Raw genomic sequence first — 88,273 nt, forward strand, 5'->3', positions numbered from 1 at the left:
GAGATCATGTCTTAAAATATGAGACTTGTTGCGATTAGCAAAAAGTCTCATATCTCATATCTCATATCTGACATTAAACTGCTTCTGCTAATAGTTTTTTACCTTTTTCGATAGCGTCATCAATAGAACCTACTAAGTTGAAAGATGCTTCTGGGTATTCATCAACTTCACCATCGATGATCATGTTGAATCCTTTGATAGTGTCTTTGATGTCTACTAAACAACCTTTCAAACCTGTAAATTGCTCCGCTACGTGGAAAGGTTGTGATAAGAAACGTTGTACACGACGTGCGCGGTGTACTGTCAATTTATCTTCTTCAGATAACTCGTCCATACCTAAGATGGCGATAATATCTTGAAGTTCTTTATAACGTTGAAGAATCTCTTTTACGCGTTGTGCTGTATTGTAGTGCTCATCACCTAAAACTGCAGGAGAAAGGATACGTGAAGTTGAATCCAATGGATCCACCGCAGGATAAATACCTAACTCTGAAATCTTACGTGACAATACTGTAGTTGCATCTAAGTGGGCGAAAGTTGTTGCCGGAGCAGGGTCAGTCAAGTCATCCGCAGGTACGTATACCGCTTGTACTGAAGTGATTGAACCATTCTTAGTTGAAGTAATACGCTCTTGCATCAAACCCATCTCTGTTGCTAATGTAGGTTGGTAACCTACCGCTGATGGCATACGTCCTAATAACGCGGAAACCTCAGAACCCGCTTGGGTAAAACGGAAGATGTTATCAATGAAGAATAAGATATCACGTCCTTGGCCTTCACCATCTCCATCACGGAAGTATTCCGCAATAGTTAATCCTGATAAAGCAACACGAGCACGTGCACCTGGAGGCTCATTCATCTGACCGAAAACAAATGTACATTTAGACTCTTTCATCAACTCTAAATCTACAGTTTCCAAAGGCCACTCGCCTTTTTCCATGCCTTCCATGAATGCATCACCATATTTAATAATGCCTGATTCCAACATCTCACGAAGTAAGTCGTTTCCTTCACGAGTACGCTCGCCAACACCTGCAAATACCGATAAACCACCGTGACCTTTTGCAATGTTGTTGATCAACTCCTGAATTAATACCGTCTTACCAACACCAGCACCACCAAATAATCCAATCTTTCCACCTTTTGCATAAGGCTCTAATAAATCGATTACTTTGATACCTGTGAATAATACCTCTGTCTCTGTTGATAAATCTTCAAACTTTGGAGGTACGTTGTGAATAGGACGACCATTATCTTTCTCCAAAGATTGAATACCGTCAATTGGATCTCCAACAACGTTGAATACACGACCTTTGATTCCTTCACCAATAGGCATCTTGATAGGAGCACCAGTGTCAACTACCTTCATGCCACGAATCAAACCTTCGGTAGCATCCATTGCAATTGTACGAACTCGTTCCTCACCTAAGTGTTGTTGAACCTCTAATATAATGCGTTGACCATTGTCTTTCTCAATGTACAAAGCATCATAAATCTTAGGAAGATTTTCATTGTCGGCAAAGTTGACGTCAACTACTGGGCCGATAATCTGCGCTATTTTACCAATATTGGGCATATTATAGGGACTAAAATTTATTAATCAATTTAAATACAGAACTTTTACATCCTCTATTTCGGAATGCAAAAATAAGTTTTATCTTATTAAAACCAAAAGGGATATCAATATTTAATTTCAATTTTTTTATTTAATGTTTCAGCATGCCTCTTTTGTTACTATTTTATGCCAAAATTTATCCTTTTTTAGTACAATAATAACTCATTGTCACTTTTTGTTATCTTTAGGGAAGTCCACTAACTCAAGCACTTCTTTGAAGAATTCATTATGTCGAAAACAACCCATCAAGTCAAAGTCAAGATCCTAAATAATTCCGAAAGCTTTATCGGAGATTCATTATATCTATCTGGAACTTTCAATAATTGGGAGGAACAGGTATATGTTGGAAAAATCCCTGAAAAAGGAGAACATATTGTATTCGATCTTGGAGAGATAAAGTCTGGAGACCTGGAGCTTAAACTGAGCAGAGGGGATTGGAATACCCTGTCATCCACAAAAGATGGCAAATTAGAACCAGCCTTTGTGGAAAAAATCCAAAAAGACACTGAAATTGATCTTACAATTGAAGCCTGGCGTGACCAATTCCCAAAATCAACAGCTTCAAAACAGGTCAATATATTAGACGATCATTTCTTCTTCCCTGAATTGAATGTATACAGAAAAGTAATGATTTATCTCCCAAAAGGATATTCATCAACTGACGATAAATTTCCTGTAATCTACATGCATGATGGACAGCATTTATTCGATGAGGCAATCTCCATCGATAAATCAGGTCCCGTAGAATGGATGGTGGATGAAACACTCGATGAAGCAGACAAACCATCAATTGTTATTGCTATTGACCACGCCAAAACTTATGAACTTCGTCAACAGGAATATTTGGTCACAGCAGGACATGGTTCTGAAAAAGCGCTAGGCTGGGCATATTTGGAAGATATCGTAAAAACATTAAAACCATTTGTAGACAAAAACTACCGGACATTGTCTGATCCTGCAAATACTGCCATGGTAGGTAGTTCTATTGGCGGTTTATTAACCCTATATGCCGGATTAAAATATCCATCCGTTTTTGGAACATTAGCATCATTCTCACCATCCATATGGATGGATGAAGAAAATCTGTATGAATACGCAACTAAGAAATTGAAGGAAAAAACCGAAGAACGTAGAAAACAAGATTTCTATTTCTATATAGGCGACAAGGAACGAAGATTCAGAATGATGGATTCAAGTAATAATATGAAACTTGATCTAGAAAAATACTTTGCCTGGATGGAGGAACATTTTGACGGAAAATTACAGTTAGTGATTGAAAATGAAGGAAAACACGGTGCCATATATTGGCAGGAGGCATTCAGAAAATTCTACGATTATTGGCAAAATAGAAAATAACAAATTTATTACCTGCTTAATACCTTTTTATTTTTCAGCTAATTAGTTAGTTTAGTGCCGAACTAACACCTAATTGTATGAAATATTGGATTATTGCGCTGCTCTGCTGCGGTATGCCGTTTTTTGTAAATGCTCAATGGAACTACCCCAATTATGAAGCATTGAAGAAACAAATTCAAGAGGTAGCTGCTAATAAACTCGTTGAAAAAACTACCGTCGGTAAAAGCTATGCTGCTGAAGATATTCCGCTTCTGAAAATCCAAAACGATAAAACTGCGAAACCAACTTTGTTGATCGTAGCAGGAATTGATGGGAAACACCCGGCTGGAGTTATTAACTCCTTGAATGTTGCAAAACATATCCTTGCATTACCTGCAGATCAATTAAACCAGATCCTAGCAAATAAATCAATCTGGATTATACCTGTTTTAAATGTAGATGCCTATAAAAGAAATTCTACTGCAGCCTCATTGACCTCTGGAAACGCCAGAACAATCGACAATGACCGCGATGGAAGAATCGATGAAGATCCTGAAGCCGACTTAAATAAGGATGGTGTGATCTCTCAAATGAGAATAAAATCTCCAGCAGGTCCTTATAAAGAACATGCAAGTAATCCAGATTACTTGATGTTGGCGGAAAGAAATAAAGGCGAATCTGGTTCTTTTGAACTTTATAGTGAAGGTCGTGACTTGGATCAAGACGGTAAATTCTCAGAAGATGACAAGTCCGGAGTTAATATTGATAAAAACTTTACTTTCGATTACCCATTCTTTGAACCCGAAACAGGTGACTATGCAGCATCTGAACCGGAAACTCGTGCAATCATTGATCTGATTTTCGATAACCCACAAATTGCCGCTGTCCTGCATTTTGGTCTCCAAAACAACCTGTCTGTGCCTGAACAATTTGATCAAAGGAAAGCCTCCGAAAGAATTGTGAAATCGTGGACCAACAATGACGCGCAAGTATCCGCATTTGTAAGTAAAATCTATAATGATGCTGTGAAACCTCTTGGCGAAGCTCCTAAGATGCAGCAAGGAAAAGGAAATTTCTCCCCAACAGTTTATTATCATACCGGAAAATTCAGCTTCGTGACTCCATCATGGTGGATCCCAACAACATCTGACTCCAGTAAAAACCCGATAAATAAAGATACGGCCCCTAAAAATCCTGGAAACAAGAACTCTGATAGATTTGTAAATTGGGTGAAAAATCAAGGCGTTCAAGGCGCAATCCTGTCTTGGACAAAAGTAAATCATCCCGATTTCCCCAATCAAGAAGTCGAAGTTGGTGGATTGGTCGAAAGATTTGAAAACAACCCTCCAATTGCCATGCTAGAAAATGCTGGTAAAATGCATGCCGATTTTGTAGTCGAATTGACCCGCTCGCTGGCATCCTTGGAATTCTCAGCACCTAAAGTAACTAACCTTGGCGATGATATCTATAGAATCGAAGTGAAAGTCTTCAATACCGGAGCGATGCCTGTATATCCAGAAATTGCAGATAAAATAAAGCATGTCTCCAAAATGAAGTCTATAATGGAATTGCAGAAAAATCAATCCTTCCTGAGTGGCAAGAGGTTGCAACTATACCCAACACTACAGGCCGGTGCATCAACCACGTTCTCTTGGTTAGTCAAAGGTAAAGGCAAAATAAAACTCATCGTAGGATGCCCAACAGCCGGAGAGAAAACATTAGATATTAACCTATAAAATTTGCTAAGAAATGAGATTATCCTATAAAATATTATCCCTTGCCTTAGCACTTAGTGTTTCGGCAGTTTTTGCTCAAAAGAAAAACGAGGATGCAGGCAAAGAAATTTCAGGACTGAGAGCCATTGGTTCGCCCTCAAATCCTAAAGTCCCAATGAATTGGAGCCGCTATCATGACCTCAAACAAATGGAACAGTTCTACAAAGACCTGCAAAAAGCTTATCCAGATCTTGTCAAATATGAATCTATCGGCAAAAGTTATGAAGGACGGGATATATTCGTGTTGACAGTTACTGATTTCCGTGAAGGAAAAGCGGACCGAAAACCAGCCATGTGGATCGATGGTAATATACATGCCAATGAGCTGCAAGGTTCTGAAATATCCATGTATACCGCTTGGTGCTTGGTCGAAAATTTCAATAATGTTCCTTTTATCAAGGAATTGCTGAAAGACAAAGTATTCTATATTGCCCCAACTATTAACCCTGATTCTCGAGAATACTTTATTTACAACCCCAATACGATGCATTCCTCAAGAACAGGTCGAAGACCATTTGACAATGATGGTGATGGGTTGGTAGCGGAGGACTTATACGATGATTTGGATGGTGACGGCGAAATTGTCATGATGCGACGCAAGTCTAAAACAGGAAGATTCAAAATCGATCCCGATAATCCCAATCGTATGATCATGGCCAAACCCGGAGAAGTAGGCGAATATGAAATGTTGGGATTCGAAGGAATTGACAACGATGGCGACGGACTCGTAAATGAAGACATCACGGGAACTTATGACCCTAACCGCGATTGGGGATGGAATTGGCAACCAAATTATGTACAGGGCGGAGCATTATATTATCCTGGAACTTTGCCTGAAACTCAAGCAGTCAAGAATTTTATCTACTCCCATCCCAACATAGCAGGTGCTCAATCTTATCACAATTATGGTGGTATGATCTTGCGCGGACCAGGTGCGGCTGACGATGAGAAATTCTATTCTAGAAAAGATGTACAAGTATATGATGCCCTCGGCAAAACCGGTGAGAAAATGCTGCCAGGCTATGATTATATCGTGATACACAAAGATCTCTATACTGTATTTGGTGGAGAAATCGACTTCCTGGCACTTACACGTGGGATCTTCACTTTCTCGAATGAGTTGATGACAACCTACAAACTTTTTAATGAAAAAAGCGAAGGAGGTCTAAGACAGAGCGATGAATACTATGAATTTGATAGATTGCTGATGTTTGGCGATGCTTATGTGCCTTGGAAAGAATACGATCATCCGCAATATGGAAAAATTGAAATCGGAGGAGCCAAGAAAAATTATACGAGAAATCACCCCGGCTTCTTATTGATGGAAGAAGCGCATAGAAATGCTGCTTTTACCATTTATCATGCCTATCACATGCCTAAACTTGAAGTCCTTGAGTCAAACATCAAATCCTTGGGTGGTAACCTATATGAAGTGAATGCAACGGTATGGAACAGTAGGATAGTCCCTACGCATTCTGACCATGATGTGAATTTCAAGATTGAAAGACCAAATCATATCCGTTTGGAAGGTGCACAAGTAGTAACAGGAATGCAAGTCTTGAACAGTGACTTCAATGAAACCAAAGAACAGAAGTTCAAACCTCAGCAAATCGAAATTCCAACCATCGACGGAATGAGCGCTGTAAAAGTTAGATGGATCGTAAAAGGCAATCCAAATTCAGCAAAAGTCATTATCGACAGCCCTAAAGGTGGGTACCTCGAATATCCGCTTAAAGACTCAGAAAACAAATCCTAAACATAGCAACAATTTAAAAATCGATTAATAACCAAAGCAGTAATCTCAGGATTGCTGCTTTTTTTGTTCCAGTGATTTATTACCCTCATAAATAAAAACACCAATTCCCTAATAAAACCTGTCTTTTCCTCAACCAGCCTCCCAAGATCAAAATTCTCACATCTCAAATCATACATCTCATATCTCACATCTCACATCTCATTCTCCTTCTACTCTCGTTCGTCTCTTGTTCGGACTTCGTTCGGACCTTGTTCGGAGCTTCTTCGGAAAACACCCGAACAAGGTCCGAACGAGGTCCGAACGAAAGAGGACGGAGAGTGGAACAAGGTACGACTGAGATAGGAAGGAGAGTCTAAAAATCTTATAGAATCTTCCCGATATCTTTCATCAAGATTTTCTGCCTCATTTCATCTTCCAACTCATCAAAAGATTCCTTGGCAAAAGGGGATGAAAGCGTACCCTCTTCGATTTTGTAGATATAATCGCAAGAGTCTTTAAGCGTAGAAAAGATATGCGAAGAGATGATTACGGTCTTCCCAAGGTCTTTTAACTTTTTAAGTATAGCGCTGAAGATGATAGAACTTTCTAGATCAATCCCATTGAAGGGTTCGTCAAAAATGAAGTATTCATTCTTTTGAAGAAGAACAGCAGTAATTGCTAATTTCTTTTTCATACCTGTTGTATAGTTGGAGACATATTCTTTTAGGGGAAGTTGAAAGATATTTCGTTCGGTTAAGTTGTCCACTTTTACTTTTCGGGCATCTGTCAACAGATAGATATGTTCTTCTCCAGTTATTTTTGGGAGGTAATATGGTTCAGAGGTCAGAAAACCCAGCTTACCTTTCAGGTTTTGTTCATCTGACTGAATACGGCCTTCATAATCTTCAAGTTCAGCTAGGCAACGGAAAAGTGTGGTTTTCCCAGCGCCATTATCACCCACGATTCCATAAATCTTCCCTGAATCAAATCGAATATTGATATTGCTCAAAACCTGTTTAGAACCATAGGATTTTGATAGATTAATGATTTCAATCATGATATTTTCTTAAGGTTTGCAATGGCTTTAAAATAATAATAGGGTATAATTGCTAAGATTAAGGGGTAGAAAGCTAAACATAAAGCTAATATAATGCCTTCTGAAATCCCAACTTTTTCGGGATATGCAGCATACTTTAAACTGATGGTAAAAGGAATCAACAAAATGCCTAATCCCCATACAAGGATTGGCTTGTATAATTCTGAAGGAAAGAAAAGTATTTGGAGGAGTAACAATGGAATCAACAAAATGCTTAATTGGATAATTCCTCGTTTAATTTTATACCATATAAATTCTACGGGTTTCCGGTTCTGGTTCCAAAAAAACATATATGGTTCAGGTTCCTGATAATAAAATGCACTGCATAGACAGAGGACAAACATACTAACCAACGCGAGGTTCTGATTGTTGTAGATCAATCCGATAAGCGCAATACTATACAATAAAACAATTAAAAGCCAAGTGCTTCGAAAGCCAATTATAAATTCAAATGGTTTTCTGGTAAATGGAGTTGGAATTCTATTGGACCAAATGCTGTTTGTGGAAATAAAAACAAATAATACGCAAAGTGCCAAAAGTATTCCCACCAAAAGGTAATTACCTGAGATGGTTAGGACAATTATGGTCCCAAGGCTGACAGAAAAATTTTCCAATAACCGAATGAAATGAAAGTCTTTTGTTTCGAATGTATTTCTTAAAAACTCATTTCTATTAAATTCCGAAAGAGCAAACAACCATTGAAAGTTCAATAAACTAACTAAATAAACTCCCCAGCTTGGAGATAAGGAAATAAAATAGAAGAGGGAGATATAAAACGCTAAAATAACAGGTGCCAGAAGATATTTGTTGAAGCCAAATTCTTCGAAACTTCTAGAGATTATCCGATATTGAAGTTTAAAATAATTATTTAGCATAATAAATGGTCCAAATTATCAATCAATTAGTACCTATTATACATTTATTGTTACAACTCCGCAAAAAAAATAGGTTCGTCACCGAACCTACTTCTATATCATTCCTTTTATTAAAGCTTTAGCCATACCAAAGTAGCCCTTTCTAAGCACTATGCCATGTCTTATGTCTTATGTCTAACGTCTAATGTCTAATGTCTAAAGACTTATGTCTAACCTCTCTCTCACGTTTTCTATCTCACATCCCACATCCCACATCTCATATCTCCTTTACGAATTCCTTTTCAACTGTTCATCCAATAATTGGCGTTTCAATTGTTGTTCTCTTTCCATAGATTTCTTTCTTAAAGATTGAAGTTCTTCTTGAAGTTCATCTACAGTATGTTTACTTTCATCGGTATCCACTTTAGCTTTTCTAAATGCTGCTAATATTGCGAATAAGGCTATTGCAAGGACCACAATGATGATCCAAACCATCATATGGTAAGAACTCTTAGAGAACTGAATTCCTAAAAAGGAGATGCTATCTGTTTTTTGTTGTTCTTGTTCAAGTGCTGCACTCAAGTTTTTTACAGAATCTTGAAGTCCAGTAATACTACCGGCGCTTGATGAAGCATCGCCCTTCAATTCTGAAATTTGCTTTTTGTAAGTGCTTAATGAATCCTTAACATTCTGGCGGATAATGTCGAGGTTTGTTTTTCGAATAATCTTAAAATCCTTGTCTTGATTACGTGATTGTAAGTTTAAGTACACAAACTGGCTGTCAAGAGGCGATGTTTTAAGTTTTTGTTGTAAGGTCTGAGCGGATAAAGAAGGGCTCAGAACCCAAAATAGTAGAATAAAAGATAATAATCTCATAGTAATAAGGTGTATTTCTTGCTTTACATGTCAAGTTTAGCAATTTAATTAGAATTACAAAAGAAATATTGGAAATTGATGCCAGATTACCAATTTGCACTTAAGGGTTTAACCAAAGGTTAATAATTATTTATTATTATGCTTATACAACCTTCCATTTTATAATATCTAATTCATCTCTAAATCCTTTTAAGCATTTTTAATTATGCTGACCATTTTCTATGAACTATTGAAAAATTCATCAATGTTGTTTCTAGAATAGTAAAAGTTGCTAATTCATAGAGGATTAAGATAATTTCGTTATTTTTATCATGATTATAAACTTTAGGCCATTCATAAAATATTCACCGACGAATATTTTATCAAATCATTGATTTATAAATGATTATTTGGTTTCTATAAGATCTTTAAAATTTATTTATTCCCATTAGGGAGCTAACGCAAGAATAAGATATGATTGATAAAACAGTATCTAATGCGCAAGAAGCTATTGAAGGTGTTCAAGATGGGATGACCATTTCCTTGGGTGGTTTTGGCTTGTGCGGGATTCCTGAAAACCTAATTTCTGCACTGTTGGATAAAGGCGTCAAAGACCTTACCTGTATCAGCAACAATGCTGGGGTCGATGATTTTGGACTTGGACTGCTATTGCAGAAAAAACAAGTAAAAAAAATGATCGCTTCTTACGTAGGTGAAAATGCCGAGTTTGAAAGACAGATGTTAAGTGGAGAACTCGAAGTAGAGCTGGTTCCTCAGGGTACATTAGCCACACGCTTGATGGCCGGAGGGTATGGATTACCGGTGATATATACCCCCGCAGGAGTAGGGACAGAAGTCGCAGAAGGTAAAGAAGTAAGAAAATTCACCTTCCATGGTGTTGAAAAAGATTATCTGATGGAATATGCATTTGAGCCCGATTTTGCATTTGTGAAAGCTTGGAAAGGTGATAAAGCAGGGAATCTTGTCTATCGAGGTACTGCACAAAACTTTAACCATGCCGTTGCAATGTGTGGCAAGATCACCATTGCCGAGGTGGAAGAATTGGTTGAACCAGGTGAACTGGACCCTAATTATATACATACACCGGGCATCTTCGTCAATAAGATCTTCCAAGGGGAGAAATATGAAAAAAGAATTGAACAAAGGACAGTAAGAAATAAAGATAATAATGAGTAAAAAAGTATATATCGTTGCAGCTAAGCGTACACCAATGGGAAGTTTTGGTTCTTCCTTAGCCTCAGTTTCTGCAACAGAATTGGGTGCCAAAGCAATTAAAGCAGTATTGGAAGAAGTGAAATTAGAACTTCACCAAGTGGATGAGGTTTATATGGGCTCTGTATTACAGGCAAATTTAGGGCAAGCACCTGCAAGGCAAGCATCAAAATATGCAGGACTTCCTGACAGCGTACCTGCAACAACCATAAACAAGGTATGCGCTAGTGGAATGAAAGCCATATCCATCGGGGTACAACAGATATTACTGGGAGATGCAGAAGTCGTAGTCGCTGGAGGGATGGAAAGTATGAGCAATGTGCCTTTCTACGATGCTGCGGTAAGGTGGGGAGCAAAGTATGGCGACCAGAAACTATTTGATGGTATTCAGAAAGATGGACTGACAGACGTTTATTCTGATCAAGCCATGGGAAATTGCGGTGAATTATGTGCCGAAAAATATAATATCAGCAGAGCTGATCAAGATGAATATGCTATCCAATCTTACACGAGAAGTAAAATAGCTTGGGAAAGTGGAAAATTTAAGAATGAAGTGGTTCCTGTAGAGGTGAAATCTCGCAAAGGTTCTGTAATGGTGGATGAGGATGAAGAGTTTAAGAATATCAACTTTGAAAAAGTGAGTCAATTGCGTCCCGCATTTAAAGCTGATGGTACCATTACGGCTGCAAATGCTTCAACACTGAGTGATGGCGCTGCAGCAGTCATATTAATGAGCGAAGAAAAAGTCAATGAATTGGGGTTGAAACCTTTGGCACAGGTTGTCGGCTATGCTGATGCAGAACAATCGCCTGAATGGTTTACCACAACACCAGCCGCAGCAACTGAAAAATTATTGCAGAAGGTAGGAATTACAATTGACGATATTGATTACTTCGAATTTAATGAAGCATTCTCGTTAGTAGCTTTGGCAAATGCTAAATTATTGGATATTTCGGAAGATCAAATCAACGTCTATGGTGGTGCAGTAGCATTGGGCCACCCGCTAGGTTGTTCGGGTGCCCGGATAATTGTGACTTTAATCAATGTTTTACATCAAGAAGGAGGCGAATTAGGCTTAGCAGCAATCTGTAATGGAGGCGGTGGAGCAAGCGCTATGCTTCTAAAGAAATGTTAACCTATGTTGGATAAATACGGAATAGCAAAAAGGATTGCTAAGGAAATAAAGGACGGTTATTACGTGAACTTAGGAATTGGTATTCCAACCCTAGTAGCAAATTACATCCCTGAGAATATCAATGTTGTTTTGCAAAGTGAAAACGGCTTATTGGGCATGGGACCATTTCCTTTTGAAGGTGAAGAAGATGCTGATTATATCAACGCCGGAAAACAGACCATCACGACCTTGCCAGGTTCAGCTTTCTTTGATTCGGCAATGAGCTTTGGAATGATCAGGTCTCGAAAAATTGACTTGACCATTTTGGGAGCAATGGAAGTTTCTGAAAATGGCGATATCGCCAACTGGAAAATTCCAGGAAAAATGGTTAAAGGAATGGGTGGAGCAATGGACCTCGTAGCCAGTGCCGAAAATATTATCGTCGCCATGCAACATGTAAACAAAGCCGGTGAATCCAAACTGTTACCTAATTGTACACTACCCCTGACAGGTGTTAAATGTGTCAAAAAAATAGTAACAGAACTCGGGGTTTTTGAAATTATGCCGGAAGGCGGGTTCAAAGTCCTCGAACTGCATGATGACGTATCTCTGGATATGGTGAAACAGAGTACAGCAGGAAAGTTGTTTTATTAAGGCCCTGGTTGGTGTCCCCACCAACCAGCAAGATAAATGCATGATAATTCCCTAAAAATAGTTTCCCGAGCTAAAGCTCGGGAATGACACACATGCCCGGAGCATGAGGGCGAATTTTGGAGGAAAATTTCTGCGGCGAGCCGCAGAAATTTTCCTCCAAAATTCGCCCATTATTCTATAAGAGAGCCGTGTCATTCTCCCGCTTTAGTGGGAGAAACTATTTATTCCCCTGATATCAAATATTAGTAACACGTCCTAGTTGGAGGCTCAACTTCGCCCAAGTTGGTGTCCCCACTTCGCCGTGGCAGGTGTCCCCACCTGCCACTAAAATAAACAGCTGGTTGGTGGAGACACCAACCAGGGCGGGGTAGGGGCCCCCGACCACGGCTACTTACCCTACCACGGCTACTTACCCTGCTACCGCGACTTACCCTACCACGGCTACTTACCCTACCACGGCTACTTACCCTGCCAAGTCAACTAAGCCCATCAGAATGATTTTATCTAGCCATGACAGTCCATAACAGTTATGCGAAAGATTTAAAATATCTTCGAAATAACTTATAAACCTAAATCAATTTTTAAGATCAAGTATGAATGCACTAGCAGGAGTAATATTTCATTTTATTGGAGGATTTGCATCGGGGAGTTTCTATGTCCCCTATAAAAAAGTGAAAGGCTGGTCATGGGAATCCATGTGGATTTTGGGAGGATTATTTTCTTGGATAATAGTACCTCCGATTGCAGCATGGCTTACCATTCCCAACTTTGCAGATATCATCAGCAATACGGACTCCAGCATATTGGGTTATACCTTTTTATTCGGAATACTCTGGGGGATCGGAGGATTGACCTATGGTCTGGGGGTACGATATTTGGGTGTTTCTTTAGGAAGCAGTGTGATTTTGGGATTGAGTATGGTCTTCGGATCCCTGATGCCTGCAGTTTATTATTTTTTCAATAAAGCCGAAGGAAAGCACGGAATAGATTACTTCTTTACAGATAAGGCGGGCATTTGCGTGATGATTGGACTGTTGGTCTGCGTGATAGGGATCTATTTATGTGGAAAGGCCGGTGTGCTGAAAGAGAAGAGCTTGGGTACCTTATCCAGCGAGGCAAAATCAGACTATAACTTTGGATTGGGGATTGTGGTAGCCATAGTTTCAGGCGTACTGAGTGCTTGTTTCAATTTTGGAATAGAATCGGGAAAACCAATGGCCGATGTGGCAAACAACCTTTGGAAAGCCGCTAATCCAAACCAAGGTGAATTCTTGTACCAAAACAATGTAACCTACATTGTCATACTATGGGGAGGATTTACAACGAACTTTTTATGGTGCTTATACCTTCTTATAAAGAATCATTCATTCTCTGATTATACAAAATCCAGTGCGCCACTAGCTAAGAACTTCTTGTTATGCGCTATAGCGGGCACAACATGGTATTTGCAGTTCTTCTTTTATGGAATGGGTGAAAGTAGGTTGGGTAATGGCGCCAGCTCATGGATATTGCATATGGCATTTATAATCTTGATTTCCAATGCTTGGGGAATTGCCCTGAAGGAATGGAAGGGAGTTAGCAAGCCTACATACACAGCTATTATTGCAGGAATTGCTACAATCATTATTTCGATATGCATTGTGGGATTTGCAAAAACATTAGAATAGATAATAGAATAGTAAACTAAAAAATATATAACAGTGAGAACATACAAACACGTTAATTATTTATGGGACGATGAGTACGCTCAACAGCTTGCGGGTGACGAAGTGGCTCTGTTATTATACCGTTCCAACATTTTGGGGTCTGATCTAAGGATTACCAATTATGGTGGTGGAAATACTTCTTGTAAGGTTATGGACAAAGATCCATTGACTGGTGAAGAGGTGGAGGTCATGTGGATTAAAGGTTCTGGAGGTGACATTGGCACGCTGAAGAAATCTGGACTTGCCGCACTATATGTGGATCGGTTGCGAGATTTGGAAAAAGTGTACCGCGGAATCGAACATGAAGATGAAATGGTTGAACTGTTCAATCACTGTATCTTTGACCTTGCTTCTAAAGCACCTTCAATCGACACGCCTTTGCATGGTTTTCTACCATTTAAGCATATAGACCATCTACATCCAGATGCAGCAATCGCCATTGCTGCAGCAAAAGATGGAAAGAAGATAACACAAGAATTATTCAATGGTAGTATCGGCTGGGTAGAGTGGCAAAAGCCAGGATTTGATCTGGGATTACAATTAAGGGAGTGCCTAGAACAAAACCCTGGAATCCGTGGGATAATGTTGGGATCACATGGATTATTTACCTGGGGCGATACTGCCAAAGAATGCTACATCAATTCACTCGACGTGATTGAAACTTGTGCAAACTACCTTGAAGAAAATTATGGCAAAAACAGAGCTATTTTTGGTGGACAGAAAATCGAAAGCCTCGATCCTAAAGAAAGACAAGTTCAAGCAGCTAAAATAGCGCCAGTCCTTAGAGGATTTTGTTCTAGCGAACGCCATATGGTCGGCCATTTTACCGATGACCATCGTGTATTGGAATACATCAATTCCAATGACCTTGAGAAATTGGCACCGCTCGGAACAAGTTGCCCTGACCATTTCTTGAGAACAAAAATCCAACCTTTAATCTTGAACTTGGATAAAAATGATGACTTAAGTGATGTAACAGCACTTAAAGAAAAACTAGCACCTTTGTTTGAAGACTATAGAGCAATGTATACAGAATATTATGAAAACTGTAAACATCCGAATAGTCCGGCCATTCGTGATAGAAATCCAGTTATCATCATCTATCCTGGAGTAGGGATGTTCGCTTTTGCGAAAGACAAACAAACAGCGAGGGTAGCCGCGGAGTTCTACACCAATGCCATCAATGTAATGAAAGGCTCAGAGGCGGTAAGTGAATATACTTCATTGCCAAGACAAGAAGCTTTCAATATTGAGTATTGGTTATTGGAGGAGGCGAAATTACAGCGTATGCCAAAACCGAAGTCATTATCAGGAAGAATTGCATTGGTGACAGGGAGTGCTGGAGGAATAGGAAAAGCAATTGCCAAAAAATTTGCTGAAGAAGGTGCAGTCATTGTATTGAATGATTTGAATGCAGAACGTTTGGCAGGTACGAAAAAAGAATTTGAGGAGGCTTTTGGAAATGATAATGTAGTATCAGTACCTTTAGATGTAACCAACGAAGAACAAATCAGGGTAGCATTTGAAAAAGCATGCTTAAACTATGCAGGTGTTGATATCGTCGTGAATAATGCGGGATTATCGATTTCAAAAAGTATAGAAGATCATACTGAGAAAGATTTAAATCTATTGTACGATGTTTTGGTGAAAGGACAATTTTATGTCACGCAACAGGCTGTACGTGTTATGAAATCCCAAGGAATTGGAGGCGACATCGTGAATATCGTTAGCAAGAATGGATTGGTTAGTGGTCCAAACAATGCGGGGTACGGAAGTGCTAAAGCTGCTCAATTACACTTGAGTAGACTGAATGCTGCTGAATTGGGAGTTGATAAAATCCGAGTGAACGTGGTAAATCCTGATGCGGTGATATCCGACAGTAATATCTGGGCCGGAGGATGGGCTGAAGGCCGTGCAAAAGCTTATGGCGTTTCGGTTGAAGAGCTACCTGCTTTTTACGCAAAACGTACTTTGCTCAATGAGGTAATCCTACCTGAAGATATTGCAAATGCTTGTTTTGCTTTTGTTGGTGGATTGTTGAAAAAATCTACAGGTAATGTTCTGAATGTGGATGGCGGAGTTGCCATGTCATTTGTCAGATAATTATAACTAGAATAAGCCTAAAGCAGAAACGATGAGAATTGAGAGAGAACAAATTAAACAACATAATCAAGGATTGGAAGCCAAGCATCAGCGGGCTTTCCAATTCTTAAAAGAAGATATTGCAGGAATTGAAGAGGTTGTTTCAAAATTGGAGCAATTTCAGATTGCTATTCCAAGCTGGGCATTGGGAACTGGTGGTACGCGATTCGGCAGATTCAGTGGTCGAGGAGAACCGGGTACCTTGGAGGAAAAGATTGAGGACGTTGGTCTGTTGCATGCTTTGAATAGATCGAGTGGTGCCATATCATTACATATTCCTTGGGATATCCCTAAGGATGCTGACAAAATCAAAGATTTGGCAGCATCCCTTGACCTTAAATTTGATGCCGTAAATTCCAATACATTTCAAGACCAAAAGGATCAAGAATTAAGCTATAAACATGGTTCTTTGCACCATGTAGATCCCAAGGTAAGGAAACAAGCAGTTGACCATAACAAAGAAGTTATTGACCACGGTATTGCATTGGGTTCTAAAGCTTTGACAGTCTGGTTAGCAGATGGTTCTTCCTTTCCAGGGCAGCTGAATTTCCGTGAAGCATTCCAAAATACATTGGAAAGTTTAAAGGAAATCTATGCACATCTTCCAGAAGATTGGAAATTATTTGTCGAATACAAAGCATTTGAGCCCTTTTTCTATTCCATGACCATTGGTGATTGGGGACAATCTTTATTATTGGCGAGTAAATTAGGACCAAAAGCTTATACCTTAGTGGATTTAGGTCACCACCTTCCGAATGCAAATATTGAACAGATAGTTTCTTTATTATTAATGGAAGGAAAACTTGGTGGATTCCACTTCAACGATAGTAAATATGCGGATGATGATTTGACAGCAGGGTCAATCAAACCTTATCAGTTGTTTTTGATTTTCAATGAATTGGTTGAGGGAATGGATAATCGAGGCATGGACCATGTGACCGATTTAGGTTGGATGATAGATGCTTCCCATAACTTAAAAGATCCTTTGGTGGACTTATTGCAATCTGTTGAAGCGATCATGATTGCTTATGCACAGGCATTATTGGTGGACCGAAAAGCTCTTAAAGAAGCACAAAAAAACAATGATATCGTAAAAGCTCAGAATATTTTGCAGAATGCATTCCGCACAGATGTTAGACCTATTGTTGCTGAGGCGAGATTACGTGCAGGAGCAGCTTTGGATCCTTTGCAGTTATTCGATGAATTAGCTGTGAGAAAACAATTGGTAAAGGAAAGAGGTGAAAACTCAGTGGCAACTGGCTTATAGAAGGTGAGCATGGGACAAAAAGAACGTATACCTGTTGTTGCAATTTTTGATGTGGGCAAGACAAACAAAAAGTTGTTCTTGTTTGACGAACACTATAAAATTGTATTTGAAAAATCCGCTAGATTTTTAGAAACAGTGGATGAAGATGGTGATCCATGCGAAAACTTGGAAAGTTTAAGATTGTCAGTATTCGACTCTTTACATGAAATTTTCCGAAAGACTGAATACGATGTAAAGGCTATCAATTTCACTTCCTATGGCGCAAGTTTCGTACTGATCCGGGAAGATGGTCAGCCTTTGACTCCACTATACAATTACCTAAAAGAATATCCAAAAGATTTAAAGGACGAACTTCATAATCGATATGCCGGTCTTGAACAATTCAGTTTGGATACCGCATCGCCTGATTTAGGAAGTTTAAATTCAGGCTTACAATTATACAGAATAAAACATCAAAAGCCAGAAATTTTTGCTGAGACCAAATCTGCCCTACATTTACCACAATATCTCAGCTTTTTACTTTCTGGGAAAATGTATTCTGATAAAACAAGTATAGGTTGTCATACAGCCTTATGGGATTATCATACACAAGATTATCACCAATGGGTAAAGGATAACGGAATTGAGGAAAAGCTAGCACCAATCGTTCAGGCGGATGAAGTTTTTGCAGCTAATTTCCCTGGGAGTACATTCAAGATTGGTTGCGGTTTGCATGATTCGTCTTCAGCATTAATCCCTTATCTTTTGAATTTTCATGAACCCTTTGTTTTGATCTCTACAGGCACATGGTGCATTTCTTTAAATCCGTTTAATTATAGGCCATTGACCAAAGACGAACTCGAACAAGATTGTCTTTTTTATCTATCCTATAAAGGAGATCCGGTCAAAGCATCTCGGTTATTTGCAGGTCATGAACATGATGTGCAAACAAAAAGAATTGCAGACCATTTCGGCATTACAACAGCCAAATTTCGGAATATGGAAATCGATTGGAAATTAGTAGATGAACTGAACAATAAATCGATTTCAAATGATTTGGATGCCTTTGCAAATATAGATCTTAATGAGTTTGCTAATTATACAGAAGCTTATCATTCTTTGATGCTACATTTGGTTAAAGCACAAGTGAAATCGACCAACTTGATCATGAATGAAGGAAAAATTACTCGAGTTTTTGTAGATGGAGGATTCAGTAAAAATTCAATCTACATGAACCTGTTGGCAAAGGAATATCCAGAAGTTGAAGTATATGCTGCATCCATGGCGCAAGCAACAGCAGTTGGTGCTGCATTGGTCATCCATGAGCATTGGAATTCCTTACCTATCCCTAATGATTTGATAGAATTGAGGTTCTTTAGAACCTAATTGATAAAATTTTCATTTTCAATTTTTCATTTTATAGTTTAATAATTAATGAAAAACGATCAGCATGGCATGTTGGTCGTTTTTTTCGTTACACGAATTCGTTAAAGATTTTATTTAAGTTAATTGTTTTAGCTAGCGTTTTTTGTTGAATATTTACGGGTTTCTTATAATTAATTGGAAATCAGGATGGCACAGGATGCGGAATTGTGCATGTATCGGTACTTTTATCTCAGAAAAACAAATTATAAACCGACCCAAATTAAAACCAAGGTCAAAATCATATTACTAATAAATTTCTTATTGATATTAACATCTCTTTAGTCGAGAAATATTAGCCTTCATTTCTGTTTAAGGAAAATTGATATCAAGTGATGAATATTAAATATTACCTATAAACTAAACCTAAGACTATGAAAGGAACATTATTTTGGAAAAGTATTTTGTTCAAGTCGTTATCCATTCTTCTGATTTTATTTATTTCAGTTCATGTTTTATGGGCCCAATCAGGGTTTAAAATTGAAGGGACGATTCGTGATGCAGAAACCAAGGAAGTCTTGCCGGGAGTTACCATTCGTTTTGTAAACAGCAATATCGCTACTTCCAGTGATGATCAAGGCCGTTTCGAACTCGACCTGCCCAATAGCGGAAAATTAAATTTCAGCTTAATTGGATACCAACAGCAAGAAACGGAAGTGAATGCGGCTAGAAATCTAACCATTGATTTGTTGAAACAAGGTGAAGATATTGATGAAGTTGTTGTGGTAGCATATGGTCAACAAAAGAAATTATCAGTTACGGGAGCTGTATCTTCAGTTAGCAGCGAAGATCTGAAGAAAACGCCTTCAGCAAGTTTGGCTGTCGCTCTTGCAGGTAAACTTCCTGGTCTATCTTCTGTGCAACGTGGTGGTGGACAACCTGGGCGTGATGATGCAACCATGTTTCTTCGTGGGGCTGCAACAACAAATGGACAAGCGCCACTCATCTTAATCGATGGGGTGCCTAGGGATAATATCCGAACGCTAGATGCCAATGAGGTAGAAACAGTGACGGTTTTGAAAGATGCTTCTGCAACCGCCGTTTTTGGAGTAAGAGGTGCCAATGGGGTAATCTTAATTACAACCAAAAGAGGTAAAGTAGGTAAGATAGAATTGAATGCCAGCCTTGATCAAAGTTGGACATCTTTTACAAGAGAACCTGAACGATTAACATCCTTAGAATATTTGAACCTGAGAAATCAGGCATCCCTAAATGATGGTTTGGAAGCACCATTTTCAGCTGATATCATCGGTAAATATGAAAATCCATTGGCGGGTCTCGATCGCAATGATCCAGATTACAATACTAAAGCAATGGTCTTAAATTATATGTACCCTGACCATGATTATTACCGTGAATTTATAGCTAAAAATACACCTCAGACTCGAGTAAATATCAACGGTAGCGGGGGTACAGACAAATTGAGCTATTTCGTTAATGGCGCATTTCTCAGACAGGGAGGTAATTTGATAACTGAGCCTAAAGAGCAGTTAGGATATGACCCTTCCTCTTGGATGCGGAGATATAACTTTAGATCTAACCTGGATTATAAAATAAGCGAATATGTAAATTCTTTCTTAAATATCGGGACGTATATTGAGCAAGTAAATATGCCTTCAGCAGGTTTGTATGGAGGAGATACCAATTGGATGATGCGTGATTTATTGTATCAGGCTCAATCAATTTTACCTATTACCCCTGGACCAGTGACTATTGGTGGATTTGGTATTGAGCCTGGCCAGATCGTTGATCCGGGATATATGGATAGATCAGCCTTTGAAATCATCAATCGAATGGGATATAGGAATGAAATCAGGTCCAATTTAAATGCTTCCTTAGGTATTGATGTCTATTTAGGAAAGTATGTTCCAGGATTAAGTGTGAAAGGTATGGTTTCATACGATACCAGAGCAACCACCGCTGCCCAAGGGTATAAAAGGGAAAGACTTTACCTGGCTGAAATAGTGCCCGCATCAAATACATTGAATTATGCCGTGAAACGTTCCGAAGAGGAACTTTTAAGTCTTGTTAAAGGTGCTGATTCCAGGTATAATATCAATTTACAAGGTTCCATTAATTATGTAAAAACATTCGCTGAGAAACACAACATCACCGGAATGATCCTCGCGCAGCGGGATAACTGGGAAACTACAGCCGGTGAAATTCCTTTTAATGTCATCGGTGTTGCAGGAAGGTTTACCTATGGATATGATGACCGCTATTTGGCAGAGATCAATATGGGGTATAATGGTTCTGAACAATTTGCTCCCAGTAAAAGATTTGGTTTCTTTCCAGCATTTTCTGTTGGATGGATTCTGAGCAATGAACCCTATATGCCAAAATACGAATGGCTTGATAATTTAAAATTCAGAGCATCCTATGGTAAAGTTGGTAATGACCAAATGGGGGGAGTTAGGTTCTTATATCAAACCAAGAATACCTTAGGAGGAGGTCCTTTGGGTAGTTTAGCCACTATACCAGGTTCGAATTCGAGTTTAGGTCAAGGAATCAATCAAGGCTTGATCGGCAATCCAAATGTTACTTGGGAGTTGGCCGAAAAGCAAAACTATGGTGTGGATTTGGGGCTGTTTAAGGAATTGACAGCTGCATTTGATTATTATATTGAAGACAGGAGCCAGATTCTTATTCAAAGACAATCTGTTCCTTCCTTTCAAGGTGTACCGCTAGGAAATATCCCTAGAGTTAATATGGGAATCGTGAACAATAAGGGATTCGAAGTAGAGTTGACTTATAGAAAAACCATTACAGACAAGTTGCACCTGAGCTTCAACGGTAATTATGGTGAAAACAGAAATGTAGTTAAGTTCATTGATGAACCTATTCGCGATGAGTCTTATGTACATCGATATCGTGGAACCGGTTATGCCATGGGACAAAATTTCGGTTATAAAATAGATTATAGCAATGGCACTGGAATGTTCAATAGCCAAGAAGAACTTGATAGTTATTTAGCAACCACGAGTTATGGGTTTGGAGTTCCCAGAGTTGGTTATTTCAAATATGAAGATTTAAATAAAGATGGTGTGGTGGATGATAAGGATCAAGTGCCGATTGGGGCTTCTACTATTCCTGGTATTACCTATGGTTTTGGAATGACCGTTTCGTTTGCAGGATTTGATGCTACGGTGTTTTTTCAAGGAGTAGGTCGCTATTCAGGAGTGTGGGGCGGTACACAGGGTGTATATGAAAACACTTACCGAGGAACCTATTTTGGATATCACAAAACTGCTTGGACTGCTGAACGATTTGCCAATGGGGAGGAAATTACCTATCCAGCGCTGAGTACTCAAAGCAACAGTAACCATGTAAACAATGACTTCTTTATCATGAATCGATCTTACATACGATTGAGGAATCTGGAATTGGCATATACGCTGCCTGCAAAATTATTGCAGCCTATTGGTGTAAATGCATTCAGAGTCTATGTAAGTGGACATAATTTATTCTTATGGGACAATCTCCCGATGAAGCATCTTGATCCAGAAAACATGGATCCAATTGGATATCCGGTGACCAAGATGGTAAATATGGGAGTTAATGTAACTTTTTAAATTTTAGAAATCATGAATTTAAGATTAAGAAAAAATATATACACGATTATATTAGCTGGTTTCCTAACAGTTGGATTGAATTCTTGTAATAAAGAACTAGATATGGCACCCGATGGTTATTTTTCCATTGATGATGTCTTTAAGGATAATATCAAGGTAGCAGCTTTCTTGAACAGCTGTTATAATCAAATTCCGGCAAAGGGTACACGTTATTTTTTCTGGATGCGTGGGCCCGTTGTTTGGAGCGATGAAGCTTGGGACACAGATGCAGAATCTGAACCGACCTTGATGTCTGGAAGAGTGTACAATGGTGATGCTTCAGCTGCCTTTCATCCAATGACCAACATTAGCGCTGATGCAGGAAACGGAGACTATTGGAACCGCTATTGGGCAGGAATTAGAAATTGTTCCGTATTTATCAAGAATATCGACGCGGCAACTGTTAATAGTGAAACAGACCGTAAAAGATGGAAAGCTGAAGCCCATTTGTTAAGAGCATACTATTATCACGAATTATTGAAATGGTTTGGTTCTGCGTTACCTATCATGAGGGAGCCAATGGAATTTGATGCTGACTTTTCAGGAGTTGAAAAACCAACTTACTATGATTTGGTCAAATTTATCATGGAAGATTGTGATGTCGCATTGGCAACCTCCGAGTTGCCATGGACCATTACCGACCAAGGTGAGCAACATCGAATTACCAAGTCTGTGGCAGAAGCCATAAAATCCAAAGTGATCTTATATGCAGCAAGCCCTCAGAATAATGCTGGACAAAATTATTGGGAACAAGCATATACTGTTAATAAGCAATCATTAGCAAACCTGCGAGCAAATGGATATGAGCTTTATAATAAAGTTAACTATCCTCAGACCTATCTTTCTGCAACAGCATTTATAGGTCCAACGGTGAATGAGAAAGCATCATTATACAATGAATATTTTACTCAGGGAATGCAATTTTCAGGTACTCGAATCGATAAGGAAACAATTTGGCAAAGTAGAGACGGACAGGGCAATATTTGGAATATTGATGGAATAGGGGCGCAAGATGGTTATAAAACAGGTACCTGTCCGAGTCAAGAAATTGTTGATGCTTTTGAAACCATTGATGGTGAACCAATTTTGGATTTAGCCAATCCATATCTTGATGAAAAGCATCTTCAACCGAATTATAACAAAAATAACAAAACCTACAATCCCAATGACCCCTATGCAAATAGAGATCCTAGGTTTTATGCCAACATCTATTATAATGGATCGAAGCGTTATGCCTTTTGGAATTTCGCGGAAGTAGCGGAATCGCCTGAGAATTTCCCGGCAGGTATGGGAAACCGCACCAGGATTATCGCAACCTACCAAGGAGAACCACAGACTGGTATTGACAGAACGGTTCGAAAAGCTACAAGGACAGGTTATTTTCAACGTAAATTCTTGCATCCTAATTCAAGTACCAATAACCCTATCGGAGGTGCTAACGCAAAATTGTTCAGACTGGGAGAAGTGATTCTAAACTTTGCGGAGGCGGCAGCAGAGGCCGGTCATCTGGAAGAAGCTAGAACTGCCGTTAATGAAATCCGTGCAAGGGTAGGGATGCCAGAAATACCAGCAGGACTGAGCAAAGAAAATCTAATATTAAGAGTAAGACATGAACGAAGAGTGGAATTGGCATTTGAGGAACAGCGGTTTTTTGATGTCAGAAGATGGACAAAACCTGGGGAAAATCTTGCTAAAACCGATAAATGGATTACTGCAATGAACATAACAAGAAATGCAGATGGAACTTATGCCTATGCTAGAAGAGTGGTAAGAGACGTGGAAAGAAGAAACTATGCAAGCAAGTTTATTTGGTTGCCAATTCCTTTAGAAGAGGCAAATAGGTTGAATTCAATAACTGGGGTAAATTGGCAAAATCCAGGATGGTAAAATTATTTAATAAGATACGATGAAAAATTTTCGAACATATTTTAAGTTGAGCCTCCTTGTGTTTTTATGTAACATCTTACAGCTACAGGTTCTTGCACAAGAATCTACTGTAATGTTGTCGGGGAAAGTTCTTGATGAACAACAAAACCCGATCAAGGATGTTATCATTTCAAGTCAAAACAATAAAATAGGAACTTCCACAAACTGGGAAGGAACATTTGATCTTGAAATTCCGTTAAGTATTGAGGAATTAAAATTTGAAAGAATAGGCTATTCAACACAAATAGTAAATATCCAAGGAGGAGATAGCACCTTGATTGTGGTGTTAAAAACCGATAATCATCAATTGGATAAAATTATTGATCTAGGGTATAGTAACACGACCTTTGGAGACTTAACTGGGGCAGTTTCTATTGTGCAAGGTGATGTACTAGAAAGACATCCAGTTGCTAATCTGAGTCAAACATTTGCTGGACGTCTTGCTGGATTAACAACACAAGAAACGTTTTCTGAATTGTCAAGAGCGAATACCGACCTATTTGTCCGTGGAATATCCGCAGCAAGAAGTGGTGACCCTTTGGTCATGATTGATGGAATTCCTACTTCTTATAATAGTAATCAATCCTTGGAATATATCTCTCCAAATGAAATTGAATCCATTACCATACTGAAAGATGCTTCTACGCAAGCTATATATGGTATTCAGGGTGCAAATGGAGTGATAGTTGTGAAAACAAAAAGAGGGAAAAAAGGTCCTGTGGAAATTAAAGCTAGATTAGATCAATCTTTTCAACAAGTCACTACCAAACCATTAATGTACAATGCCCTCCAATATGCTGAGTTCAGCAATCAAGCCGGGGTAAATGATGGATTAGGTCCTTTCAGTCAATTTTCTGAAGATATCGTTTCACATTATCGTACAGGTGATTCTCCGGAATTATATCCTAGCAATAATTGGTATGACAAATATTTCAAAGATTTTGCTTCCATGCAAAGATTAGGTGTGAATATCACAGGCGGAAATGATAAAGTAACCTATTTTTCAAATTTGAACTTTATGCATCAAGGTGGCTATTTTAATACCGAATCTAAAGACTATGATGCTAATCCAAAAAACATTTGGGTAAATTATCGTTCCAATGTAGATATTCAATTCAATAATTATTTGAGTGGTTTTTTAAGATTAAGTGGGAATGTCAAGAGAGAACATGTGCCTGGCGGAGCATCCAATGATGCAACTTATGCAAGTATGTTTCTCATGCCTCCAACTACCTATGGACCATTGACACCAGTTATAAAAGATGAAAATGGTGTAGAGCTACCAGGTAGCGGACAAGTAATTGTCACAGATCGCGTTGATCAATCAACTTATGGAATACTTAATAGAACTGGATATTACAATCATACTGTAACCAACATCAGTTCACAATTTGGTTTGAACTTGGATATGAGTTTCTTGACTCAAGGGCTTAACCTTTCAGGTGTATTTGCCTATCAAACCAATTCTGTTGGAAGTTTAGCCACCACTCAGAATTATGAAAGATATATCCGTTCTGATAATTGGGATGAATTGGAATTTTCAAAAAAAGGAGAACAAAACAATACACCGTTAGCCTATGGTAAATCACATTCTTATTATTATCATTTAACCTATAAGGGACAGCTTGATTATTCTAGGGTTTTTGGTGATCATTCAATAAATGCTATGGCTTATGGATTGTTTCAAGACCTGACCAAAGCCAATACAAATGCCCCTGAACTGTTGCCATACAAACGTCTTAGTACTGGTGCGCAATTGGTTTACAATTACGATGACCGTTATGTCTTAAAAGGAGTGTTTGGCTATTCAGGTTCTGAACAATATGCTCGTTCACATCGGTATTTGTTTACTCCTGCGGTAGCAGCCAGCTGGATCGCGAGCAATGAATCCTTTATGGAATCAACTTCCGAGTGGTTGAGCCTTTTGAAATTTAGGGGATCTTGGGGAAAAACTGCGAATGATCAGAGTGATTTACAAAGATACGCCTACTTGGATCAGATCACGCAACAATCAGGTGGACCAATAGGTTATTTGCAATATTTAATCACCGAAAGACAAACTGGTAACCCAAATATACAAGCTGAAGTCTCTACAAAAGCAAATTTTGGTCTCGACCTCGGACTTTTTAATTCAATTACATTCTCTGCTGATATTTTCAAAGAGAAGATGGAAAATATGGTTGTAGGAGCGGTTTCTACCATTCCTTCCTATCAAGGGATTCCTCTTTCAAATTATCCAAGATTAAATCAGGGGATTTTCGAAAACAAAGGTTATGAATTGACCCTTCGATACGACAAAAGATTAAATGATAAGCTCTCATTTTATGTTGAAGGGATGTTCTCAAAAAACCATAATACAATTATTAGTTGGAACGAGGCGCAGCGTACGGAAGATTTTCAATACCGTCTCAGAGAAGAAGGATATTCATATGGTCAACAGTTTGGATACTTAGTTGACTATAGCCAAGGAAATGGATTTTTCAATTCTCAAGCTGAAATTGATGCTGCAGGTTTGGATTATGGATTTGGTGCAGTTCGGGTTGGTGACTTAAGGTATCAGGATTTGAATGCCGATGGGATCATTGATGAGAGAGACCAAGGTCCTGTTGGTGACGGTATGGTGCCAAGAATAACTTATGCATTTTCAGGAGGATTGAAATATAGTGCTTTTGACATGAACTTTATTTTCCAAGGAATCGGGGATTATTCAAGAATCATGATGGGTCCAGGGATTTGGGAAACTACGAATGGAGGCATGTATACAGCATTACATCAAAACGCTTGGACTGCTGAGCGCTATGCTAATGGAGAAACAATAACATGGCCAGCATTGTCTACAGAAAAATCAGTTAACCATGAAGCTAGCGATTTTGTCAATTTCAATAAGTCATACCTCAGATTGAGAAATCTGGAGTTGGGCTATACCTTGCAAAGAGAGTCTACCAAGAAAATAGGATTTGATCAAATCCGGATTGTACTGTCTGGACAAAACTTATTTACTTGGGATAAGATGAAAACCAAAGATTTTGGCCCTGAAGGGAGTGGATATATTACTTTCCCGGTATATAGAGTATATAGTTTTGGGGTAAATCTCATGTTGTAGAAATATAAAATAGATTATTGATTTAAGAGAACAAAAATTATGAAACTACATAAAAATATCTTTTACTCATTGCTTCTGATATGTTTTTCAACATCATGTAATAAGCAATTGGATTTACCAAGTGATGGTAGAATCAGTATGGATCAGGTATTCAGTGATTACAATAGAACGAGAGGGTATCTGAATTCTTGCTATGGACATGCCCCAGCTCCAAATATTATAAGATCATCATATAGTGATGAAGCTCAGGATGCTGATGATGTAATTGATGGTTCACAATACATCATGTGGTATGGTGGGAATATTACAACTTCTACTTTCCCCATGTATTCTCCTGACGGAGCTCCTTGGACAGGTTTGTATGAAGGAATAAGAAAGTGCAATGTCTTTTTGGAAAACATAAAGACAGCAACCGTATATGTTGGGGATGAGGAAAAGGCAGGTTGGATTGCTCAAGCTCATACTTTAAGGGCATTGTATTATTTACAGTTAATAAAACGATACGGTTCTGGACCTTTGTTTGATGCTCCATTGCCTTTGGATCATGACTTCTCTCAGGATAAAAAATCATCTTTTTCGGAGATCGTAACTTTTATTCTGAAAGATTGTGATGAGGCCTTAAAAGTTCCTGATACCAGAGATGGTTTTTCATGGGCTATCTATGATAATCAATTTGGCAAAATGTCTAGGGCAATAGCTTATGCAATCAAATCTCAAGCAGTTACTTATGCAGCTAGCCCATTATGGTCTGATGGAACCTATACATGGGAGGATGCTAAAAAAATCACGGCAGAAGCCTTAGCACAATGTCTTGCCAATGATTATGAATTGTTTGCAAATAAGCCTGAGGCAGGCATAGCCCAGAATCCCTATGCCTTATATTTTATTACTTCCTCAAATGACCAACGTGCTGTTGATAAAGAAACAATTTATCAATTGGGTGGTCAATTGCAAGTTTGGAAAAATGCTGGCTTGCCTACAAATCCGGGAATGGAACGAGCAGGGCCAAATCCTACTCAAGAATTAGTGGACAGCTATGAAATGGCAAATGGGGAACTCCCAATTTTGGGTTATGCTGATGCAAATCATCTACATCCCATTATAAATCCAGCATCTGGTTATGATCCAATGAAACCTTATGAAGGTCGAGATCCACGTTTCTATGCTTCGATTTATTATAATGGCGCTGATAGAAACCTTGCCGGCAGCTTGATTCAAACCTATGTTGGAGGAGCGGAAGGTATTTCTACCACAGATAGAAGATATACTAGAACAGGATATTATTTAAGGAAATTCAACAATCATCGTTCTGGAGCAAGTAATAATTCTGATGGCGCAGTACGATTATTCCGTCTTGCTGAGTTGTACCTGAATTTTGCTGAGGCAGCTTATCAATCTGTTGGTGCTGATGTAAAAGTGAATGATTCAAATCTAGGATTAAGTGCAAGAGAGGCTCTGAATGCTATTAGAAAAAGAGCGGGCATGCCGGATCTAAAAACCGGGATGACAAAGGAGGATTTTGAAAAAAGATATCGGAATGAACGACGTATCGAATTGGCATTTGAGGAGCATCGTTATTTTGATGTCCGCAGATGGAAAATTCTTAGTACTACCGACAAATTCGTAACGGGGATGCGGATTCAGAAAAACGGTGAATCAGAAACGTTTACCAGATTTAAACTGAGAGATCGAGGTAGTGCAGCTGACAAGTTTTTATTATATCCTATTGATCAAATAGAAGTGAACAAAATTTTCCAGTTAACTGGAGAAAATTGGCAGAACCCGGGATGGCTTGATTAGCCATCCCAAAAACCTAAACCTAATGAATAAATTTTCTTTAACAACCATCTTCCTGATTTTATTGGGAATGGGCACCTCATTTTCACAGCATGTACCTTTTGTAAGCAGCAATGACTGGGCATTTACGGATGCATTGGGCAGGAAAGTAATAAGCTCTGAAAAGGGTGCTCCAAAACGGGATAAAACCGTAGCCATGTTTTATTGGACATGGCACCAAGGAAACGACGACACTAGTTATCAAGTTAAGAATATAACCAATATCGTCCGAGAACATCCTGAAGCTATGAAGGATTATGACCATCCGGCATGGGGAACAAAAAAACCTGGTTTCTTTTTTTGGGAGGAACCTTTATTCGGATACTATAAAACAACAGACCCTTGGGTTTTGAGAAAGCATGCTGAGATGTTGGCAGACGCAGGGGTGGATGTGGTATTTTTTGACTGTACCAACGGAAGTTTGACTTGGCAAGAATCTTACGAAGCATTGTTTAAAACCTGGGATCAAGCACAAAAAGATGGGGTCAATGTACCTAAAATAGCTTTTCTGTTGCCATTCGGACCTGTACCTCATTCGGCAGTATCATTGAGACAATTGTATAAGGATGTCTATCAGCCGGGCAGATATAAAAATCTTTGGTTTATATGGAAAGGGAAGCCTGGCATTATGGCTTATCCAGATAATTTAGAAAAGAATGGAACCGACCTTGAAATTGCAAACTTCTTTACTTTCAGGCCTGGACAGCCAGATTACGTAGATGGCCCTACAAGGAAAGACCAATGGGCATGGCTTGAGAATTACCCTCAACACGGATATGCACCATTAGGCAATGGGAAATTTGAACAGGTTGCGGTAGGTGTTGCTCAAAACGCAGGACCTTCAACCAATGGGCATTGCTCAGCATTCAACCTTCCGGGAACTTATGGGAGAAGTTTTAGTATGAGAAATGGTTTTGACCCTAGAGTGGATGGTTACCTATATGGCTGGAATTTTCAGGAACAATGGGATCGAGCCTTTGAATTGGACCCAGAACTCGTATTTGTGACTGGTTGGAATGAATATATAGCTGGACAATGGTTACCAAAAGATAATTGGACAGGAGATCCTTTTTCCTTCGTTGATCAATTTGATTGGACTCACAGCCGCGATATAGAACCTAATAAGGGTTGGGGTGACAAAGGTGATGTATATTACCAACAATTGATCGACAACGTGAGGAAATTTAAAGGATTGGACCCTCCAACCAAAGTTTCTGAAGCAAAGACCATTAAAATTGGAAAAGCAAATGAATGGGATAATGTACTCCCACAGTATAAGCATTATGCAGGTAATACCATGCACAGGGACCACCGTGGAAGATACAGTGAATATTACACCAATAATACGGGTAGAAATGATATTATAGATGCTCGTGTTGCTAGAGATAAAGACAATGTCTTCTTTTATGTCGAAACAGCGGGAAAATTGAGCCCGTCCACTGATCGAAATTGGATGATGTTGTTTATTGATGTAGATAGAGATAAAAGCTCGGGTTGGAATGGTTATGATTATGTGATTAACAGAATAAATCCCAAGAATAATAAAGCTGTTATAGAGAAAAATATAGCTGGTCGATGGGAGTGGGAATCCGTTGGATCAGCTCCAATATCCATACAGAATAACCGACTTGAGATAGCTGTTTCCAGATCGCTGTTAAAATTAAAAGGCCAACCTGTAAATTTTGAATTTAAATGGAATGATAATATGCAAGAGAACGGAAATATCATGGACTTCTATGTTAATGGTGATACAGCACCTGGGGGTCGATTTAATTTTGTTTATAAAGCAGATTAGAGTTGAAGTACAAACCTAATTTTTTAACAATAAAACTTATTATGAAAAAGTCAATATTGAGTTTTTCTCTAATTTTTTCATTTACTTTTTTCTCTACTATCAGTTACGCCCAAGTCTTTACCGGAGTAGATGATTTAGGCAGAGTATTGCCTCAGCAAAATGAAGTTGGAGAAAAAAAAGCAGGAAAGCAGGTTGGAATCTTTTATTTTTTGTGGCAAGGGGATAAGGGGTCCCCAACATCTGAAAGAAATTGGGATCTGACCAAACTTTATCAGTATCACCCTGAGGTCTTCCAAGACTTTCATCATCCAAACTGGGGTGGAGGTTCTGCAGGCCCTGGAAAATATTATTTTTGGGGAGAGCCTATTTATGGGTATTATAAAGGCGACGACTATTGGGTACATCTGAAGAATATACAATTGCTGACGGATGCTCAAGTAGACTTTCTAATATTGGATGCTACCAATAGATTGACCTATGCCCCACAAGTCAGAGCCTTGCTTGCTGCATTAAAAACAGTGCGAGAACAAGGTAAAAAAGCACCTAAGCTGGTATTCTATACCAATACAGCCTCAGCTGATGCTATGCAAGAGATCTACGATACTTTTTATGCGAATACTGCCAAAGACAAAGATGAGGAAAGTTGGTTTATCTTGGATGGAAAACCGTTGATAATTGGACTAGGGAAAGATGCGAAAGGGAGAAACTATGAAGGATTTTTCACTATCCGTGAATCTCAATGGCCCAATGAACCTGAAAAAGTAGATGGATGGCCATGGATAGAGTTTCAACGGCCACAGAAAGTTTATAAAAACCATCGTGGTGAACGCGAGATTATCAATGTCTCTGCTTCGCAGCATCCCAATTTGGATGCTTCAATGGGCGGTTCTGCTTTTTATGGTGCTGCAGGAAATTGGGGACGGAGCTATAGAAAAGGACATCCCGGAAATCCTGAAAAAGATATCTTCTTTGGATATAATATCCAAGAACAGTGGGATTACGCGCTATCACAAGATGTTCCTTTTGTATTTATAACGGGATGGAATGAATGGATTGCCGGTAAATGGAGCAGATCAGATGAGAAGAAAAACCAAGCTCATTTTGTTGATCAAGCAAATGCAGAATATAGTAGGGATATTGAGCCGACATGGACCGGTGGATTGAAGGACAATTACTATATGCAAATGATCAGTAATATTTTGAGGTATAAAGGCATGGATGCCTCGAAAAAAATCAAAAACATGGATAAATTGCCGGAATTGAAAGGGTGGAGTAATATGGAAGATATCTATGTTGACTATATCGGGGATATATTGAAAAGAGACCATCCAGGAGCTCAAAGCGAGCCCACAGTTCAATATAAAAATGAATCTGGTAGAAATGATTTGAAAACCTTAAAATTTGCATCTTCACCCAAAGAAATGGGGTTTTATGTACAAACTAATAATAAGTTATCAGAAAGAAACTCCAACAATTGGATGGTATTATGGTTGAATACAGATGCAAATTACAATTCAGGTTGGTTCGGCTATGACTATCGTGTGGTTAATGGAAATCGTCTGCAGCAATTTAGCAATGGTTTCTGGAAAGAATTTGGAACCGTTGATTTTGTAACTTCTGATAATGAATTACTTATAAAAATCCCTAACTCAACCATTGGGCTGCCAGCTAAAGGCTTTAACATTGAATTCAAATGGTCTGATAATATGATGAAGGATGATCCTTTGGATTGGTATATCAATGGAGATACTGCCCCTGGTGGACGATTGAATTTAACAATTGGAGTAGAATAATTAAAAAGGCGGGTAAACCAATTGGTTACCCGCCTCCTTTTATAATAGATGTTTGGTTTCTTAACGTAAATCCACTACTTCAAACCCAGGATATTTTGCTTTGTTAAACTGAAATGCAGTATTAGCAATAGGACTATTTACATATAATGTGTTGATGGTATAGGTGTATTTTGCACCTGATTTATCAAATATAGTCACATCATGGATATGTGTGTTTTTGTTTACACGAACTTGAATTTTTGAGTAGTTACTCTTCGTATCTTCTGGAGTTAAATCAATAGCGGTTAATTTACCCGCTGAACCAGCTGATTCACTCTTAGCAGATCCAATTTTATATCCATTTTTGTAAAAAGTGAATATGTTATTAGGACCAATTGCTTGGCTGCTATTGTCAGCATCTGAGACCTGTACTTCCTTATCTTGTTTCAGTACGGACCACGTGGATTTTCCATCAGAAATTAAATCCTGAGATGGTAAAGTAATCTTATACTGATTTGCAGTTTTATTTAAAAACAATTGTCCTTTGTCAGTATAGTTTTCACCATTGCTTTGTGCTGCTTTGAATGTAAAGTCTGATTGAATGGTGCTATACCCATCATATTTTTTGGACACCTGATCCAAAATTGTTTTGGCATTTTGCCCGAATGCAAATGTTGCACTGAATAAGGCAACCAATAAATACATAAATTTCATCATCATTAATCTTTTCTTAATGTTTCCAAATACTGTTCCAATGAATACTCATCAGGATAGAGCACTTCGCGTGCCTTACTGCCTTCAAAAGGACCTACAATACCTGCAGCTTCCAATTGATCGATGATTCTTCCAGCGCGGTTATAACCTAATTTTAATTTGCGCTGAATTAATGATGTTGAGCCTTGTTGATGCATAACGATTAACCTTGCAGCTTCTTCAAACAACTGATCTCTATCGGCAAGATCGAAATCCGCTAGTCCTGAACCTTCACCATTTTCATCCACATATTCTGGCAATAGGTGGGCTGAAGGATATCCTCGCTGCGAACCGATGAAGTCAGAAATCTCATCCACTTCTGGTGTGTCTACAAAAGCACATTGGATACGGGTCAGGTCGCTACCTGTTGAAAGCAACATGTCACCTCGACCAATCAATTGATCGGCACCACCGCTGTCCAAAATTGTTCTGGAGTCAGTTTTCGAAAGAACCCTAAAGGCAAGTCGTGCAGGGAAGTTAGCTTTAATCGAACCAGTGATTACATTCACAGATGGTCTTTGGGTTGCAATGACCAAGTGAATACCAATGGCACGGGCTAATTGTGCAAGACGAGCAATCGGAGTTTCAATCTCCTTACCTGCTGTCATGATCAAATCGGCAAACTCATCAATTATAAGAACTATAAATGGTAAGAATCGATGACCCTCCTCAGGGTTTAATCTGCGATTGATAAATTTTGCATTATATTCTTTTAAATTCCTTACTTGAGCATTTTTTAATAGATCATATCGTTGATCCATCTCAATACAAAGGGAATTTAAGGTATTTACTACTTTCTTTGTATCCGTAATAATTGGTTCATCTTCATTCGGTAGTTTCGCCAAGAAATGTCTTTCAATCTTCTTAAATAAAGATAATTCTACTTTCTTAGGGTCAACCAAGACAAACTTTAATTCTGCCGGGTGTTTTTTGTAAAGTAATGAGGTAAGAATAGCATTAATACCTACTGACTTACCTTGACCGGTAGCACCAGCAACTAGTAAGTGAGGCATTTTTGCCAAATCGGCAATGAAGACTTCATTCGAAATGGTCTTTCCTAATGCAATAGGCAAATCCATATCCGATTTTTGATATTTCTCAGTCGCTAAAATGGACTTCATCGAAACCATTTCAGGACTTGAGTTTGGAACTTCAATACCGATAGTCCCCTTTCCAGGCATAGGAGCAATAATACGGATTCCTAAGGCTGCTAAGCTTAAGGCAATATCATCTTCCAAATTCTTGATCTTTGAAATACGAACCCCTGGTTTTGGGATAATCTCATATAACGTCACAGTCGGACCTATGGTCGCCTTGATATGTTCGATTTCAATACTATAGTTTCTAAGGGTCTCAACAATTTTGTTCTTGTTGGCCTCCAATTCTTGTTGATTGATCGTGATTTTGCCAGTTCCATAGTCTTTCAATAAATCCAATCCTGGATATTGATAACCTGATAGATCAAGCTTAGGATCGTATTCTCCAAATTTTTCCACCAAATCATTTGCAGAAATTGGTTTTTCTTCAATGACTTTCTCTACCGTTAATGCCGGCTCTGGCGCTACTTCTGTGCGTTTTTCAGGAACAGGAGGAGGATCGATACTCAATTCGATTTCCTTCTCTTGATTCTCAATGAAATTTGTGTTTGGCTTAATAGTATTAACATTTAAAGGAAGTGAAACCGTATTGTCCTCTTCTTCCTCTTCAGCTTTTAATTCCATTGTGCCCACTTCATCTTCCTCATCTTCAGGAATAGAGTAGGTATCTGAATCAACAGTTTGTTGGTGGTTTTGCCTTATTTTGTTGTTTACAGTCGTATAATTGGTTTCATCCTCTTCATATTCCTCATCCTCATCATCTACTTTTTTAGATTGGAACGAGAATTTAAGGTCGTAATTGTAAAGCAACACCAATGCCGTTAAAAATACGAAAACCAATAAACCGCCGGTACCAACAGTTCCGATTTGATTCTTAAGAATTTGATTGGTCCAAAATCCAAATTTCCCTTCAAGGATATGAGGTGTATTAGAAATAAAATCTTGAGCAAATCCTAAAGTTACCGATAGGATAATGATGGATATTAATGAATATAAGACCGTTTTCCAGACAGGCAGGAGAGATCTTTTATAAAGGAATTTATAGCCAATAACAAATAGGATCAGAATAAATAGAAAGGACGCTACCCCGAACCACTCATAAATAAATTGATTAGCTAATAAAGCACCAAATTTTCCCAATTTATTTTGAACAATGGGGGTGTCGATAGTTTCATCATTTATTTCTGAGGAAGTTTGCAATAAAGTGCTCCAACCACCATTACTTTGGGCAATATAACTTTGATCTGTCTGCCACGTGAATAAATAGGAAACAAATGCAACTGTAAATAATCCAGAAAGTAATAAAAGAAATAAACCTAATATTTTCAAAGCCTTTCTTTGACCTTCAGAAAAATTGAACTGGTCAAAGGACTTGGTTTTAACCCTTTTTTGATATGAAATGGTAGTGTTTTTCGCCTTCTTAGTCCCAGTCGTGCTGCTACCGTTTTTAAATGTATTTAATTTAGCCATTAATATGACGTGATTTTCGTTACTACAAACTTAAAAAAAAATGAGAGAATGTTAGTCTTCCTTGATTTGAATTCTCTTTTACTGTAGCAATAAGCTTTCCAATTTCGTTGTATCTTTGAATATAAAGAATATAATACAAGAATGAATCGATTAAATAAAAATTTGCTTGCCTCTGTATTTCTTTTCATGACAATCCTTTTTGTTGGCTGCTCAAAAGACGAGTTAAATGGTTCATCTGAAGAACTTAACCATCAAGATTTTGCAGGAATTTCCGCATTTAATGCGATCGAAGGAACTGAAAACTTACAGTTATTGGTAGATGATAAAGTCATTAACAGAACAGATGAGAATTTTCAAACTGGAGGTTATTTAAATCCTAGAACAATTTTTCCAGGAGATAGAAAATTAAGTCTTATTAGTCCGAAAGGCCATATTTATTACAAAGGGGAAATAAAAACGGTTGCATCTAAATTTTATAGCATCTTCTTTTATGGTCAGGTAAATGCTACTATAATGATTGCAGAGGATGAATTTATAAAACCTGCAAATGGAAAGCAGAAAGTGAGAGTAGTTAATTTAGTTTCGGAAGGAAATCTTAGATTAAGTTATAACTATTTGAACTCACAAGAATCCTATGATTTTAAGGAAAGAGTATTAGCTTATAAAGAATATGCATCCAATGAAAAAATAACCTTTAATTTATCTTCAACAGATGGTAAATATGAAGCTGTAAAGTTTGAGTTTGATGGTGATGACCAATCGATTAATACTATTGTATTCTATACAGATATCAATAAAGAAACCTCAAAACGAGAAATAAAATATAAAATCATAGAAAATAAATAACTTGGAAAGACATAAAAAAAGCCTGTAACATTTTTTGCTACAGGCTTTTTTTATGTTTTGAATATTGTTATTCAACAGTAATAAGATAGTAATTCTTTTTACCGCGCTGAGCAATCAAATATTTACCATTAATAAGTTGATCGGTATTAACCACCAACTCAATGTCATTTAATTTTTCACGGTTCAAAGATACACCACCACCTTGCAACATTTTCCTTGCTTCTCCTTTTGAAGAGAAAACTTGGGTTTCTACCGCTAGTAGATCCAAAATGTTGATTCCTGCGTTCAATTTTTCTTTTTCAAGTTGAAATTGAGGAACACCATCAAAAACTTCCAATACAGCTTCGTGATCAAGATTAGCTAAGAAACTTAAATCTCCATTTCCAAATAGGAATTCAGAGGTTTTAACTGCAGTCTCATAGTCTAGCTCAGAGTGTGTACGGATTGTGATATCTTGTGCTAAAGCTTTTTGGACAATTCTCAAATGTGGAGCCGCATCATGTTCAGCGATCAATGCATCAATTTCTTCTTTTGGTTTTAATGTAAAGATCTTGATCCAATTTTTTGCATCATCGTCAGTTGCATTCAACCAGAATTGATAATATTTATAAGGAGAAGTTTTCTTGGCATCTAACCATACTGCTCCTGATTCTGTTTTTCCAAATTTCTGCCCGTCTGATTTCTTGATCAACTGTGTTGTTAATCCAAAGACATTTCCTTGCTCTAAACGACGAACAATCTCACTTCCTGTTACAATGTTTCCCCATTGGTCAGAACCGCCCATCTGTACTTTACAGTTGTGGTTTTTCCAAAGATAATAGAAATCATAACCTTGAATTAATTGATAGGAGAACTCAGTGAAGGAAAGACCATTTTCGCCTTCCAAACGTTTCTTTACAGAATCTTTGGCCATCATATAATTCACGGTAATCAGCTTACCAACATCACGGATAAAATCCAAGAAACTGAATTCCTTGAACCAATCGAAGTTGTTCACCATCTTGGCATCTGTTTCACCTTCACCGAATGTTAAGAATTTGGTGAGTTGATTTTTCAACGCTGCCACATTGTGATTTAACGTAGCTTCATCAAGAAGGTTACGTTCTGCTGATTTGAATGAAGGGTCTCCAATCATCCCTGTAGCACCACCAACCAAGGCAATAGGCTTATGACCTGCGTGTTGGAAATGAATAAGAGTCATGATTTGAGTTAAATGACCAACATGTAGAGAATCGCCCGTTGGGTCGAAACCGATATAACCCGCTACTTGTTCTTTGTTTAACAATTCTTCTGTTCCTGGCATGATGTCTTGAAGCATGCCTCTCCAGCGTAGTTCTTCTACAAAGTTCATAATATACCCTTAAGATTTTTATTTAAGTTGCAAAGATACGAGATTAAACTGTATCTTTCAGATATTAATGATTAGTAATTGCGGATGAATTTTCTTTCTCATTTTTATTTTGAAAGGTTTGCTACTGTACCCGAAAGAGTATTGGGTTCGTTGCTGCCAGACTTATTGAAAAATGTAGATAAATCCTATGTCTTCCATCCCCAAAGATTCGAAGAACAACTCTTTGCTCATCCCTTGAGCATGGAAATTTCCGAAGGATGGTACCGACATGTCGAAGTAGATAAACTCTTCCATAGCAGTGAGTTTTTTATCTCACATTGCCACCATCTAAAGAGAAAATTAGACCCAGTTTTGGAAGGTACGCCTATTCGTGGAACTTTCATGGCACATATAGCCGTGGAACTTATGCTTGACCATTTGCTGATAAAACATCAGTTGGTCAATGTAGCTCGTCTCTATGAACATCTGGAAAACATTAACCGACCAATACTGAAGGGCTACCTCAAAACTATTGGTGTTGAAGACATCGATGGATTCATGGCCTTTTACGATAAGTTCTTGGAATGGCGCTATATTGCGAATTATAAAGATCTGAATGAAATATCAAAACCACTTATAAACATTTCGAAAAGAGTATGGACTTTCGATACACCCGAAGGAATTCATGAAAAATTAACCGATGTGTTGGTATCTTATTGTGATGTAGAGATGCGGGATTTTAAAGATATCTACACATATATTCATGATAACTTAATGTATTTGTCATAATTTTTTTCACTTTTGTTACTTGTCCAATAAATTAACTAAATATGGCTAATAGACTTTTCCGAAAGAAAAGCGTAGATCAGATTCTTTCAGACGCTGAACATGGCGGTTCTGGATTAGCAAAAATTTTAGGAGTACGGGATTTAGTGTCCCTTGGTATAGCTGCCATCGTGGGCGCTGGAATTTTCAGCACCATAGGTCTTGCAAGTTATAACGGCGGCCCGGCAGTGTCTCTACTCTTTGTTTTTGTTGCTTTTGCTTGTGTGTTTACAGCACTTTCATATGCGCAATTCGCCAGTACAGTACCTGTATCTGGAAGTGCTTATACCTATGCATATGTAGCATTCGGCGAATTGTTCGCATGGATCATAGGATGGGCTCTCGTCCTCGAATACGCAGTTTCCAATATGGTAGTTGCAATTTCATGGTCACAATATTTTGTTTCCATGCTCGAAGGATTTGGGATACATCTGCCCAAATGGATGACAATGGCGCCAGGATATGCCCTAGATGCGCAACAAAAATTCCTAGAAGTAGGAATAGAAAACATGGAAAAAATTGATAAAGTTGCATTAGAAGCTTATCAATCTGCTCCTAGAATTCTGGATATTCCAATTATCCTCGATATCCCTGCTGGATTGATAACATTCTTTGTTACCTGGTTGGTTTATATAGGGATCAAGGAATCTAGACGTGCCAGCAATATCATGGTATTGATCAAAATAGGGATTATTTTGGCCGTGATTATAGGCGGTATATTCTTTGTCAAGCCTGAAAACTGGGTACCTTTTGCACCGAATGGGATCGGAGGTGTGATGAGTGGGGTAGCCGCGGTATTCTTTGCATTTATTGGCTTTGACTCCATATCTACAACGGCTGAAGAATGTAAAAATCCACAACGTGATTTGCCAAAAGCAATGATTTATTGTTTGTTGATTTGTGCTGTATTGTATGTGGCCATTACATTGGTTTTAACCGGTATGGTAAATTATAAAGAACTGAATGTAAAGGATCCTTTGGCTTATGTTTTCGAGTATGTAGGGTTTGATCATATGGCCGGAATTATTTCTGTAACTTCCGTGATAGCAATTACGAGTGCATTGTTAGTCTTCCAATTGGCACAACCAAGGATTTGGATGACCATGAGTAGGGACGGACTGCTTTGGAAAAAGTTTGCAACTATCCATCCAAAATATAAAACTCCATCATTTGCAACTATAGTTACCGGTATTGTTGTCGCTATTCCAGCATTGTTTTTTAAAATGGATTTCTTTGTCGATTTAACTTCCGTAGGTACATTCTTTGCATTTATTTTAGTGTGCTGCGGAGTGCTGTATATGGATTATTCTGGTATATCAAAGAAGTCTAAATTCAAAGTTCCTTACATCAACGGTAAATATATTGTAGGCATTAGTTTGATTATAGGATTGGTTCTGGCTATTCGATTCAGTGGAGAATCTATTTCTGATTGGATGAGCATGGGATCATCGGCTATATTGCTGCATAAATCGTTGGTTATAGTGTTTTGGTTAGCTTGGTTGGTTCTGAGTGTGATGAGCTTTAAATACAATTTCTCCTTGCTGCCGGTTATGGGAATTTTGATCAACTTATATCTGATGTCAGAATTGGGAGCCAGCAACTGGATTATCTTTATCCTGTGGCTGATCGCCGGACTTGTGATCTATTTTGGTTATGGATACAAACATTCGAAGCTGAGAACAAGAGAAGATTAGTAAATTAGACATTAGAGGATAGACATTAGACATACACTAAAGGCTAGGGGCAATGTCATTAAGTTAAGGCAATTTAACAAACATGCCACACCTACGGCGTTGCTGTTTGAGGCGATTTTCATTTCTATAGATATTTCATGCCGATGGCATTTAAGAGATATTTCATGCCTCCGGCATTTTACCCCGATGGGTTTTTTGGGGTGCATGGCCTTATTTTTTTTCTTAACTTAATGACATTGGGCTAGGGGCTATAGTAAAGGAACTATAAACAATAGATTAGGGGCTAAAGAATAGCGACTATAGATTATAGCCAAGACAGAAAGGTCTTATGTCTTATGTCTAATGTCTAATGTCTATAAACATAACAGGCTCGGATTTTCCGAGCCTGTTATGTTTATTATAATCTAGTCAGTTTGACTTCTTCCGTATTCGGTATGGTTAATGGTACTCTTTCCAAAGTCACAAAACTACTGTCGAGCCCAAATCCCTTTTCCTCGGAAAGACTGAATTTCTTCAATATCTTATAGATTTCAAGGATTATCTTTTCATTCCATTTCAAGAAATGAGTTTTCGAGAATACCTTTTCAAGAACTACAAAGTTAAAGTCTCCAGGGATATTGTGTTTTTTCAGGGTTTCGTAATTGCTCGTAATATCAATTTCACCTTTTTTAACCATATCTTCTACCACCTTACGGAAAAGAAGACTGATCTTTTGTTCTTCGCGAAATCCTAAGTGAAAATCAATACGTATTAACTTTCCTGGAATCAACTGAGTTACTTTATATTCTCTTGTGTGCGGGTTGTCCATGACATCAACGTGCACCAACCAATAGACATCTGCTCTTTTTGGTTTTTTATTGATGATGGAATAGGTGATTTTCGCTTCCACCTCATTGATGTTATTGGCACTCGTTAAATAAACGAGATGTGATGAAAATAACGGTACGGTTTTATCCTCACTTAATTCAGAAAGAATAGGGAAGTAATCTCGGATATTAATGAATTTAACGAAGCTGTTTTTGATTTTTCTTGCTCCATACCAGCTGTACATCACAACAAATAGAGTCAATGCCAATAGTAAGGTTAACCAACCACCATGAGCAATTTTACTGATGTTACCCACTAAGAAAGCTAATTCGATTATAGTGTAGACAGTAGCAAAAAGTCCTATCAAGAATGGATTGATTCTCTTTCTGATCATAAACACGGTCATCAGTATCGTGGTCATGATAAAAGTTAAGTTTATGGCAAGACCGTATGCAGCTTCCATGTTGCTAGATTCCCTAAAGATTAAAATAATCAACATACAGCCCAGATATAAAATTAAGTTCACAGAAGGAACGTAAATCTGGCCTTTATGGTCACTAGGATATCTAATGGCAACTTTCGGCCAAATATTTAAACGTACTGCCTCCGCAATAAGGGTAAATGAACCTGAAATCATGGCCTGACTGGCAATAATTGCAGCTATAGTAGCAATGGTTACCCCCCAGATAATAAACCAATCTGGCATAATGGCGTAGAATGGATTGATTTCACCCATCTGTGTGCCTACATGTTCTAATAGCCATGCCCCTTGACCAAAATAGTTGAAAATCAACATCAGTTTAACAAAGATCCAACTGATTCTGATGTTTGCCTTTCCACAATGCCCCATATCTGAGTACAATGCTTCAGCACCTGTGGTACACAGAAAAATGGCACCGATAATGAACCAAGCGTTTGGATAGTTTGCCAATAGCTCATAAGCATAATACGGATTCAGTGCTTTCCAGATTTCTGGTGAATGGTGAAGATAAGAGAATCCTAAAATCCCTATCGTTGAGAACCAGATAAACATCAAGGGCCCAAATACACGCCCAACGATATTGGTCCCAAATCGTTGAATGACAAAAAGCAATGAGATGATCAGAACAACTACCGGAATAGTTGGAAAACCTGGATTCTTAATGGCTATACCTTCCACTGCTGAAGAAATGGTAATGGCAGGAGTGATCATACCATCTGCCAACAAGGTACTTCCACCGATAATAGCGGGGATGATTAGCCACTTTGCTTTTTTACGGACCAAGGAATAAAGAGAGAGGATACCACCTTCGCCCTTATTATCCGCATTAAGCGTAATAATAACGTACTTAATGGTGGTTTGAAGAGTCAGGGTCCAAAAAATACAAGATAGACCTCCATAGATCATGATTTCCTGTATTTCACCTTTGTTAAAAATTGCTTTGAAAACGTAGAGGGGAGAGGTTCCGATATCTCCGAAAATGATACCTAAACTGATTAATAAACCTGACCAGCTAAGGCGCTGAAGGTTCTGCTTATGGTCTCCTGACATATTAATTTAATGTTAGTATTCTATTATGAATTTGGGACGAAATTACAACTTTTAATGCGACAACGTATTTTCCTGTTAAAAATTGTTAAAGCATTTAAAAATCCCGCAAAAAATTTTTAAAAATAGTTACTTTTGTGATAGGATTTATGGAATTAATGTTTACATTTGATTAAACCATTACCTATTTCAAACAATCCATATAGAAACATGAAATTAGAATTAAGGAAAATATCAAAACTTGCTCTCTGCACACTATGCCTTTCTGTAGGTATGGGAAGCTTTGTGCAAGCCTCTAATTCTTCTGTTTCTTCTGAATCAACGGTAATTTCTAGTTCTGACTTTTCAGCTTTCGATAAGCTTGGTCCTAAAAAGGATGAAGACAATGATAAGCTGATCAATAATGTTAAGGTTTTTTACAACCCTATCTCTGAACAGATTTCCGTAACATTCAAGCTCGCAAAGGTAAACAATATTTCTATCAAAGTAATGGATGCTTTGGGAAATGAAGTTTTAGGTCTTCACAATGGCAGCTTAGACGCCGGAATGCAAAGCTTAAGCTTCGATACCCAAAATAAACTTGCAGATGGTTTCTATTTCGTAAGAGTATCCGGAGGATCAGAAACAATCGTTAAGAGAATTTCAATCAAGAACTAATTTTAAAAATCATAAAAATATTTAAGGCTCCATCTCGGAGCCTTTTTTTATGTTTAATTTCCACAGAACAACTTCAACATCCTCATACCACCCATTTTTCACCCTCATCTAGTCCAAGGTCTGCTGTTTATTCTTTTTACCCTTAGCATTAATTTTCATCATTTTCTTTCCCCATTTTCACCCTTAGTCTAAAGTCTTCTGTTTATCCTTTTGACATCAGTAAATTCTTATCCTATTAATCCACCTTTTTCCCTCCACATCAAGTCTAAAGTTTTCTGTTTATCCTTTTCACTCTTACCATTCAATTTTCACCCTTCTTTCCCCATTTTCACCCACATTTAGTCTTAAGTTTGCTTTTGATCCTTTTGACCCTTATCATTCAATTTTCATCCTTTTCTTTCCCCCCCCAGTCAATTCTAATGTCTTATGTCTAATGTCTTATGTCTAATCATTTGATCCCACGTTTTCTATCTCACATCTCACATCTCACATCCCATATCAGTTATAAAAAAGAAAAGCCCCGAACTCAGTCGGGGCTTTTCTTTTTTATAACTTCTTTATTTCCTATCTGAAATCTCCACGTAAGGGCGTAGAGTTTCGCCGATATAAACTTGTCTTGGACGACCGATAGGTTCTTTGTTGTCACGCATCTCTTTCCATTGAGCGATCCATCCTGGTAGACGACCTAAAGCGAACAATACAGTGAACATATCTGAGTTGAATCCTAATGCACGGTAAATAATACCTGAGTAGAAGTCAACGTTTGGATATAATTTACGGTCAATAAAGTATTGATCATTCAACGCTGCTTCTTCAAGGCGTTTAGCGATATCCAATACTGGATCTTGAACACCTAATTTTTCCAATACATCATCACATGCTTTTTTGATGATTTTAGCACGTGGGTCGAAATTCTTGTAAACACGGTGACCGAATCCCATTAAACGGAAAGGGTCATTTTTATCTTTAGCTTTCGCTAAATATTTATCAGCATCACCACCATCTTCTTTGATTGCCTCAAGCATTTCAATTACTGCTTGGTTAGCACCTCCGTGCAATGGACCCCAAAGAGCATTGATACCAGCAGAAATAGATGCATACATGTTAGCATTTGATGAACCTACCATGCGTACTGTTGATGTTGAACAGTTTTGTTCGTGGTCAGCATGTAAGATCAATAGCTTGTGCATTGCATCGATTACCAATGGATCAAATGTTTTGTCTTGATTAACTTCTCCAAAAATCATGTTCAAGAAGTTCTCAATATAACCGAAGTTGTTTTTAGGATAAACAACAGGATGACCTAAAGATTTCTTTTGGATCCATGAAACGATTGTAGGCATCTTAGCCAATAAATTGATGATCGTTTTGTTTTCCTCTTCTTCAGTTTGATTAGGATTTAAGGACTCCGGATAGAATGAAGACAATGCGCCAACTAAGCATGATAATTGACCCATTGGGTGAGACTTAGATGGAAAGCCTGCGAAGAAATTCTTCATGTCTTCGTGGATCATCATCTGAGCTCTAATATCTGAACGGAATTTTTCTAAAATTTCTTTCGTAGGAAGTTCTCCATAAATCAATAAATAGGCTACTTCTAAAAAGGTTGATTTCTCAGCTAAATCTTCAATAGCATATCCTCTATAATGAAGGATACCTTTTTCACCATCTAAAAAGGTGATGGCACTCTTGGTAGAACCAGTGTTTTTGAATCCTGGATCTAAAGTAATGTATCCAGTTGAATCTCTTAATTTTGAAATATCTAGGGCTTTTTCATCTTCCGTTCCTGTGATTACAGGCATTTCATATGTAGACCCATTTAAGTTAATAGATGCAGTTTCCGACATAATCAAATTTCTTGTATTATTTGTGTTTTATACTTTTATCGTATTCTTACAAATGTATAAAATTGATTTCTATTTTCAGAGGCGTAATATGAATAATTATGACACAAAACAGTCATTTTAAGACACATTTTGTACATTATTTATCAAACTTGTTCATTCAGGTCAAATCTTTAACCAATAGCCCTAGAATATCGAAATTTTTAAGATTTCCAATACTATTCCTCTAATTACCAGTTCCTAATCCTCCTAAAAAATGTTAAAATATTTTGAAGTCTACGAAATATTCGTAATTTAGTGATAAATACGTAGACCAATGGAAAAATTAACAATACAAGAAGAGGAAGCGATGTTGTCAATCTGGCAATTGAACGGTGGTTTTATCAGACAAATACTAGATAATTTAAAAGATAAAGAAACACCATATACAACATTGGCTTCAACTATAAGAAACCTTGAAAAGAAGGGCTATGTTAAGGCAGTGAAATATGCCAACGCAAAAAGATATGAGCCTATTGTCGTGGCCGAAGAATATAAAGCAAAATTCATGAATTCTTTCGTTGGAGACTATTTCAAAAACTCCTATAAAGAAATGGTTTCATTCTTCGTCAAAGAAGAGAAGTTAAGCCAAAAAGAACTTGAAGAAATCATGGAAATGATCAAAAACAATAAATCCTAATACAATGGAATCTCTACTAACCTATATTATCCAAGTAAACCTCTTGTTGGGGCTATTATTTTTAGGTTACCATTACCTGTTAAAGAATCTGACATTTTACAGGTTGAATAGGATATACTTTTTAGTTGGATCTTTATATGCTTTTGTATATCCATTTTTAAATTTCAAAGATTGGTTTTCAGAAAAAGTGAGCATACCTCAAGGTCTTGTCTTAGAATACATTCCTTTTGTGATTGAGTCTGATGAAAGCAAGTTTAGTATAAATGACCTTGTGGTTTACATAGCATCCTTAGGTGCGCTGTATTTCCTTTTTAAGCTGATTATTCAACTCTTTAGTCTTGCACGGATCCATTGGTATTCCAAACCGTCACAATGGCGTGAGTTTCTGTTTAGGAATGTTATCTTCCCAATAACTCCATTTTCTTTTTTCAATAAAGTCTATATACATAAAGAACAGCACCAGGAGCTGGAGCTGAATGATATTTTCAAGCATGAATATGTACACGTGAGAGGCCATCACAGTATCGATGTTCTATGGTTTGAAATAGTATTGTTAATCTGTTGGTATAATCCCTTCGTATGGCTAATGCGCAAATCCGTACGTCAAAATCTAGAATTCTTGACTGATCAACAAGTGCTGGATAAGGGTGTAGACCGGCAGGCCTATCAATACTCGTTGCTGAATGTAACCAAGCAGGGTGCTCAGGTTGGCATCAGCAATCAGTTTAACTTTAAAACCTTAAAAAAGCGCATTATGATGATGAACAAGAAAAGGTCATCCAAGTTGGAACTCAGTAAATACGTTTTCCTACTTCCAATCCTGATCATTACCGGAATCACATTCACAGTAAATCAAGCTGAGGCCAAGATTGAAACCGTAGTGATCAATATGGAAAACACCGACCTTAAACAACAAATCAAAGAGGTGTTTGTGCAGAAGCAAGTTGATTCGACAAAACCTCAACAAAAGAAAGATGAGATTATTAAAGTCAAAATCCAAAATGTAAAAGCAGATTCATCGGTTCTGGATTCTATAAGAACAATTAATATCAAAGAATATGCAGATCATGTAGGAACAGGTGTTAAATCAGAAAATGGACAAAGAGCCTCCAAATCTGTAAATATGGTTAGGTTGAGTTCAATTGACAATTTAAATCAGCCTCTGATAATTCTTGACGGAGAAAGAATGCCCGAAAAATTCAGACTTGATGCTCTGAAACCTGAACTTATCGAGAGCTTTAGTGTATTGAATGGAAAAGATGCAGAAAAGTACGGTAAGGGATCTGAAAATGGAGTACTGGTTATTGATTTGAAGAAGGAATCGATGGATAGTAAATTAAAGAATTTATCAGAAGTAGGTGAGGTTGTAGTTACAGGTCGTAAAATAGAGGATAAAACTAGGGGAAAGGTTGTAGGAATTACCTTTAAAAAAGATTCTTTGAAAGAAAAATCAAGATTAAATCCTGTTGTTGATATTAAAGCGATTCCTGAAAATGCGGAGTACTATATTGATGATCAAAAGGTTTCAGCAAACGATTTTAAAAAAGTGAATCCCAATAAAATCGAATCTGTTGTGGTTAGAAAAGATAATGAAACTCCATTAGTCAAAATCAATACAATTAAATTTGTTGAAGAAAATAAAACAACAGACCCACAGGTCTTTATTCCTCAAAAAAATGAATTAATTGTGATTGATGGGAAACCTTCAACATTTAAGGAGTTTAAAAAACTTAAGAAGGAAGAAATTGAAAGCATGTCCAAAATTGATAACGAGGGTTCAAGAGCCATTTATGGCCCAAAAGCTAAAAATGGTGTGGTTTTAATTACAACCAAAAAGAAATAAAAATTTTTAAAAATAAATATTTAATTAAATCAAAATTAGGCTAGAAAGGCAACCGCAGGGTTGCCTTTATTTTTTATTTGGTATTAAGATTAGTCATAGTGAGCTCAATCCCGATATTGATAAAGCTATTGACCATTTTCACCGCATGTTCTATTAATGCTGGCAATTCTCTTTGTTCCTCTTTATCGAATGGCCCTAAAACATAATCAACTTGTCTTCCTTTAGGATAGTTGTCACCAATGCCAAATCTTAACCTGGCATAATGCTGACCTCCAACAGAACCTTCAATAGACCTTAAACCATTATGACCTGCAGCTGATCCTTTCGGTTTTACACGCAATGACCCAAAAGGAATAGCAAGGTCATCTACAATAACTAAAACATTCTGAATGGGAACTTTCAACTCTTGCATCCAATAGTTTACAGCCTTGCCACTTAGGTTCATAAAAGTCGTCGGCTTAATCACAAATATATTGTGACCGCGTTGCTTGTATTCTGTATAATAAGCGTGTTTTAAGGTAGACCAAGTCGTCCCTGCTTGATTAGCCAACTCATCGGCAACCATAAAACCAATGTTATGCCTCGTATCGGCATATTCCTTACCAATGTTACCAAGACCTACGATTAGATAATTCATGCTTGCAAAAGTAAGATTTAAACCCCTTTTATAGAAATATTATATCTATCACGGAAAAATGTGACCAAAGGAATTTTTTAACAAGTACAAAAAAGACAAATTTGTCTTAAATAAAAATCACTATCATGAAAAAATTATTCAACATCGGATCTTTAGCATTATTAACAAGTTTATTTATGGCTTCTTGTGGAAACTCTGAACAAAGTAACTCCAGTCAAGTAGACCATAGCGCTCATACTACTGAAACTCCAGCAGAAGCTCCTGCAACAACTTCAGCGCCTTCAGAGACAACATCTACAACTTCAAATACCATTACGGTAGAAAGTAATGACCAAATGCAGTTTAATGTGAATGAATTACATGTAAAAGCAGGTGAACCAATTAGTTTGACACTGAAACATGTTGGCAAAATGGGAAAAGAGGTGATGGGCCATAACCTAATTGTATTAAAGGCAGGTGCTGACGTAGCTAAATTCTCTGAAGCAGCTCTACAAGCACAGGAAACAGAATATATCCCTCAATCGAGTGATATAGTGGCTCACACAGATTTAATTGGTGGAGGAGAAGAAAGTAAAATCGAATTTACTTTGGATAAACCTGGTACATATGATTTTATCTGCTCTTTCCCTGGGCATGCTTCACTTATGAAAGGAAAAATAATAGCCGAATAGTTGAAATAAGTTAAGCTAGTGCAGCTTTAGAGTTGCACTAGTTTTTTCAAAAGATAAAATCCTCAGCAAAAATGACAAGAGAGAAAAAATTATGGTGGTCCTTTATATTGGTAGTTATCATATCCTTCGGTGTATTATTATACTATGGATATGAGATTTATCAAGTAGCTCCGCCCATTCCAGAAAAAGTCGTAGATGAAAATGGAAATCAAATATTCAGTGGTGAGGATATTAAGGACGGACAGAATGTTTGGCAAAGCATAGGTGGCCAAGAAGTGGGCTCGATTTGGGGGCATGGTGCGTATGTCGCTCCTGACTGGACTGCCGATTATCTGCACCGTGAAGCACTCTATATTTTAGATATCTATTCAAATAATCAATATTCTAAACCTTATGATGATTTAGAAGAAGAACAACAAGCTCTTCTTTCAACTCGTCTAAAAAATAAAATCAGAAAAAACACATTTGATCCAGCTACTAACACGATCACTATTGATGCTGAACGGTTAGCTGCTTACAAAGAATTATCTAATTACTATAAAGGGTTATTTACTGATGACCCTAAGTTTGATCAACTGAGGAAAGATTATGCCATTCCAGTAAACTCCATACAGGATGAAGAAAGAATGCAGAAAATGAATGCTTTCTTCTTTTGGGCAACTTGGGCAACAGTTACCAATAGACCAGATTCAGATGTCTCTTACACCCATAATTGGCCAAATGAAAAATTAGTGGGCAACGAAATGACCATGGATTTGCTCGCTTGGTCTGGAGTCAGTATTATTTTGCTGATTTTCTGTGTAGGGGCATTAGTTCTTTATCAAGTTAAATCAGGTGAAGACGATGAATTGTTATATCCAGCTGAAGACCCTTTGTTAAGGCAAGGTGTAACACCTTCGATGCGTTTGGTGAAGAAATATTTCTGGGTAGTAAGCCTTCTAATGTTGGTTCAGGTAGGATTGGGGATAGTAACAGCGCATTATGGAGTTGAAGGAGATGGACTTTATGGAATCCCGATTGATAAATTCTTGCCTTATGCTGTCACCAGAACTTGGCATACCCAGTTAGCAATTTTTTGGATTGCGACAGCTTGGTTGGCAACTGGGTTATATATAGCACCAGCGGTATCTGGTAAGGATCCAAAATTTCAAGTCTTTGGTGTTAACTTCCTTTTCATAGCCTTATTGATTATCGTTGCTGGCTCAATGATTGGCCAATGGTTCGGAGTGATGCAAAAACTGGATATGGTAGACAACTTCTGGTTTGGCCATCAAGGTTACGAGTATGTCGATCTAGGCAGATTTTGGCAGCTGTTTTTGTTTGTTGGTCTTTTTGTATGGTTAGCATTAATGATCAGACCGCTATTGCCGGTTTTGAAAAAAGGAGGTGAGGAAAAGAACCTTATCATTATGTTTTTGATCTCCTGTTCTGCCATCGCCCTATTTTATGGTGCTGGATTAATGTGGGGAAGACAAACAAATTTGGCAATCGCTGAATACTGGAGATGGTGGGTGGTTCATTTGTGGGTAGAAGGATTCTTCGAAGTATTTGCAACTGTAGTAATGGCATTCTTATTCGTAAGGCTAGGGCTGTTAAAACCAAAAAGTGCAACTTCCAGCGTTCTGTTTTCAACGATAATTTTCTTGTCAGGAGGAATTCTTGGAACTTTCCACCACTTATATTTCTCAGGAACACCAACAGCTGTAATGGCATTGGGAGCAACTTTCAGTGCATTGGAGGTTGTGCCTTTAACCATTATTGGATTCGAAGCATATCATAACTATAAAATTTCCAAAGCAACAAAATGGTTGGAAGATTATAAATGGCCGATTTACTTCTTGATTTCCGTGGCATTCTGGAATTTCTTGGGAGCTGGTGTATTTGGATTCATCATCAATCCTCCAATTGCACTGTATTATGTGCAAGGCTTGAACACAACACCTTTGCATGGTCACACTGCTTTGTTTGGAGTTTATGGAATGTTGGGAATAGGATTGATGCTGTTTGTGCTCAGAAGCTTATACCGAGATGTCAAGTGGAATGACAAACTGATCAAAGTTGGATTCTGGGGCTTAAATATCGGTCTTTTGGGAATGGCATTGTTGAGCTTACTTCCTGTTGGGATTTGGCAAGCAATCGAAAGTATCGGCAAAGGAATGTGGTACGCAAGATCTGCTGAATTGATGCAGCAGCCAGGAATGGTGTTCTTAAAATGGATGCGTACTGCTGGAGATGTCGTATTCGCAATCGGTGTATTCGCAATAGCTTGGTTTGTATTTGATTTAACGCTAAAAAATAAAAAACAATAATATCATGGAAAACTTAATAAATGAAAAAATCGGAAATATTGTAGCTCAGAATTTTAAAACCGCTGCAGTATTCACAAAATATGGATTAGATTTCTGTTGCGGTGGACAAGTGTCTATCGAAAAAGCAGCCGAGAAAAAAGGGATTGACAAAAATGCTTTATTGACAGAAGTACAGGCTGTTTTGAATGAAGGTGCTAGTGAACAAATTGATTTTAATTCATGGCCATCGGATTTATTGGCTTCCTATATTGTGAAGACCCATCACAGATACGTAAGGGAAAAAACGCCTATCCTATTGACCTACTTAAATAAAATCTGCAAAGTTCATGGCGAAAGACATCCTGAGCTTTTTGAAATCAATAAATTGTTTGAAGAGTGCGCGCTGGAACTCGGACATCACTTGGAAAAAGAAGAAAAAGTATTATTTCCATTTATTGAAAAAATGGAAGAATCAAAAAGTGGGAATGGACAATATATGCAGCCAAGATTTGGGTCTGTTCAAAACCCAATCAGTATGATGATCCATGAGCATGAAGCAGAGGGAAACCGTTTTGAAAAAATCGCAGAATTAACAAATAACTATACTGCACCCGAAGATTCTTGCAGCACCTATAGAGTAGCATTCGATATGCTCAAAGAATTTGAACAAGATCTTCATAAACATATACATTTAGAGAACAATATTTTATTTCCAAAATCAATAAAATTAGAAGAGACCCTTATTTAAAATCTCCATATTTTGACTCAATTATTTTGCGCCAGCAAAAACCGTTAAACAACGAATGAAAATTAATTTAAGTAAGAAGAAGAGGATGTTGATTTCATCCTCTTCTTTTTTTTGAAAAAGTGGATTTTCAGTTAAAATAACAAAGATTTTATTGTCACAAAAATGTAATGAAGACCACTTTTTTCAATGGGTAATCTCATATTTTATGAACGTTTTTAGAGGTATTTTTAAATAAGGAAAAAAAGGTAAAACGAGTACATATTAACAAAACAATATGAAAGGAAACATCAAAATTTTGAGCATGCTATTGGGGGTTACATTGGCATTCTCAAGCTGTAATAATTCAACAGAAAGCAAGGCGACTGATACCAGTAAAATTCCTGTAAAAGGGGAGTCCGTTGCTGAATTGACATCACCACCACATGTTCCGAAACCCGTAGGAAAAAGGGAGGCTACCAAGTTGAAAGTGAGCTTGGAAATACTTGAACTTGAAGGAGAAATGGTTGATGGGGTTAAATATACCTATTGGACCTTCGGAGGATCCGTGCCGGGTCAGTTTATTAGAACGAGAGTAGGGGATGAAGTGGAATTTCTACTAAAGAACCACCCAGACAATAAATTGCCGCATAATATTGACTTGCATGCCGTAACTGGTCCTGGTGGAGGTGCTGAATCGTCCTTGGTAGCTCCAGGACATGAGGTTTCGTTTTCATTCAAATGTCTAAACCCTGGACTCTATGTTTACCATTGTGCAACTGCTCCAGTAGGTATGCACGTAGCGAATGGTATGTACGGATTGATTCTGGTAGAACCTGAAGGAGGATTACCTCCAGTTGACAGAGAATACTATGTTATGCAAGGTGATTTCTATACCGAAGGAGGATATGGAGAGCAAGGTCTTCAAGCATTTGATATGAACAAAGCCATCAAAGAAGAAGCGGACTATGTAGTTTTCAATGGTAATGTTAATGCATTGGTTAATGAAAACGCTCTTCAGGCTAAAGTTGGAGAAACGATACGCTTGTTCGTTGGAAACGGTGGCCCAAACTTAGTGTCATCATTCCATGTAATCGGTGAAATTTTTGACAAAGTTCATGTCGAAGGTGGAGATCTCATCAATAAAAATATACAGACAACATTAATTCCTGCTGGTGGATCTGCTATCGTGGAATTCAAAGTTGATGTACCAGGAACTTTGGTTCTTGTCGACCACTCCATTTTTAGGGCATTTAATAAAGGTGCATTGGGTATGATGAAAGTAGAAGGTGAAGAAAATCACCAAATCTATTCAGGAAAAATCATGGAAGGAATCTATTTGCCTGAGGGTGGTACTATTCAACAAATGCCGAAAAAGAAAAAAGAAGAAGTGGTGGTCAACAAAACGCCTGAACAGTCTATCAATGATGGTAAGGCGATATTTGCCAGAACATGTTTAGCATGTCACCAAAGTGAAGGTCAAGGGATAAAAGCTGTATTCCCTCCATTGGCAAAATCTGATTATCTGAACAACAATAAAGATAAATCTATTGATGCTGTCTTGTTTGGATTAAAAGGTGAGATCACCGTAAATGGAGAAAAATACAACTCTGTGATGCCTAGTCAAACATTAAGTGACCAAGAAGTAGCGGACGTTCTAAATTATGTTTACAATAACTGGGGCAATAACAAAACTGTCCTTACTCCTGCGGATATCAAAAAACGCCGCGCTAAATAACAAGAATTTTGGAAGCACGTATTCTCGTGCTTCCAATCAATTAATTGATCAAATATGTTGAAGGCATTGACATATATTTTAATACCATTGGCGTCGTTGCTATTTATACCAATAGCTATAAGTCAGGAAATGGTTCTGGTAAAAAAGGGAAGTTATGTTCCATTGTATGGTACCGCTGATAAAAAGCCGGTGGAAGTACAATCATTTTATCTGGATGTCTTTCCTGTTACCAATCAGAATTATCTGGAATTCCTCAAACAGAATAATGCATTTTCGAAATCCCAGGTAAAAAGGATTTTCGCGGACAAAAGTTATTTGAATTATTGGAAGTCCGACTTTGATTACGGTGATGCCAAGCCGAATTCGCCCGTAACCAATGTCTCTTGGTATGCAGCAAAGAAATATTGTGAAAGCAAAGGAAAGAGGTTGGCAACAATGGATGAATGGGAATACGCAGCCATGTCTGATGCAAAGACTTTTGATGCCAGAACAAAGAAATCATATAATCAGTACATCTTAAACTGGTATGAAACACCTAGAACTTACAATAATGAAGTCGGGAGTACTTTTAAAAATTTCTGGGGAGTCTATGATATGCATGGTTTAGTTTGGGAATGGACCTCCGATTTCAACAGCATATTCTTGTCTGGAGAATCAAGGAAAGATAAAGGTGATGATGGAAACCTGTTTTGTGGAGGAGCTTCCGTAAATGCCAGTGATTTGATGAATTATGCTGCATTTATGAGGTATGCCTTCCGTGGAAGCATGAAAGCAGCATATACAGGAAGAAATTTAGGCTTTCGATGTGCCAGAAACATTAAATAAAACAACATGAAAATAATAAAATACATAGGTCTTTTTATGGTTGCCGGAGGATTGTTCTTCAGCTGCCAAAATACAAAAAGTGAACCTGAAAACAATCTGAAACAACCAACAGTGACAGAAGACTTATCTGACCTTTCAGTGTATAATCTGCCCGCAAATTGGACCAACCAAAATGGGCAACAGATGGAGTTGAAAGATTTAAAAGGAAATGTTGTCGTAGTGGCTATGATCTATACTTCCTGTCAAGCAGCATGTCCTAGATTGGTGGCAGATATGAGACATATAGAAAAGACCATAAAAACTAAAAACAAAGATAAGGTCAAGTTTTTATTGGTAAGTATCGATCCTGAAACGGACACACCCGAGAAATTAAAGCAATTTTCTATCGATAATGAGATGGATGGTGATCAGTGGTTATTCCTGAGGTCTGATAATGAAGCAACTAGAGAATTTGCCGCAACGCTGGCAGTGAACTATAAAAAGATTTCTCCAATTGATTTTTCACATTCAAATATTATAAGTTTATTCAATGAGGAAGGTGAATTGGTTTATCAGCAAGAAGGTTTGGGAGTAGATTATACACCTACGATTAAAGCTATTGAGGTGGAAGCAAACAAGATTTAAGAACACATTAAACCTTATATATTTAGTTGAACAAAAGAAGGCATCGATTATTCGATGCCTTCAATGTTTTTATACTAGATGTTAGTATTACTTATTTTTTACCACCTTTAGCAGCTTTAGCAGCTTCTTGCTCAGCTTGACGAAGAGCACGTGACATAGTAACTGAAACGATTGTATCGTCTGAGTTATTCAATACTTTAGCATCTTTTAATTCTACTTGGCCAACACGGTAAGATTTACCTACTTCTAAGCCTTCCATAGGAACCTCGATATCTTGAGGTAAGTTGTTAGGAAGTGCTTTAACGCGAAGGTTACGTAATTTTTGAACTAATTTACCCCCCATTTTAACACCTGGAGAAGTACCTACTAATTTGATTGGAATGTTTACAGAAACTTCCTTGTCATCAAATAATTGTAAGAAGTCTACGTGAGTAACCTCGTCAGTTAATGGATGGAATTGAGCTTCTTGAACGATAGCTTTAGATTTTTTGCCATCGATATCCAATTCTACGAAGATTACTTCTGGAGTGTAAAGAACTGGTTTCAAATCAGCTGCGGATACAGAGAAATGTGTTTGTTCTTTACCACCGTAAAGAACTGCTGGTACTTTAGCTTCGTAACGCAATTCCTTTGCATCTCTTTTCCCTACGTTCTCTCTTGGAGAACCGCTAATAGCAATTGATTTCATATTAATGTTATTAAATTTGAGGTGCAAAGATAATCAATTACTTGAATTGTTAAAAGGAAATTTTACCGTTAACGGAAAATAAATGCTTCATAGTCAGTTGAAATAATAAAAAGCATAAAAAAAGGATACCCTTATAAGGTATCCTCTTGTATTTTGATGGTTCTTCGATTTATTTAACGTCGAATAAATCAGAAATTGAACCGTGTTCATTAACATTCTTAATGGCGTTTGCAAATAAACTCGCAGTAGAAAGAACCTTGATCTTAGTGCACTGTGCAGCTTTCTCAGGGTTCAATTGAATCGTGTCAGTAACAATCATTTCACTTAACACTGAGTTTTCGATAGTTTCGTATGCCTTCCCTGATAATACAGCGTGAGTACAAACGGCACGTACCGATTTTGCACCATTTTCCATGATCAATGCGGCAGCTTTAGAAAGTGTACCTGCAGTATCACAGATGTCATCGATCAATACAACATCCTGACCTGTTACATCACCAATAATAGACATAGATTCAATCTCATTCGCACGTTTTCTGCGTTTATCACAAATAACAACCTCAGCATTGAAGAATTTTGCAAATGTACGAGCGCGGTAAGAACCACCCATATCAGGAGATGCAATCATTAAGTTCTCTAGATTCAATGATTTGATGTAAGGAACGAAAATGATAGCGCCGTCCAAATGGTCAACAGGGATGTCAAAGAAACCTTGGATCTGTGCAGCGTGTAAGTCCATTGTCATAATGCGGTGTGCTCCGGCAGCCATGATCAAATTAGCAATCATTTTTGCGCCGATCGCAACACGTGGTTTGTCCTTACGGTCTTGACGGGCATACCCAAAATAGGGAACAACAACAGTAATGTAGTGAGCTGAAGCACGCTTAGCAGCATCTATCATTAATAACAATTCCAAAAGATTGTCGGTCGGTTGATTGGTAGATTGGATAAGGAAAACATCACTACCACGTACTGATTCGTTGTAGAATGGTTGAATTTCGCCGTCCGAAAACTTCGACAAAGTCATGTCTCCTAGGGGTTTTCCGTATGATTTTGAAATCTTGTCTGCTAATTCTAAGGTTCCTGAACCAGCAAATAATTTTACGGTATTAAATTGCAAAGGCATGGTGAAATGATTTATTGGGGTTTTTTATATTGAATTTTCGTTTTCTGCACCAATGTTATTCTACTTAAAAGCTTGTTAACTTTATGTAGCCGCAAAGTTAGATAAATGTTTTAGAATATAAAATTAGATTAAAAGACCCTCAGGTATATTGTTCCAGAAATAGGTAGAATCATACTTTTTGGGACTATATAATTTTAATTTATTGTCGAAGGTTCAAATCATTTTATTCTCAATGAGTAATACCAATAGCTCATTGCTGTTTTTGACCTTGAATTTCTGTAACAAATTCTTGCGGTAAGTGTCAACTGTGAATTTGCTGAGGAATAATTCTTCAGCAATAGTTGTTGTAGTTTTTCCTTGGGCCATGAGTTGGATAAGCTGGCTCTCACGCTTTGTCAAGGAAGGTAGCTTTGACGCTATTTCAGTTTTCTCAGCTAATATCTTTTGTATGCCTTCATTCAATGCTATGCCGCCCTTCAGAACCAATTCAATGCTCTTCAAAATCTCACAGGAAGGGATTTCCTTTAATAGAAAACCAGAAGCACCATTATCCATCATGTCAGAAATAATACTCATTTCTGCACGATTGCTCAATCCTATAACCTTTATCTTTGGGTTCTCAGATTTGATGATCTTACATACGTCCAAACCGTTGATGTCAGGAAGAGAGATGTCCAACAGCACGATATCCACATAATTCTCCTTTATAAAAGACAGTACCGAATTGCCGTCTGCAAAACAAGTCAGGTCATATTGGTTGTTCCAAGCCGTAATAATTGATTTTAATCCTTCAATAACGATAGGATGGTCATCTACTAAAGCCAGTTTTTTCTTGTGATCAGACATATATTACGATTTATACAACCTATGACTTATGTTTTTAAGAATCTATTTTCACCATGATCCTAGACAAAGCACAATCAGAATTCTATTGTAAGTGAATTTTTAATTTTCTCCATTAAGTCAAATCTTTTGCCAATTTCCATCCAGTATAGAATATGACAGTCACTTAGGTAGATTGTATTTTCATGTTAATAGTTATAGACCAAATATGCTGATTTAACAATCCAAAAAAAATACCTATTTATAGGAGGGTTCGGTAATTTGAAGAGCATAAATGAAAAAAGGCTTGAAACATTGTTTCAAGCCTTTTTGATGTTGCCCAACCTGGATTCGAACCAAGACAAACGGCACCAAAAACCGTCGTACTACCATTATACTATTGGGCAATCCTTTTTGGTTTTGTCATCAGGTTATCCCCTTTTGACGATGCAAATATACGTCGACTTTTCTAATCTGCAAATAAAAAATTGCGTTAATTATTAAATATACTGATTTTCAGAGCAATATTTTTTTAGGTATTATCGATCTAGGGGGCCATATGAAGAGATTCAAAGTTTTTATGGCTAATAAATAGAAACTATTTGTCTAATTATAATTTGGAATCCTTATTTTCGAAGCATAATTTTTTAGAAAAACCTTCTATATTTTAGTATGAACTATAAAAAAATCAATAATCTGTTAGGTTGGGCAGTGGGAATTATAGCCACCTTGACCTATATATTGACGCTTGAAAAAACAACGAGTTGGTGGGATACAGGTGAATTTATTGCCTCAGCATATAAGTTACAGATTGTACACCAGCCTGGTGCTCCTTTGTTTTTGATGATTCAAAATCTGTTTTCAAACCTCGCAATGGGAGACAATACCCGTATTGCATATTGGATGAACGTAGGATCAGCAGTATGTAGCGGACTAACCATCAATTTCTTGTTCTGGACCATTACAGCCCTTGCGAAAAAAGCATATGTAAGCTTCTCAAAAACTGAAGCTATTTCAGAAGGTAATCTAATCAAGATTATGGGAGCAGGAGTAGTAGGCGCATTGGCTTACACATTCTCTGATACATTTTGGTTCTCAGCAGTAGAATCTGAGGTATATGCCATGTCTTCCCTGTGTACTGCCGTCGTATTCTGGGCTATTCTTAAATGGGAAGAGCATGCGGATGAGCCAGGAAGCGATAGATGGTTGATTTTGATCGCTTATGTCATGGGACTTTCCATCGGAGTTCACTTGCTGAATTTATTGGTGATTCCTGCAATTGCTTTAGTTGTATATTTCAGAAGGTCTTCTAAAATCACTGGAGCAGGGATAGCAAAAACATTAGGGATTGGAATCCTGGTTCTTGCAATCGTACTTTGGGGGGTAATTCAGTACTTGATTAAGTTTGCAGCATTCACTGACCTATTCTTTGTGAATTCATTGGGATTGGGATTTGGAACAGGTGCAACATTCTTCGCCTTATTGGTAGCCGGACTGCTTGTTTTTGGAATCTGGTACTCATGGAAAAATGTGAAACCTATCCTAAACATAGCTTTGTTAAGTTTAGCATTTGTAATCTTTGGATATAGTTCATTCACTATGATTTTAGTGCGTGCTAAAGCAAACCCTACCTTAAACAACTCCGACCCAGATAACGTATTTACATTCTTAAGTTACTTAAACCGTGAACAATATGGTGATGAGCCATTGTTGAAAGGAAGATACTTTGATGCCAAACCAACAGATGTCTTTGAAACAGGAAATATCTATCGTAAAGATGGTAATAAATATGTTGTAGCTAAGAAAAAATTCGATTATACCTGGAGTCGTAGTACCTTATTTCCGCGTATATATTCCGATAAACATGAATCATATTATAGGGAATTTTTAAATCTCGGTCCGCAGGAACAACCGACCATGGCTGATAACCTGAAATTCTTCTTCGGATATCAAATAGGGCAGATGTACAGCCGATATTTTATGTGGAATTTCGTAGGTCGACAAAATGACCAACAAGGACAGGGTTCATTCACTGAAGGAAACTGGATTTCGGGAATTAAACCAATCGATAATATCCGATTAGGAGGCCAATATGCTTTGCCAACCTCAGAGAAAGAAAACGCTGGAAGAAATACCTATTTCTTCTTGCCATTAATCTTGGGGATTTTGGGAGCTCTTTGGCAGTTTAAAAATCAACAGCGAGACGCCTCAGTGGTTGCCCTTCTGTTTTTCTTTACAGGTCTTGCTATTGTATTATATCTAAATCAAACTCCATTACAACCGCGTGAGCGAGATTATGCCTATGCCGGATCTTTCTATGCTTTCTGTATTTGGGTTGGTATGGGTGTGATTTGGATTGCTGATCTATTAAGTAAAAAGGTAAATGCTAAAAACGCTGCGATCGGCGCTACAGCTGTGTCTATGTTGTGTGTACCGGTATTATTGGCAAGCCAGAACTGGGATGACCACGATCGTTCCGAAAAATTCCTGGCACGTGATATGGCTAAAAATTATCTGGAATCATGTGCTCCTAATGCAATCCTATTTAGCTATGGTGATAATGATACTTATCCATTGTGGTACGTTCAAGAAGTTGAAGGTTTTAGAACAGACGTGCGTGTAGTCAACCTTAGTTTATTGAGTGCAGATTGGTATATGAAGCAGATGATGCACAAGGTTAATGACGCTGATGCATTACCATTAAATATTGACCCTGAAAAAATCAAAGATGGAGTTCGTGATGTTATATATTTCAGTGATATGAATATCCCGGGATATGTAGATGTGGAAGACCTATTGCAGATTATGTTGTCTGATGATCAACAGTACAAAGTGCAATTGCAAAGCGGTGATTGGGCAAACATTCTGCCTACCAAGAATATGCAGTTAAAAGTTGATAAACAAGCTGTCGTTGCAAATAAAGTTGTGCCTAAAGAATGGGAAGACGCAATCGTCGATACAATGCAATGGAACTATAGCAGTGGCATTGTAAGTAGAGCTGATCTATCAATACTGGCGATATTGGCGAATAATAATTGGAAACGCCCAGTTTATTTTACTACAACAACACCTGAAGAAAACTTTATTGGATTGGATAAATACTTAGTATCTGAAGGTTTTGCAATGCGTTTGATGCCAGTTGCTATAGCATCTGAAGGAGATGTTTCAGGACCAATTTCTGATGTTGAAGGAACCTATAATAATATTATCAATAAATTCACTTGGGGTAATATCGCTAATTCTAAATATTTAGATCCTGATTCATACCGTTATATCAGTATGTATGCTGGAACTATCTTCGGTGAAACAGCTCAGAACTTATTGGCAATGGGTAAGAACAACGAAGCGAAAAAGCTAGTTGTAAATGCTTATGAAAATATGCCTAAACGTCCTTACTTGATGTCTGAAGTGTTCTCGTACAGTAGTTTGGTAGACGCCATGTACAAAACTGGAGAAGCAGAAAAGGCGAATGAAATCGTAAAGAGAAATCTTAAGTTCTTACGTGAGAATATGGCTTACTATATGAATATTGCTGAAACAAAACCAAACTTGGAATTCAGAAATATGCGTTTCGGATTGGCAGCAATCCAAAACTATCAAAGAGTTTTGACGGATGCTAAACAACAAGACCTGTTGAAAGAAGTCAATCAAATCTTTGAAACATATAGACCTTTATTCGAAGCAGCGAATAATTAGAAATAGAAAATAATATGGAAAGCCCATGCAGATTATGCATGGGCTTTTTTTTATTTATTCGCTTCCTTATAAATTAATAATTTATTGAATTACGGTAAACCGTAGGGATGTGATATTCTTCTTGGATAGCTTTGCGCAAAATCAAACTTATTATAATTAAAATGAAGAAAATTTTCAATGCACTAGTTTTATCAGGACTTTTATTCCTAAACTCTTGTGAAAAAGAAGGGGCACAAGGACCACAAGGAATTCAAGGAGAGCAAGGTCAACAAGGTGCTCAAGGTCAACAGGGAATAAAAGGAGAAAATGGAAATACAATTTTGAATGGAACTACAGATCCGTCAAATTCTTTAGGAAAAGATGGGGATTTTTACATAAACATCAATACTAAAATACTATTTGGGCCCAAAAAAGCGGGAAACTGGGGAGCAGGAATAGAATTAAACGGTAAAGATGGTGTAAATGGAACTAATGGTTTAAATGGCATTAATGGCACAAATGGAACTAATGGAGCAAATGGAATAAATGGTAACACCATTTTAAGCGGATATACTGTTCCTAGTTCTAATCTTGGAAGAATAGGAGACTTCTATATTGACCTTTTAAAAATGGATTTTTATGGTCCAAAATCTAGTTCTGGATGGGGCACTCCAATTTCACTGAAAGGACAATCTTCACTACAAAAAAGAATACTAATTAAAGAGAATTTTGATTATTCCAGATATTGTGATGCATGTACTTCATACTCGACAACCTGGCGTCAAGGATATTCAAATTTTTCTGCTACATCTGCTGATGTGTTTATTAATGTTGGTGATATAAAGGAATATTATAACAATGGTATTGTGACATATGAAGCACGTATTAACAAGGGAGAATGGTTCGTGTTAGATCCTTCTTATAAAAAAGAAATTGTTAAGCAGTTTCAAGTAAGCGATCGAGAATATATGATGATGTTTACTCCATCAATGATTACGTATTATCAGAATTCTGGTAAGCTATTTATTGGTTCTGTAAGGGATATTTCGATCCCAGGAGTGTACTCAAAAAGTCATCTAATGTCTATACTTGATTCCGAATTAAAAGTTGATATTAGAATAACCTTACTCCCAAGAGAATCAGTTGAATATTTATCAAGGAACTATCCAAACCAAAAAGTCGATAATTTCTTTGTATCAAAATATTTAAAAATAAACAATTAATAACCTTTTGAAAAAAAGCAGCTTACTATAAAGCTGCTTTTTTTATTTTCCGATCCTATTTGGCTTAGATTACGATTTTTGGAAAAAATGCCTTATTTTTGCCTAAATAAATCCATAGATGAAACAATCGATATTATTAGATGGACCGAAGTTTCAGATTACGCTCAAGCGATTGTCTCAACAATTAATTGAAAATCACGGAGATTTCTCCAACGCTGTAATCATTGGAATTCAACCCCGAGGAACCTATTTAGCAAAAAGATTAGTACAGGAAATCAAAGAAATGACAGGTGTTGAAGTGCCTTTGGGTATTTTGGACATCACTTTTTATAGAGATGATTTCAGAATGAAGGGAGCAAGTCCTCTTGCTGCCAATAGTACGGTCATAGATTTTATTATAGAAGGTAAGGACGTTATCCTCGTGGATGATGTACTGTGGACTGGAAGAACAATTCGTTCGGCAATGGATGCCATCCAAGCTTTCGGACGTGCCAACAGAATAGAATTGATGATATTGGTAGATCGCCGCTTTTCAAGACAGATCCCAATACAACCTGACTATATTGGAATCCAAGTAGATTCAATAGATTCCCAAAAAGTAATCGTGAGCTGGAAAGAAGTCGATGATAACGATAGTATTGTGTTGATCACCGAGAAGAAATAGAAAAGATTTTATTGTTTACAAATGTCAAACTCTGAACAACTTAGTACACGCCATTTATTAGGTATCAAAGATCTAAATAGCAATGATATCCAATTGATCCTGGACACCGCACAAAACTTCAAAGAAGTGCTGAACCGTCCTATCAAGAAGGTGCCTTCATTGAGAGATATTACCATTGCCAACGTTTTCTTTGAAAATTCAACCCGAACTCGACTTTCTTTTGAACTGGCTGAAAAGAGATTGTCAGCAGATATCGTGAATTTCGCTGCATCATCATCTTCTGTGAGCAAGGGTGAAACCCTAATAGACACAGTAAACAACATCTTGGCGATGAAAGTCGACATGATCGTGATGAGACATCCTTATGCTGGTGCAGGCGTATTCTTGAGCAAACATGTGAATGCGCAAATTGTAAATGCTGGAGACGGTGCTCATGAACATCCTACTCAAGCACTATTGGATTCATTTTCAATACGCGAAAGACTTGGTGAAGTAGCCGGTAAAAAAATTGCAATCATAGGAGATATTCTACATTCTAGAGTAGCTCTGTCAAATATTCTTTGTCTACAAAAACAAGGTGCCGAAGTTATGGTCTGCGGACCAACAACCCTTATTCCTAAATACATCACTTCTTTAGGGGTAAAAGTCGAACATGACCTAATGAAAGCTTTGAACTGGTGTGATGTCGCAAACATGCTGAGAATACAATTAGAACGTCAGGATATTGCATACTTCCCTTCATTGAGAGAATATTCAATGCTTTACGGGCTAAACAAACAAATATTGGATTCACTAGATAAAGAAATCGTTATCATGCATCCAGGACCTATCAACAGAGGCGTCGAAATAACATCAGACGTTGCTGATAGTAGCCATTCAATTATCCTTGACCAGGTTGAAAACGGAGTAGCCGTTCGTATGGCTGTTCTATATCTATTGGCAGGAAAGAGAGGATAATTAGACAATCGAAATAAGACAATAGAGAGCTGTCGATCTTAACAGAGAGATAACGTCTTAATATTTTTACAAAAGCGTAAGATTGCTGTAGTCAGTATTCTTACGCTTTTTTTATCCTTTATTTTAATTGTCAAATATTAGGTTTTTGGAGCTATAATCCCATCCAAAAACTTTTCGCTCGTCCTCGAAATATCCTTGAGTTTCTACCGACTAAAATTAACCTCAACCTTGCTAATGTTAAATATCGTTAAAACCCCTAGGTTATCCACAGTTGTTAACAACTTTTGAGGAAAACATACAAGTTATACATTAATTTCGTAGGTTGAAGGAGTTGTATCATGTTATCACATTAATACAACAAAATCGATAAACAAAATGCATTCATTTTAAGGAGTATTCAATCATATGTATAAAAAAATTTACCAGTTAGGTGTGGCGATGAGCTTATTGAGTACACCAGTATTGGCGCAACATTCTGCTTGGCAAGAGGTAAATAAAGCCTATAAGGATGGTCTAGAGCTGTATGAAAGAGGGAAGTTCAGTTCGGCGGCAAAACAGTTCGATAAATTTGAAGAAATCAGAACTAAATCTTCTCTCCAATTAGATGAAACCAAGGAACTAAGTTTATTAAAAGAAAATGTAAGATACTACCAAGCAGTGTGCGCACTTGAACTGGGTGAAACAGATGCTGAAAATCGTTTCTTAAAATATATTAAAGACTACCCGGCAAGTGCTAACTCAAAAGCCGCTTATTTTCAAATCGGTAAGTCTTATTATGCTCAAAAAGATTATCCAAAAGCAATTGAGTGGTTTGAAAAAATTGATAGCAAGAATTTGGCAGGTGCAGAGAATACAGAATATCGTTTCAAACTTGCTTATTCAAAATTCATGACTGGTGATTATGAAGCTGCAAGACCTGTATTCAATGAATTGAAAGACCAAAGCGGCCAATATCAGGAAGCATCAATCTATTATTCAGCATACCTAAGCTATTTAAATCAAGAATATAAAACTGCTTTAAATGAATTTGAACGTCTTGAAGGTTCAAAAACTTATGAAAACAGTTATCCATATTATATCACAGCTTTATACTTCTTAGATAAGCGTTATGATGAAGTATTGGCTTACGCTCTCCCTAAGTTAGAAACAACTAAACAGGAAAGCGAAACTGAAATGTTGCGCATAGTAGCTGCAACTTATTTCATTAAGGGAGATTTAGAAAAATCAAAAGAATTCTACGATAGGTTCCAAGCTCAGGATCAAGGCAAAACTCAGAACAACCAAGATAGCTACCAAATTGGTTATATCAATTACAAATTAGGTGAGTACGAAAAAGCGATTTCTGAATTAGAAAAATTAGAAGAACCTGATGCTTATTTCCAAAGTGCCATGATTACTTTAGGAGATGCATTTTTAAAGACTGGCAATAAACAAAGCGCTAGAAATGCTTTCTTCAGAGCATCGAAATTGGATTTTGATCCGCAATTAAAAGAAGAAGGTTTATTCAATTATGCGAAATTGTCGTATGACTTAGAATTCCACCAAGTAGCTTTGGATGCTGTAAACGAGTATATGCAGACTTATCCAAGGTCAAAGCGCCAGGAAGAAGCTAAGACATTATTGGCAGAAGTTTTATTGAGTACCAAAAATTACCGTGCTGCGGTGGATGTATTGGAAGACTTGCCAACTAGAGGCAGGGACGCTAATGCAGCATACCAAAAAGTAACTTATTATCGTGGTCTTGAATACTACAATGAACGTGCATTTGAAAATGCTATTTCCATGTTTATGCGTTCTGAAGCAAACCGTTACGATGAGGAAATATTTGCTTTAGCAACCTATTGGAAAGCTGAAGCAATGTACGAAGTTCGCAAATACAAAGAAGCAGTTGCTGCATTCAACAAATTCTTGCAATTACCAGCAGCAAGAAAAACTGATGTTTATAACTATGCTAACTATGCTTTGGCATATGCAGCATTCAGAGCAGACAACTACAGTACTGCGGCTAATTACTTTGAACGTTTCTTAGCTGGTGGTGGTAAAGACGGTATTGACCTGAATACTAGAAATGATGCCATGGCCCGTGCCGCTGACTCGTATCTAGCAATCAAGAACTATAGCAAAGCAGCTAACTACTACGATAGATTGATCTCTTCTGGTGCACAAAGTCAAGATTATGCTTTGTTCCAAAAAGGTATTTTATTAGGATTACAAGGTGATAATAATGGAAAGATTTCGACATTGAATTCAGTGATGTCGAAATATCCGAAATCAAACTATGCAGATGATGTTGCGTTTGAAGTTCCATACACTTATTTCTTAATGGGTGATCACGACCGTGCTATTGATGGCCTGCAAAAAATGGTTGAACAATACCCTAGAAGTTCATATGTACCTAGAGCTCTTACCACAATTGGTTTAGTACAATATAACAAAGATGATAACGATGCTGCATTGGCAACATTCCAAAGAGTAGTTAACCAATATCCTACTACAGATGAAGCTAAACAAGCATTGGCATCTATTGAGAACATCTATTTAGATAAAGGTGATGCTTCGGGATATATCCGCTATGCTACAAGTACGAACATCGGTGACTTAAGTACAGCTGAACAGGATGCTCATACGTTCTCAATCGCACGTACATTATTTGACCGCGGAAACTGGCAGGCATCCATTGAAGCTGTCAATGCATACTTTGATAAATTCCCTAAACCAATTCAAGAGAAACATGCTCGTTTTATCCGTGCTGAAAGTAATGCGAATTTAGGCAATGATACAGAAGCAATGCATGATTTCAATATCATTATGAATGATTGGACATCTGCATATACAGAGCGTACATTGATTTCTGTATCTAAATTACATATCAGAAATAAAGCATATAATGAGGCAGTTCAGGTATTGAAGAAGTTAGAGTTAACTTCTGAATACAAAGAGAATTATGGTTGGGCAGTAAATAACCTATTGATTAGTTACTTCAATATGGGTGATTACGCTGAGACATTGAACTATGCTAATATTATCAAGAAGTATGAAAAGTCTTCGGAAGAAGAAATTGCTAGAGCACACCTATATGCTGCGAAAGCTTACTTGTCAACTTCTAAAGGTGGTGAAGGTATGAAAGAATTAAACTTAGCTGCATTGAAGTCTAAAACTGAGACAGGAGCAGAAGCAAGATTCTTGGTAGCGGAACAACAATTGAAAAATAAAAATTACGATGGTGCAATCAAATCTGCACTTGACATATCTGATTCCTTCTCTTCATACGATTATTGGGTAGCAAAAGGGTTTATCATAATGGCTCAAGCATACGACGCTAAAGGTGATAAATTCCAAGCAAAATCAACATTAGAAAGTGTCATCGACAATTATGAAAATACTGAAGATGGTATTTTGGATGAAGCGAAAAAATTATTGGAAAATATTAAATAAGAATAGGAAAAGATGAAGTTGAACACTGTTTTTAAACAATCTGCAATATTAACCTTGTTGTTGGGGATGGGGATAGGAGCACAAGCTCAAAGAAGAGACACTACCGACCGCCCTGTAACTTTGGATTCATTTGATATCGTTCGTGATTATAGACCTATTCTTGCTGACGCAGTAAAAATCCGTCGTAGTCCTGATATGACTAACAAAAGAGAATACATGCCTAAGCTGAGCTATGGTAGTGTTCCTGATAAAAAATTAGATATCAATACAGGTCTGAGTGAATTGAGAATTATGGAAACACCATTCTCAAAAATATTGGACCATAAAAGTAACTATTTCAAATTTGGAGCTGGTAACTTCAACACAATCTTAGGCGAAGCTTATTTTGCTGTCGAAGATTATGAAGATATCAGATTCGGAGGATTCGCAAAACATTTAAGTCAAAAAGGTAATTTAGAAGATCAAAAATTCTCAAAACAAGAAGTCGGAGTTTTTGGACGCCGTATTTTCCCTTTATTTACACTAGATGGAGTGATTGGATATAATGGGTTTGGAACACGTTTTTATGGTATTCCTGAAAATATTGATGGAAATAGCATTAATCCTACTCGCGAAGCACAACGATTCAATGATATTTATTTCACAGGTGAGTTGACTAGCAACTATGACCCTGAAAACGAAGATGCATTGAGCTACTCTGTAAAAGCAGATGCTTACGCATACAGCGATAAATTTAGTGCTAAGGAAAACTCAATCGCCCTATCAGGATATTTAAATAAAAGATACCGTGCATTCAATGCTGGGGCAAATCTTGCATTGGATTACAATGGTATTACCGGTGTAAATAATACCGATAATGGTAAATTGAACAACTCAATTGCAAGTATTAATCCTTATATCCGTTTCAAAGGGGATAACTATAATATCACTTTAGGTGCAAACATCGTTTCAGAATTTGGAGACAACTCTAGATTTAATGTATTCCCTGAAGCAGAAATCGATTTCGCCTTGGCTCCTGAGTATTTTTACATCTTTGGTGGTGTGACCGGAGGAGTTGAAAAAGGATCATTCCGTGATTTTACTAGACTGAATCCTTACCTAGGTCCAAACTTTAATATCCAAAACACAATCGACCGTATGAATATCTATGGTGGTATTAAAGGAAATGCAGGTGCAACATTCGGTTACAAGGTGAAAGGTTTCTACAGAAAAGTTGAAAACATGGCAATGTTTGTAAACAATATGGAAACACCTTTCAGATTTGATTTAGTATATGATGGTAACGGAGATGAAGCCGTAAAACATGTCGGTATCGAAGGTGAAATTAATGTAAGATTATCACAATTGGTGAATCTTGGAGGTCGCTTAAACATCGATCAGTATACCATGGTGAACCAAGAAGAGGCTTGGCACCTTCCAAAAATGCGCTTAGCAGCGAATGCTAGATTCAATATTTCTGAGAAATTGTTTATTGATGCTGAAGCATTGTTCCATGGAAATGCATTTGCACCTCAATATAGCTATGATTCAAATGGAGTATTGATTGCAGATGCATTCAATAAAGAAACTATTGCATCGTTCTTTGATTTAAGCGCGGGTGCTGAGTATAAAGCAACAAAATATTTAGGTGTTTTTGTGAAAGCAAATAACATGCTGAACACAGAATACCAACGTTATTTATACTATCCTAAATTAGGTTTTAATATTTTAGGTGGTTTAAATTTTTCGTTTTAATCTAACAAACTTTAAATTTGCATCAGCAAACAAATAAATGGATTTAGGAAGATACATTCATCAGGTATTAAAGCATAGAAACGAAGTGTATGTGAAGGGTTTGGGAGTTTTCAAACGCATTCATACACCTTCGGTATATGATGACCGCAGAGGAGTGTATTTACCTCCTGTAAAATATCTGGAATTTGATAGCAAGTCTACTGATGGCGTTGATTTTATTGACTTTATTCAGCAGTCAACTCAATCATCTAGACAAGCCGCTGAGGCGGAAGTTCAGGAAGCAGTTTTTAATCTTCTGGAAACTATCAAGGAAAATGGTTCAGTTACCTTGAACCATGTCGGACAGCTAATCAAGCACGGTTCTTCTTTAGTATTTAAAGCAGAAGACTTAAGCGGTTTTCAGCTTCAACCTATTGAAGGTACAGCTCTGCCAGTGGTGGAAGGTCCACCTATCGAAGAGATTGTGCCGGTTGTGGAAACACCAGTAGAAGAAACAGTGCCTGTGGATGTTACCACAGAGAATTTAGAGCAAGAGACAGAAGCTGTAGCTACTGAAGAGTATTATGAAGAACCTCAAGCTCCAAATAAATCAAAATGGTATATCTGGGCGGCAGTCCTCGCAATTTTGATTATAGCTGGATTGCTCTATGTGAATCATACAAATTCAGTCAAAGAAGCAGCCTTAAGATCTGATAGCCTATTGAATGCAGGTATTGAAGAACCTGCTACAGATTCTACAGCCAATATCGGAACGCCACAGGATTCTACATTATCTACGAATCCAAATGCTCCTGATAGTGCTGCTACAGTTGCAGGCAAGAAGGTCTATAATCCTTTAATACCAGAAAATCATACCTATCAGATAGTGATAGGTACACATAACACTTTGGCACAAGCGTACGAACAAGCAGAGTCTTTCAATAAAGCAGGTGTCGAATCTGTAAGAGTGATTCCAAGTAATTTGGCGCATAACAAAAAGAAGGTGATTTGGGATTCCTATGAAACAAAAGAACAAGCAGATTCAGCATTGAGAATTGTAAGAAAACAATATGTCGCAGATGCATGGAGTCAAAAAATTAAATAAGTAAATCAATCAAACAGCAAAAAATACGTTATTAAACTATGTCGTTAGTACAAAACCCTGGAATCGTTGATACATTGAATCAAGCGGTACAACAACCAGTAGCATTAGCTACTCCTACAGATGATCTTAATCTTTTAGAACTCCTAATGAAGGGTGGATGGATTATGATTCCGATCCTATTATTATTCTTCCTAGGATTGGTTATCTTTTTCGAACGTTATATTACTATTCGTAAGGCAAGTAGATCCGAAGGTGGATTATTGGCACAGGTGAAAAGTAACGTTTTGTCTGGAAAAATTGATGCAGCAATGGCTGCATGTCGTTCCAACAATTCAGCATTGTCAAGAATGTTACAAAAAGGGTTGACACGTGTTGGTCGCCCAATTAAAGATATTGAAGGTGCTATTGAAAATCAAGGTAAACTAGAGGTTTCTAGACTTGAGAAAAACATCAATATCTTAGGTATTATCGCAGGTATTGCTCCAATGCTTGGTTTCGTTGGTACAATCTTCGGGGTAATCCAGATTTTCCGTGATGTAGAGATGGCTGGCGGTATCGATATCGGTTCCGTATCTGGTGGTCTTTACGTTAAGATGATTGCTTCTGCATCTGGTCTTACAATTGGTATCTTAGCATATATTGGATACCATATTTTGAACATGATGGTTGAGCGCTTGATTTTGCGCATCGAAACAGACGCAATCGAATTTATCGATTTATTGGATGAGCCTAGCATGTAAGCTAAGCATCCTAATCTTTAAAATAACTTAACATGAATTTACGTAATAGAAGAAATAAACCCGCTGCAGAAGTACATACAGCTGCCTTGAATGATATCATGTTTTTCTTGATGTTGTTCTTCCTGTTGGCTTCCGCAGTATCAAATCCACAAGTGGTAAAATTACTTTTACCTAAATCAAGTGCTGGAGAACAGTCAGTGGCTAAAAAGACAATGACAATCTCTATTAATAGCGATTTAGTATATCATGTGGATAAACAAGCAATGCCACTAGAAAACCTGGAATCTTATATTCAATCGAATATGGCGACTGGGGAAGAACTAACGGTTATGCTTTATGCTGACAGTACTGTGCCTATCCAAAATGTGATTTCCGTTATGGACATCGCAAACAAATTGAAGGTGAAAATGGTGTTGGCAACAGAACCTAAAAAGGATTAATAAATTAATATTAAACGTTTTAGGCTTTCGTAGGTCGAAATAGAAGAGATAAGGAAAAATGTACTACAATCAATTTCAAGAAGAAAATAATTTACCTAAGGCATTAGGGATTTCAACATTGGTAATGGCTGCGTTAGGAGTCATTGGCTTCTTTATTGTATTTGGTCAAAATCTTCCAGAATATGGTATGGGTGGTATCATCGTGAATTACGGTACATCACCTGAAGGTATGGGCGAAGATTACATGAGTGTGGATGAACCGTCCATGGACGAAAATGCCAACAATGTAAGACCCGATAAAATTGATCCGAATTCTACACCTATTCCTACACCTTCACAGCAAGTTGCTGATAAAGCTGTAGCTACCCAAGATGTGGAAGAAGCTCCTGTTGTTGCAAAAACTGAAAAACCTGTTAAAGCAAATGCTGAACAGTCTACAGCAGAGAAAAAAGATGCAACCCCAGCAGTGAACCCAAATGCTTTGTATAAAGGCAAAAAGAATAATGCACAAGGAACTGGTGATGGTACAGGATCAACTCCTGGAAATCAAGGTTCTAAGTTAGGGGATCCGTTGGCAAGTAACTATGGTGATGGTGGATCTGGTTTCGGGAACGCTATGTTGTCCCTGGAAAACAGAAGATTCACAGTGCCCCCTAAAATCGATGATAACGGACAACAAACCGGTATCGTGAAGATCGAGTTTACAGTGGATAAAAGTGGTAATATTACTAGAGCAAGACAAGCAAAAGGAACCACAATTGCTGACTACAGATTGATCGAAAAATGTATCCGCGCTGTACAACAAGCTCGTTTGAACGAATTGCCAAATGCCCCTCAGACCCAAACCGGTCTTATTACTTTCAGATTTAGAGTAAGATAATTCTAATTATATGAAAACATTTACAGAGGTAATCGAGTATTTATTTGCTCGATTACCTATGTTTACGCGTGATGGTGCCTCTGCAATCAATCCCGATGTAGATAAAACTCTTCTATTATGCCAAGCTCTTGGCAACCCTCAAGATAAATTCAAATCAATCCATATTGCCGGAACCAATGGCAAAGGATCAACTTCACATATGCTAGCCTCTGTCCTGGCTAAAGCTGGATACAAAACAGGTCTATACACATCACCGCATCTCGTAGATTTTAGAGAAAGAATTCGTGTAGACGGTGAAATGATTGAACAACAAACCGTAGTTGATTTCGTCAATAATCATAGGAAATTAATTGAAGAAATTCAGCCTTCCTTCTTCGAGGTAACCGTGGCTATGGCCTTTGATTACTTTGCGAAAGTAAACGTTGATATAGCTGTTATTGAAGTTGGATTGGGTGGAAGATTAGACAGCACAAATATTATTTCCCCTGAATTATGCGTCATTACAAATATTGGAATGGACCATATGAATATATTGGGAGATACCCTTGAACAAATTGCAGGAGAGAAGGCCGGGATTATAAAACCCAATACTCCAGTTGTAATTTCAGAACGACAAAATGAAATTCAACAGGTCTTTATCAAAAAAGCTAAAGAAGGAAATAGCCCATTGTTTTTTGCCGACGATTATTACGAAGTTAAGCAGGCCGAGAAAAAACAACAAGGGATAGAAATAACAGTTGAATCAAAAAAATTAAACCAAAATCAAACCTGGCATCTAGACCTAAATGGATCCTATCAGAAGAAGAACATTTTGGGTGTATTAACAGCAATCGATCAATTGAGAGATTTAGGATTTAACATTGCAAATGAATCTGTAAAATCTGGCTTAGCTGACGTCCAAGAATCAACTGGACTTAGAGGAAGATGGCAAACATTATCAACCGATCCATGGATTATCTGCGATACAGGTCATAATGAAGATGGAATAAAGGCCGTCATTCAAAACTTGACTACTTTGAATTTTAATAGTCTGCATTTTATTATTGGAGCAATGAAAGATAAAGACTTGAGTCATATCTTGCCATTATTGCCAAAACAAGCAACCTATTATTTCTCGGCACCCGCAATGCCTCGTGCTATGAAAGCTGAAGAATTAGCTGACATGGCCCATTCTTTTGAATTGAAGGGCAATGCTTACCCAACTATCGAAGAAGCTTTTAAAGCAGCTAATAAAGCTTATAAAGAAAATGATCTGATATTTATTGGAGGCAGTACCTTTGTGGTAGCTGAAATATTAACTAATCATTTTTAGTTAGCTCTCCTCTTAAACTCTGCTGTACCCAATGCGCAACATCTTCTTGGCTTTCTAATTCGCCTTGAAGGTACATAAGCTTGGTTACAGCGGTTTCGAATGTCATGTCATAGCCATTCAGCACTCCGATAGATTTAAGCCCCTGTGAGGTCTCATAACGACCCAATTCTACAGAGCCCACCTTACATTGAGAAATATCAAGGATATTCTTGCCAGATTTAATCGCATTCTCCAATAATTCTAAAAACCAAGAGTCAGTCATTGTATTACCACTTCCGAAAGTTTCCATAACAATACTTCTAACGTTTGAATTGAGAACGGCTTCAATGGTATCCTTGCTTATACCCGGGAAGAGTTTTAACACACCTACTCGGTTATCAATATGATAATGACATATAAATTCTTGACCAGCATTATTTACCAATACCTCATCATTGTATCGGATATGAATTCCAGCCTCCGCCAATACAGGGAAGTTTGGAGAACGGAATGCCTCAAATTTGTCTGAGTTATATTTAAAAGATCTGTTACCGCGAAATAACTTATTGTCAAACAAGATACAAACCTCCTGTATGATAGAGATTCCATCTCTTTTGGCAGAAGCAATCTCAAGTGCAGTCATCAGGTTCTCTCTAGCATCTGTTCTAATTTCTCCTATTGGTAATTGCGATCCAGAGAAGATTATCGGTTTTTGCAATCCCTCTAACAAGAAACTCAACATAGAAGCAGAAAAAGCCATGGTGTCTGACCCATGAAGAATTACAAAACCATCATATAATTCGTAGTTGTCTCTAATTATTTTAGCCATTTCCAACCAAATGCTGGGACGCATATTAGATGAATCAATAATGGGGTCAAATGAATGTACAGTAAGTTTATAGTTTAAACGACTTAAATCAGGTAGGTTCTTTTCAATCAATTCGAAATCAAAAGGAATAAAGGTTCCGGTTTCTGAATCTTGAACCATACCAATGGTACCGCCAGTATAAATAATAAAAATATTGTGCATCTATTAGATTTTAAATACGTTTTTAGAATTATTAGTTGTTATTTCTGCTACTTTATCTATTCCTGTTTCATGGATATCGGCAAGTTTTTGCGCAATATGAATGAGGTAGCTGCTTTCATTTTCTTTTCCTCTGAATGGAACGGGAGCCAAGTAGGGGGCATCCGTTTCAAGAACAATATGTTCAAGGTCGATTTCTTTTACAACAGCATCAAGGCCAGACTTTTTATACGTCAATACACCCCCAATGCCTAATTTAAATCCCAGTTTAATAGCTCTCTGGGCTTGTTCCAACGTACCCGTGAAACAGTGGAAGATACCAAATAGGCGCTCATCAGCATGGGCATCCAACACCTCAAAAACCTCATCAAAAGCTTCTCTACAATGAATGGAAATCGGTAACCCTAGATCCTTTGCCCAGTTGATCTGTTGTGCAAAAGCATCCTGCTGAATAGCTAATGTGCTTTTGTCCCAGTAAAGGTCAATTCCAATTTCTCCAATAGCGTAGATTGTGGATTGTTGAATCTTGCTATAGATTTGATCCAATTGATCCTGATAATTTTCTTTGACATCGCAAGGATGAAGTCCTAACATCGGGAAACAATGATTAGGATAGGATTGGACAGTTTCAAAAACCTTCTCAATAGAGTCTACATCTACATTTGGCAAGAATAATCGTGTAATTCCATTTTGGAAACAACGCTCCATCTGTTCCTTCAGAACAGGGGTGCCCGCTTGGTAGTATATATGCGTATGAGTGTCGGTTAAAGTCTGATTTTTTAAATCAATTTGCTCTGTCATGGAGCCAAAGTTAACATATTGTCAGATAATATGTTTCTATGGAATGAAAAAACGCAGTTCTCATAATGAAAACTGCGTTTTTTTATAAATTTTGTAATATAAATCCTGATTAGTTAGCAGGAGGAGTTACTGGAGTTCCTGTTGGAGCTACTACCTGTGGTGTATCACCTTTAGGACCAGCGATAATATCCAATACTTCAACGTCAAAAACCAACGGAGCATATGGAGGAATTTCATTACTTTGCTGACGTTCACCATAACCTAATGATGAAGGAATAATCAAAGTAGCTTTTCCACCTTTTTTCAATAATTGAAGTCCTTCAGTCCATCCTGGAATTACTGGAGTGTGACCAATACGAACACGCAATGGCTCATAAGGTCTCATAGGATTGAATTTGCCTTCTTTCTTAGCTAATTCCGGATCGTTCGTGTCAAATAACTTTTCGTTTGTTAATTTACCAGTATAGTTCAATACTACTGTATCTCCAACAACTGGATTAGCACCTGAACCTTCTTCTTTGATTACGTATTGTAATCCAGTAGCAGTTTTCTTAGGTTGTAGTTTGTTTGACTCCACAAATTTAGCAATCTTACCTTCTTCAGCTTTTTTCAAACCTTCCATTTGAGCTAGGTAATATTGATTAACTTGTTCAAACAATGCTGAATCTGTTAAGCTACCTTTTTTGAAAAGTTTCTTAACCTTAATAGTAAACTGAATGTATTTATCAGCAAAATCTGGCTTAGGTTGACCAGTTCTAGCTGCCATAGTATCCAAATTCAATTTGAAAGTTGCGCTATCTCCTTCACCTAACATTTTCAAGATGGTGTTGTTGTCACCTGGGTAACCACCTTGAACCAATGAATCTGGAATCACAGGAGCAATTTGAGGTAATCCAAGGTCATATGTACTTGCTAATAAAGAGTCGCGGTCTGTTTTAACAACAATATCCATAGCTAGAACATCTCCTCCAACAGCTTTTTCGCCGCCTTTATCTTCGAAGAATTTATATTCTAGGCCACCTTCACCTTTTTTGAAACTTTGGCATGATGCAAGCATAAGGCCCGCTAATGCTGTTAATACTAAAATTGATTTTTTCATTTTTTTATTTATAACGCTTATTATATTCTATGTTAAATAATTCTTGTACTCAGGAAGAATAGATTTAAACCTCGAAACTACGGTGTCTAAATCCTCAGTGGAATTACCACCAGCAGCATTTAAATGCCCTCCTCCATTGAAATATTTCCTGCAGATCTCGTTGCAAGGAATTTCTCCAATCGACCGCAAAGATAATTTAATTAATTCAGTTCTATCAACAAATAGTCCCGCTAGTCGGATACCTTTTATGGATAGTGCATAATTTACTAATCCTTCGGTATCTCCAGTTGTAACATTGAACTTTGCCAAGTCTTCCTTTGTCAAGGAAAATAAAGCAGTATTGTATTCCGGAATAACCTCTAAACAATTTAATAAACAATAGCCTAAGAACTTTAAACGGTTTTCTGTAGCACTATTGTATATATTTTCGTGGATTTCCCAATTACGGGCTCCAGCATCAATCAGGTTTGCGATGATGTGGTGAACGGCAGAAGTAGTCGAACGAAATCTAAATGATCCTGTATCAGTCATGATCCCGGCATATAAACAGGAAGCAATTTCTGGAGTTATCGAATCTTTATCTTGATAAACATCGGCTATAAAGGTATAAACCAATTGTGCTGTTGCAGCAGCACTAGAATCCCAATATTCAACCGCAGCAAAATCCTCAGGATCCAAATGATGATCTATCATCCATTTTTGTGCTTTTGCCTCACGAATGACGGGTTCTAGTATATTGGTTCGTGAAAGAGCACTGTAATCCAAACAAAAGATAATGTCTGCCTCTGCAAATAAATTATTTGATAATTCTGTCTGAGTAGGATAGTATATTAAGTCATCAAATCCCGGCATCCAATCTAAAAAGGTAGGAAAATCAGAAGATAATACCACATGAACATCATGACCCTTACCTTTTAGCCAATGGTAAAGTCCTAATGATGAACCTAATGCATCGCCATCAGGTTTATGATGAGTAGTGATGATAATCTTTTTAGGTCTGGAAAGTGCTTCTAAATATTCTTCTCCTTGTAACATACTTATTTTGTGAATGCAAACCTAATGAAAAAAAGTCTGCAAATAAAAAAATTTAAGTCTTTAAGTAAATCTTTTATAAATTTTTTTAATGTGTGAATCGATTGAATATTAAACTGTTAATGAGGAAAAGCATAGATTTTGAAATCTCTTTTTGTTGTCAACAAATAATTCCCTGAGTTATAGTTGATTTTGCCATAATAAAACAATGGTAAACCCTCCACAGGAAATCCATCCGCTAAGCTACCATTCTCTGCAAATAGATAAACAAGGTTCTCCTCATCAGCAATACCTAATTGGAACATGCTGCTGGAAATAGGGAAGAATAAAGGCTCTGCATCTATTTCTTTGGTGAAAGTATAATCAAATATCTGCCTAGGACTATCTCCTAATTCGAAAACTTGAAGGTAAGAGCCGTCAATGATTATCATTTCAGGAGAAGTAGTGCCATTTATGTTTTTGAAATAAACAGAATAACCTTTTTTCCATTGATTTTCCATAACAACCTTATTGGAACCATCAGATTTTATCTGATGTACTTTACCATCACTATCTGTGCAATAAAAAATGTATTCATTGTCTTTACTAGTAACAGCTAATGGACTAACAAAACTTACATCTCCTTCAATGTCTATTTCTTTAGTCTTGTTCCCTTGTTGGTCAAAGAAATAAACCCTTCCATAACTCGTAGCGACTACAGCTTGATGGTCAACAAACACGATGTTACCTAAAATATCCCCTTCTACTGTTGAATTATCCCAACCACTCATAGGTCCACCTTCCATATCATAAGCCATAATACGGTTCTTGGAAGGAATCAATATCACCTGTTGACCATTCCAGTCTACAACTTCAGGATTTGATGTAGGTTCTGCTGAAACACTGGTCGAAAATCCTTGCAATGTTTTGCCACTGCTGTCAAAACGATAAAGCCTGCGGCGGTCCGTTACCAGTAATAGACTACGATCCGGCAATTGCTTTACATCACCAACTATTCGCCCTGCAAACAAGGTAGACCACAACTTAGTTCCTGAAGGATGGATGGCATGCACAGTATGATCTTGTTCCTGAACAAGAATAAACTGAGAAGTGTCAGATTGTTCAAATACATAAGGACCTTTGATCAGTCGACTTCCCATACTATAGGTCCATGAAGGGGTAACCCCAAGTCTGTTCTTGCTTTTGTAAATACCATAGAACCTACTCAAAAAGTTTCCAGCATTGCCTGAAAGCTGTAAAGACCACGAATAAAAATCCTGATATCCATATTCCTCATCTTCTCTGAACTTCTTACGATAATCAGAATTTAATGTATTGTTTATAAAATTGTTTGCATTCTTAGTGTTGATAAAGAAAGTGACATTAGCCTCATTGCCTTGGATTTGCTCATAGTTTTTAAAACCTAAGCTTGCTATCAAGAAATCTTTGTTCCTCCATTTTCTCTTGTATTCTTGAATGGTTGACAATTGATTAGCCATGACTAACATATCATTGATTTTAACAAAATATGGCCTTGAAAAAGCTTTTAAGCCTTCGCCAAAGAATCGATATGGAATATTAGCGTATCGGAAACGATAAGTACTGTCACTTAAGTTTTCGGCAATATCATCAATAATTGAGTCAAGCCTACTGCTGTCCTGTATGGTAATAAAACCTATATAATCGGAGTTGCTTTGTTCTGCAACCGCGAAATCTCCAGCTAGAACGGATTGGAAGTCACTTAATAAACCTTCCTTGCTTTTGTTGATTTCTTGAGACTGTCCTTGTAGCTGTTTATAATTATCTTGTTTAGATTGCCATAATGTTAAATCCTCGAACCATGATTTAGAATCACTAAAGGAATATTCCACATACATCATGGTCGTTGAAGGAAAGTAATTGTATAGCTTTTGTGTGGTTTTGCTCTGATTGGCAAATAGTGCTATATATTCCTTGTCTTTACCTTCCGCTAAATGGCTTTCCCCAGTTAACATCAATGCATCTTGTTTAAAATTGATGTTCCAAACTGTCTCTCCCTTTAAGTTTACAAATTGTCGTAAAAAATCTCCAGGTTTATTCTGTTTAAATACTGAAATAAATGCAGGGATATTCTGTTGAGGGATATATACGGTGAAAGGAGCATTTCTGTTGTTATGTTCGTTAAAGAAAGTAACCTGATTTTCTTTTAACTTTTCAATCTTTTTATCAGTAACCTTTACCAATAACCCTTTGTTTAAACTAGAAAAGAAAATATTGTCCTGATAGGTGACATAAAACAAGGAGTCCAATGGTTTGTCATCTTTAAAAGTAGTATCCCTTTCAAGATTCGCAAATTGATAAATTCTAATTCCTGCAGTATCCTGCGTACTGACTTTATACTTCTTACTCAAGGTCAGGAAGGTTTGATCTAAAACCGCTTGATCTACCTTTTCTGAACTATGGATACTGAATAATGTACTTATCCCATCTTTTTCAGGATGAAATGACATCAATATTTCTGCACCACCAACCAAAGGGGATAATGCTTTGTTACGAAGTAAGTTTTGTTTGAGTTGCTTTAATTGATGCATAGCATGTTTGCCAAGCATCGCTTCAAAAATTTCAAAATCTTTAAAGATATTGTCGGTCGTTGCGTCATTCAAAAACGATGCAACTAAATAGGTATCCTCAGGTAAATGCTGTACTGGACCTACATATTCCTTTTGTTCCTTGTTTAAATCCCCAAAGTAAAGCACCGACGCTACAACCACCGCAATAAATAGAAGGACTGAAACAATTATTGTATTTCTCATGAACGAAAAGTATTCCTTTTGTTTGTTTTAATGTTGAATATAGACAAATTTGCAAAAATAGGAGTGCTTTTTAAGAAGTTATTTTATACATTTATAAACGAAATTTCATAAGCGATTATTTTAGCTTTTTTTTATGAACAAACAAATTATCCTAACTGCTTCTTTTTTTGGCCTGTTAGCTGTAATACTTGGTGCATTTGGTGCTCATGGTTTAGAAGGAAAAATTTCCGACAAACAATTGGAAACATGGGGAACCGCAAATCAATATCATTTTTATCACACACTTGCTCTTTTATTCCTTTCAACATTTTCAAGAGCAAAAAGTCAATCCATTAAAGTTTCCTATATCATGTTCACGATAGGGATTATTCTTTTCTCAGGATCTTTATACCTATTAAGTACCCGTAACCTCTTAGGAATCGAAAATATTTCAATCATCGGCCCAGTAACACCACTCGGTGGTGTATGTTTTATGGTAGGCTGGATCGCGTTGTTTATCGCTGCAATGAAGAATAGAGCGTAAAGGGATATGGGATTTGAGATATGAGTATTGTGATATTAAATCTCGTAATTAAGATTAAGACAGATTTTTATAAATAAAACTGGTAAAAGATTCCATCGATTATTCGATGGAATCTTTTTATTAGCGCATGATATCTCACATCTCATATCTCATATCTCACTTCCCAAATCTAAACCTTATCTTTGCCCTATGTCTCAACTGGATTTAACTGCTCCAAATCGCACTACTTATTTTGTAGAGGTCATCTTGCCTTTGGCGATTGCTAAATCTTATACATATAGAGTTCCATTTGACCTGAGTGACAAGATAGCGGTAGGTTGTAGGGTAATCGTTCAGTTTGGTAAGAACAAAATATATTCTGCTATCGTAAAGAACATTACGACCGAAGCTCCCTTACAATACGAAGCTAAATACATATTGGATGTAGTCGATAATGAACCCATTGTAAACGATATTCAATTACAGATGTGGGATTGGATAGCTGAATACTATATGTGTTACGTTGGAGATGTCATGCAAGCAGCCTTGCCTGCAGCATTAAAGATGGCTTCTGAAACCAAAATTATGGCATCGGATGACCCAAATCTTGACCGATCCATAGTATCCGACAAAGGATACATGATTTTAGAAGCATTAGACCTCGCCGGTGAATTGACCGTTAACGATGTTATCAAAATATTAGGGCAAAAAACAGTATTCCCATTATTAAGAAGTCTATTTGAACACGGTTTTATTTTAATATCTGAAGAAATAAAACAAAAATATAAACCTAAGACTAAATCTTTTCTGCGATTGGCCTCTGAATTTAACGATCCTGATGGTAGAAGAGAATTGTTGGACAGCCTCAATCGAGCACCAAAGCAACAAGATGCAGTGATAGCATTCCTACAACTGTTGAAATCGAAGAATGATATCAGCAGACAGGAGGTTATGGAAGCATCAGGAAGTGGGGCAGGGGCAATTACGGGTTTGATCGAAAAAGGTGTATTTACCGTTGAAGAGAAAGTAGTCAGTAGGTTCGAAGGGACTGATGTGTTGTTATCTCCTGATTTCAATTTCAGCCAAGCACAGCAAAATGCCTTTCAACAGATCGAAGAGTCCTTTCAAGAAAAAGATGTTGTCCTCTTACACGGAGTTACTGCTTCCGGAAAAACTCAAATTTATATCCGCCTAATTGAAGAGGTATTGAGAAAGGGCAAGAATGCCCTCTACCTCTTGCCAGAAATTGCTTTGACCGCGCAGATTACCGAGCGACTTAAACTCCATTTTGGTGATGAGTTAGGTGTATATCACTCAAAATTCAATGATAATGAACGTGCCGAAGTATGGCATAAAGTAAACAAAGGTGAATTTAAGGTGGTTATAGGAGCCAGGTCTTCCGTATTCCTACCTTTTAATGATCTTGGTCTTATCATAGTAGATGAGGAGCATGAAAATTCTTATAAACAGTATGATCCTGCTCCAAGATATCATGCACGGGATACAGCGATTTACCTTGCGCAGCAGCATCAAGCCAAAGTTTTGTTAGGTTCCGCCACACCTTCTGTTGAAAGTTATTACAATGCAAAAGCTAGGAAATACGGCCTAATTGAATTGACGGAAAGATTTGGTGAAGCTAAATTGCCAGCAATTGAAATCGTAGATATTACTGAAGCATCCAGAAAGGAAGAAATGTTCTCCTACTTCAGCGCAAAATTGCTGCAAGCCATCGACGAAACCGTTAAAAGGAAAGAACAGGTAATATTGTTTCAGAACCGTCGTGGCCATACACCATTCCTTCAATGTGGAACATGCGGGTATGTCGCAAAATGTATTAACTGCGACGTCAGCTTGACTTATCACAAATCCAGTAATTTAATGCATTGTCACTATTGCGGATTTTCAGAAGAATTGGTGCAGACCTGTCCCGCTTGTGGATTGCCAAATATGCAGAGCAAGGGTTTTGGTACTGAAAGGGTAGAAGAGGAGTTAGAAATTCAATTGCCTGAACTAAGGATCGGAAGGCTAGACTTAGATTCTACTAAAGGAAAATATGGTTTCGACAGAGTGATTTCTGCATTCGACAACCAAGAGTTTGATGTGCTAATCGGTACCCAAATGATTACAAAAGGTCTTGATTTCGGGAACGTGACGTTAATAGGAATTATCAATGCCGATGGCATGATCAATTTTCCTGATTTCAGAGCCTACGAAAGAGCATTTTCATTGTTCTCACAAGTATCAGGTAGAGCAGGACGCAGACAGAATGAAGGAAAAGTTATCATACAAACAAATACCCCAAATCATAGAATTCTCGAACAAGTAACAAATCATGATTATCAGGAGATGTTTATGTCCGAAATTACGGAAAGAAAGAACTATTTATACCCCCCTTTTTATCGCTTAATAAAGCTAGATGTCAAGCATAGTAACCAGGATTTGGTCCATGATGCTGCCAAAAGACTTGCGTCCCTTTTAAAACAGCAATTAGCCGAGAGGGTATTAGGCCCTGAACCTCCATTGGTATCAAGAGTGAGAAATAATTTCATCCAAACGATTACTTTGAAAATCGAAAGAAAGAATATCTCCATCGTAAAGGTTAAGGAATTAATCAAACAAGCATTACTACATTTTGAACTTGACAAAAAGAATAAAGGAGTACGAGTTCAGATTGATGTAGACCCGTATTAATTCTAACTAAACCTTGCCCAAATAAATGCTATTAGTGCTTTTGGAACTCCCATCGTTCGATAAAAAAGCAATATAGACATGATAGACAGCAGTTTCTGTTGGTTTAATAAAATGGATACTATGTTTGAGCTCATCGAGTAGACTCCCATTGACAACCCCAAAAACTTGATTTTCTGGATTCTCAGGATAAGCTAAAATCATGCACCTATATTTCCATAAATTTTGTTTTTCAACATGATCAATATTTAGTTGCCAATCGATGATCATCTTACCTTTACTAACGATCAAGGTATATCCAATGATGGGATTTTCAATTCCTCTGCTTATAGAAAAACCTGACCAGTCGATTTCGAAATTACTGTCTTTTTCAACAATGGCGTGCTTGAGATTATAAGACATAGCAGAATTATGACTGGTCCATTCCTTGTTAAAGTTTTTGAATCCTTGTCTGATATAGGGAAGAATCTGTGATAGCATCAATTGAAGTTTCTTGAATTTTGAATTGGCTTTTACCTGCAGCCGGGACCTTTTCAGATTTCTGACATCAGGGCGAGAACGTACATACGGAATACCTTTCCAATTACAATAAACTAAATTTCCAACCATACCTGTAAATGATTGTTCCTTTCCATTTTTTGCTGTAGCCATAAATTAAAATGCTGTTTTGATAAATATAATAAATGACTGAATCTAAAACAATTAATATTTAAATTAATTTCTTTTAAGGAAAAACATTCTATAGTTTTGTTTTAATTTATTATTAATCAATAAAAAGGGCTTTAATATTAACCCGTCCACCTAGCCCAAGCCATCAATTACCTGGAAATTTATAACCTTGAGGTCGGTATGCTCATAAACTTTGGCGCCAAAAGCTTACAATATAGACGGCTTATTAATAGGAATATAACCCATGATAGACTATGATTAGCGTACTTTCGACACCTTGTACGGTTTTCTAACAGCTTTCTTTGCTGCTTCTTTCACAATTTTCGCTTGTTTCTCGGTCACTTTATCAGGTCTATAGTCCGTTTTTGTTGGATCAAGGTCAAACAATTTCGCGTACCAAGTCAGTGCAGCAGCAAAACGGCCATAGTCAAGGTTCAAGTGGTAGCCGTCCCTAGTAAAAGTATCTCCTAACGAACTAGTTCTTGCATTTTGGATAGTGGTACCGTCAGGCACAATAAAAGCATAGTCACCAGTTTTTTCCAATCTAGAGGTCACGCTCATGATGCTATCGTACATGTTTTTCTGGCTATTGTCATAGTTTGTAAAGCCTTCGTGTTTTGAGTCTTGCTGGTATGCCCAAGTTTGATGGTACACCAATCTGGTATCAGGGTGAACATGAGCAAATACATAAGTCCACAGGTCTCCCAGTGATTGCATGATAACATTATATTTCCCTGAAAGAGGGCTAGCTTGCTGTAAGCTTACATAATCCCAGTTATCATCCGCTAATGCATCTTCGATACTAACTTGCTCGGTTGTTTTTTTGACGCCATCAAGGTTAATTTTCCTATAGCTGTATGCTTTTAAGTTGTTATGCGCATTTTTCAGGTGCAGTTCTAATGGTGCTCCACCAATGTATAGATTGCCGATAACAATTTTTTTGCCTGCTGCGGTAGAAAGTTCATATAAGTAGTTCTCCAGAGCATCTTCGGAAAAGCTATTGCCAATGGCCAATACTTTTATGATGTCGTCATCCTTGGGCGAAGTTTCCTGCGCAAGGACAAACTGAAATGGCAATAGTAAGAATAACAGGTAAATAGATAATTTCTTCATTTTATCATTCATTTTGGGTTATTGTGGAAATAGATTTTCCATCAATTCTTATACCTATAAATGTACAAAAAATAAAGGATAGGGATAATTTCTTTCTGAAAAATCAGAACCATTCTGACCTTGAATGTTTTGCATTTAAACCATAAAAATATCGTAAAATAAGGCTAATTTTGAAGAATATGGCTTATAAGTTTATTGACAATTATCGGGAGCAAGGCGCAAGGAAGCAATTAGTGAAGCACTTGGAGAAACGTGGGATCGAGGACAAGAATGTGCTGAGAGCAATTGCCAAGGTGCCACGCCATTATTTCTTCGATGAGACTTTCTGGAATCAAGCTTACCGAGATATAGCATTCCCAATCGGGGATGGTCAAACTATTTCCCAGCCATATACAGTTGCTTACCAAAGTCAATTACTGCATATCAAGAAAGGGGATAAGGTCCTCGAAATTGGTACAGGATCAGGATACCAAACCTGCATCCTCATGGAACTTGGTGCAGACGTTTACACTATAGAAAGACAAGAAAACCTCTACCATAGAACAATCCAAGTATTGCCCTATATGGGGTATAAGCCCAATTTCTTCCTAGGAGACGGTTCCAAAGGTATTCCCGAAAAAGCACCTTACGATAAAATTATCGTTACTGCAGGTGCGCCATTCGTACCAGAGAAAATGCTCAAGCAACTTCGACTAGGTGGTCTGATGGTCATCCCGGTCGGTGATGAGAAATTCCAAAAAATGGTAACCCTATTACGCGTCGGAGAAAATGACTTCGAAAGAATCGAACTCGATACCTTCAGATTTGTACCTCTAGTGGGTGATCAGGCTTGGTAGGTTTAGAGATATTAGACAATAGACATTAGACAATAGACATTAGACAATAGTGTCTTGTCCTGACATAGGTTGACATATTAATCAACTAAAAAACATGAAAGACAAGACAAATTCAAGACACGTTTCAATTCGGTACAGTTTTGGTTTTAAACAGAAGGTGGTTCGGGAGATTGAAGAAGAGGGTTTGAGCCTTTCCCAGGCTCGAAGGCGATATGGGATAAAGGGAAGCCAGACGATTCAGGCATGGCTTGAGAAATTCGGGAAGAATCATTTGTTAAACAAAACCGTACGTATTGAGATGAAAGAGGAAAAGGACAGGATAAAGGAGTTAGAGGCCGAGGTAAAGCGTATTACAAAGGTGCCGCCGTGCGGGTGTCCAGGGACCGTTTTCATAAGGAGGTGATCGCCAAAGTAATGGCGTTCAGGCAGGAACAACCCTTTATCGGCAGTAAAAAATTGTATTATCTGCTCAATGACCACCTTCGGACTTCGGGCTTCAAGCTGGGCAGGGATGGGTTCCACCGGTTACTGCGCGATCATGGTCTGTTGATCAAGCGGAAACGGAAATACGTCAGTACCACCAACAGCTACCATCGGTTCCATACCTATGGCAACTTGCTGAGAGAGCGCCCCATCTATAGGCCGGAGCAGGCGTACGTATCGGACATTACATACCTGCGGACCCGGCAGGGGTTCGTTTATCTGTTCCTGATCACGGATGCCTGTTCCAGGAAAATAGTGGGATGGGACCTGTCCAGTAGCCTTGGGATCGAAGGAGGGATAAAAGCGCTCAAAATGGCCTTGAGGAACACCAAGGATACCAAGGGGCTCATTCATCACTCGGACAGGGGGATACAGTACTGTAGCAAGGAATATACGAGACTGCTGAAGCAAAAGAAGGTTTCCATAAGCATGACAGAGGAAAACCACTGCTATGAGAACTCTTTGGCGGAACGAGTGAACGGGATCCTCAAGCAAGAGTTTATGCTGGACAGCGAATGGCCAGATGAATTGTCCGTCCGAAGATCTGTGGAACAGTGCATTAGAATATACAACACAAAGCGACCACATTGGTCACTGAAACTCAAGACACCTGAGCAGGTCCATGGAGCAGCTTAAAACGGACTAACATTGAGGTGTGGAAAGTAAAAGAAAAAAGAAGCAAAAAAGAAAAAAAGCTGTTCAAATGTGGAAAACTCCTACGGAGTTTACACACATTTGAACAGCCCAATAATAACAAAAAAGTGTCTACTTTTTTTAGGACATGACAT

64 protein-coding genes, 1 tRNA gene and 1 pseudogene are annotated in these 88,273 nt (G+C 37.6%); 45 read left to right on the forward strand and 21 right to left on the reverse strand.

Annotation, left to right across the window (positions count from 1 at the left end; genetic code table 11):
• Nucleotides 1-73: 73 nt before the first annotated feature.
• On the reverse strand, nucleotides 74-1,576 hold the full coding sequence (gene atpD, locus CRT24_RS04270) for a F0F1 ATP synthase subunit beta (RefSeq protein ID WP_099370010.1): 1,503 nt from the start codon (nucleotides 1,574-1,576) through the stop codon (nucleotides 74-76).
• A 267-nt stretch (nucleotides 1,577-1,843) separates the two neighbouring features.
• On the opposite strand from atpD, the gene CRT24_RS04275 reads away from it, so the two are divergent.
• The 3 genes from CRT24_RS04275 to CRT24_RS04285 all read left to right on the forward strand — a co-directional run bounded on the left by CRT24_RS04275 (nucleotide 1,844) and on the right by CRT24_RS04285 (nucleotide 6,481).
• Complete coding sequence (locus CRT24_RS04275) at nucleotides 1,844-2,971, forward strand: alpha/beta hydrolase (protein WP_099370011.1); 1,128 nt, start codon at nucleotides 1,844-1,846, stop codon at nucleotides 2,969-2,971.
• A 77-nt stretch (nucleotides 2,972-3,048) separates the two neighbouring features.
• Nucleotides 3,049-4,686, forward strand: coding sequence for a M14 family zinc carboxypeptidase (locus CRT24_RS04280; protein ID WP_099370012.1), 1,638 nt, complete (start codon nucleotides 3,049-3,051; stop codon nucleotides 4,684-4,686).
• 13 nt (nucleotides 4,687-4,699) lie between these two features.
• Nucleotides 4,700-6,481, forward strand: a complete 1,782-nt coding sequence (locus CRT24_RS04285) for a M14 family metallopeptidase (RefSeq protein ID WP_099370013.1) — start codon at nucleotides 4,700-4,702, stop codon at nucleotides 6,479-6,481.
• 361 nt (nucleotides 6,482-6,842) lie between these two features.
• On the opposite strand, the gene CRT24_RS04290 is transcribed toward CRT24_RS04285, so the two are convergent.
• The 3 genes from CRT24_RS04290 to CRT24_RS04300 all read right to left on the reverse strand — a co-directional run bounded on the left by CRT24_RS04290 (nucleotide 6,843) and on the right by CRT24_RS04300 (nucleotide 9,286).
• Complete coding sequence (locus CRT24_RS04290; protein ID WP_099370014.1) at nucleotides 6,843-7,517, reverse strand: ATP-binding cassette domain-containing protein; 675 nt, start codon at nucleotides 7,515-7,517, stop codon at nucleotides 6,843-6,845.
• Nucleotides 7,514-8,431, reverse strand: coding sequence for a hypothetical protein (locus CRT24_RS04295; protein ID WP_099370015.1), 918 nt, complete (start codon nucleotides 8,429-8,431; stop codon nucleotides 7,514-7,516). The genes CRT24_RS04290 and CRT24_RS04295 overlap by 4 nt, the downstream gene beginning before the upstream one ends.
• A gap of 267 nt (nucleotides 8,432-8,698) precedes the next feature.
• Nucleotides 8,699-9,286, reverse strand: coding sequence for a hypothetical protein (locus tag CRT24_RS04300; RefSeq protein ID WP_099370016.1), 588 nt, complete (start codon nucleotides 9,284-9,286; stop codon nucleotides 8,699-8,701).
• A gap of 453 nt (nucleotides 9,287-9,739) precedes the next feature.
• Between CRT24_RS04300 and CRT24_RS04305 the strand changes: the two genes are divergently transcribed.
• The 13 genes from CRT24_RS04305 (at nucleotide 9,740) to CRT24_RS04365 (ending at nucleotide 32,846) form a co-directional block, all read left to right on the forward strand.
• Nucleotides 9,740-10,462 (forward strand): CoA transferase subunit A, encoded by a 723-nt coding sequence (locus CRT24_RS04305; RefSeq protein ID WP_099370017.1) that lies wholly within the window; start codon nucleotides 9,740-9,742, stop codon nucleotides 10,460-10,462.
• Nucleotides 10,455-11,633 (forward strand): thiolase family protein, encoded by a 1,179-nt coding sequence (locus CRT24_RS04310; protein WP_099370018.1) that lies wholly within the window; start codon nucleotides 10,455-10,457, stop codon nucleotides 11,631-11,633. The genes CRT24_RS04305 and CRT24_RS04310 overlap by 8 nt, the downstream gene beginning before the upstream one ends.
• 3 nt (nucleotides 11,634-11,636) lie before the next feature.
• Nucleotides 11,637-12,266: a 3-oxoacid CoA-transferase subunit B gene (locus CRT24_RS04315; protein ID WP_099370019.1), complete on the forward strand. Its 630-nt coding sequence runs from the start codon at nucleotides 11,637-11,639 to the stop codon at nucleotides 12,264-12,266.
• 593 nt (nucleotides 12,267-12,859) lie between these two features.
• Nucleotides 12,860-13,933 carry an L-rhamnose/proton symporter RhaT gene (gene rhaT / locus CRT24_RS04320; protein WP_099370020.1) on the forward strand — a complete coding sequence of 358 codons (1,074 nt, stop codon included), beginning with the start codon at nucleotides 12,860-12,862 and terminating at the stop codon, nucleotides 13,931-13,933.
• A gap of 33 nt (nucleotides 13,934-13,966) precedes the next feature.
• Nucleotides 13,967-16,075 carry a bifunctional aldolase/short-chain dehydrogenase gene (locus CRT24_RS04325; RefSeq protein WP_099370021.1) on the forward strand — a complete coding sequence of 703 codons (2,109 nt, stop codon included), beginning with the start codon at nucleotides 13,967-13,969 and terminating at the stop codon, nucleotides 16,073-16,075.
• 31 nt (nucleotides 16,076-16,106) lie between these two features.
• Nucleotides 16,107-17,381 carry a TIM barrel protein gene (locus tag CRT24_RS04330; RefSeq protein WP_099370022.1) on the forward strand — a complete coding sequence of 425 codons (1,275 nt, stop codon included), beginning with the start codon at nucleotides 16,107-16,109 and terminating at the stop codon, nucleotides 17,379-17,381.
• Nucleotides 17,382-17,390: 9 nt separating this feature from the next.
• Nucleotides 17,391-18,746: an FGGY-family carbohydrate kinase gene (locus CRT24_RS04335; protein WP_099370023.1), complete on the forward strand. Its 1,356-nt coding sequence runs from the start codon at nucleotides 17,391-17,393 to the stop codon at nucleotides 18,744-18,746.
• A gap of 410 nt (nucleotides 18,747-19,156) precedes the next feature.
• Nucleotides 19,157-22,354, forward strand: coding sequence for a TonB-dependent receptor (locus tag CRT24_RS04340; protein WP_099370024.1), 3,198 nt, complete (start codon nucleotides 19,157-19,159; stop codon nucleotides 22,352-22,354).
• A gap of 12 nt (nucleotides 22,355-22,366) precedes the next feature.
• Nucleotides 22,367-24,280 (forward strand): RagB/SusD family nutrient uptake outer membrane protein, encoded by a 1,914-nt coding sequence (locus CRT24_RS04345; RefSeq protein ID WP_099370025.1) that lies wholly within the window; start codon nucleotides 22,367-22,369, stop codon nucleotides 24,278-24,280.
• A 19-nt stretch (nucleotides 24,281-24,299) separates the two neighbouring features.
• Nucleotides 24,300-27,422 (forward strand): SusC/RagA family TonB-linked outer membrane protein, encoded by a 3,123-nt coding sequence (locus CRT24_RS04350; RefSeq protein ID WP_099370026.1) that lies wholly within the window; start codon nucleotides 24,300-24,302, stop codon nucleotides 27,420-27,422.
• Nucleotides 27,423-27,461: 39 nt separating this feature from the next.
• Nucleotides 27,462-29,222 carry a RagB/SusD family nutrient uptake outer membrane protein gene (locus CRT24_RS04355; RefSeq protein ID WP_099370027.1) on the forward strand — a complete coding sequence of 587 codons (1,761 nt, stop codon included), beginning with the start codon at nucleotides 27,462-27,464 and terminating at the stop codon, nucleotides 29,220-29,222.
• Nucleotides 29,223-29,244: 22 nt separating this feature from the next.
• Entirely contained in the window at nucleotides 29,245-31,053 is a 1,809-nt protein-coding gene (locus tag CRT24_RS04360) for a hypothetical protein (protein WP_099370028.1), read from the forward strand.
• Nucleotides 31,054-31,094: 41 nt separating this feature from the next.
• The gene (locus tag CRT24_RS04365; protein ID WP_099370029.1) at nucleotides 31,095-32,846 is read left to right on the forward strand and encodes a hypothetical protein; all 1,752 of its coding nucleotides are present in this window, start codon (nucleotides 31,095-31,097) and stop codon (nucleotides 32,844-32,846) included.
• 60 nt (nucleotides 32,847-32,906) lie between these two features.
• Here CRT24_RS04365 and CRT24_RS04370 read toward each other — a convergent pair whose 3' ends face one another.
• Nucleotides 32,907-33,545, reverse strand: a complete 639-nt coding sequence (locus CRT24_RS04370; RefSeq protein WP_099370030.1) for an outer membrane lipoprotein carrier protein LolA — start codon at nucleotides 33,543-33,545, stop codon at nucleotides 32,907-32,909.
• Nucleotides 33,545-36,145 carry a DNA translocase FtsK gene (locus CRT24_RS04375; RefSeq protein WP_099370031.1) on the reverse strand — a complete coding sequence of 867 codons (2,601 nt, stop codon included), beginning with the start codon at nucleotides 36,143-36,145 and terminating at the stop codon, nucleotides 33,545-33,547. Before CRT24_RS04375 ends, CRT24_RS04370 begins: the two co-directional genes overlap by 1 nt.
• Nucleotides 36,146-36,286: 141 nt before the next feature.
• On the opposite strand from CRT24_RS04375, the gene CRT24_RS04380 reads away from it, so the two are divergent.
• Nucleotides 36,287-36,991: a DUF4397 domain-containing protein gene (locus CRT24_RS04380; RefSeq protein ID WP_099370032.1), complete on the forward strand. Its 705-nt coding sequence runs from the start codon at nucleotides 36,287-36,289 to the stop codon at nucleotides 36,989-36,991.
• Nucleotides 36,992-37,058: 67 nt separating this feature from the next.
• Here the strand turns inward: CRT24_RS04380 and tyrS are convergent, their stop codons facing one another.
• Nucleotides 37,059-38,342, reverse strand: a complete 1,284-nt coding sequence (tyrS, locus tag CRT24_RS04385) for a tyrosine--tRNA ligase (RefSeq protein WP_099370033.1) — start codon at nucleotides 38,340-38,342, stop codon at nucleotides 37,059-37,061.
• 84 nt (nucleotides 38,343-38,426) lie between these two features.
• On the opposite strand from tyrS, the gene CRT24_RS04390 reads away from it, so the two are divergent.
• Together CRT24_RS04390 and CRT24_RS04395 are read left to right on the forward strand one after the other, a co-directional pair.
• On the forward strand, nucleotides 38,427-39,110 hold the full coding sequence (locus CRT24_RS04390; RefSeq protein ID WP_099370034.1) for a hypothetical protein: 684 nt from the start codon (nucleotides 38,427-38,429) through the stop codon (nucleotides 39,108-39,110).
• Nucleotides 39,111-39,151: 41 nt separating this feature from the next.
• Nucleotides 39,152-40,840, forward strand: a complete 1,689-nt coding sequence (locus tag CRT24_RS04395) for an amino acid permease (RefSeq protein ID WP_099370035.1) — start codon at nucleotides 39,152-39,154, stop codon at nucleotides 40,838-40,840.
• Between the two features lie 397 nt (nucleotides 40,841-41,237).
• Here CRT24_RS04395 and CRT24_RS04400 read toward each other — a convergent pair whose 3' ends face one another.
• Nucleotides 41,238-43,178: a KUP/HAK/KT family potassium transporter gene (locus CRT24_RS04400; protein ID WP_099370036.1), complete on the reverse strand. Its 1,941-nt coding sequence runs from the start codon at nucleotides 43,176-43,178 to the stop codon at nucleotides 41,238-41,240.
• Between the two features lie 207 nt (nucleotides 43,179-43,385).
• Here CRT24_RS04400 and CRT24_RS04405 point away from each other — a divergent pair, with 207 nt between their 5' ends.
• Nucleotides 43,386-43,832, forward strand: a complete 447-nt coding sequence (locus tag CRT24_RS04405; RefSeq protein WP_144034505.1) for a T9SS type A sorting domain-containing protein — start codon at nucleotides 43,386-43,388, stop codon at nucleotides 43,830-43,832.
• 557 nt (nucleotides 43,833-44,389) lie between these two features.
• Here CRT24_RS04405 and CRT24_RS04410 read toward each other — a convergent pair.
• Nucleotides 44,390-45,679, reverse strand: coding sequence for a citrate synthase (locus CRT24_RS04410; protein ID WP_099370038.1), 1,290 nt, complete (start codon nucleotides 45,677-45,679; stop codon nucleotides 44,390-44,392).
• 313 nt (nucleotides 45,680-45,992) lie between these two features.
• Between CRT24_RS04410 and CRT24_RS04415 the strand changes: the two genes are divergently transcribed.
• Both CRT24_RS04415 and CRT24_RS04420 read left to right on the forward strand, forming a co-directional pair.
• Nucleotides 45,993-46,355, forward strand: a complete 363-nt coding sequence (locus CRT24_RS04415) for a BlaI/MecI/CopY family transcriptional regulator (protein WP_099370039.1) — start codon at nucleotides 45,993-45,995, stop codon at nucleotides 46,353-46,355.
• Nucleotides 46,356-46,359: 4 nt separating this feature from the next.
• Complete coding sequence (locus tag CRT24_RS04420; protein WP_099370040.1) at nucleotides 46,360-48,198, forward strand: M56 family metallopeptidase; 1,839 nt, start codon at nucleotides 46,360-46,362, stop codon at nucleotides 48,196-48,198.
• A gap of 73 nt (nucleotides 48,199-48,271) precedes the next feature.
• On the opposite strand, the gene pth is transcribed toward CRT24_RS04420, so the two are convergent.
• Nucleotides 48,272-48,835, reverse strand: coding sequence for an aminoacyl-tRNA hydrolase (gene pth / locus CRT24_RS04425; protein ID WP_099370041.1), 564 nt, complete (start codon nucleotides 48,833-48,835; stop codon nucleotides 48,272-48,274).
• Nucleotides 48,836-48,960: 125 nt separating this feature from the next.
• Here pth and azu point away from each other — a divergent pair, with 125 nt between their 5' ends.
• The 6 genes from azu (at nucleotide 48,961) to CRT24_RS04455 (ending at nucleotide 55,705) form a co-directional block, all read left to right on the forward strand.
• Nucleotides 48,961-49,506 carry an azurin gene (gene azu / locus CRT24_RS04430; protein ID WP_099370042.1) on the forward strand — a complete coding sequence of 182 codons (546 nt, stop codon included), beginning with the start codon at nucleotides 48,961-48,963 and terminating at the stop codon, nucleotides 49,504-49,506.
• Between the two features lie 71 nt (nucleotides 49,507-49,577).
• Nucleotides 49,578-51,815, forward strand: a complete 2,238-nt coding sequence (locus CRT24_RS04435; protein ID WP_099370043.1) for a nitric-oxide reductase large subunit — start codon at nucleotides 49,578-49,580, stop codon at nucleotides 51,813-51,815.
• A gap of 4 nt (nucleotides 51,816-51,819) precedes the next feature.
• Nucleotides 51,820-52,542, forward strand: coding sequence for an iron-sulfur cluster repair di-iron protein (gene ric, locus CRT24_RS04440; RefSeq protein WP_099370044.1), 723 nt, complete (start codon nucleotides 51,820-51,822; stop codon nucleotides 52,540-52,542).
• A 274-nt stretch (nucleotides 52,543-52,816) separates the two neighbouring features.
• Nucleotides 52,817-54,256, forward strand: a complete 1,440-nt coding sequence (gene nirK, locus CRT24_RS04445) for a copper-containing nitrite reductase (protein WP_099370045.1) — start codon at nucleotides 52,817-52,819, stop codon at nucleotides 54,254-54,256.
• Between the two features lie 54 nt (nucleotides 54,257-54,310).
• Nucleotides 54,311-55,081, forward strand: coding sequence for a formylglycine-generating enzyme family protein (locus CRT24_RS04450; protein WP_218962573.1), 771 nt, complete (start codon nucleotides 54,311-54,313; stop codon nucleotides 55,079-55,081).
• A 6-nt stretch (nucleotides 55,082-55,087) separates the two neighbouring features.
• Nucleotides 55,088-55,705 (forward strand): SCO family protein, encoded by a 618-nt coding sequence (locus tag CRT24_RS04455; protein ID WP_099370047.1) that lies wholly within the window; start codon nucleotides 55,088-55,090, stop codon nucleotides 55,703-55,705.
• Nucleotides 55,706-55,796: 91 nt separating this feature from the next.
• Here CRT24_RS04455 and CRT24_RS04460 read toward each other — a convergent pair whose 3' ends face one another.
• From CRT24_RS04460 to CRT24_RS04475, 4 genes are all read right to left on the reverse strand, one after another.
• A complete protein-coding gene (locus tag CRT24_RS04460; protein WP_099370048.1) occupies nucleotides 55,797-56,393 on the reverse strand; it encodes a 50S ribosomal protein L25/general stress protein Ctc in 597 nt (198 codons plus the stop codon).
• A 169-nt stretch (nucleotides 56,394-56,562) separates the two neighbouring features.
• The gene (locus tag CRT24_RS04465; protein WP_099370049.1) at nucleotides 56,563-57,519 is read right to left on the reverse strand and encodes a ribose-phosphate pyrophosphokinase; all 957 of its coding nucleotides are present in this window, start codon (nucleotides 57,517-57,519) and stop codon (nucleotides 56,563-56,565) included.
• Between the two features lie 213 nt (nucleotides 57,520-57,732).
• Complete coding sequence (locus CRT24_RS04470) at nucleotides 57,733-58,365, reverse strand: response regulator transcription factor (RefSeq protein ID WP_099370050.1); 633 nt, start codon at nucleotides 58,363-58,365, stop codon at nucleotides 57,733-57,735.
• Between the two features lie 312 nt (nucleotides 58,366-58,677).
• Nucleotides 58,678-58,748, reverse strand: a tRNA-Gln gene (locus CRT24_RS04475).
• 265 nt (nucleotides 58,749-59,013) lie between these two features.
• Here CRT24_RS04475 and CRT24_RS04480 point away from each other — a divergent pair.
• From CRT24_RS04480 to CRT24_RS04530, 11 genes are all read left to right on the forward strand, one after another.
• The gene (locus tag CRT24_RS04480; RefSeq protein ID WP_099370051.1) at nucleotides 59,014-62,037 is read left to right on the forward strand and encodes a protein O-mannosyl-transferase family; all 3,024 of its coding nucleotides are present in this window, start codon (nucleotides 59,014-59,016) and stop codon (nucleotides 62,035-62,037) included.
• 161 nt (nucleotides 62,038-62,198) lie between these two features.
• Nucleotides 62,199-63,239, forward strand: coding sequence for a hypothetical protein (locus tag CRT24_RS04485; protein WP_099370052.1), 1,041 nt, complete (start codon nucleotides 62,199-62,201; stop codon nucleotides 63,237-63,239).
• Nucleotides 63,240-63,357: 118 nt separating this feature from the next.
• The gene (pyrR, locus tag CRT24_RS04490) at nucleotides 63,358-63,903 is read left to right on the forward strand and encodes a bifunctional pyr operon transcriptional regulator/uracil phosphoribosyltransferase PyrR (protein ID WP_099370053.1); all 546 of its coding nucleotides are present in this window, start codon (nucleotides 63,358-63,360) and stop codon (nucleotides 63,901-63,903) included.
• Between the two features lie 21 nt (nucleotides 63,904-63,924).
• The gene (locus tag CRT24_RS04495; RefSeq protein WP_099370054.1) at nucleotides 63,925-64,860 is read left to right on the forward strand and encodes an aspartate carbamoyltransferase catalytic subunit; all 936 of its coding nucleotides are present in this window, start codon (nucleotides 63,925-63,927) and stop codon (nucleotides 64,858-64,860) included.
• Between the two features lie 405 nt (nucleotides 64,861-65,265).
• Complete coding sequence (locus CRT24_RS04500; RefSeq protein WP_099370055.1) at nucleotides 65,266-68,295, forward strand: tetratricopeptide repeat protein; 3,030 nt, start codon at nucleotides 65,266-65,268, stop codon at nucleotides 68,293-68,295.
• A 12-nt stretch (nucleotides 68,296-68,307) separates the two neighbouring features.
• Nucleotides 68,308-70,029 carry a TonB-dependent receptor gene (locus tag CRT24_RS04505; protein WP_099370056.1) on the forward strand — a complete coding sequence of 574 codons (1,722 nt, stop codon included), beginning with the start codon at nucleotides 68,308-68,310 and terminating at the stop codon, nucleotides 70,027-70,029.
• A 37-nt stretch (nucleotides 70,030-70,066) separates the two neighbouring features.
• Nucleotides 70,067-71,113 carry a hypothetical protein gene (locus CRT24_RS04510; protein WP_099370057.1) on the forward strand — a complete coding sequence of 349 codons (1,047 nt, stop codon included), beginning with the start codon at nucleotides 70,067-70,069 and terminating at the stop codon, nucleotides 71,111-71,113.
• A gap of 38 nt (nucleotides 71,114-71,151) precedes the next feature.
• Entirely contained in the window at nucleotides 71,152-71,853 is a 702-nt protein-coding gene (locus CRT24_RS04515) for a MotA/TolQ/ExbB proton channel family protein (protein ID WP_099370058.1), read from the forward strand.
• Between the two features lie 32 nt (nucleotides 71,854-71,885).
• Entirely contained in the window at nucleotides 71,886-72,293 is a 408-nt protein-coding gene (locus CRT24_RS04520) for a biopolymer transporter ExbD (RefSeq protein WP_099370059.1), read from the forward strand.
• 58 nt (nucleotides 72,294-72,351) lie between these two features.
• Nucleotides 72,352-73,173: an energy transducer TonB gene (locus tag CRT24_RS04525; protein WP_099370060.1), complete on the forward strand. Its 822-nt coding sequence runs from the start codon at nucleotides 72,352-72,354 to the stop codon at nucleotides 73,171-73,173.
• Nucleotides 73,174-73,183: 10 nt separating this feature from the next.
• Nucleotides 73,184-74,485, forward strand: coding sequence for a folylpolyglutamate synthase/dihydrofolate synthase family protein (locus CRT24_RS04530; RefSeq protein ID WP_099370061.1), 1,302 nt, complete (start codon nucleotides 73,184-73,186; stop codon nucleotides 74,483-74,485).
• Here the strand turns inward: CRT24_RS04530 and CRT24_RS04535 are convergent.
• The 5 genes from CRT24_RS04535 to CRT24_RS04555 form a co-directional block, all read right to left on the reverse strand.
• Nucleotides 74,472-75,494, reverse strand: a complete 1,023-nt coding sequence (locus CRT24_RS04535; RefSeq protein WP_099370062.1) for an asparaginase — start codon at nucleotides 75,492-75,494, stop codon at nucleotides 74,472-74,474. The genes CRT24_RS04530 and CRT24_RS04535 overlap by 14 nt on opposite strands.
• A gap of 3 nt (nucleotides 75,495-75,497) precedes the next feature.
• The gene (locus CRT24_RS04540) at nucleotides 75,498-76,292 is read right to left on the reverse strand and encodes a TatD family hydrolase (protein WP_099370063.1); all 795 of its coding nucleotides are present in this window, start codon (nucleotides 76,290-76,292) and stop codon (nucleotides 75,498-75,500) included.
• A 109-nt stretch (nucleotides 76,293-76,401) separates the two neighbouring features.
• Nucleotides 76,402-77,391, reverse strand: coding sequence for an FKBP-type peptidyl-prolyl cis-trans isomerase (locus CRT24_RS04545; protein ID WP_099370064.1), 990 nt, complete (start codon nucleotides 77,389-77,391; stop codon nucleotides 76,402-76,404).
• A 27-nt stretch (nucleotides 77,392-77,418) separates the two neighbouring features.
• The gene (locus CRT24_RS04550; RefSeq protein WP_099370065.1) at nucleotides 77,419-78,426 is read right to left on the reverse strand and encodes a bifunctional oligoribonuclease/PAP phosphatase NrnA; all 1,008 of its coding nucleotides are present in this window, start codon (nucleotides 78,424-78,426) and stop codon (nucleotides 77,419-77,421) included.
• A gap of 116 nt (nucleotides 78,427-78,542) precedes the next feature.
• Nucleotides 78,543-81,194: a PQQ-binding-like beta-propeller repeat protein gene (locus CRT24_RS04555; protein WP_099370066.1), complete on the reverse strand. Its 2,652-nt coding sequence runs from the start codon at nucleotides 81,192-81,194 to the stop codon at nucleotides 78,543-78,545.
• Nucleotides 81,195-81,327: 133 nt separating this feature from the next.
• Here CRT24_RS04555 and CRT24_RS04560 point away from each other — a divergent pair, with 133 nt between their 5' ends.
• Nucleotides 81,328-81,717, forward strand: a complete 390-nt coding sequence (locus tag CRT24_RS04560; protein ID WP_099370067.1) for a DUF423 domain-containing protein — start codon at nucleotides 81,328-81,330, stop codon at nucleotides 81,715-81,717.
• A 189-nt stretch (nucleotides 81,718-81,906) separates the two neighbouring features.
• Entirely contained in the window at nucleotides 81,907-84,387 is a 2,481-nt protein-coding gene (gene priA, locus CRT24_RS04565; protein WP_099370068.1) for a primosomal protein N', read from the forward strand.
• Between the two features lie 6 nt (nucleotides 84,388-84,393).
• Here the strand turns inward: priA and CRT24_RS04570 are convergent, their stop codons facing one another.
• Nucleotides 84,394-85,035: a DUF6266 family protein gene (locus CRT24_RS04570; RefSeq protein WP_099370069.1), complete on the reverse strand. Its 642-nt coding sequence runs from the start codon at nucleotides 85,033-85,035 to the stop codon at nucleotides 84,394-84,396.
• A gap of 153 nt (nucleotides 85,036-85,188) precedes the next feature.
• On the opposite strand from CRT24_RS04570, the pseudogene CRT24_RS04575 reads away from it, so the two are divergent.
• Nucleotides 85,189-85,311, forward strand: a pseudogene (locus CRT24_RS04575) (GxxExxY protein); the annotation flags it as partial.
• Here the strand turns inward: CRT24_RS04575 and CRT24_RS04580 are convergent.
• A complete protein-coding gene (locus tag CRT24_RS04580) occupies nucleotides 85,312-86,166 on the reverse strand; it encodes a DUF4886 domain-containing protein (RefSeq protein ID WP_099370075.1) in 855 nt (284 codons plus the stop codon).
• A gap of 179 nt (nucleotides 86,167-86,345) precedes the next feature.
• Between CRT24_RS04580 and CRT24_RS04585 the strand changes: the two genes are divergently transcribed.
• From CRT24_RS04585 to CRT24_RS04595, 3 genes are all read left to right on the forward strand, one after another.
• Nucleotides 86,346-87,002, forward strand: coding sequence for a protein-L-isoaspartate(D-aspartate) O-methyltransferase (locus CRT24_RS04585; protein ID WP_099370070.1), 657 nt, complete (start codon nucleotides 86,346-86,348; stop codon nucleotides 87,000-87,002).
• Nucleotides 87,003-87,096: 94 nt separating this feature from the next.
• On the forward strand, nucleotides 87,097-87,405 hold the full coding sequence (locus tag CRT24_RS04590; RefSeq protein ID WP_099370071.1) for a transposase: 309 nt from the start codon (nucleotides 87,097-87,099) through the stop codon (nucleotides 87,403-87,405).
• Complete coding sequence (locus CRT24_RS04595) at nucleotides 87,402-88,121, forward strand: IS3 family transposase (RefSeq protein WP_257213968.1); 720 nt, start codon at nucleotides 87,402-87,404, stop codon at nucleotides 88,119-88,121. The genes CRT24_RS04590 and CRT24_RS04595 overlap by 4 nt, the downstream gene beginning before the upstream one ends.
• Nucleotides 88,122-88,273: the final 152 nt, after the last annotated feature.

The sequence above is a fragment of the Sphingobacterium sp. 1.A.5 genome (genome assembly GCF_002734235.1).
Taxonomy (GTDB): Bacteria; Bacteroidota; Bacteroidia; order Sphingobacteriales; family Sphingobacteriaceae; genus Sphingobacterium; species Sphingobacterium daejeonense.

Bases quoted from the DNA above. Each gene is read 5' to 3' on its own strand.
- CRT24_RS04480 (WP_099370051.1), top strand. From the start codon at position 59,014: ATGAACTATAAAAAAATCAATAATCTGTTAGGTTGGGCAGTGGGAATT.
- CRT24_RS04520 (WP_099370059.1), top strand. From the start codon at position 71,886: ATGAATTTACGTAATAGAAGAAATAAACCCGCTGCAGAAGTACATACA.
- CRT24_RS04525 (WP_099370060.1), top strand. From the start codon at position 72,352: ATGTACTACAATCAATTTCAAGAAGAAAATAATTTACCTAAGGCATTA.
- CRT24_RS04390 (WP_099370034.1), top strand. From the start codon at position 38,427: ATGAATTTTCTTTCTCATTTTTATTTTGAAAGGTTTGCTACTGTACCC.
- CRT24_RS04360 (WP_099370028.1), top strand. From the start codon at position 29,245: ATGAATAAATTTTCTTTAACAACCATCTTCCTGATTTTATTGGGAATG.
- nirK (WP_099370045.1), top strand. From the start codon at position 52,817: ATGAAAGGAAACATCAAAATTTTGAGCATGCTATTGGGGGTTACATTG.
- CRT24_RS04465 (WP_099370049.1), bottom strand. From the start codon at position 57,519: ATGCCTTTGCAATTTAATACCGTAAAATTATTTGCTGGTTCAGGAACC.
- CRT24_RS04315 (WP_099370019.1), top strand. From the start codon at position 11,637: ATGTTGGATAAATACGGAATAGCAAAAAGGATTGCTAAGGAAATAAAG.
- CRT24_RS04370 (WP_099370030.1), bottom strand. From the start codon at position 33,545: ATGATGATGAAATTTATGTATTTATTGGTTGCCTTATTCAGTGCAACA.
- CRT24_RS04485 (WP_099370052.1), top strand. From the start codon at position 62,199: ATGAAGAAAATTTTCAATGCACTAGTTTTATCAGGACTTTTATTCCTA.
- CRT24_RS04450 (WP_218962573.1), top strand. From the start codon at position 54,311: ATGTTGAAGGCATTGACATATATTTTAATACCATTGGCGTCGTTGCTA.
- CRT24_RS04420 (WP_099370040.1), top strand. From the start codon at position 46,360: ATGGAATCTCTACTAACCTATATTATCCAAGTAAACCTCTTGTTGGGG.
- CRT24_RS04515 (WP_099370058.1), top strand. From the start codon at position 71,152: ATGTCGTTAGTACAAAACCCTGGAATCGTTGATACATTGAATCAAGCG.
- tyrS (WP_099370033.1), bottom strand. From the start codon at position 38,342: ATGAACTTTGTAGAAGAACTACGCTGGAGAGGCATGCTTCAAGACATC.
- CRT24_RS04355 (WP_099370027.1), top strand. From the start codon at position 27,462: ATGAAACTACATAAAAATATCTTTTACTCATTGCTTCTGATATGTTTT.
- CRT24_RS04455 (WP_099370047.1), top strand. From the start codon at position 55,088: ATGAAAATAATAAAATACATAGGTCTTTTTATGGTTGCCGGAGGATTG.
- CRT24_RS04275 (WP_099370011.1), top strand. From the start codon at position 1,844: ATGTCGAAAACAACCCATCAAGTCAAAGTCAAGATCCTAAATAATTCC.
- CRT24_RS04545 (WP_099370064.1), bottom strand. From the start codon at position 77,391: ATGAAAAAATCAATTTTAGTATTAACAGCATTAGCGGGCCTTATGCTT.
- CRT24_RS04585 (WP_099370070.1), top strand. From the start codon at position 86,346: ATGGCTTATAAGTTTATTGACAATTATCGGGAGCAAGGCGCAAGGAAG.
- CRT24_RS04300 (WP_099370016.1), bottom strand. From the start codon at position 9,286: ATGAGATTATTATCTTTTATTCTACTATTTTGGGTTCTGAGCCCTTCT.
- rhaT (WP_099370020.1), top strand. From the start codon at position 12,860: ATGAATGCACTAGCAGGAGTAATATTTCATTTTATTGGAGGATTTGCA.
- CRT24_RS04345 (WP_099370025.1), top strand. From the start codon at position 22,367: ATGAATTTAAGATTAAGAAAAAATATATACACGATTATATTAGCTGGT.
- CRT24_RS04410 (WP_099370038.1), bottom strand. From the start codon at position 45,679: ATGTCGGAAACTGCATCTATTAACTTAAATGGGTCTACATATGAAATG.
- atpD (WP_099370010.1), bottom strand. From the start codon at position 1,576: ATGCCCAATATTGGTAAAATAGCGCAGATTATCGGCCCAGTAGTTGAC.
- CRT24_RS04380 (WP_099370032.1), top strand. From the start codon at position 36,287: ATGAATCGATTAAATAAAAATTTGCTTGCCTCTGTATTTCTTTTCATG.
- CRT24_RS04535 (WP_099370062.1), bottom strand. From the start codon at position 75,494: ATGCACAATATTTTTATTATTTATACTGGCGGTACCATTGGTATGGTT.
- CRT24_RS04310 (WP_099370018.1), top strand. From the start codon at position 10,455: ATGAGTAAAAAAGTATATATCGTTGCAGCTAAGCGTACACCAATGGGA.
- CRT24_RS04470 (WP_099370050.1), bottom strand. From the start codon at position 58,365: ATGTCTGATCACAAGAAAAAACTGGCTTTAGTAGATGACCATCCTATC.
- CRT24_RS04340 (WP_099370024.1), top strand. From the start codon at position 19,157: ATGAAAGGAACATTATTTTGGAAAAGTATTTTGTTCAAGTCGTTATCC.
- CRT24_RS04570 (WP_099370069.1), bottom strand. From the start codon at position 85,035: ATGGCTACAGCAAAAAATGGAAAGGAACAATCATTTACAGGTATGGTT.
- CRT24_RS04560 (WP_099370067.1), top strand. From the start codon at position 81,328: ATGAACAAACAAATTATCCTAACTGCTTCTTTTTTTGGCCTGTTAGCT.
- CRT24_RS04400 (WP_099370036.1), bottom strand. From the start codon at position 43,178: ATGTCAGGAGACCATAAGCAGAACCTTCAGCGCCTTAGCTGGTCAGGT.
- CRT24_RS04555 (WP_099370066.1), bottom strand. From the start codon at position 81,194: ATGAGAAATACAATAATTGTTTCAGTCCTTCTATTTATTGCGGTGGTT.
- ric (WP_099370044.1), top strand. From the start codon at position 51,820: ATGGAAAACTTAATAAATGAAAAAATCGGAAATATTGTAGCTCAGAAT.
- CRT24_RS04280 (WP_099370012.1), top strand. From the start codon at position 3,049: ATGAAATATTGGATTATTGCGCTGCTCTGCTGCGGTATGCCGTTTTTT.
- CRT24_RS04295 (WP_099370015.1), bottom strand. From the start codon at position 8,431: ATGCTAAATAATTATTTTAAACTTCAATATCGGATAATCTCTAGAAGT.
- CRT24_RS04375 (WP_099370031.1), bottom strand. From the start codon at position 36,145: ATGGCTAAATTAAATACATTTAAAAACGGTAGCAGCACGACTGGGACT.
- CRT24_RS04290 (WP_099370014.1), bottom strand. From the start codon at position 7,517: ATGATTGAAATCATTAATCTATCAAAATCCTATGGTTCTAAACAGGTT.
- CRT24_RS04505 (WP_099370056.1), top strand. From the start codon at position 68,308: ATGAAGTTGAACACTGTTTTTAAACAATCTGCAATATTAACCTTGTTG.
- CRT24_RS04495 (WP_099370054.1), top strand. From the start codon at position 63,925: ATGTCAAACTCTGAACAACTTAGTACACGCCATTTATTAGGTATCAAA.
- pyrR (WP_099370053.1), top strand. From the start codon at position 63,358: ATGAAACAATCGATATTATTAGATGGACCGAAGTTTCAGATTACGCTC.
- CRT24_RS04500 (WP_099370055.1), top strand. From the start codon at position 65,266: ATGTATAAAAAAATTTACCAGTTAGGTGTGGCGATGAGCTTATTGAGT.
- CRT24_RS04530 (WP_099370061.1), top strand. From the start codon at position 73,184: ATGAAAACATTTACAGAGGTAATCGAGTATTTATTTGCTCGATTACCT.
- CRT24_RS04510 (WP_099370057.1), top strand. From the start codon at position 70,067: ATGGATTTAGGAAGATACATTCATCAGGTATTAAAGCATAGAAACGAA.
- CRT24_RS04395 (WP_099370035.1), top strand. From the start codon at position 39,152: ATGGCTAATAGACTTTTCCGAAAGAAAAGCGTAGATCAGATTCTTTCA.
- priA (WP_099370068.1), top strand. From the start codon at position 81,907: ATGTCTCAACTGGATTTAACTGCTCCAAATCGCACTACTTATTTTGTA.
- CRT24_RS04405 (WP_144034505.1), top strand. From the start codon at position 43,386: ATGAAATTAGAATTAAGGAAAATATCAAAACTTGCTCTCTGCACACTA.
- CRT24_RS04435 (WP_099370043.1), top strand. From the start codon at position 49,578: ATGACAAGAGAGAAAAAATTATGGTGGTCCTTTATATTGGTAGTTATC.
- CRT24_RS04590 (WP_099370071.1), top strand. From the start codon at position 87,097: ATGAAAGACAAGACAAATTCAAGACACGTTTCAATTCGGTACAGTTTT.
- CRT24_RS04460 (WP_099370048.1), bottom strand. From the start codon at position 56,393: ATGAAATCAATTGCTATTAGCGGTTCTCCAAGAGAGAACGTAGGGAAA.
- pth (WP_099370041.1), bottom strand. From the start codon at position 48,835: ATGAATTATCTAATCGTAGGTCTTGGTAACATTGGTAAGGAATATGCC.
- CRT24_RS04285 (WP_099370013.1), top strand. From the start codon at position 4,700: ATGAGATTATCCTATAAAATATTATCCCTTGCCTTAGCACTTAGTGTT.
- CRT24_RS04305 (WP_099370017.1), top strand. From the start codon at position 9,740: ATGATTGATAAAACAGTATCTAATGCGCAAGAAGCTATTGAAGGTGTT.
- CRT24_RS04415 (WP_099370039.1), top strand. From the start codon at position 45,993: ATGGAAAAATTAACAATACAAGAAGAGGAAGCGATGTTGTCAATCTGG.
- azu (WP_099370042.1), top strand. From the start codon at position 48,961: ATGAAAAAATTATTCAACATCGGATCTTTAGCATTATTAACAAGTTTA.
- CRT24_RS04330 (WP_099370022.1), top strand. From the start codon at position 16,107: ATGAGAATTGAGAGAGAACAAATTAAACAACATAATCAAGGATTGGAA.
- CRT24_RS04350 (WP_099370026.1), top strand. From the start codon at position 24,300: ATGAAAAATTTTCGAACATATTTTAAGTTGAGCCTCCTTGTGTTTTTA.
- CRT24_RS04550 (WP_099370065.1), bottom strand. From the start codon at position 78,426: ATGTTACAAGGAGAAGAATATTTAGAAGCACTTTCCAGACCTAAAAAG.
- CRT24_RS04365 (WP_099370029.1), top strand. From the start codon at position 31,095: ATGAAAAAGTCAATATTGAGTTTTTCTCTAATTTTTTCATTTACTTTT.
- CRT24_RS04540 (WP_099370063.1), bottom strand. From the start codon at position 76,292: ATGACAGAGCAAATTGATTTAAAAAATCAGACTTTAACCGACACTCAT.
- CRT24_RS04335 (WP_099370023.1), top strand. From the start codon at position 17,391: ATGGGACAAAAAGAACGTATACCTGTTGTTGCAATTTTTGATGTGGGC.
- CRT24_RS04580 (WP_099370075.1), bottom strand. From the start codon at position 86,166: ATGAAGAAATTATCTATTTACCTGTTATTCTTACTATTGCCATTTCAG.